General features: G+C 66.2%; 91 protein-coding genes (2 of these 91 cut by a window edge). 44 read left to right on the forward strand and 47 right to left on the reverse strand.

Annotated elements, in window-relative coordinates; genetic code table 11:
• Positions 1-447, reverse strand: partial view of an aldehyde dehydrogenase gene (locus QQ25_RS02115; protein ID WP_039376902.1) — the 5' portion only. Its footprint begins 1,029 nt before the window's first position; the window shows 447 of its 1,476 coding nt (coding positions 1-447); it begins with the start codon at positions 445-447; its stop codon lies beyond the left edge, outside the window.
• Positions 448-502: 55 nt separating this feature from the next.
• Positions 503-1,306 carry a class I SAM-dependent methyltransferase gene (locus tag QQ25_RS02120; protein WP_039376904.1) on the reverse strand — a complete coding sequence of 268 codons (804 nt, stop codon included), beginning with the start codon at positions 1,304-1,306 and terminating at the stop codon, positions 503-505.
• A 33-nt stretch (positions 1,307-1,339) separates the two neighbouring features.
• Between QQ25_RS02120 and QQ25_RS02125 the strand changes: the two genes are divergently transcribed.
• The gene (locus QQ25_RS02125; protein ID WP_039312842.1) at positions 1,340-2,509 is read left to right on the forward strand and encodes a glycosyltransferase family 4 protein; all 1,170 of its coding nucleotides are present in this window, start codon (positions 1,340-1,342) and stop codon (positions 2,507-2,509) included.
• A 21-nt stretch (positions 2,510-2,530) separates the two neighbouring features.
• Here the strand turns inward: QQ25_RS02125 and QQ25_RS02130 are convergent, their stop codons facing one another.
• Positions 2,531-4,213 carry an MmpA family trehalose lipid delivery protein gene (locus QQ25_RS02130; RefSeq protein WP_276014181.1) on the reverse strand — a complete coding sequence of 561 codons (1,683 nt, stop codon included), beginning with the start codon at positions 4,211-4,213 and terminating at the stop codon, positions 2,531-2,533.
• Positions 4,210-5,406 (reverse strand): cell envelope lipid trafficking protein PgfA, encoded by a 1,197-nt coding sequence (locus QQ25_RS02135; protein ID WP_039312845.1) that lies wholly within the window; start codon positions 5,404-5,406, stop codon positions 4,210-4,212. The genes QQ25_RS02130 and QQ25_RS02135 overlap by 4 nt, the downstream gene beginning before the upstream one ends.
• 250 nt (positions 5,407-5,656) lie before the next feature.
• Between QQ25_RS02135 and QQ25_RS02140 the strand changes: the two genes are divergently transcribed.
• Entirely contained in the window at positions 5,657-6,775 is a 1,119-nt protein-coding gene (locus QQ25_RS02140; RefSeq protein ID WP_234711850.1) for an acyltransferase family protein, read from the forward strand.
• Positions 6,776-6,805: 30 nt separating this feature from the next.
• On the opposite strand, the gene QQ25_RS02145 is transcribed toward QQ25_RS02140, so the two are convergent.
• From QQ25_RS02145 to QQ25_RS02155, 3 genes are read right to left on the reverse strand one after another with little or no spacing between them, the layout of a single operon-like run.
• Positions 6,806-7,777 (reverse strand): phosphotriesterase family protein, encoded by a 972-nt coding sequence (locus QQ25_RS02145; protein WP_039376906.1) that lies wholly within the window; start codon positions 7,775-7,777, stop codon positions 6,806-6,808.
• A 19-nt stretch (positions 7,778-7,796) separates the two neighbouring features.
• On the reverse strand, positions 7,797-8,213 hold the full coding sequence (locus tag QQ25_RS02150) for a PPOX class F420-dependent oxidoreductase (RefSeq protein ID WP_039312851.1): 417 nt from the start codon (positions 8,211-8,213) through the stop codon (positions 7,797-7,799).
• Positions 8,210-8,680 carry a MarR family winged helix-turn-helix transcriptional regulator gene (locus QQ25_RS02155; RefSeq protein ID WP_039377703.1) on the reverse strand — a complete coding sequence of 157 codons (471 nt, stop codon included), beginning with the start codon at positions 8,678-8,680 and terminating at the stop codon, positions 8,210-8,212. Before QQ25_RS02155 ends, QQ25_RS02150 begins: the two co-directional genes overlap by 4 nt.
• 124 nt (positions 8,681-8,804) lie before the next feature.
• Here QQ25_RS02155 and QQ25_RS02160 point away from each other — a divergent pair, with 124 nt between their 5' ends.
• Genes QQ25_RS02160 through QQ25_RS02170 form a run of 3 tightly spaced genes read left to right on the forward strand, consistent with a single transcriptional unit; the run spans position 8,805 to position 10,779 of the window.
• Positions 8,805-9,482, forward strand: coding sequence for an isochorismatase family protein (locus QQ25_RS02160; protein WP_039376907.1), 678 nt, complete (start codon positions 8,805-8,807; stop codon positions 9,480-9,482).
• Positions 9,483-9,521: 39 nt separating this feature from the next.
• Entirely contained in the window at positions 9,522-10,160 is a 639-nt protein-coding gene (locus QQ25_RS02165; RefSeq protein WP_039312858.1) for a hydrolase, read from the forward strand.
• A 4-nt stretch (positions 10,161-10,164) separates the two neighbouring features.
• Positions 10,165-10,779 carry a class I SAM-dependent methyltransferase gene (locus QQ25_RS02170; protein ID WP_039376908.1) on the forward strand — a complete coding sequence of 205 codons (615 nt, stop codon included), beginning with the start codon at positions 10,165-10,167 and terminating at the stop codon, positions 10,777-10,779.
• On the opposite strand, the gene QQ25_RS02175 is transcribed toward QQ25_RS02170, so the two are convergent.
• Positions 10,776-11,093, reverse strand: a complete 318-nt coding sequence (locus QQ25_RS02175) for a GNAT family N-acetyltransferase (protein ID WP_039376910.1) — start codon at positions 11,091-11,093, stop codon at positions 10,776-10,778. The genes QQ25_RS02170 and QQ25_RS02175 overlap by 4 nt on opposite strands.
• Positions 11,094-11,133: 40 nt before the next feature.
• Between QQ25_RS02175 and QQ25_RS02180 the strand changes: the two genes are divergently transcribed.
• Genes QQ25_RS02180 through QQ25_RS02190 form a run of 3 tightly spaced genes read left to right on the forward strand, consistent with a single transcriptional unit; the run spans position 11,134 to position 14,396 of the window.
• A complete protein-coding gene (locus QQ25_RS02180; RefSeq protein WP_039312870.1) occupies positions 11,134-12,720 on the forward strand; it encodes an MFS transporter in 1,587 nt (528 codons plus the stop codon).
• A 54-nt stretch (positions 12,721-12,774) separates the two neighbouring features.
• On the forward strand, positions 12,775-13,440 hold the full coding sequence (locus QQ25_RS02185; RefSeq protein ID WP_039376911.1) for a TetR/AcrR family transcriptional regulator: 666 nt from the start codon (positions 12,775-12,777) through the stop codon (positions 13,438-13,440).
• Positions 13,441-13,454: 14 nt separating this feature from the next.
• On the forward strand, positions 13,455-14,396 hold the full coding sequence (locus QQ25_RS02190) for a R2-like ligand-binding oxidase (RefSeq protein ID WP_039376914.1): 942 nt from the start codon (positions 13,455-13,457) through the stop codon (positions 14,394-14,396).
• Positions 14,397-14,789: 393 nt separating this feature from the next.
• Here the strand turns inward: QQ25_RS02190 and QQ25_RS02195 are convergent, their stop codons facing one another.
• Both QQ25_RS02195 and QQ25_RS29985 read right to left on the reverse strand, forming a co-directional pair.
• Positions 14,790-19,070, reverse strand: a complete 4,281-nt coding sequence (locus QQ25_RS02195; protein ID WP_201774201.1) for an alpha-(1->3)-arabinofuranosyltransferase — start codon at positions 19,068-19,070, stop codon at positions 14,790-14,792.
• A gap of 40 nt (positions 19,071-19,110) precedes the next feature.
• A complete protein-coding gene (locus QQ25_RS29985) occupies positions 19,111-19,284 on the reverse strand; it encodes a DUF2613 domain-containing protein (protein ID WP_003891682.1) in 174 nt (57 codons plus the stop codon).
• Positions 19,285-19,387: 103 nt separating this feature from the next.
• Here QQ25_RS29985 and QQ25_RS02200 point away from each other — a divergent pair, with 103 nt between their 5' ends.
• On the forward strand, positions 19,388-20,527 hold the full coding sequence (locus QQ25_RS02200) for a glycoside hydrolase family 3 N-terminal domain-containing protein (protein ID WP_039312879.1): 1,140 nt from the start codon (positions 19,388-19,390) through the stop codon (positions 20,525-20,527).
• Positions 20,528-20,530: 3 nt separating this feature from the next.
• Here the strand turns inward: QQ25_RS02200 and QQ25_RS02205 are convergent, their stop codons facing one another.
• Positions 20,531-21,727 (reverse strand): amidohydrolase family protein, encoded by a 1,197-nt coding sequence (locus QQ25_RS02205; protein WP_039376916.1) that lies wholly within the window; start codon positions 21,725-21,727, stop codon positions 20,531-20,533.
• A 158-nt stretch (positions 21,728-21,885) separates the two neighbouring features.
• Between QQ25_RS02205 and QQ25_RS02210 the strand changes: the two genes are divergently transcribed.
• Genes QQ25_RS02210 through QQ25_RS02225 form a run of 4 tightly spaced genes read left to right on the forward strand, consistent with a single transcriptional unit; the run spans position 21,886 to position 25,242 of the window.
• Complete coding sequence (locus tag QQ25_RS02210; RefSeq protein ID WP_029106377.1) at positions 21,886-22,509, forward strand: TetR/AcrR family transcriptional regulator; 624 nt, start codon at positions 21,886-21,888, stop codon at positions 22,507-22,509.
• Between the two features lie 54 nt (positions 22,510-22,563).
• Positions 22,564-22,872: a type VII secretion target gene (locus QQ25_RS02215; RefSeq protein WP_039376918.1), complete on the forward strand. Its 309-nt coding sequence runs from the start codon at positions 22,564-22,566 to the stop codon at positions 22,870-22,872.
• A 1-nt stretch (position 22,873) separates the two neighbouring features.
• Positions 22,874-24,736 (forward strand): alpha/beta hydrolase, encoded by a 1,863-nt coding sequence (locus tag QQ25_RS02220; protein WP_039376920.1) that lies wholly within the window; start codon positions 22,874-22,876, stop codon positions 24,734-24,736.
• A 20-nt stretch (positions 24,737-24,756) separates the two neighbouring features.
• Complete coding sequence (locus QQ25_RS02225) at positions 24,757-25,242, forward strand: hypothetical protein (RefSeq protein ID WP_101906373.1); 486 nt, start codon at positions 24,757-24,759, stop codon at positions 25,240-25,242.
• A 23-nt stretch (positions 25,243-25,265) separates the two neighbouring features.
• Here the strand turns inward: QQ25_RS02225 and QQ25_RS02230 are convergent, their stop codons facing one another.
• Entirely contained in the window at positions 25,266-26,354 is a 1,089-nt protein-coding gene (locus QQ25_RS02230) for a methyltransferase (RefSeq protein WP_039377706.1), read from the reverse strand.
• 143 nt (positions 26,355-26,497) lie between these two features.
• Here QQ25_RS02230 and QQ25_RS02235 point away from each other — a divergent pair, with 143 nt between their 5' ends.
• Genes QQ25_RS02235 through QQ25_RS02245 form a run of 3 tightly spaced genes read left to right on the forward strand, consistent with a single transcriptional unit; the run spans position 26,498 to position 32,134 of the window.
• The gene (locus QQ25_RS02235) at positions 26,498-28,012 is read left to right on the forward strand and encodes a DUF3375 domain-containing protein (RefSeq protein WP_082017380.1); all 1,515 of its coding nucleotides are present in this window, start codon (positions 26,498-26,500) and stop codon (positions 28,010-28,012) included.
• The gene (locus QQ25_RS02240; RefSeq protein WP_052235564.1) at positions 28,009-28,779 is read left to right on the forward strand and encodes a DUF4194 domain-containing protein; all 771 of its coding nucleotides are present in this window, start codon (positions 28,009-28,011) and stop codon (positions 28,777-28,779) included. The genes QQ25_RS02235 and QQ25_RS02240 overlap by 4 nt, the downstream gene beginning before the upstream one ends.
• Entirely contained in the window at positions 28,772-32,134 is a 3,363-nt protein-coding gene (locus QQ25_RS02245) for an ATP-binding protein (protein ID WP_039376924.1), read from the forward strand. The genes QQ25_RS02240 and QQ25_RS02245 overlap by 8 nt, the downstream gene beginning before the upstream one ends.
• Positions 32,135-32,203: 69 nt before the next feature.
• Here the strand turns inward: QQ25_RS02245 and QQ25_RS02250 are convergent, their stop codons facing one another.
• Complete coding sequence (locus tag QQ25_RS02250) at positions 32,204-33,022, reverse strand: MaoC/PaaZ C-terminal domain-containing protein (protein ID WP_052235637.1); 819 nt, start codon at positions 33,020-33,022, stop codon at positions 32,204-32,206.
• An 11-nt stretch (positions 33,023-33,033) separates the two neighbouring features.
• Positions 33,034-34,386 (reverse strand): 3-oxoacyl-ACP reductase, encoded by a 1,353-nt coding sequence (locus tag QQ25_RS02255; protein WP_039376929.1) that lies wholly within the window; start codon positions 34,384-34,386, stop codon positions 33,034-33,036.
• A 109-nt stretch (positions 34,387-34,495) separates the two neighbouring features.
• On the opposite strand from QQ25_RS02255, the gene QQ25_RS02260 reads away from it, so the two are divergent.
• The 4 genes from QQ25_RS02260 to QQ25_RS02275 all read left to right on the forward strand — a co-directional run bounded on the left by QQ25_RS02260 (position 34,496) and on the right by QQ25_RS02275 (position 39,085).
• Entirely contained in the window at positions 34,496-35,794 is a 1,299-nt protein-coding gene (locus tag QQ25_RS02260; protein ID WP_039376930.1) for an acetyl-CoA C-acetyltransferase, read from the forward strand.
• 370 nt (positions 35,795-36,164) lie between these two features.
• Positions 36,165-37,076, forward strand: a complete 912-nt coding sequence (locus QQ25_RS02265; RefSeq protein WP_039312907.1) for a TIGR03564 family F420-dependent LLM class oxidoreductase — start codon at positions 36,165-36,167, stop codon at positions 37,074-37,076.
• A gap of 72 nt (positions 37,077-37,148) precedes the next feature.
• Positions 37,149-38,441: a sensor histidine kinase gene (locus QQ25_RS02270; RefSeq protein WP_234711851.1), complete on the forward strand. Its 1,293-nt coding sequence runs from the start codon at positions 37,149-37,151 to the stop codon at positions 38,439-38,441.
• Entirely contained in the window at positions 38,438-39,085 is a 648-nt protein-coding gene (locus tag QQ25_RS02275) for a response regulator transcription factor (protein ID WP_039376934.1), read from the forward strand. The genes QQ25_RS02270 and QQ25_RS02275 overlap by 4 nt, the downstream gene beginning before the upstream one ends.
• A 90-nt stretch (positions 39,086-39,175) precedes the next feature.
• On the opposite strand, the gene QQ25_RS02280 is transcribed toward QQ25_RS02275, so the two are convergent.
• Positions 39,176-42,076, reverse strand: coding sequence for an MMPL/RND family transporter (locus tag QQ25_RS02280; protein ID WP_039376936.1), 2,901 nt, complete (start codon positions 42,074-42,076; stop codon positions 39,176-39,178).
• Positions 42,073-42,519, reverse strand: coding sequence for an MmpS family transport accessory protein (locus tag QQ25_RS02285; protein WP_039312920.1), 447 nt, complete (start codon positions 42,517-42,519; stop codon positions 42,073-42,075). The genes QQ25_RS02280 and QQ25_RS02285 overlap by 4 nt, the downstream gene beginning before the upstream one ends.
• A 150-nt stretch (positions 42,520-42,669) precedes the next feature.
• Between QQ25_RS02285 and QQ25_RS02290 the strand changes: the two genes are divergently transcribed.
• Positions 42,670-43,272, forward strand: a complete 603-nt coding sequence (locus tag QQ25_RS02290) for a TetR/AcrR family transcriptional regulator (protein ID WP_039312923.1) — start codon at positions 42,670-42,672, stop codon at positions 43,270-43,272.
• Between the two features lie 6 nt (positions 43,273-43,278).
• Here QQ25_RS02290 and QQ25_RS02295 read toward each other — a convergent pair whose 3' ends face one another.
• Positions 43,279-43,572, reverse strand: a complete 294-nt coding sequence (locus QQ25_RS02295) for a DUF3618 domain-containing protein (RefSeq protein ID WP_039376938.1) — start codon at positions 43,570-43,572, stop codon at positions 43,279-43,281.
• On the reverse strand, positions 43,559-43,969 hold the full coding sequence (locus tag QQ25_RS02300) for a phage holin family protein (RefSeq protein ID WP_039313786.1): 411 nt from the start codon (positions 43,967-43,969) through the stop codon (positions 43,559-43,561). Before QQ25_RS02300 ends, QQ25_RS02295 begins: the two co-directional genes overlap by 14 nt.
• 170 nt (positions 43,970-44,139) lie before the next feature.
• On the opposite strand from QQ25_RS02300, the gene QQ25_RS02305 reads away from it, so the two are divergent.
• Positions 44,140-44,412: a DUF4235 domain-containing protein gene (locus QQ25_RS02305; RefSeq protein WP_234706002.1), complete on the forward strand. Its 273-nt coding sequence runs from the start codon at positions 44,140-44,142 to the stop codon at positions 44,410-44,412.
• 44 nt (positions 44,413-44,456) lie between these two features.
• Here the strand turns inward: QQ25_RS02305 and QQ25_RS02310 are convergent, their stop codons facing one another.
• Positions 44,457-45,089 carry a DUF1361 domain-containing protein gene (locus QQ25_RS02310; protein WP_039312929.1) on the reverse strand — a complete coding sequence of 211 codons (633 nt, stop codon included), beginning with the start codon at positions 45,087-45,089 and terminating at the stop codon, positions 44,457-44,459.
• Positions 45,090-45,249: 160 nt separating this feature from the next.
• Between QQ25_RS02310 and QQ25_RS02315 the strand changes: the two genes are divergently transcribed.
• Positions 45,250-47,199: a peptidoglycan-binding protein gene (locus QQ25_RS02315; RefSeq protein ID WP_201774193.1), complete on the forward strand. Its 1,950-nt coding sequence runs from the start codon at positions 45,250-45,252 to the stop codon at positions 47,197-47,199.
• Positions 47,200-47,281: 82 nt separating this feature from the next.
• Here QQ25_RS02315 and QQ25_RS02320 read toward each other — a convergent pair whose 3' ends face one another.
• Positions 47,282-49,117, reverse strand: a complete 1,836-nt coding sequence (locus QQ25_RS02320; protein WP_039376940.1) for an acyl-CoA dehydrogenase — start codon at positions 49,115-49,117, stop codon at positions 47,282-47,284.
• 236 nt (positions 49,118-49,353) lie between these two features.
• Between QQ25_RS02320 and QQ25_RS02325 the strand changes: the two genes are divergently transcribed.
• Complete coding sequence (locus QQ25_RS02325) at positions 49,354-50,433, forward strand: NAD(P)H-dependent amine dehydrogenase family protein (protein ID WP_039312932.1); 1,080 nt, start codon at positions 49,354-49,356, stop codon at positions 50,431-50,433.
• 86 nt (positions 50,434-50,519) lie between these two features.
• Here QQ25_RS02325 and QQ25_RS02330 read toward each other — a convergent pair whose 3' ends face one another.
• Complete coding sequence (locus tag QQ25_RS02330) at positions 50,520-61,691, reverse strand: type I polyketide synthase (protein ID WP_052235566.1); 11,172 nt, start codon at positions 61,689-61,691, stop codon at positions 50,520-50,522.
• 229 nt (positions 61,692-61,920) lie between these two features.
• Here QQ25_RS02330 and QQ25_RS02335 point away from each other — a divergent pair, with 229 nt between their 5' ends.
• The 5 genes from QQ25_RS02335 (at position 61,921) to QQ25_RS02355 (ending at position 70,323) form a co-directional block, all read left to right on the forward strand.
• On the forward strand, positions 61,921-63,342 hold the full coding sequence (locus tag QQ25_RS02335; RefSeq protein WP_039376941.1) for a condensation domain-containing protein: 1,422 nt from the start codon (positions 61,921-61,923) through the stop codon (positions 63,340-63,342).
• Positions 63,343-63,392: 50 nt separating this feature from the next.
• A complete protein-coding gene (locus QQ25_RS02340; RefSeq protein ID WP_039312938.1) occupies positions 63,393-66,371 on the forward strand; it encodes an MMPL/RND family transporter in 2,979 nt (992 codons plus the stop codon).
• A gap of 92 nt (positions 66,372-66,463) precedes the next feature.
• Positions 66,464-67,597 (forward strand): acyltransferase PE, encoded by a 1,134-nt coding sequence (pe, locus tag QQ25_RS02345; RefSeq protein ID WP_039312941.1) that lies wholly within the window; start codon positions 66,464-66,466, stop codon positions 67,595-67,597.
• Between the two features lie 48 nt (positions 67,598-67,645).
• The gene (locus tag QQ25_RS02350) at positions 67,646-69,397 is read left to right on the forward strand and encodes an AMP-binding protein (RefSeq protein ID WP_082017381.1); all 1,752 of its coding nucleotides are present in this window, start codon (positions 67,646-67,648) and stop codon (positions 69,395-69,397) included.
• 41 nt (positions 69,398-69,438) lie between these two features.
• Entirely contained in the window at positions 69,439-70,323 is an 885-nt protein-coding gene (locus QQ25_RS02355) for a P1 family peptidase (protein WP_039376944.1), read from the forward strand.
• Positions 70,324-70,361: 38 nt separating this feature from the next.
• Here the strand turns inward: QQ25_RS02355 and QQ25_RS02360 are convergent, their stop codons facing one another.
• Positions 70,362-71,024, reverse strand: coding sequence for a GAP family protein (locus tag QQ25_RS02360; protein WP_039377711.1), 663 nt, complete (start codon positions 71,022-71,024; stop codon positions 70,362-70,364).
• Positions 71,025-71,107: 83 nt separating this feature from the next.
• Here QQ25_RS02360 and QQ25_RS02365 point away from each other — a divergent pair, with 83 nt between their 5' ends.
• Together QQ25_RS02365 and QQ25_RS02370 are read left to right on the forward strand one after the other, a co-directional pair.
• Positions 71,108-72,094, forward strand: a complete 987-nt coding sequence (locus tag QQ25_RS02365; RefSeq protein ID WP_039377712.1) for an isopenicillin N synthase family dioxygenase — start codon at positions 71,108-71,110, stop codon at positions 72,092-72,094.
• A gap of 28 nt (positions 72,095-72,122) precedes the next feature.
• A complete protein-coding gene (locus tag QQ25_RS02370; protein ID WP_039312946.1) occupies positions 72,123-72,608 on the forward strand; it encodes a flavin reductase family protein in 486 nt (161 codons plus the stop codon).
• Positions 72,609-72,641: 33 nt separating this feature from the next.
• Here QQ25_RS02370 and QQ25_RS30465 read toward each other — a convergent pair whose 3' ends face one another.
• From QQ25_RS30465 to QQ25_RS02390, 5 genes are all read right to left on the reverse strand, one after another.
• Entirely contained in the window at positions 72,642-72,803 is a 162-nt protein-coding gene (locus tag QQ25_RS30465; protein WP_101906371.1) for a hypothetical protein, read from the reverse strand.
• 111 nt (positions 72,804-72,914) lie between these two features.
• Positions 72,915-73,664, reverse strand: a complete 750-nt coding sequence (locus QQ25_RS02375; protein WP_039312949.1) for a succinate dehydrogenase/fumarate reductase iron-sulfur subunit — start codon at positions 73,662-73,664, stop codon at positions 72,915-72,917.
• A gap of 1 nt (position 73,665) precedes the next feature.
• Positions 73,666-75,573, reverse strand: a complete 1,908-nt coding sequence (locus tag QQ25_RS02380; protein WP_039313805.1) for a fumarate reductase/succinate dehydrogenase flavoprotein subunit — start codon at positions 75,571-75,573, stop codon at positions 73,666-73,668.
• A 61-nt stretch (positions 75,574-75,634) separates the two neighbouring features.
• On the reverse strand, positions 75,635-76,456 hold the full coding sequence (locus tag QQ25_RS02385; RefSeq protein ID WP_039312952.1) for a succinate dehydrogenase subunit SdhC: 822 nt from the start codon (positions 76,454-76,456) through the stop codon (positions 75,635-75,637).
• Positions 76,457-76,507: 51 nt separating this feature from the next.
• Complete coding sequence (locus QQ25_RS02390) at positions 76,508-76,804, reverse strand: Rv0250c family protein (protein WP_029106321.1); 297 nt, start codon at positions 76,802-76,804, stop codon at positions 76,508-76,510.
• A 198-nt stretch (positions 76,805-77,002) separates the two neighbouring features.
• Between QQ25_RS02390 and QQ25_RS02395 the strand changes: the two genes are divergently transcribed.
• Complete coding sequence (locus tag QQ25_RS02395) at positions 77,003-77,761, forward strand: isocitrate lyase/PEP mutase family protein (protein WP_039376945.1); 759 nt, start codon at positions 77,003-77,005, stop codon at positions 77,759-77,761.
• Positions 77,762-77,907: 146 nt separating this feature from the next.
• Positions 77,908-78,372 (forward strand): hypothetical protein, encoded by a 465-nt coding sequence (locus QQ25_RS02400; protein ID WP_234711828.1) that lies wholly within the window; start codon positions 77,908-77,910, stop codon positions 78,370-78,372.
• A gap of 56 nt (positions 78,373-78,428) precedes the next feature.
• Here QQ25_RS02400 and QQ25_RS02405 read toward each other — a convergent pair whose 3' ends face one another.
• Entirely contained in the window at positions 78,429-79,337 is a 909-nt protein-coding gene (locus QQ25_RS02405; protein WP_039376947.1) for a DMT family transporter, read from the reverse strand.
• Between QQ25_RS02405 and QQ25_RS02410 the strand changes: the two genes are divergently transcribed.
• From QQ25_RS02410 to nirD, 3 genes are all read left to right on the forward strand, one after another.
• Positions 79,336-80,748: an aminotransferase-like domain-containing protein gene (locus QQ25_RS02410; protein WP_052235567.1), complete on the forward strand. Its 1,413-nt coding sequence runs from the start codon at positions 79,336-79,338 to the stop codon at positions 80,746-80,748. The genes QQ25_RS02405 and QQ25_RS02410 overlap by 2 nt on opposite strands.
• A gap of 115 nt (positions 80,749-80,863) precedes the next feature.
• Positions 80,864-83,425 carry a nitrite reductase large subunit NirB gene (gene nirB / locus QQ25_RS02415; RefSeq protein WP_039312963.1) on the forward strand — a complete coding sequence of 854 codons (2,562 nt, stop codon included), beginning with the start codon at positions 80,864-80,866 and terminating at the stop codon, positions 83,423-83,425.
• On the forward strand, positions 83,422-83,793 hold the full coding sequence (nirD, locus tag QQ25_RS02420) for a nitrite reductase small subunit NirD (protein ID WP_039312965.1): 372 nt from the start codon (positions 83,422-83,424) through the stop codon (positions 83,791-83,793). Before nirB ends, nirD begins: the two co-directional genes overlap by 4 nt.
• Here nirD and QQ25_RS02425 read toward each other — a convergent pair.
• The 10 genes from QQ25_RS02425 to QQ25_RS02470 form a co-directional block, all read right to left on the reverse strand.
• Positions 83,778-84,029, reverse strand: a complete 252-nt coding sequence (locus QQ25_RS02425) for a transcriptional repressor (protein WP_039312968.1) — start codon at positions 84,027-84,029, stop codon at positions 83,778-83,780. The genes nirD and QQ25_RS02425 overlap by 16 nt on opposite strands.
• A gap of 672 nt (positions 84,030-84,701) precedes the next feature.
• Positions 84,702-85,397, reverse strand: coding sequence for a sirohydrochlorin chelatase (locus QQ25_RS02430; RefSeq protein WP_039312971.1), 696 nt, complete (start codon positions 85,395-85,397; stop codon positions 84,702-84,704).
• Positions 85,394-86,545, reverse strand: coding sequence for a uroporphyrinogen-III synthase (locus QQ25_RS02435; protein ID WP_039312974.1), 1,152 nt, complete (start codon positions 86,543-86,545; stop codon positions 85,394-85,396). Before QQ25_RS02435 ends, QQ25_RS02430 begins: the two co-directional genes overlap by 4 nt.
• 34 nt (positions 86,546-86,579) lie before the next feature.
• Positions 86,580-87,995, reverse strand: a complete 1,416-nt coding sequence (locus tag QQ25_RS02440) for a nitrate/nitrite transporter (protein ID WP_039312977.1) — start codon at positions 87,993-87,995, stop codon at positions 86,580-86,582.
• 110 nt (positions 87,996-88,105) lie between these two features.
• On the reverse strand, positions 88,106-88,696 hold the full coding sequence (gene aac(2')-Ib, locus QQ25_RS02445; RefSeq protein WP_082017421.1) for an aminoglycoside N-acetyltransferase AAC(2')-Ib: 591 nt from the start codon (positions 88,694-88,696) through the stop codon (positions 88,106-88,108).
• A 49-nt stretch (positions 88,697-88,745) separates the two neighbouring features.
• On the reverse strand, positions 88,746-89,678 hold the full coding sequence (locus QQ25_RS02450) for a 5-oxoprolinase/urea amidolyase family protein (protein ID WP_234706004.1): 933 nt from the start codon (positions 89,676-89,678) through the stop codon (positions 88,746-88,748).
• A gap of 17 nt (positions 89,679-89,695) precedes the next feature.
• On the reverse strand, positions 89,696-90,367 hold the full coding sequence (locus tag QQ25_RS02455) for a 5-oxoprolinase subunit B family protein (protein WP_039312978.1): 672 nt from the start codon (positions 90,365-90,367) through the stop codon (positions 89,696-89,698).
• A gap of 74 nt (positions 90,368-90,441) precedes the next feature.
• Positions 90,442-91,143 carry a queuosine precursor transporter gene (locus QQ25_RS02460; protein ID WP_039376950.1) on the reverse strand — a complete coding sequence of 234 codons (702 nt, stop codon included), beginning with the start codon at positions 91,141-91,143 and terminating at the stop codon, positions 90,442-90,444.
• Positions 91,144-91,155: 12 nt separating this feature from the next.
• Entirely contained in the window at positions 91,156-92,106 is a 951-nt protein-coding gene (locus QQ25_RS02465; protein ID WP_039376951.1) for an ABC transporter substrate-binding protein, read from the reverse strand.
• Positions 92,107-92,126: 20 nt separating this feature from the next.
• Complete coding sequence (locus QQ25_RS02470; protein WP_039376952.1) at positions 92,127-93,260, reverse strand: YeiH family protein; 1,134 nt, start codon at positions 93,258-93,260, stop codon at positions 92,127-92,129.
• A 257-nt stretch (positions 93,261-93,517) separates the two neighbouring features.
• Here QQ25_RS02470 and QQ25_RS02475 point away from each other — a divergent pair, with 257 nt between their 5' ends.
• Together QQ25_RS02475 and QQ25_RS02480 are read left to right on the forward strand one after the other, a co-directional pair.
• Entirely contained in the window at positions 93,518-93,811 is a 294-nt protein-coding gene (locus QQ25_RS02475; RefSeq protein WP_052235570.1) for a hypothetical protein, read from the forward strand.
• Between the two features lie 38 nt (positions 93,812-93,849).
• Entirely contained in the window at positions 93,850-94,167 is a 318-nt protein-coding gene (locus tag QQ25_RS02480; protein WP_029106304.1) for a heme-binding protein, read from the forward strand.
• A 21-nt stretch (positions 94,168-94,188) separates the two neighbouring features.
• Here the strand turns inward: QQ25_RS02480 and QQ25_RS02485 are convergent, their stop codons facing one another.
• Positions 94,189-94,791, reverse strand: a complete 603-nt coding sequence (locus QQ25_RS02485; RefSeq protein WP_039312992.1) for a TetR/AcrR family transcriptional regulator — start codon at positions 94,789-94,791, stop codon at positions 94,189-94,191.
• 190 nt (positions 94,792-94,981) lie between these two features.
• Between QQ25_RS02485 and QQ25_RS02490 the strand changes: the two genes are divergently transcribed.
• Together QQ25_RS02490 and QQ25_RS02495 are read left to right on the forward strand one after the other, a co-directional pair.
• Entirely contained in the window at positions 94,982-96,610 is a 1,629-nt protein-coding gene (locus QQ25_RS02490) for an amidohydrolase (RefSeq protein WP_039376954.1), read from the forward strand.
• An 11-nt stretch (positions 96,611-96,621) separates the two neighbouring features.
• A complete protein-coding gene (locus tag QQ25_RS02495) occupies positions 96,622-97,965 on the forward strand; it encodes an APC family permease (protein WP_082017382.1) in 1,344 nt (447 codons plus the stop codon).
• An 81-nt stretch (positions 97,966-98,046) separates the two neighbouring features.
• Here QQ25_RS02495 and QQ25_RS02500 read toward each other — a convergent pair whose 3' ends face one another.
• Positions 98,047-98,466, reverse strand: coding sequence for an organic hydroperoxide resistance protein (locus QQ25_RS02500; protein WP_039313000.1), 420 nt, complete (start codon positions 98,464-98,466; stop codon positions 98,047-98,049).
• A 111-nt stretch (positions 98,467-98,577) separates the two neighbouring features.
• Between QQ25_RS02500 and QQ25_RS02505 the strand changes: the two genes are divergently transcribed.
• A complete protein-coding gene (locus QQ25_RS02505; protein WP_039313002.1) occupies positions 98,578-99,036 on the forward strand; it encodes a MarR family winged helix-turn-helix transcriptional regulator in 459 nt (152 codons plus the stop codon).
• Here the strand turns inward: QQ25_RS02505 and QQ25_RS02510 are convergent.
• The 3 genes from QQ25_RS02510 to QQ25_RS02520 all read right to left on the reverse strand — a co-directional run bounded on the left by QQ25_RS02510 (position 99,000) and on the right by QQ25_RS02520 (position 104,295).
• Complete coding sequence (locus QQ25_RS02510) at positions 99,000-101,027, reverse strand: universal stress protein (protein ID WP_082017383.1); 2,028 nt, start codon at positions 101,025-101,027, stop codon at positions 99,000-99,002. The two genes, QQ25_RS02505 and QQ25_RS02510, sit on opposite strands and share 37 nt — an antisense overlap.
• A 323-nt stretch (positions 101,028-101,350) precedes the next feature.
• Complete coding sequence (locus QQ25_RS02515) at positions 101,351-102,376, reverse strand: alcohol dehydrogenase catalytic domain-containing protein (RefSeq protein WP_039376958.1); 1,026 nt, start codon at positions 102,374-102,376, stop codon at positions 101,351-101,353.
• 2 nt (positions 102,377-102,378) lie between these two features.
• On the reverse strand, positions 102,379-104,295 hold the full coding sequence (locus QQ25_RS02520; RefSeq protein ID WP_039376960.1) for a flavin-containing monooxygenase: 1,917 nt from the start codon (positions 104,293-104,295) through the stop codon (positions 102,379-102,381).
• A 401-nt stretch (positions 104,296-104,696) separates the two neighbouring features.
• Here QQ25_RS02520 and QQ25_RS02525 point away from each other — a divergent pair, with 401 nt between their 5' ends.
• A complete protein-coding gene (locus QQ25_RS02525; protein WP_039376961.1) occupies positions 104,697-106,646 on the forward strand; it encodes an AAA family ATPase in 1,950 nt (649 codons plus the stop codon).
• The gene (locus QQ25_RS02530) at positions 106,643-108,400 is read left to right on the forward strand and encodes an ATP-dependent helicase (RefSeq protein WP_082017384.1); all 1,758 of its coding nucleotides are present in this window, start codon (positions 106,643-106,645) and stop codon (positions 108,398-108,400) included. The genes QQ25_RS02525 and QQ25_RS02530 overlap by 4 nt, the downstream gene beginning before the upstream one ends.
• A gap of 327 nt (positions 108,401-108,727) precedes the next feature.
• Here QQ25_RS02530 and QQ25_RS30905 read toward each other — a convergent pair whose 3' ends face one another.
• The 4 genes from QQ25_RS30905 to QQ25_RS02550 all read right to left on the reverse strand — a co-directional run bounded on the left by QQ25_RS30905 (position 108,728) and on the right by QQ25_RS02550 (position 114,359).
• Positions 108,728-109,111, reverse strand: a complete 384-nt coding sequence (locus QQ25_RS30905; protein ID WP_157847789.1) for a GNAT family N-acetyltransferase — start codon at positions 109,109-109,111, stop codon at positions 108,728-108,730.
• Positions 109,112-109,985: 874 nt separating this feature from the next.
• Positions 109,986-110,534, reverse strand: coding sequence for a hypothetical protein (locus QQ25_RS02540; protein WP_039376969.1), 549 nt, complete (start codon positions 110,532-110,534; stop codon positions 109,986-109,988).
• Between the two features lie 12 nt (positions 110,535-110,546).
• Positions 110,547-113,414 carry a cellulase family glycosylhydrolase gene (locus QQ25_RS31495; RefSeq protein ID WP_082017385.1) on the reverse strand — a complete coding sequence of 956 codons (2,868 nt, stop codon included), beginning with the start codon at positions 113,412-113,414 and terminating at the stop codon, positions 110,547-110,549.
• Between the two features lie 66 nt (positions 113,415-113,480).
• Positions 113,481-114,359 (reverse strand): crotonase/enoyl-CoA hydratase family protein, encoded by an 879-nt coding sequence (locus QQ25_RS02550; protein WP_039313014.1) that lies wholly within the window; start codon positions 114,357-114,359, stop codon positions 113,481-113,483.
• Between the two features lie 126 nt (positions 114,360-114,485).
• Between QQ25_RS02550 and QQ25_RS02555 the strand changes: the two genes are divergently transcribed.
• Positions 114,486-115,343, forward strand: partial view of an amidase gene (locus QQ25_RS02555; protein WP_039313017.1) — the 5' portion only. 612 nt of this gene lie beyond the right edge of the window; only the first 858 of its 1,470 coding nucleotides appear in the window; the start codon lies at positions 114,486-114,488; the stop codon falls past the right edge of the window.

Here is a 115,343-nt window from a genome sequence, read left to right on the forward strand (position 1 = left end):
CTCTTTGATGACCAGGGTCTGGCCGTAGATGCCGTCGCGGATGTCTTTCCAGTCGTACTTGTCGGCCGCGCCGGCGTAGTACTGCAGGCTCGATACCCCCGCGCCGAACTGCATCATGTCGACGATGGTCGGCGGCTGGCCGGTCTCCAGCTTCAGCAGGTGCTTGAACTCCTCGGCCCGCTCGTTGATGAGCTCCACGGCCTTGGCCAGCACGGCCTGGCGCTCCTCGGGCGACATCTGGGGCCAGGGGCCCTCGTCGAACGCCTTGCGGGCAGCGGCGCACGCGGCGTTGACATCGGCTTCGGCGGCCAGTGGCACCTGACCGACCTTTTCTCCGGTGGCAGGCGAGAAGACTTCGATGACCTCGGTGGTCGACGGTTCAACCCAGTGGCCGCCGATGAACAGCTTGTCGAACTCGGTGCGCGTGGCGGTGGAACTCTGTGTCATGAGCGTCACACTACCCAGATTTCGGCCAAACGAGAACCTGTTCCAGTTGGTCGGTTCACCGAGGCTGCAGAACCAGCACCAGATTGCTCACCAAGAACTCCCGCAACCCCGGCACCGACGTCATCCACCACGCCCATCGTGGGTGGTAGCGGGGAAATGCGGCGACCAGTGATCCGGTGGCGTGGGCCCATTGCAGGCCGTCGGCCGCCGACACCGCGAACAACGACGAGCCGTAGTCGTTCTTGGGTCGGTGACCGTGTCTGCGGGTGTAGCGCTCGGCGGCCCGGGCTCCGCCCAGATAGTGCGTCAACCCCATCTCGTGGCCGCCGAACGGGCCGAGCCACACCGTGTAGGACAACACCGCCAGCCCGCCGGGTTTGGTCACCCGCAGCATCTCGTTGCCCAGCCGCCACGGGTGCGGCACGTGCTCGGCGACGTTCGAGGACAGGCAGACGTCGACACTGTCGTCGGCGAACGGCAGGGCCATCCCGGAGGCCCGGACAAAGGTGCCTGACGCGGCATGTGCGGCCGGGCTCGGGCCGGATGTGGCCGCTCTCGCGGCTCCGGCATGCGCCTCGCGGGGGTCGGGTTCCACCCCGATGTAGTGCATGCCGGCCTGTTCGAACGCCGACGCGAAGTAGCCGGGCCCACCGCCGACGTCGAGGACTGTGCGGCCGGACGGGGATTCGCCGGTGGCCGCCGTCCACAGGTCGGTGGTCAAGGCGACGGTGTCGGTGGCCAGTGCCTCGTAAAACCGGGCCGGTTCGCTCTGCTCGAACCGGAATTGCGCCAGCAGACGCACCGATCGGCTCAGGGTTGCCCGGCGGGCGAAGCGCGCCGAGATGTTGCTGGGCTGCACCTGACCAACCTACTGACCGGTACCCTCAACACGATGTCTGCCCGTCCTGATCCACGCCTGCGGAGCGTCCTGCTCTTGTGCTGGCGCGATACCGGGCATCCCCAGGGCGGTGGCAGCGAGGCCTATCTGCAGCGGATCGGTGCCTGCCTGGCCGACGACGGTGTCAACGTCACGTTGCGCACCGCGCGCTACCCCGGAGCGGCTCGCCGCGAGGTGGTCGACGGTGTGCAGATCAACCGGGCGGGCGGCCCCTACAGCGTCTACATCTGGGCCGGGCTGGCCATGGTCGCCGCCCGCGTCGGCCTCGGGCCGTTGCGAGGGGTCCGCCCCGACGTGGTGGTCGACACCCAGAACGGGCTGCCGTTTCTGGCGCGGCTGGCGTTCGGCCGCCGGGTCGCGGTGCTGGTGCACCACTGCCACCGCGAACTGTGGCCGGTGGCCGGCCCGATGAAGGGCCGCATCGGCTGGTTCGTCGAGTCCAAGCTCTCCCCGCGGCTGCACCGTCGCAACCAGTACGTCACCGTGTCACTGCCCTCGGCCCGTGACCTCAATGAGCTCGGCGTGGATTCCGGCCGGATCGCGGTGGTGCGCAACGGGCTCGACGAGGCTCCCGGCCGCACACTGGAGCTGCCCCGGTCGACCAGCCCGCGGCTCGTTGTGCTGTCACGGCTCGTGCCGCACAAGCAGATCGAGGACGCGCTCGAGGCGGTCGCGGCACTGCGCGACGAGGTGCCGGGACTGCACCTGGACATCCTCGGCGGTGGATGGTGGCAGCAGCGGCTGGTCGAATACGCCAGATTGCTGGGCATCACGGACTCCGTGACATTCCACGGTCACGTCGATGAAGAGACCAAACACCGTGTGCTGCAGCAGAGTTGGGTGCACGTGCTGCCGTCGCGCAAGGAAGGTTGGGGGCTTGCCGTCACCGAGGCAGCCCAACACGGGGTGCCCACCATCGGCTATCGCGCGTCCGGTGGGCTGACCGATTCGATCGTCGACGGGGTCACCGGGCTGCTGGTCGAGGATCGCGACGCTCTGGTCGCCGGCATCCGTCAGCTTTTGAGTGACCCGGTCATGCGCGTGCAGCTGGGCAGCAAGGCGCAGACCCGGAGTGAGGAATTCTCCTGGAGGCTCAGCGCGGACGCGATGCGCGCCGTGCTGGGATGCGTGCACGAGGGCCAGTACGTCAGCGGGCTGGTGTAGTCCGCTGCCGACGCGCCGCCGCTAAGTGAGTCGGCCTGATCGTCCTGGTACGCGCCAGGAGCTGACGGCCATCCCGACCGCCCCGCCGACGAGGGCGAGCAGCCATACCAGGTGTGCGGCGATCAACAGGCTTCGGTGAGGCGAGGCCGCTCGATCACCGCCTAGCCGGTACACGGCGATATCGCCATCCCGATAGGCCACCGGCAGATCGAGTTTCGCCGGCGCACCGTTGGTTTCGACTACCAACCAGCCGACACCGGCGTCGGCCACCGCCTGCCGGTCTGCGCCTGAGCGCAGCAGGTCCTGCACCGCGCGGGCCCGCGTTCCCTCTCCGGGGACCACCTGGCCACCGATCAGCAGATCACCGGTCGTCAGCACCTCGGCGCGCAGCCAGCGGGGCAGCGGGTCGAGCACGGGAGCACTTCCAGCCCAATAGAATTGACGCATACTGTCCGGTGGCAACGCCACCACCGGCCGAGGGTCGGCGTTGATCTGCTCCGCCGCGGCGGCCCAGCCCGGCGGGTACTGAACCGCGCGCATCTGGTTGCCCACACCCCAGGCCAAGTCGGGTAACACCGCGATCAGCGCCGCGCAACCCACCGCGGCCGAAGCGGCCACGGGCACCCGCGCCCGGCGCAATGTGACCGGCGCGGCGGCAGCGGCCAGCACGTAGCCGGGCATGGCCAGGGCCACCCATTTCTGGCCGTCACGCAACACACCGAGCCCGGGCACCGCCCGGATCGTCGCGTCGACGAACTCCAGTCCGGGACCGGTGGCCATCGCAGCGGGGATCAGTACCGCGGCGCCGGCCAGGATCAGCAGCGGTACCGCGCAGCGGTTGCGGATCACGACGGGCACCCCGAGGGCGACGATGGCGAGCAGCGCCACAGTGGCCACCACCGCGAAAAGCGTTGCGCGCGAGTCGGGTACGGCGCCGCCGTTCCAGATGCCGCCGAGGCCGGCCAGGCTCCCCACGGTGGCCAGGCCGGGCTCGGCCCTGGCCGCGAAAGCGTGAACCCCGGCCGCCGACTCCGGGGATGACACTGTTCCGCCGACAGCCGCGGCCACCAGCCACGGCGTCGCGGCAAGCACTGCGGCGCCCAACGCGAGCGCGGCGACCCGCAGGCGTTCCCAGCCGGGCCCGGGCGCCGCGACGCACACGAGGGCAACCGTCGCGGCCAGCATCAGACCCGTCGGCGTCAACCCGGCCAGCGCGATCCAGAACAGCAATCCCCAGGCCACGGCAGAACGTGGCTCGGTGCGCAGCCGAAACGCGCACACCGCCACCCAGGGCAGGCAGCCGTATCCGACGAGCAGGCTCCAGTGCCCCTGCAGCAACCGCTCGGCCACATACGGATTCCAGACGGCCAGCGTCGCCGCGATGAACTGGCCCGGCAAACCCGATCCCAGGACGGTCGAGGCCAGTCGAGCGGCGCCCCAACCGGCCAGCCACAGACCGGCCACCAGCAAGACCTTGACCACCACCCCGCCGTCGAGCACGGCGGAGGTGATCGCGACGAAGAAGTCCTGGGGCAGCGCCCGTGGAGCGGCCTCGCCGAGCCCCAGCGCGGTATCGGTCAGATACGACTGCGGCGTGGAAACCGCGTCGCGTAAAAGCAGATAACCGGGCGCCAGAAGCGGCCCGGTTATCAGCAGAGACAATGCCAGCGCGTAGGCCGGCAGCACAGCAGAGCGCAAGCTCAGAGCGGCCGGTCCGGTGGTAGGTCGGACGGTCGTTGAGCCGGTAGTTTCTCGGTCTTGGCCTCGGCTCCCGGGACCTGGAAGCCCTGGGTGTCGAAGAAGCCGTGATCGGCGGTGTCGAGCCCGGGATCGATCAGCGTGGACTCGGCGCGCACCGCGAACGAACCCACGACGGCGCCGCCGACCAGGGCCAGCAGGCCGAGCGCGGCGAACGTGATCGGCAGGACACGGGTCCACAGCGACACCCGGTCGCGCTCGTCCTGAGCGGATGCGACCTGGGATTCGACGGTCTCGTCGTTGTAGGTGACCTTGTAGTCGACGTAGGTCACCTCTGGCTTGAGGGCGTCACGTGCGTAGTACTGGTAGCCGTGGTCCTGCGCCTTGACGATGGTGCCCGAAACCGGATCGACCCAGAAGGTGCGCTGCGCGGCGTAGAAGCGGTCCATCGTGATCCGCTCGTCGGGTTCGCCGGGCACACCCCACATCTCGGGGCTGGCGGTGACCGAACTGTCGGCGTCGTCTTCGTAGAGCGATGAGTACTTCACCGGCTCGGCCAGCTTGCCGTCGGAGTCGTAGCCCACGTTCTGGATGAACCGGTAGGTGGTCAACCCGTTGACGTCTTCTTCACCGTCGTAGTTCGCGTCGAACGGCTTCTGCGCGATCGGGTCGAAAACCGGGTAGGTCTTCTTCTCGGTGTCGAACGGGAACCGGTAGGTCAGGCCCTCGTGCGGCAGCGCGACGTTGGTCGGAGGCTTCTCCTCCTCGATGGCCCGCGGCTTCTGCAATGCCCCGCCGGGGTTGTTGTCGCTGGACACGGCCAGCGCGGTGCTGCGGTTCATGGTGACGGTGTCCACCAGCGCCAGCAGCAGGCCGGAGTCCTTCTGCCGATCGGTGCGCCGCAAGGTGCTGCCCACCTGCAGGGTCACCACCTCGGCGTTCGACGGAGACTCCACGCTGACCTGTTGCTGCAGTGCCACCGGCACATTGCGGTCGACGGAGAATTTCGGGGCCACCAGCGATTCAGGATCGAAAGCGGTCGCGGTCCCATCGCTGACGAGGCTCGCATCCAAGTTGAGCGGGATCTTGGCGATCTTGCCCTTGGTGTAGGTGGTCAGCAACAGTGCGGCAATCAGCAGGGCTGCACCCAGCCCCATCAGTCCGCATGCCGCGATACGCAGCGCCACTGCGCGGTTCAAACCGGGCCTCCTTCAGTGTGGGCCAACTCGTCGTGAGGCAAACCCGTTCGACCCTAACAGCACTATTTAAGGCCATCACTTACTCCGGTGACATCCCGGAGGTGCGTTGACCCGCAGTTTGGCGGGGTTGCCACGGCGCGGCACACTGGTCGCCGTGGCGACCGGAGTATCGGACCCGGAAACCGGTCAGGATTCCGGGTCGGATTCGGGGGTCGGCGGAACCCGTAGCTTCCTGCCGGCCGTCGAAGGCATGCGCGCGTGCGCGGCCATGGGTGTGGTGCTCACCCACGTCGCCTTCCAGACCGGACACACCACCGGGGTGAGCGGCCGGTTCTTCGGCCGATTCGACCTCGCGGTCGCGGTGTTCTTCGCGCTCTCGGGTTTCCTGCTGTGGCGCGGTCATGCCGCGGCCGCCCGCGGTCTGCGGCCGCGTCCGCGCAGCGGTCATTACCTGCGCTCCCGCATCGTGCGCATCATGCCGGGCTATGTGGTGGCCGTGGTGGTGATCATCCTGTTGCTTCCGGAGGCCAAGGCCGATCTGACGGTGTGGCTGGCGAACCTGACCCTGACCCAGATCTATGTGCCGCTGACGCTGACCGCGGGGCTGACCCAGATGTGGAGTCTGTCGGTCGAAGTCAGTTTCTATCTGGCGCTGCCGGTGCTGGCGCTGTTGGCGCGGCGGCTGCCGGTGCGGGCCCGCATCGGCGTGATCATTGCCCTGGCGGCGCTGAGCCTGTTGTGGGTGCGCATCCCGTTCTCCGGCACCACCGGGCTCAACCCGTGGAACTGGCCGCCGGCGTTCTTCTCCTGGTTCGCGGCGGGCATGGTGCTCGCTGAACTCACGGTGAGCCCATTCGGCTGGGTGCACCGGCTGGCCCGGCGCCGGGTGCTGATGGGCGTCATCGCCGCGGTGGCGTTCGGGATCGCCGCGTCGCCGCTGGCCGGCCTGGAAGGGCTGCGCCCGGGCTCGGTCGGCCAGGTGACGCTGAAAACGGCGATGGGCGCGATCGTCGCCGGCGCGCTGCTGGCTCCGCTGGTGCTCGACCGGCCGGACACCCGGCACCGGATTCTGGGCAACCGGGTGATGGTCACGCTGGGCCGCTGGTCCTACGGGCTGTTCGTCTGGCACCTCGCGGCGTTGGCCATGGTCTTCCCGATGATCGGCGAGTTCCTGTTCAACGGCCAGATGCTGGTGGTGTTGGTGCTGACCATGGTGTTCGGCTTCGCGCTGGCCGCCGTGAGTTACGCGTTGGTGGAATCACCGTGCCGGGAGGCGTTGCGGCGCTGGGAATACCGGAACGAGAGGCCGGTGCCGCCGTTGGACAGTTCGATCACCGACCAGCCCGAGCCCGCCCCGGTCGCGCGATGACCTCGCCGCGCACGGCGGGCGTGGGTCATCTCAGTACCCGCCCTTGCGGTCGAAGATCCGGCGCGGGTTGTCGACGAGCATCGTGGTGATCTGTTCCTCGGTGACCCCGCGCTCACGCAGCGCGGGCAGGACGTCGTCGTGGATGTGCAGGTAATGACTGTTGGGCAACGCTGTCGCGGTCATCTCATCGGGCAGCGCGTCGAAATAGCACCAAGTGTCGTGGGAGAGCACCATCTTCGCGGCGTGGCCGCGCTCGCACATGGTCGCGACGGTTGCCACCCGCTCCTCGAACGGTAGGTAGACGTCGACGCCGAAGCGGTCCATGCCGATGTAGGAACCGTTGGCGATCAACTCTTCGAGATAACCGATGTCGGTGGTGTCGCCCGAGTGCCCGATCACCACCCGGGAAAGGTCGACACCCTCGGCGGCGAAGATGTGCTGCTGCTCCAGACCGCGCCGGGTGCCCGCGTGGGTATGGGTGGTGATCGGTGCGCCGGTCTGTCGGTGGGCCTGGGCGACGGCCCGTAGAACGCGCTCGACGCCGGGGGTGACACCCGGCTCGTCAGTGGCGCACTTGAGGATCGCCGCCTTGATCCCGGTGTCTGCGATGCCATGTTCGATGTCGCGGACGAACATCTCGGTCATCGGGTCGGTCTGGCCCGCCGCGGGCGCGTTGAAGTGCAAGGCCAGCGGCAGGTCGTTGTAGGTGTAGAAGCCCGTGGCGACGACGATGTTCAGGTCGGTGGCCTCGGCGATCCGGGCGATGCGCGGAATGTAGCGGCCGAGTCCGATCACCGTGAGGTCGACGATGGTGTCGACGCCGCGGGATTTGAGTTCGGTGAGCCGCGCGATCGCATCGGCTTCCCGGCTGGCGTCGTCGCCCCACGACTCCGGGTAGTTCTGGACCAGCTCGGTCGTCATGATGAAGACGTGCTCGTGCATGAGGGTGACGCCGAGGTCGGAGGTGTCGATGGTTCCGTGGGCGGTGTTGACTGTCGGCACCAGCCCGATGCTAGGTGGATCAGTCCGCCGTGTGCGGGGATTCAGGCCAGTCCCTGGTAACGGTGCCCGCGCCGTCGAGTCCCCAGCTGATGATCCGGCGGGGCGCGATCCGGATGATGTCGCCGCTCAGCCCGCCGTCGGTGGTGCCCGCTCCCGGCAATACCGTTGCCGTACCGCGGATTTCGATTCCGCGAGCTTCGGGTGGATGTACTGAGAGCACCGTGTCGACGATGAACGCCACCTGCGGATTGCGAAGCGCGTTGCGCCACTTCTGCGTCGACGCCAGGGCGTGGCCGACGATGTCGATGCCGGCCTCGTCGGGACTCAGGTGGACACCGACCGGTCGGATCTGTGGGTCGCCGTTGCGGCCGACCGTGGCGAGCCGCCCGATCGGTTGGTCGCGCAGATAGGCGAGTTCGGCAGCGGTGAATGTCATGATGTCTGCTTCCTGTCGTGGTCTTCCAGGTATTGGTGCAGCCGGTTGAATACCTTTTCGACGCAGTCGAGTTCGCCGGGGCGAATGTGGTCGAAGAAGAGCTCGTGTACCGATTGGGTGTGCAACGGCACCGCTTGGCGCAGTGTGTCCATGCCGCTGGCGGTGAGCACGGCTCGGTGCCCCCGGTGATCCTCGGGAACCGGTTCGCGCAGAACCAGCCCCCGCTTGGTCATCGAGGTGATCTGGTAGGTGATCCGGCTGCGGGAGAACACCATCTTGTCGGCGAGTTCGCTCATCCGCAGCCGGTGCTGCGGAGCTTCCGACAGCAGCATCAGCACGTGGTAGTCCATCAGCGTCAGGCCGGTCGTCTCGCGTAGCCGTTCATCGAGTTTGGTCTCCAGCCGCAGGCTGGCCTCGATGTAGGGCCGCCAGGCCCGCTCCTGCGCGGTGGACAGGTGCTGTGCCATCGCCGTCACCTCCTCGATTCAGTGATTCTAATTTTAACCTCTTTTCGGCCGTTCCTTGAAATAAACCGGACTCAAGCCTAGTTTCAGATAGTACAAATCTTAACTACTTTGACGGGAGCTCGCCATGACCACCAATTTCGGCCTGATCGACCCAGATGACGCCGTCGTCCTGCTGATCGATCACCAGTCCGGGTTGTTCCAGGTCGTCAACGACCAGGCGCATGACCAGGTCCGCCAACATGCTGTGGCGCTGGCCAAACTCGCGAAGCTGGCCGGCCTACCGGTCATCACGACAGCGTCGGTCCCCCAAGGTCCCAATGGCCCGCTGATCCCGGAGATCCACCAGATCGTTCCCGAAGCCGTCTACGTGCCGCGCAATGGCGAGATCAACGCGTGGGACACCCCGGCCTTCCGCGAAGCCGTCGCCGCCACCGGACGCAAGACCCTCGTCATCGCTGCCGTGATCACCTCGGTCTGCCTGGTCGAGCCGGCGCTGAGCGCGCTCGCCGACGGGTATCAGGTGTATGCGGTGATCGACGCCTCCGGCACCTATTCGCAGGTGTCGCAGCAGACCGCGATGGCGCGACTCGTGCAGGCCGGCGCCGTGCCGATCGACACCGCGGCCGTCGCCAGCGAGGTGCAGCGGACCTGGAACCGTCCCGAGGCCGCCGAATTCGCGGAGCTGTACTCCGGGGTCATGACGAACTACCGGTTGCTCATCGAGTCCTACGACCGCGCGCAGGCCGAGGCCACCGGCAGTGCCGGTGCCGACGCTGAACGAAAACTGGCTGCCGCGGTCTGACGGCGGATCCACCACACAACAATCCGAAAGGGCAGTGCCATGACCAGCGAACCTATTCGCGACCCCGTCACGGACCAATTGCTGACGCCGCAGAACGCGGCGTTCGTCATCATCGATTATCAACCGGTACAAGTGAACTCGATCGCGTCGATGGACCGGCAACTGCTGGTCGACAACATCGTCGGCGCGGCCAAGGCGGCGGTGGCCTACGGTCTTCCGATCGTCCACTCGACCGTCAATGTCAAGACCGGCCTCAACAAGCCGCCGATTCCACAGCTGCGCGCCGTGCTCGGCGACCATCCCACTTACGACCGCACCACGATCAACTCTTGGGAGGACACCGAGTTCCGCGAGGCTGTCGAAGCGACCGGTCGCAAGAAGCTCATCATGACCGCCCTGTGGACCGAAGCGTGTCTGACCTTCCCGGCGCTCGACGCCCTCAAGGACGGCTACGAGGTATACGTGGTGGTGGATGCCGTCGGAGGCACGTCGGTCGCCGCGCACGAGGCCGCCCTGCGTCGAATCGAACAGGCCGGTGCAACGTTGATCAGCGTTCCCCAGCTGTTCTGTGAGCTGCAACGAGATTGGGCACGTGGCCAGACGGTTCCAGCGTTCATCAACCTGTTCATCGAGACCGGCGGCACCGCCGGCATCCAGTTCGCCTACGACAAGGAGTGACGACATGACCCATCGCATTGACTGGGACCAGGCATATCAGGCTGACGAGGCGCCCGCCTGGAGTATCGGTGCGCCGCAGCCGGAGTACGCCGCGATCATCGATGCCGACGGCGCGGTACGCGGTGAAGTGCTCGATGCCGGCTGCGGGCATGCCGAGCTGGCACTGGCCGTGGCGGTGCGTGGCCACACCGTCGTCGGTATCGACCTGAGCCCGACAGCCGTGGCGGCCGCAGCCGCGGCCGCCGAGGAACGGGGCCTGCCAAACGCGACGTTCGCCGCCGCCGACATCTCGTCGCTCACCGGGTATGACGGGCGGTTCGGCACGATCTTCGACAGCGGGTTGCTGCACGCGCTACCGAATGAGCTACGCGACGGCTATCTGCACTCGATGCACCGCGCGGCCGCGCCCGGTGCGCGGTTCTACGTTCTGGCCTTCGGCACGGGCGCATTCGCAGAGCACGATGGTCCGGGCCCGACTCAGTTCACCGAAGATCAGTTGCGCGAAGAGGTTTCGAAGCACTGGCGGGTCGACGACATCCGTCCGGCCCAGTTGCACGCGGCCTTACCCGAAGGCCGCACGCAGATGCCCGGGTTCCTGGTGACCGCGACGAAGGCCTAGTTGGCGGCTTCGACCACGGCCAGCACCTCAGGGGTGGCCGGGTCGAGGATGTCGTCGAAGTCGTGGTGCTTCTGCACGTACTTGGCGACATACGGGCAGACGGCGACTATGCGCTTGCCTGCTTCGCGGGCATCGGTCAGGGCGGCGGACACCAGTTCGCCCGCCAGGCCGCGGCCGCCGAACTTGTCGTCGATCTCGGTGTGGTAGAAGATGCGCTGATCGCCGGAGTCGACATAGGCCGCGAGGCCGGCATGTTCACTGTCGACAGTGATCTCGTAGTGGCGTGCTTCGGGAATGTTGCGGACTTCAGCCATGTCCTCACTATGCCGCAGTGGCACTGGCACGATCAGTGGGATGGCGGACCGAGCAACGTCGACGTGGGCGCCGTTGGCGTCGCCGATCTACCGGGCGCTGTGGATCGCACAGTTCGTCTCCAATCTGGGGACGTGGATGCAGACGGTGGGCGCCCAGTGGATGTTGGTCGGGGATCCGCGGGCCCCGGTGCTGGTGCCGTTGGTGCAGACCGCCACCACGCTGCCGGTGATGCTGCTGGCCCTGCCGTCGGGCGTGCTCGCGGATCTGGTCGACCGGCGCCGGTTGCTGCTGGCCACCCAGGGCGCCATGGCCGCCGGGGTGGCGGCGCTCGCGACGCTGACCGGTGCCGGGCTGGCCACCCCGACTGTGCTGCTCACCCTGCTGTTCCTGATCGGCTGTGGGCAGGCGCTGACGGCGCCGGCCTGGCAGGCGATCCAGCCGGATCTGGTTCCCCGCGAACAGATCCCAGCTGCCGCCGCGTTGGGCAGCATGAGTATGAACGGTGCTCGAGCCATCGGTCCGGCGATCGCCGGAGCATTGGTGTCACTGTCGGGTCCGACGCTGGTGTTCGCGCTCAACGCGGTGTCGTTCGCCGGGATCGTCGTGGTGCTGCTGCTCTGGCGTCGCCCCGCCGCTGAACAGTTGTTGCCCGCCGAGCGGCCGCTGGCCGCGCTCGGCGCCGGCGGCCGATTCATTCGCAGGTCGCCGATCATCAGGCGGATTCTGCTGCGGGCGGTGCTGTTCATCGCGCCGGGCAGCGCGCTGTGGGGCCTGCTCGCGGTGGTTGCGGACAGGCAGCTGGGGTTGTCCTCGTCCGGCTACGGGCTGCTGTTGGGTGCGCTGGGGGTGGGGGCCGTGCTCGGCGCCCTCGTCCTGGGCCGATTGCAGTCCGTCGTCGGACTGAACACGTTGTTGATCGTCGCGGCGCTCGGATTTTCCGGTGCCACAGCGGTTTTGGCACTCGTCCACAACTTCGGAGTCGTTCTGGTGGCCCTCGTCCTCGGCGGCGCATCCTGGTTGTTGGCGCTGTCCACTCTCAACGCGTCCATGCAGTTGAGTCTGCCCGCGTGGGTCCGGGCCCGTGGGCTGTCGGTGTACCAGTTGACCTTCATGGGCGGGCAGGCCATCGGGTCCCTGGTGTGGGGTCTGGTCGCCGGTGCCGCCGGCACCGTCACCGCACTGCTGATCAGCGCGGCCCTGCTGGTGTTCTGCGCTGTGTCGGACTGGTGGTGGCCGTTGCACGCTCGCACCGGCGATCTGGATCTGACCCCGTCGGCGCACTGGCCCGAACCCGCCCTGGTGTTCGAGCCCGAGCCACCAGACGGCCCGGTCCTGGTGTTGACCTCTTACCGGGTGGAGCCCGAACACGAGAGCGAGTTCTTCGCTGCCATGGGGGTGTTGGGCCGGTCGCGGCAGCGCACCGGGGCCACCCAATGGCGGTTGTTCCGCGCTGTGGAGCGCGAACGCGTGTTCGTCGAGGCGTTCGTGGTGCGGTCCTGGGATGAGCATGTCCGACAGCACCGCACCCGGCTGACGGGCAACGACCTGGCCATCGAGCAGGCGGTCGAGCGGTGGGTCGAGGGCGAGCCCGTCTCGCACCACCTGATCGCGGTGAAGACTCCTTGACTGTGAGGCCGATCACAGTAGTATGACCAGTGGTCATACAGGCTGGAGAGTCATATGCCGACAGTCACCTGGGCACGTTTGGATCCCGCTCGCAGAGCTGCGGTGGTGGATGCCGCCGAGGCGGAATTCGGGGCGCATGGGTACTCCCGCGGCAGCCTGAACGTCATCGCGCGTAAAGCCGGTGTCGCGAAAGGCAGCCTGTTCCAGTACTTCGCGGACAAGCGCGATCTGTACGCCTTCATCGCCGACATCGGCAGCCAGCGCGTGCGTGCGTACATGGAGGAACGCATCCGCGCCCTCGATTCGAGCCGCCCGTTCTTCGAGTTCCTCACCGACCTGCTCGACGATTGGGTGGCCTACTTCGCCGACCACCCGCAGGACCGCTCGCTGCACGCCGCGGCGAGCTTCGAGGTGGACACGGATGCCCGCGTCAGCGTGCGCACGGTGATCCACCGTCACTATCTCGAGGTGCTGCGCCCGCTGGTCCGGGACGCGCAGAACCGGGGTGACCTGCGGGCGGACGCCGATACGGACGCGTTGTTGTCGCTGCTGTTGATGATCATTCCGCACCTGGCGCTCGCGCCCTATGTGCGCGGCATGGATCCGGTTCTCGGCCTCGATGAGCCGACCCCGGAACAACCGGCACTGGCCGTACGCCGCCTCGTCGGGGTGTTGTCGGCCGCATTCTCAGCCTCTGATCAACCAGTCCGCCAGACCTGAGGAGGTCAATTCCCATGTCTCACACAAAGTTCGGTTCGCTGGCCAAAGGCGGTCTCAATTGGGACAGTGTGCCGTTGCGGTTGTTCGCGGGAGGGAACGCCAAGTTCTGGAACCCGGCCGATATCGACTTTTCGCGTGACCGGGCGGACTGGGAGGCGCTGACGGATCGGGAACGCGAGTACGCCACCCGGCTGTGCGCCGAGTTCATCGCGGGCGAGGAAGCCGTCACCAAGGACATCCAGCCGTTCATGACTGCGATGCGGGCGGAGGGCCGCCTGGGCGACGAGATGTACCTGACGCAGTTCGCCTTCGAGGAGGCCAAACACACGCAGGTGTTCCGGATGTGGCTCGACGCCGTCGGCGTCACAGATGATCTGCACAACTACTTCGACGAGTTGCCGGCGTACCGGCAGGTGTTCTACGAGGAGCTGCCTGCGTCGCTCGAAGCGTTGTACGCCGACCCGTCGCCGGCCGCCCAGGTGCGGGCATCGGTGACCTACAACCACATCGTCGAAGGAATGCTCGCGCTCACGGGATACTATGCGTGGCACAAGATTTGCGTCGACCGGGGGATCCTGCCCGGCATGCAGGAGCTGGTCCGGCGGATCGGGGATGACGAACGCCGCCACATGGCATGGGGCACCTTCACCTGCCGGCGTCACATCGCGGCCGACGACGCCAACTGGGCGGTTTTCGAGGAGCGGATGAACGAGCTCATCCCGCTGGCGCTGCGGCTCACCGAAGAGGGATTTGCCCTCTACGCACCGGACATCCCGTTCGGCTTGGTGCAGGAAGAGTTCATGCAGTATTCCGCGGACAAGGGCATGCGCCGGTTCGGCACCATCAGCAGCGCCAGAGGCCGGCCGCTCGAGGAGATCGATCTCGACTACTCGCCACTCACGCTGGAGGACACCTTCGCCGACGAGGACGCAAAGGCCCTGGCGGCCACGGCCTGATCCCGCCGAGGCCACGGATTCCGAGGGGTTCTGGCGGGTTTCCGGCGGGTTTCCGACGAGTTTGCCGCAAAAACCGCCACAACCCGCAGGGGCGACGTGGATGCGGGACGTCGGAACCACGGACAATGCGGTGTCGGCGAACCCCTCCGCCGCCGACACCGCACGCCGTACGCACCATTTAATGCGCAACCACGCGAACACAGCTAACTCCGAAGAGTCGGCCGTAAACTGACGTGCAGTTACTGCATCCAGTCGGGCGCCATCCTGGTCCGCTTCCTGTCATCCCCCACGCAGCAAAGCGAATTCCGGGACTGCGCCCCGCGTGCCGGTACCGTAAGTACCGCATACCCGTGTTGTCAACCGCTACACGGAAGGATTCGGCGCAGGCCCAGCTCAGCCGGGTTTCGATGTTGGCTCAGGAGTTTGCTGAGGCGTGATCGTCGATGCGGCGACGAACGTGACGGACAGGAGCGCGAGGAACTGCACCCACGGCGAGTGTCCGACATAGCCGTCCACCGACCGCCACGGGTATTGACTCAGCGTCGCCCCCGCGAGGATGAACCCGCCCGCCGCCACTGCCACGGTCAGCCGCTCGCGCCAGATGACGCGATCGCGCAACAGGTAGCGCAACCCGACCGCGGCGCCGGCGACCAGTAGTCCCGGCAGGCCGGAGATGGCCGTGCCGACGGCGAGCACCGCGGCACCGACGAGCATGGGGGCCGGCTGCCATGTCCGCACCGGTTCGAGATCCGGACCGCGCCGCCGGGCCGGCCACAGTGCCAGCAACGCCAGCACCGGCAGCAGCGCGAGCCCGCCGATCAACCCGATGCGGTAGGGCCGGTTCGACGGGAAGGAGAGTGTCACGGGACCGTCCGACCCGGCCGGGATAATCCAGCCCTGCTGCCATCCGTTGACCTTCACCGGGGTGAGCGCGATCCCGTCGGCGTTGCGGGCGACCCAGCCGGGATTCACGCTCTCGGGCACCACCAGCACCCGGGCATCGGACGACGGCGGCACCTGCACCTGGCGACGATCCGCCGACCACACCGGGGTGTCGACGGGAGTTGTTGTCGCCGTGCGCAGTTGGGTGGCGGCCGGGGTATTCAGCACCACACCGTCGACGACGAATGCCGAGCCCGGGCTGACCAGGAGCTCCTGCTGACCCGCGGGCAGGGAGATCGGGCCGGTCCGGCATGGGCGAGCCGCAATCGGAGCGCTGTCGAGCAGCGCGCCCACCGTGGTCTGCACCGAGGTCTGAACGAACTGCCCGGCGACGCCGATGATCGGACCCTGCCCGCACGGAAGTGACACCGTCCGTTTGCGATTGGCGGCGGAGTCGGCCGCGGCGATGGGCTTGCCGCGGACGTCCAGGGCGGTCAGTTCGGCCAAACCGGGTGGCTTGAGCTGGTCGAAGCCCAGAGAGGTGCGGTCGATGATGTCGTTCCAGCCCAACAACGACACGGTGATGGTGTCGGTCACCCGCGGTTTGAGCTTCGCGGTCTGTACATCACCGTTGCCGGTCAGCTTGTGTACCTGTGGACCGTCGCCGAGGTCGATCGACACCAGCGTCGGGTGCGCGGGCGGTTCGTTGGCACCGGGATCGATGCGCAGCGCGCCCACTTCGGTCGGCGCGGGCAATTTCAGGGTCAGCGTGGGCGGGGCCTTGAACTGAACAACGCGTTGCGGCGCGGTCCAGGACGTTCGCGGGTCACCGTCGGTGGCGGCGAATGACGAGCCGAGCACATCGATCGGGTCGGCGTCACCGGAAGCGCGCGTGGTCCCGGGTTGGGCGACCAGATCGGCCAGCTTGGGTCCCTGGCGCGACCGGATCCACACCGTCGGCTCGACCTCGGTGGGGGCGGGCACCGACAGCGTGCGGCTCAGGTTGACGGGCTCCTCGGAGGCCAGGGCCAACGCCGCGGCGCACCGCACCCCGACCGGACTGTCGGCGCAGCCAGACCGGCCCAGCAGCTCGGTGCCCAGATCCCATTGTGCGACAACGGAATCCGCAGGTGGTGAGGGCACCTCGACCGTATGCCGCAGATTGATGGGGTGCGCGAATCCCGACGCGTCGTACTTGGTGACGGACAGGTCGGTGATGCCGAACTGCACCCCGGCGGAACCGTCGTCGGTGGCGACCGCGGTCACCCGTACCCACGGCGTCTCGCCGACCGGCAGCGGCACGGTCAACTGCTGGCCTGCGGTGTCGAAACGCAGGCTGCTGGTGCCGGTGGCGGTGGCCACCTCGATGCGGCGCACCTGAGCACCGACCGCCGTCGCGCTGGGGGTGATGGTCAGCGTGGCGTTGGTGACCGGATGGTCGAAATCGACCTGCAGCCACTGGCCGACGGCGGCCTGCAGGGCGTTGGACACCCACGATGTCGAACCGTCGCTGTCGACGGCCGCCGCGGGCCCGGTGGCCGGCGCGACGTTGGGCAGGGCGGTGGAGTCCGCCGCGGAACTCGACACCGATATCCGTCCGCCGTTCCACTTGCCGTAGACCGGCGCGGCCCCGTCGGAGGGATAGTCCTGGACCCGATTGTGGGTGTGCCGCGCGTCCTCGGGCGCGCGGATCGCCGACGCGTGGTCGTCGACGCGGCCGTAGTCGATCTCTCGTGCCGTCGGGGTGTCGGTGACGATCAACCCGGCGGATCCGTCCGGTTGGACGGGCAGCCCGGCCCGCTGGGCGTCGGCGGTCAGCAGCATCGGCCCCAGCGGAGCCTTGCCGACCAGGCGTCGGCGTTCGTCCAGACGCAGCAGCGCCTCGGGAGCACCGGCCACCCGGGTCATCGCGTCGGCGTCGACGAGGTAGGGCGCGGCCGGGTTGGTTCCGCCGGTTTCGACGCGGTAGATCTCGACGGAGGGATATCGCGGACGCAGGCCGCTGTCGGCCACGAAGCCCTCCAACATCCCCGGTCCAACCGGGTCACCGAACTCGGCCACCTTGGTCAGTCCGGGGGACCCTTCGATCGATCGGTGCACCAAAACGGGGCGGGCCGACCGGGACACGTCGGGATCGAGGTCGTTGCGCACCACAACGTAAGAAATGCCTTGCCGCGCAAGGCTGTCGGCAAGTCCGGGGGAGGGCCGGCCTGCGGCGAACAACCGCTGCACCGAATCCAGGGCGCGAATCGTCTCCGGCGGTGTCAGCGGTATCGAATCCCGAACGCCCCACGGGCTGGATCCGAGTACCTGCAACGGTTCGTCGTGGCTGTTGCCCCAGGTCTGGGTGGCGAACGGGGCGCCGGGCGCGACCAGCACCCGGCCCCGCTCGGTGCCGATCCCCGGGTCGCTGCGCTCCTGCCCGCCGGTGCCGATCCCCGGGTCGCCGCGCTCCTGCCCGCCGGTGTTGTGCTCGTCAAGCCAGGCCGCGGTGTCGTGCCAGTACTGCGGAATCGCGGTGAACGTTCCGGCCGGGGCGATGCGGCCCGTCCAGGCGATCGAGGTTCCGGCTGCCATGGCTGCGAGCACCACGATGGCCACCGCGATCCGCTTGTCGCGCTCGGGCCGGGCGAACGCCCGCACCCATACCGGCAGAGGTGCGCTGCCCGGCAACGGAATCCGGCCGAGCAGATGGGCCACGCCCAGTGCCAGTGGCAGTCGCAATATCGGATCGAGCTTGGCCAGGTTGCGCAGCGGGGTGCCGGTTCCGTCCAGGAAGTCTTGAACGGCGGTCCCGATCGGGGAGCCCAGCCCGCCGGAGTAGCCCAGGCCCAGCAGCACCACACCGATCAACAGCATGGTGATCAACCGGCCCCGCGCGGGCATCGAGCGCAGTGCGAGCCCGGCCAACCCCGCGGCGGCCACCAGGGTGGTCGCCAGCACCGCCACCGTGCTCGTCACGAGCGAGGCCGCGGCAGTCGCGGTAGGTGCCACGAAGGGCGTCCAGGTGTGGGTGCCGCGCAGCATCTCGGTCAGCGACATCCACTGTGTGGTGACGCCGGAGGATTCGATGAAGTCCAGGAACGGTGGGCTGATCCGGCCCAGCAGCACCAGCGCCACCACCCACCATGTGACGGCCAGCGCGCCGCACAGTGCCCACCAGGCGGTGAATCGCCACCACAACCGGTTCGGCCGGTGGCAGGCCCACCAGATGATCGCGGCCAGGCAACCGGTCAGTGTGGCGACCGCGTTCACCGCACCCATCAGGGCTACCGCGCCCGCGGACCGGGCGGCCATGAGCCGCAGATTGTGCTGTCCACGCAGCGCAAGGATGACCGGCAGCAGCACCCACGGTGCCAGCATCATCGGCAACGTCTCCGACGAGATCGCGCCGAGGGTGGTCAGCACGCGCGGTGACAGCGTGAACGCCAGCGCACCGAGGATCCGGGAGGTGGTACTGCCGATGCCCAGGGCTTCGGCGACGCGCAGAAACCCCCAGAAGCCGACCGTCAACAGCAGTGCCCACCACAAGCGCTGGGTCACCCAGCCGGGAATTCCGAGCAGGTCACCGGCGAGGAAGAAGGTGCCGTGGGGGAAGAGGTAGCCGTAGGCCTGGTTCTGCGCCTGCCCGAACGGCAGATCGCTGTTCCAGAGATTGAACGCGCGCGCCAGGAACCTCAGCGGATTCGCGGTGAGGTCGAGCTTCGTATCGGGTGATATCTCTCCGGGCGACTGGGCGAAAGTCAGGAGCAGTGTCGCGGCGGCGACCACCCACAACCAGCGCCGCGACAGTGGCGAGTCAGATGCCCGCCGCGTCAGCGGCACATCCAAGCTAGGACCGGTCGCCGTACTCGACCCTGTTGAGCACCGATGACGCAGGGTCGCCCGCCTGCAGCGGAGGCTTCGTGTCCTGCTGCACCATCAACGTCACACCGAAGACGGCAGCCGCCCCCAACAGCAGGCCGACGACAATGCTGGCCGCGGAGGGAACGACAAACCGGTTCACCCGGCCAACCTAACATGGAGACCCCCGGAATCCGTGCGAGGCGGACATCGATCGACACGCGGAGAATCGATTACCGCGTGCTCAGCGGCTAAGGTCGGGGCCCATGGCCTCACCGCGCCTCGTCGCCACTTTCGCAGCGCTGTCCGGACTGTTGCTGGCCTGCTCCCCGAGCACCCCGGCACCCGAGTCTCAATCCTCGGACACCAAGCCGATGTCCACCCACGCGCCGATGCCGGCAGCTCCGGTCTGCGACCTTGCCAGTCTGTCGCCCCGCGACAAGCTGGCGCAGTTGCTGACAGTAGGCGTCAAAGATGGGGCCGACGCTCGTTCGGTGGTGTCCGAGCAGCATGTCGGCGGCATCATGATCGGCAGCTGGACCGACCTGTCGATGCTCACCGACGGATCCTTGCCCGATATCTCGGCCGCAGGCCCGCTGCCGCTCGCGGTCACCGTCGACGAGGAAGGCGGCCGGGTGTCCCGGTTGTCCTCGTTGATCGGCGAGCAGCCCTCGGCGCGGGTGCTGGCCCAGACCAAATCCGTCGACGAGGTGTACGGGATCGCTCGGGAGCGCGGACAGAAGATGCGCAACCTCGGGATCACCGTCGACTTCGCGCCCGTCGTCGACGTCACCTCGGACGCCGATGACACCGTCATCGGCGACCGGTCCTTCGGAGACGACCCGGCCAAGGTCACCGAGTACGCCGGCGCCTACGCCCGCGGGCTTCGGGACGCCGGGGTGCTCCCCGTGCTCAAGCACTTCCCGGGACACGGTCATGGGTCGGGTGACTCGCACACCGCCGGTGCCGTCACCACGCCGCCGCTGTCCGAACTGCAGACCAACGATCTCGTGCCGTACCACACGTTGACCACGCAGGCCCCGGTCGCGGTCATGGTCGGACACCTCGAGGTGCCGGGCCTGACCGGAGCGGATCCGGCGAGCCTGAGCCCCGCCGCCTATGACCTGTTGCGCTCGGGCAACTACGGCGGTCCCGGCTTCAACGGCGTCATCTACACCGACGACCTGTCCAGCATGGCGGCGATCAACCAGCGCTACGGCGTGGCCGCGGCGGTGCTCAAGGCATTGCAGGCCGGGGCCGACAACGCGCTGTGGATCACCACCGATGAGGTGCCCGCAGTGCTGGACGGCCTGGAGAAGGCACTGGCCGACGGCCAGCTGAACCAGGCCGCCGTCGACGCCGCGGTGCAGCGCAACGCCGACGCCAAGGGCGGGGTGCACTGCTGACGGTCACCGGCTGACCGGTAGCGCGTAGACGCGATCGGCGTTGTGGACGCCGATCATGTCGACGATGCGGATCGCATCGACCTCGCTGCAGTCCCCGGTGCGCACCCACTCGCCCAGCGTCAGACCCATCGCGCGGCGCCACAACACCGAACCGAGCAGGTGCAGTTCAGGTGGGCCGAACGCGTCCGATGAATAGAGCTGTTTGGCGAACGGCGCGGTCTCCAAGGCTTCGGCGATCACGGCGCCCGAACGTGCCCCCAGGTGATTGACGGCAAGGCCCACATCGAAGTTCACGTGGTCGAAGGCCTGGGCCAGATAACCGGCCTGACGGTGGTACGGGTAGCAGTGCAGCAGCATCACCGGGACTGGCGCCATGGTGCGCAGCAAGGGCAGCAACAACATCGGGTCCGTGCGGTGCAGGTCGAGATCGCGGTCGCCGAACCCGACGTGGACCTGGATGGGCAGGCCGTGATCGGCGGCCTCGTGTACCCCGAACGCGACCAGCACCGGACTGTCCACCCGTTGCGAGTCCCGCGCCGCCAGCTCCCGGGCGTGCTCGATCACCAGGTGATCGGCCGGCCTGGCCCAGTCGATGTCGAACGAGGTGCGGTAGGCCGCGATCGTCTTGGTGCCGACCGTTCCCGGCGCGTGCGCTGCCGTCGACAGCGCCGCCCGGAATGCGTCGGGGAATGCCTCAGGGCTGGTGCCGGACTCCAGCAGGTTCTGGGCCAGCTGCTCCAATCGCAGGATTTCTGAGGAGGGCCGGCCGCTGAGCTCGGAGAGCCGCTGCGGCGAGGTGATGAGGTCACCCTGGAACCCGGTGTCGACGATCCAGCGTTCGACGCCGGCGGGCGGCAACATGAGTGCGGCCAACTCGTCGGGCGTGAAGTCAGTGCGGCGCTTCCAGTACTCGTCGGCCCCGGCTTGGGCAGGCAGCCCGAGAATCGGTGCGCACCAACGCCGGATCGACAAACCGAGCGGTGAGTCGAACTGGGTCATGAAATCCGGGATCGGAGCTGTCGACCCCTCGTTGATGGCGGCCTCGAAACCGGCGCGGTCGACGGGCGTGTGGAATGTCCCGTGCACGTGATGATCGATGAGCCTGACGGTGCGCAGATGTGCGGCCAGCGTCTCGGGCACCGCATCGTGTACTCCGTCGAACACGTCGATGGTCGGGCCGGTGATGTCCGCATCCGGCATGACGGGCGACCTCCTTCGCATCGACCTCTCGTGCGGCGGTGTCGGCGATCGCCGAAACGCTGCCGTCGACGTAGTACACCACCGCGGCGAGTTCCAGGCCCGGTGCTCAGCTGTGCCGGAAAGAACCCGACCGTCAAACGGGCGCTTATCCTGTTCGGATGGCAGGTGGAACGAAGCGGCTGCCGAGGGCCGTGCGTGAACAGCAGATGCTCGACGCCGCGGTGCAGATTTTCTCGGTCAACGGATACCACGAGACCTCGATGGACGCGATCGCCGCGGAGGCCGAGATCTCGAAGCCGATGCTGTATCTCTATTACGGCTCCAAGGAGGAGTTGTTCGGCGCCTGCCTGGACCGCGAGCTCACCCGCTTCGTGGACGTCGTGCGCGGCGAGATCGACTTCACCCAGAGCCCCAAGGACCTGCTGCGCAGCGCCGTGCTGGCGTTCCTCACCTACATCGACGCCAATCGCGCTTCCTGGATGGTGCTCTATACCCAGGCCACCAGCTCGCAGGCCTTCGCGCACACCGTCCGTGAGGGCCGTGAGCGGATCATCGACCTGGTGGCCCGCCTGCTCAGCACCGGTACCCGTAATCCGCAGCCGGACAGTGACTTCGAGATGATGGCGGTGGCGCTGGTGGGTGCGGGCGAGGCGATCGCCAGCCGGGTCAGCACGGGCGACGCCGACGTCAACGAGGCCGCCGAGTTGATGATCAATCTGTTCTGGCGCGGCCTGAAGGGCACCCCGTCCGACGCGGGCACGCAGTCGGTTTCCACCGGCTAGGTCCGGCTGAAATTGCTGTCCTGAGCCCCCTGCCGGCGGCATTACGCTTCCAATATGGGTTCTGAGCTGAAGGTTGACCCGGCCGGGCTGCGGTCGGCTGCCGCAGCCGAGACCGCGGTGGGTGAGGCTGTCGCAGCACTCGGGCTCGGGCAACCGCTGAGCGCCGCGGCCGCCGCCATGCCCGGGCTGCGCAGTGGTGCCGCCTGTGGTCAGGTCTCTCCGGTCGTGGACGGCGCGGCCAACGCCCTCGGCAGCGATCTCGGTGCACATGCCAACAAACTGGGCCATGCGGCCAACGTGTTCGAGCAAGTCGATGACGCGTCCGCACGTCAGCTGATCGACTCAGCCCGCGCAATGGATTGACATGCCGGTTTCTATCTCTCAGGTGGAAGCCTCCAACCCTGAGGCGCTGGTGCACAGCGGCGCCGCCGTCGGCAGCCGGGCCGCCGAGCTGGCGGCACAGATGGATCAGCAGCGCGCCATCATCGACAAGCTGCGGGCCGGGTGGACAGGTAGCTCGGCAGATGCGGCCATCGCAAGTGCCACAGCGTCATTGGAACGGATGCAGCGGCTCCATGGTGCGCTCGGCACGCTGAGTTCCGCCTTGCAGGACGGCGGTGGCGAACTGGTGCAGCAACGCAGCCGCATCGTGAGTACCGTCGGCCGGCTTCAAGGGCAGGGGTGGCAGGTCGCCGACGATGGAACGGTGTCGGTCCGTCCCGGCAGCGCACTCGACATCTTCGCCAGGTTGAGTCCGGTGAACCGGATGCTGCTGCAAGCGCTGGCTGCGAACGCATCTCTGGATCTGCAGACCATGCTGGCGCAGTTCGAAAGCACCGACGACAAGGTCGGGCAACAGGTACGCGACGCCGCAGCGGCGCTCAGCGGGCCGGGAGCGACGGAGTCGCCCGCGCCGACCGGCCCGCAGTCACTGGTCGACCGGCTGGCAGGGATGACACCGGATGAGCGGGCCGCGTTCCTCGCCGGGCTGAGCCCGGAAACGTTGCACGAGATGGTGCTCGCCGATCCGCAGGCGATGGGCAACACCGATGGCGTGCCGTTCGACACCAGGATCGAAGCCAACAACATCAACATCCGCAACGCATTGGCCGAGGAGCTGAAGAAGCAGCCACCGGATGACGCCCGGGTCAAGCAACTGCAGGCCATGCTCACCCCGATCAAGGATCCCAACAACAGCGGACAGTTGGTACCACGCAAGTTCGTCGCGTTCTCCACCGAGGGCAACGGCCGGATGATCGAGATGATCGGCGACATCAAGCCCGGCATCAACGGCGTCGGCGTAGTGGTGCCCGGCACCAACACCAACCTGAACGGCAGCGGCTCGAATCACGCATCTGCGGTGGAACTGGCCGCGCAGAGCGGTTCGCCGGTTTTTCTGTACATGGGTGACGACTTTCCGCAGGGCCTGGACAAGGCGGCCGACCCGTCCTACGCCGCGTCGATGGCTCCCAAGCTGGTGTCGTTCGGCCACGAGATCGACCGGGCGGTGGGTGCGGGAGCGCCGGGTACACCCGTCACCTATATCGGCCATTCCTACGGCGGTGCCATCGTCGGGACCGCTGAGCAGATGGGGTTGCGCGCCGACCGAATCCTGCACGCGTCCTCGGCCGGCACGGGAATCCTCACCGGGGAATACACCAACCCGAACCCGAATGTGCAGCGTTACTCGATGACCGCGCCCGGAGACCCGATCTCGGTGGTGCAGTCGTTGCCGCGCGATGTCCCGATCCCCAGCGGGATACCCGGGATTCCGCAGACGGTCGACGGGCAGGTCGGCAATCCGCTGGGTGGTCTGCCGTCGGCGACCGATCCGGACCGGATTCCTGGCGTCACTCGTCTGGACACCGGGTATTACGGCCGGGAAGGTGAGCACGCCAACGAGGTGATCGTGGGTCAGGATGCACACGGAAAGTATTGGGACGATTATGAATCCGATGCGTTCCGGAACATGGTGGCGGTAATCCAGGGCGGTGAGGTCACCGGCTATGTGGAGCGCGGTATCGAGAGCAACTACGTCGATATCGACGTCGGCGATGACGGCAACTTCCGGGCAGAAGCCTCCGATCAGGGTCGGGCCCAAGCCGGTCCCAAGATCCCCGAACTTCCTTGGGACGATGACGGATCCTACGATCGACGGCAAAATCCGTGGGACAATCCGCGCGTGACCGACAATCCGGATCGCGGACCACGAATACCGGTCAAATGAGACTACTCACAGTACTTTTCATGGCGGTGATGGTGATGCTCACCAGTTCCTGCGGGCCTTCCCCCGAGGACCGGCCGCCCACCGAGGACGAGGCGACGATGCAACCCACTTCATTGACCGTCACCGAGGCCGCACGCACCGCGGCCGGTTATGTATCGACCATCCTCGACAAGCCGGTCGACCCCAACCCCGCCCTGGCGCGGAAGATCGGGTGCCGCACAGACGAGGCGTTGATGTCGGTCGGCCCGCCGTGGAAGGTGCAGGTCTACGAATGGATACGCGATCCGGCGCCCGAGCTCGTCGAGGCCGTCTTCAATCGTATCCACGCCCTGGTGGGTGAGGGCTTCGAACCTGTGCCCTGGACCCGGCCGGACCCAGAACCTCCCAACGACAAGACCTACCGTGATGCCCGCGGCTACGTCGTTTTCGCCAAGGCAGAAAACCGAGGCAGCGACGGGTATGTGCTGACAGTCCGGGCCACCTCGCCCTGCGCGAACGACGATTAGCCGACTGTGAAGGTCCGACCGGTCTAGACGGCCACACCCTCCACCACGCTGAACGGGGAGGCCGTCGCCACCACGCGGGTGAGCCGGAAACCGGCCTGCTGATACAGGTTTCGGTAATCGTCCTCGCTGCGTTCCCGGGCGGCGACACCCACCAGCATCTCCATGTCGGTCCACTTGCCGATGAACTCACGGTCGTGGTCGGGGATGACCGCCTCGATGAGCAGCAGAGTGGTGCCGGGTGTGGCGGCGGCACGCACATTGCGCAGGATCGCGATCGCCTCACCGTCCGGCCAGTCGTGAATGATGTTCTTCAGCACGTAGGCGTCGGCGCCGGCCGGAACGCGGTCGAAGAACGAACCGGGGACCACCTCGACGCGCTCGCCCACGCCGTATCTGCTCAGAAGTTCCGGAGCCCCGTCCACCACCGTCGGCAGGTCGTAGAGCACGCCGCGGGCCGCTGGGGCCGCGGCCAGCACGGCGGCCAGCAGCCGGCCGTGGCCACCGCCGACATCGGCGACGGTGCCGAACCGGGTGAAGTCATAGGCCGCCACCACAGGCGCGATCGCCAACTCGGAGATGTTGGTCATCGCGTCATTGAAGATCGCCGACAGTTCCGGATCGGAGGCGATGTAGTCGAAGGGCTGCTGACCGCGAAGCTTGGGGATGACGGCCTCACCACTTCGGACGGCGTCGGTGAGGTGGCTCCAATGCTCGCGGTGCTGCACCGAGCCCACGAACCGTGCCATCGCGCCCACGGACACCGGTGCATCCGTGCGCAGGGTGTCGGCCAGCGGGTTCAGTGCGTACCCGCCGTCGCGGGTGCGACGGAAGATGCCCTCGCTGACCAGGGCGCGCATCAGCCTGTCCACGGCGTCGGGATCAGCGTCGACCCGGCGGGCCAGCTCGTCGGGGCGCAGCGGGCCGTCGGCGAGCGCATCGGCGACCCCGAGCTGTGCGGCAGCCGCGATACCCTGGGCGACCCATGCGCCCAGGATCATCTCCAGCATTGCCGCGGGCGGCGGCGCCGTACGTTGATGCAGGCGGCGCAGATGGTGGCGAACGCGTTCGACCGCGCGGACCAGTCCAGCGGGCGGCACCTTGGCGGGAGTCACCGGATGACTGTAGGGCAGGTTGGTTGAGGTGTCGGTCACAATGGCCGTCGCGGTGGTGAACAGCAAACGGAACTGGCGTCGAAAGCGGTTGCGTCAGCCGCCTAAAGTGGTGCCGATGTCCACTGCGAAACGAACGGCCGGTCATGCCTGACGGCGGTGCCGGCGATCGGGCTAGAGACGGCGGTGCCGGCGATCGGACTCCTGCCGGGTCTCTGGACCAGCTGTACCAGCTCAACCGGGAGGTGGCCGATTCGCGCTCGGCGCGGTTGCTGGCGACGAACAACCTGGCCACCTACCTCACGCTGATGGAGCGTCACCTGGACCGCGGCGCCAAGCTCACCGAGATAGACCTGGTGGTCCGGCTGGAACGCGACCTGGCGGACCTGGGCTCCGAGACCGATCAGTCGGGCCTGTCGCTGATCAAGTACTGGGCCGGTCAGGGCTGGCTGCACCGGGTCACCGAACAGTCCGGCGACACCGAACGCAATGTCTGCCACCTCACGTACGAGGCGCGGGCCGTGCTGGATTTCGCGCGTCGCATGCGCCGCGAGGACACGCTCGCCACCGGCGGATCGATCACGGGGATCGCGGCCGGGCTGCGGCGCGTGGCCGGACAGGTCAGCAACGACCCGGACCGCATCCGCGCCGACATCGAAGCCGAGATCGCCAGGTTGCGTGACGAATTGGATGCGCTCGAGCAAGGGCAGCGGCCCGAGCCCGACCTGGTCGACATCGAAGACGAGGCCCGCGCCATCGCTCTGCAGATGGAGCAGATCATCTCCGACATCGGGCAGTACGGCAGCATGCTCAACCGCATCACCACCCGACTGCTGGATGCCTCGGCCGACACCGATCTCGGATACCGGGAACGTCAGCGCCAGCTGTTCGACGACTACGAGTCGCTGTTCGCCTCCCGCGAGAGCGCTTCCTACACGGCCTTCACCCGGATGATCCAGGATCCCGAGCAGCGGGCCGCGCTGGTGGCCGACATCGAAGAGGTGACCCGCGAGCTGCCGCACCTCGACCCGGGTCTGCGTGAGGTGATGACGGGGTTCTTCAGCCTGGTCTCGGCGCAGACGGCCGAGGTGGGCCGGACCCGGCAGCGCTGTGCCCGCCGGATCAAACGCTTCGTCGCCTCCGGCACGCTGGAGCACAGCCGCGGTGTCACCCGGCAGCTCAACGATGCGCTGGCCAGCGCGCATGAGCTGCTCAGTGTCTCGCTCGCCGACAGCCGCATCGGTATCGAGGTGCCGTTGGTTCGGACCGACTTCAATTCGATTGGCGCCGTTGCCTTCAAGATCCGCGATGCCATCCCACCGTCGCAGGCCGAGCCATCGGAGGGTGAGGTCAACCTGTCGGCGTTCTCGGCTCTGGCCTCCCAGGTGGATGCCGCCGAGCTGGCCGAGCTGGTAAACGACGCGATCGCGGCCGGGCCGCTGTCGCTGCCCGACGCGATCGGCATGCTGGATTCCGCCTATCTGGGGCATGTGATCGTGCTGTGGTCCTGGGCCCTCAAACAAGGCACCGAAGGCGGGGCCGACGCCGGTTCGTCGGCGCGGGTGCGCTTCCGGTCGCTGGAGGGCACCGACCGCGAAATCGAGATCCCCCGACTGGTTTTCACCGAACCGATCCCTACTGTCAGCGAGAGCCTGCTATGACCGATGTCCCGGACACCTCTCCCATCTCAGGTGCAGTGCAGGCCTCAGATGTGGCGATCGACTTCGATGCGCTGCCGAGCATCGACGCGGTCGAGCGGTCCACCGACCAGCGTCGTGCGCCGCGCTTCGACGGGGACGTCAGCGAGTTGCCCGACCGGGCCTGCTGGGCGCTGCAGCACCTGCTGTCGCGTCGCTACGTCAGCAAGGACAACCATTCCGAATTGTGGTCGTGGGTCACCCGATACCGCAGCGAGCTCACCGTGCGGCTGTCGGAACTCGATATGCGGCTGTGCATCTCGGATGATCACGACATCGCCTACGTCGAGCAGGCCGACTACGAGTCGCAGTGGCGCCGCCGGCTACTGCGCCGCGAGACCTTGAACACCTACGATTCGATCCTGGCCCTGCACCTGGCCAAGCTGATGCGGGCCGCCGCACGCGACGAGAATGTCCTGATCAGCCGCGACGAGATCCACGAGCTGTTCGCCGGGGTGAACAACGACACCGACCGCGACACAGCGTCCTTCGACAAGCGGATCGACAACGCGATCGAGCGGCTCACCGACATCGACATGCTCGCCCGCAATCGCGAGGACGAGGACAGCTTCACCATCAGCCCCGTGGTCAACGCGATCATGACGGCCTCGATGATCACCGAACTGCAGCAGCAGTTCGAGCAGCTCAAGCGGACCGCCAACGGCACCGGCAATGATGCCGACGAAACCGATGACGCACGACTTGACGACGAAGTGGACGCTCATGGCTGACCCGACCAACCAGTTCTCGTTGTCGCGCCTGCAGGTGATCAACTGGGGTGTGTTCGACGGGTATCACTCGATCCCGTTCAGCCGGCACGGCACGCTGATCACCGGATCCTCCGGCAGCGGCAAATCATCACTGCTAGATGCGATTTCGCTGGCCTTCCTACCGTCGCACCGCCGCAACTTCAACGCCTCCGGCGATACCACCGCCGCGGGATCGGGTACGGGCAAGCGCACCGTCGACAAGTACGTGCGCGGAGCCTGGGGCGAGCGGCGCGAGGGCACCAGTCGCCAGATCATGTATCTGCGCGGGACCGGTCCGGCCTGGTCGGCCGTCGCGGTCACCTACACGGACCGCACCGGGCGTTCGGTCACCGGTTTGGTGCTCAAATGGCTGGCCGCCGAGAAGACCTCGGATCCGGGCAGTCGTTACTACCTGATCGACGACGACCGCGACATCTTCGGCCCGTGCAACAGATGGGCCGCCAATGGCTATGACGCGGCGGTGTTCCGCGACGACGGCTGGACCGGCGGTCGCAGTGAGAGCCAGTACCTGGCCCAGCTGTACTCCAGCATCGGCATCCGGGCGTCGGAGGCCGCCCAGCAGCTGCTCGGTAAGGCCAAATCGCTGAAAAGCGTTGGTGGTCTTGAACAATTCGTCCGTGAATTCATGCTCGACGAGCCGGCCAGCCTCAGCGGCGTCGAAGAAGCGCTGGAGCAGATCAACCCGCTGGTCGAGGCCCGCGGCCTGCTCGATGTGGCCCGCCGCAAGCGCAACACGCTGGGCAACATTGCCGCGGTACAGGCGCGTTACGCCGACGAGGCGGCCAAGTTCGGGGTGATCGACACCATCGACAATGCCATGATCCGCGATTACGTCGACCATCTCCGGCTGGCGCAGGCCGGCCCGGAGATCGACAATCTCGACGACCAGATCACCCAGCTCGGCGCCCAGCGTGACGAGTTCGGTTCGCAGCAGCGTCAGCTCAAGAACGAGCACAACTCGCTCATGGCACAGATCAACACCGTCACAGTGGATCTCGTGCCGCTGCAGCAACGGCTGACGGAGGCCGAGCGGATCAGCGAAGAGGTATCGCGTCGGCGCACCACCTACGAGGACAAGGTCACCGTACTGGGCTTGACCCCGCCCGACAACGGCGAGGAATTCTGGTCGCTGCGTGAGACATTGATGGACGAGGCTGACCGGCTGCATCGCGAATTGTTCACCGGCAACCAGCCCTACGTCGAGGCGTCGGCGAAGGAGGTTCGGGCCCGCGAGGCGCGGGAGAGTGTGGAAGCCGAACTGGAGCGGGTGCAGCGGCTGGGCTCCCCACTGCCCAGGACCGAGTACGAGATGCGGGCACGCATCGCCCGGGCGCTCGACATCTCCGAGCGCGACCTGGTCTACGTGGCCGAGCTGATGGAGCTCAAGCCGGAGGAGTCGCGCTGGCGGCTGGCGGTCGAAAAGGTGTTGCGCGGGGCGGGATTACGCCTGCTGGTTCCTGATGCTCACATGGAACGCGCGCTGCGGTTCGTCAACGAGAACGACATGCGCGGCCGGATCCAGCTGCAGCATGTCCAGCACGGCACGCAACTGCGCACCCCGCCTGCGGGCACGCTGGCCACCAAACTCCAGCTCGCCGATCCGACGCACGACAGCGCTGTGGAGGCGCTCAACGTGATCGCCGCGGTCGGTGACTATGTCTGTGTCGACGGGCCGGAAGAGTTCACCGAGCAGTCCCGTGCGGTTACCGATCAGGGTCTGCGCAAGGACAGCGGCCGGCTCTCGATCAAGGACGACCGGTCCCGGCTACGACCTTCGGACTACATCTTCCTCGGTGGCACCGCGGCCAAAATCGAAGCGCTGCAGGATGATCTGGCCGCGGCCCAGGATGTGTACCAGGTGGCACGCACCGCCCGTGAGCGTCTTGACGAGCATCGCGGCCAGTTGCAATCCCGGGAACGGGCCTGTCGGGCCCTGTGTGACCAGTTCATGCAGTGGAGCGACATCGACACCGATTCGGTGGACGAGATGCTGGAGCGCCTGCAGGACGAACACGATCTGCTGGTGTCCGACAACCCCGACGCCGAACGGCTGCAACAGCGGGCCGACGAATGCTGGGAGCGGGTGGAGAAGGTCATCCAGCAGATCGGCTCGCTCAACGAACGTGAGACCACGCTGGACCGGAGGCGCACCGCACTCCTGGAGCTGAGCGAGCTCCTGACGGAGCGGCTCGGTTCCAGTGAGTTTCCGTCGCATGCCCGCGACACCATCGACGGCTACGCCGCCGACATCGCCTTGACCCTGGAGCTGCTCGACTCCGAGCCGTACCGGGCCGAACTGACGCGGGTCATCAGCCGCGAGCGAGATCGGTTGCGGGCGGACCGCAACCGCTCGCACGATGAGCTGGCCGGGATCATGGCCGCCTACGACAGCTCGTTCCCCGATGCGATTCCGAACGACAGCGACGTGTTCGACGAGCGGGTGCACGACTATGTGGCGCTGTGCCGCCGGATCGACGAGCGCGAGTTGCCCGACGCCTACGAGCGCATGCAGCGGCTGATCACCGAGCAGGCACCGGGGGCGATCCTCAACCTGCACATGATCGCCGACAACGAGGCGCGGCGGATCACCGAGCAGATCGCCCGCGTCAACACCGGCCTGGGGGCCGTGGAGTTCAACCGTGGCACGCGGTTGACGCTGCACGCCGGTACCCGGCATCTCGCGGCGGTGGACGAGCTCAACGAGAAGGCGCAGCGCATCTCGGCTCGGGTGTCATTGGTGAGCTTCGGCGACGAGACCGCGATGTTCGAGCAGTACACCGACATTCTCCAACTGCGAAAGTTGTTGGCCGGCAACACACCCGAGGACCGACAGTGGACGCGCGATGCGCTGGATGTGCGCAACCGCTTCGTGCTGTACTGCGAGGAGCGCGACGCCGAGACCGGCGAGGTGATCCGGACCTACAGCAACTCCGGTGACAACTCCGGCGGTGAGCAGGAGAAGCTGATGGCGTTCTGCCTGGCCGGGGCTCTGAGCTTCAACCTGGCCAGCCCGGACAGCAATGACACCAGGCCGTTGTTCGCCCAGCTGATGCTCGACGAGGCGTTCTCCAAGTCGGATCCGCAGTTCGCCCAGCAGGCACTCTCGGCGTTCCGCAAGTTCGGGTTCCAGTTGGTGATTGTGTCGACCGTGCAGAACAGCACCACGATTCAGCCCTATATCGACAACGTGGTGATGGTGTCCAAGTCTGACGCGTCGGCGCCCAATGCCCGGCCGGTCGCGTCGGTCACCTCGGCGTCGATCTCCGAATTCGCCGATCTGCGACGGACTTCGGGGGACGCGGTACCCAGCGTGTGAGTAGCGCCGAGTGTGCGTACAGATCGCGATCGAGCGTGAAAACGCGATCTGTATGCACACTCGATGGGCTTAGCGCAGCGGGCTGACCGTCGCAGACAGGTGCGGGTCGCCCTTCTTCAGGTTGCGCAGGGTCAGCTCCCAGCCGTCGGCATCGCGCTCCACGTAGAGCCCGGCCTTAGCCGGCAGCACCACGGGCTTGGCGAACCGCACCGAGTACTTGACGGCGCCGGGTATCTGCCCTTCGACGTTGGCCAGAACCGCTGCCGCACTGAACATTCCGTGCGCGATCACGGTGGGAAAGCCGAACAACTTGGCGGCCAGCCCATTGGTGTGGATGGGGTTGTGGTCCCCTCCGATCGACGCGTAGTTCCGGATCTGGCCCGGGGTGATGTTCAGAATCGCGTTGGGCGGCGGCAGCTTGGGCTGCTTCTGTGGCTCGGGTTTCGGCTCGCCGGACAGGCTGGTCTTCTGCTGATGCAGAAACGTCGCTACCTGGTGCCACGCCGGATCGTTGCCGACCTTCAGTTCGGTCACGATGTCCACCAGCAGGCCCTTGCGATGCTCACGCAGGTTCTCCGCATGCACAGCCGCGCTGACGGTGTCGGTCACCTTGATCGGCCGGTACTGCGTGATGTGGTTCTCGATGTGCACCGAACCCATTGCGGCGAAAGGAAAATCGAATCCGGTCAGCAGCGACATCACCGTCGGGAAGGTCAGGGCGAACGGATAGGTCAGCGGCAGGGTGTCGCCGAACCGCAGCCCCGTCACCTGCGCGTAGGCGGCGACGTTGGCCGGGTCGATGGATAACTCGTCCACCGTGATGGTGCGGTCCGGCAGGGTGTCGTCACGGGGGATGAACGGCAGGGCCCCGACGACGGCACGCAGCATGTTGTTCACGTCTAGGCTCCCAGCATGGCCTGGCCGCAGACCCGGATCGTGTTGCCGGTGACGGCATTGGACGCCGGGCTGGCGAAGTAGGCGATCAGTTCGGCCACGTCCACCGGTTGTCCGCCCTGGAACAACGAGTTCAGCCGGCGGCCGACCTCGCGGGTGGCCAGCGGGATGGCCTCGGTCATCTTGGTCTCGATGAAACCGGGGGCCACGGCATTGATGGTGATGTTCTTCGATGCCAGCTCCGGGGCCAATGCTTCGGTGAGTCCGATCATGCCGGCCTTGGTGGTGGCGTAGTTGGTCTGCCCGCGGTTACCGGCGATGCCGGCCATCGAGGACAGTCCGATCACCCGGCCGCCCTCGCCCAGCACCCCGGCCTCCACCAAACCCTCGGTGAGCCGTTGTGGGGCAAGGAGGTTCACCGCGATCACGGAGTCCCAGCGACTCTCGTCCATGTTGGCCAGCAGCTTGTCGCGGGTAATGCCTGCGTTGTTCACCAGCACATCGACCTTGCCGTCATGCTGCGCGGTGACATGCGCGATTATGGCGTCGACCGCATCTTCTGAGGTGACGTCGAGCGTCAGTGCGCTGCCACCCACCTTCTCGGCGACCTTGCCCAGATCCTCGGCGGCCTGGGGAACGTCGACGGCCACCACGGTCGCTCCGTCCCGTGCGAACACCTCCGCGATCGTCGCGCCGATGCCGCGGGCCGCACCGGTTACCACGGCCACCTTGCCGGCCAACGGCTTGTCCCAGTCAGCCGGCGGCGTCGAATCGGCTGCGCCGACCCGATAGACCTGCCCATCGACGTAGGCGGATTTGGCCGAGAGGATGAAGCGCAGGGTGGATTCCAGGCCGGTCGCGGCGGGCTTGGCGTCAGCGGCGAGGTAGACCAGTGAGGCGGTGGCGCCGCGGCGCAGCTCCTTGCCCAGCGAGCGGGTGAAGCCCTCGAGTGCGCGCTGCGCGATCTGGGCGTGGACGCTGCCGGCCTCTTCCGGTGTCGTGCCGATGACGACCACGCGCGCGCATGAGGCCAGGTTGCGCAGGACCGGGGTGAAGAACTGGTAGAGCTCCTTGAGCCCGGCTGCATCGTCGATGCCGGTGGCGTCGAGCACCACGCCGCCGAACGAATCGGCCCAGCGGCCGCCGATGTTGTTGGAGACCACGTCGTAGTCGTCGGCCAGGGCCACGCGCAGCGGCTCGGCGACGCGTCCCTCCCCGCCGATCAGCAGGGAACCGGCCAGCGCGGGCTGTCCGGGGCGGTAGCGGCGCAGGGTCTCGGGCTGCGGCACGCCCAGCTGTTTGGCCAGGAACGATCCCGGCCCGGAATTGACCACTTGGGAGAACAGGTCGGAAGCCACTTCAGCTGCCTTTCGCTTCGCAGTACTGCGTTGTCCATACCGAACTTACTCCAGAGTAAGAACAGTGGGTAATATAGCCCCGGACAACCCGACAGTGGAGGGCAAACAAATGGCCAACAACACGACCCGGCGACGCGTTGCCGTTTTGGGTGGCAACAGAATTCCGTTCGCACGGTCAGACGGCGCGTATGCCAACGCCTCCAACCAGGACATGTTCACCGCGGCCCTGGACGGGCTGATCGAGCGTTTCGATCTGGCCGGTGAACGCCTCGGCGCGGTGATCGGTGGGGCGGTGCTCAAGCACAGCCGCGACTTCAACCTCATGCGTGAATGTGTGCTGGGCAGCGCGTTGTCGCCCTACACGCCCGCTTACGACATCCAGCAGGCATGTGGCACCGGTCTGCAGGCCGCCACCGCGGCCGCCAATGCGATCGCGCTGGGACAGTACGACTCGGCCGCCGCGGGCGGCGTGGACACCGCCTCGGATGCACCCATCGCGTTCGGCAACGACCTGCGTCAGGTGCTGCTGGGCCTGCGCCGGGCGAAGTCCAACATCGACCGGCTCAAGCTGGTGGGCAAGCTGCCGGCCGCGCTGGGTGTGGAGATCCCGGTCAACAGTGAGCCCCGCACCGGCATGTCGATGGGTGAGCACGCCGCCGTCACCGCCAAGAAGATGGGCGTCAAGCGCGTCGACCAGGATGAACTGGCCGCCGCCAGCCACCGCAACATGGCTGCCGCCTACGACAGCGGCTTCTTCGACGACCTGGTCACCCCGTTCCTCGGGCTGTACCGCGACAACAATCTGCGCGCGGATTCGACGCCGGAGAAACTGGCCAAGCTGAAGCCGGTGTTCGGCGTCAAGGCCGGCGACGCCACGATGACGGCGGGGAACTCGACCCCGTTGACCGACGGTGCCTCGGTGGCGCTGCTGGCCAGCGAGGACTGGGCCGAGGCGCACGGTCACGAGCCGCTGGCCTACTTCGTCGACTCGGAGACCGCCGCAGTCGATTACGTCAACGGACCCGACGGTCTGCTGATGGCGCCGACGTATGCGGTGCCCCGGCTGCTCGCCCGCAACGGACTGACGTTGCAGGATTTCGATTTCTACGAGATCCACGAGGCGTTCGCCTCGGTGGTGCTGGCCACGCTGGCGGCCTGGGACTCCGACGAGTACTGCAAGGAGCGCCTGGGGCTGGACAAGGCGCTCGGCTCGATCGACCGCTCCAAGCTCAACGTCAACGGCTCCTCACTGGCAGCGGGCCATCCGTTCGCGGCCACCGGCGGCCGGATCGTCGCGCAGCTGGCCAAGCAGCTGGCGGAGAAGAAGCAGACGGGACAGCCGGTGCGTGGCCTGATCTCGATTTGTGCGGCGGGTGGTCAGGGCGTCACGGCCATCCTGGAGGCCTGACCGCCAGCCCGAAAACATCCGAAAAGTTTCTTTTCGGGATGTGTAACGGGCGGGGCATAAGGGTCGATACACGGGTAGCTCCGTGTTGCCGTCTGACCCCCCGACCCGACGGCAACACGGGGCGACCTAACTTCTGATTCGCGGCAAAAATTCGGCCGTATTTTCTCTGGTTTGAGGGGTACCCGAGGCGTACGATCGAGCCTACGACGGGTTCGGGAGTGACTGATCCAAAGAGTCGGTACAGGGGTGAAAGACCGGCTGCGTGAGACAAATTGGAACGCCCCCAAGTGTCCTCCCGAACCCGCCCTTATTCGTTGATTGGCCCCCCCTTCCGGTCCCATGTGGCCCGCCCTCCGCATAGCGTGTGGGCATGCAGATCAGCATCCTCGCCTCATTGAGTGAAACCGGCGGCCGGTCCCCGATCGACGCCACCGTAGAGAACCTCGCCCAGCTTCACGACGAGGGATTCCGGCGGGTCTGGATGACCCAGATGCCGTACGAGCCCGACCTGCTGACCGTGCTGGCCGTGGCGTTCCGTGAGGTCGACGGGATCGAGGTGGGCACCGGCGTCATCCCGATCCAGAACCAGCATCCGATGCTGCTGGCTCAGCGGGCGCTCACGCTCAGTTTGATCAGTGGCGGACGCTTCCTGCTCGGCCTCGGCATGACGCACGCGGCGGTCACCGAGGGTATGTGGGGCATCCCGTGGGACAAGCCGGTCCGCCGTCTGCGTGAATACCTCGACGGGCTGCAGCCCCTGCTGGCCGGCGAGGCCGCCGATGCGCCGGGGGAGACGGTCACCACGCGCGGGGCTCTGCAGATCCCGGGTGCGTCGGCACCCGACGTGTACATCGCCGCGCTCGGGCCGCAGCTGCTCAAACTCGCGGGCCGCCGGACCGCGGGCACTGTCACCTGGATGACGGGGCCGACCACGTTGGCCGAACATGTCGGCCCGACGCTGCGCGAGGCGGCGGGGGACCGTCCGGTTCGCGTTGTCGCAGCACTTCCGGTCAGCGTCACCGATGACGTCGACGGGGCCCGCGCGCAGGCCGCCAAGCAGTTCGCCATGTACGGACATCTGCCGTCCTATCGGGCGATGCTCGATCGGGAGGGCTATGCCGGCCCCGAGGACGCCGCCATCATCGGCGATGAAAGCACTGTGGCCGAACGTATTCGGTCCCTCCAGGGTGTCGGTGTCGACGAATATGTCGGAGTGGTGTTCGACGCCTCGCCGGACAACAGGGCTCGCACAAGGGCACTGCTGCGGTCGCTCGACAGCTGACGGTGTGGACAGCCACACCCCGTATTGGCTGGACAGCACCATCGCCCGGTGCCAACGTGTCGGGCAACGATGATGTCCGTGACCACCACTGCAATCACCCCAGCCTGCGCGCCCGAAGACCGGCGCCGGACACTGACGACCCCGTTCACCGCGGCAGCTTGTCGTGGCTATCTCTATTTCCTGCTGGTCAGCCTTCTTGCTCTGGTCGGCGTGGTCTACCTGTTCGTGACGGGCCTGACGTCGGGCTTGCTACTCATCACCTTGATCGGCATACCGCTGCTGGCGCTGGTGGTGCTGTCGGGGCGATGGTGGAACGCGCTGTACCGGTCGCTGGCCCGGCTGGTCGGCGTCACCATCGACCCGCCGGCACCGTTCGCCAAGCAGACGAGTTGGCCACACACGCTGGCCGCTGCGCTGACCGATGGCGTCGGCTGGCGCAGCCTCGGGTTCCTTCTGCTGCAGAGCGTCGTGATGACGCCGCTCGGTTACGGCGTCGTGATGGCTGTCGCGATATCGGCGATCCTCGTGGTCTCACCGGTGATCTGGCTGATCACGGGAGAATCGATCGTCAGCTTCGGCGAACCCGTGGACTCTCTCGGCGCTTACCTGGCGTTGGCCGTGGGCGGACTGGTCGGGCTGTATCTGCTGGCCTGGGTCATGCTCGGCATCGGGCGTGCCCACCTCTGGCTGGCCGGATCGCTGCTCGCGCCCACCGGTGGGGAACGCCGGGTCGGTGAGCTGGAGCGGGCCCGTGCCGACGTGGTCGACGATTCGGCCGCGACGCTCCGCCGCGTGGAGCGCGATCTGCACGACGGAACTCAGGCCCGGCTGATCGCCGTGGCCATGACGCTTGCGCGCGCCGAGGAACAATTGGCCGATCCCGACAAGGCTGAGCACGCCCGGCAGCTGATTTCCGACGCGTTGGCGAACACCAAGGACACGCTGACCGAGCTTCGTGACCTGGTGCGCGGAATCCGCCCTCCCGCATTGGATCTCGGTCTGGTTCCGGCCGTTCAGACATTGGTGGCACGCAACCCCGTTCCCGTAGAACTGGTCGATGACGTCACCGTGCGGCCCTCCCTGGGCGTGGAAACCCTGGCGTACTTCTGCGTGGCCGAGCTGCTGGCCAACGTGTCCCGGCATTCCGGCGCCACGCAGGCCACGGTGCGCCTGCACAGCGACATTGATGAGCTGCGGATCACCGTGGCAGACAATGGTTCCGGAGGGGTGCAGCCGGGCAACGGTTCCGGTCTCACCGGGCTGGCCGATCGGCTCCGGATGGTCGACGGTCGTCTCGACATCGACAGCCCGCCCGGCGGGCCCACCACCGTGACGGCGGTCGTTCCGTCGGGAGCGCAGCGGTGACCCGGTTGGCCATCGCCGAGGACAACGCGATCCTGCGTGACGGGTTGACTCAGCTGCTCCTCGAACGCGGACATGAGGTTGTGGCCAAGGTGGGCACCGCCGATCAGGTACGCGAGATCGCCGAGACGCTGCGCCCGGAGGTGTTCGTGATCGACATCCGGATGCCGCCGACGTTCACCGACGAGGGGTTGATCGCGGCGGTCTCATTGCGGCACGCGTGTCCAGACGTCGGTGTGCTCGTGTTCTCGCAGTGGGTCGAAACTCGCTATGCCGCTGAGTTGTTGGCAGGGAATCCCGAAGGTGTCGGCTACCTGCTCAAGGACCGGGTGGCCGATATCGGTGAGTTCGATGCCGCGGTGCGGCGCATTGCGGCCGGAGGTACCGCGCTCGATCCGGAGGTGGTGCGCCAGTTGATGGGGTCCCGCCGTAGTGGTGACGCGCTGGCCCGGCTGTCGCCTCGCGAACGCGAAGTGCTCGCGTTGATGGCCGAGGGGCATTCGAACAGTGCCCTGGCCGAACAGCTTTCTGTCTCCGAGCGTGCCGTGGAGAAACACATCGGCAGTATCTTCACCAAGCTCGACCTGCCGCCGTCGACCGCGCATCACCGCCGCGTGCTGGCGGTCGTCACCTACCTGAACTCCTGAGTGCGAGCAGTCCCCCGCAAGCGGGAGGTGCCCCCAGTGAAAACCCCCAAAATCCATTTATTTCAGGGTTTTTCACGTCTGCTCGCGAGGCTAGGGGGCGGCCGCTCCCGGCTCGGGTTCCGGTTCGAGCAGCTCGCGCACTGACGTGCGAGATCCATACGGGCGCAGCATGCGACTGGCCGGACGCGGCCGCACGATCTGCGGCCACCAGAACCACCGGCCGAGCAGCGCCGCGATGGACGGCGTCATGAACGACCGCACGATCAGGGTGTCGAAGAGCAGGCCGAGGCCGATGGTGGTGCCGATCTGGCCGAGGACGATGAGATCGCTGAAGATGAACGACGACATGGTGGCCGCGAACACCAGACCCGCCGCGGTCACCACCCGGCCGGTGCCGGCCATGGCGCGGATGACGCCGGTCTTGAGCCCTGCCCCGATCTCTTCCTGGAATCGGGATATCAGCAGCAGGTTGTAGTCCGCTCCGACCGCCAGCAGCAGGATGATGGCCAGTGCCAGCACGATCCAGTACAGCTGGATGCCGAAGATGTACTGCCACACCAGGACCGACAGACCGAACGACGCTCCCAGTGACAGCACGACTGTCCCGACGATGACCATTGCGGCAACCAGGCTGCGGGTGATGAACATCATGATGAGCAGGATCAGGCTGATCGCGGCCAATGCGGCGATGAGCAGGTCGTATTTGGCGCCATCCTGAATGTCCTTGTACGCGGAAGCGGTTCCCGCAACGTAGATCTTGGCGTCCGACAGGGGAGTGGCCTTGATCGCGTCGAATGCGGAGTCCTTGAGCGCGTCGATGTGTGAGATGCCCTCGGGTGTGGCTGGCGTGCCCTCATGCGTGATGATCATGCGGGCGGCCTTGCCGTCGGGCGAGAGGAACAGTTTCAGGCCGCGCTTGAAGTCGGGATTGTCGAAGGCTTCCGGAGGCAGATAGAACGAGTCGTCGTTCTTGGCTGAGTCGAAGGCCTGCCCCATGGCGGTCGCATTTTTCAGGGCCTCCTCGGACTGCGAATTGGTCCCGGCGGTGGTCGCGTAGTTCGACAGGGTCAGGTCGCGGTTGCGCTCCTGAATGGCGATCTGCGGCGGCAACAGCGCGACGAGTTGCGGCTGGAGCGCGTCGAGCTTGTCCAGGCTCGCCGTGATCTGCCCGAACTGGTCGCTGAGCTTGTCAATGCCGTCGAGCGCGTCGAACACCGACCGCAGCGCGGCGCACATGGGAATGTCGAAACAGTGTGGCTCCCAGTAGAAGTAGTTGCGCAGGGGCCGGAACTGATCATCGAAGTTGGCGATCTTGTCGCGAAGGTCGTTGACGATGGCAACGGTGTCGTGGAAGGCCTGGGTCTGCTCATGCGTGGCAGCGGCACTGGCCTGCTGCAGCGCGACTTGCTTTTTGAGGATATTGATCGTGTTGGACAGCTCGTTGGCCTGTTTGAGCAGATCGGCGGCCCGGTCCTGTTGATAGCCCAAATTCATGATCTGGCTGGCGCTTTGCGCGCTGATCTGAAAGGGGATGGAGCTGTGCTTGATCGGTGTGCCCAGGGGCCGGGTGATCGACTGGACCAGGGCGATGCCGCGGGTGTGCAGCACGGCCTTGGCGACGCGTTCGAGAACCAGCATGTCCGCGGGGTTGCGCATGTCGTGATCGGTTTCGATCATCAGGAGCTCGGGGTTCAGCCGCGCCTCCGAGAAGTGGCGGGTGGCGGCGGTATATCCGACGTTGGCCGGTGCCGATTCCGGGAGGTAGGGACGCCCGTCGTAGCTGGTCTTGTACCCCGGCAGGGCGAGCAGGCCGACGAGCGCGATCAGGCACGACACCACCAGGATGGGGCCGGGCCAGCGCACGATCGCGGTACCGATGCGGCGCCAACGTGGTGCCCGTGGGTTGCGTTTCGGCTCGAAGAGTCCGAACCGGCTGGCGATGGTCAGCACGGCGGGCCCCAGCGTCAGCGCGGCCGCCAGGGTCACGAGCACGCCGATCGCGGCGGGTACACCCAGGGTCTGGAAGTAGGGCAGCCGGGTGAAGTGCAGGCACGCCACGGCCCCGGCGATGGTCAGCCCGGAGCCGACGATGACGTGCACGGTGCCGCGAAACATGTCGTAATACGCGGCTTCTCGGTCCATGCCACGGCTACGTGCCTCGTGATAGCGGCCGACGATGAAGATGCCGTAGTCCGTGCCCGCGGCGATCGCCAGGAGTGTCAGCAGATTCGTCGAATATGTGGACAGGCCGATGACCCCGCTGTGCGCGAGTGCGGCGACGACACCCCGCGCGGCCGCCAGTTCGATGAGGACCGTGACGAGCATGAGGAGCATCGTGACGAAGGATCGGTAGACGACCAGCAGCATCACCGCGATGACCAAAAACGTGAGGAGCGTGACCTTTTCGGTGCCCTCGCTGCCGACCTCGAAGTTGTCGGTGATCAGCGGTGCGGCGCCGGTGACGTAGGCCTTGACCCCGGGCGGCGGTGGGGTGGTCGCCACGATTTCGCGGATGGCGTCGACGGACTGGTTGGACAACGCCTCGCCCTGGTTGCCTGCCAGGTACACCTGCACCAGAGCGGCTTTGCCGTCCTTGCTCTGAGAGCCTCCGGCGGTGAGCGGATCGCCCCAGAAATCCTGAATGTGCTCGACATGCGTGGTGTCCTCGGCCAGCCGTTTCACCAGGGTGTCGTAGAAGCGGTGGGCATCGTCGCCCAGCGGCTGGTCGCCTTCGAGCACGATCATGGCCGCACTGTCGGAGTCGAACTCGTCGAAGACCTGGCCGATGTGTCGCATCGCCATCGTCGACGGGGCGTCGGGCGCGTTCAGCCCCACCGAGCGCGCCGCGCCGACGACTTCCAGTTGTGGCACAAGGATGTTCGTCAGCGCTGCGACGGCGACCCACACCAGGACAATGGGTACGGCGAGCAGACGAATGGTCCGTGCTGTCCTGGAACGCTCGGTGGCCCCCTCGACGTGCTGGCCGCTCATGCCGATTTGTCCAAGCAGGCGATGTAACCGTTCACGTTGCTCGTGGACCTTTCGTCCTTGACCACCCCGTTGACGGTGATGCGGCACCCGATGGTCTCACCGTCCCCTTGCGCCCGGAGATCGGCGAACATCGTCGGGTCGTCCGTCACCAAGGTCTGCGACCACGGCAGGGTCACGTCCTCGGCCCGCTGGGGTTGTGCGTCGATGTCCAGGTAGTTGATGGTGGCAACCGAACCCGGTGATCCGAACACCTCGAAGAGAACCCGTTTGGGGTTGTATCCGGTGTTCTCGAGAGTGTCGGCGCTGGGGCGCGACACCTCGTTATCGGAACCGAATATGCCGTGCAGGCGACTGACGGTGAACGCGACGACTGCCACCACGAGCACGGCCACGATCACCGTCCAGCGGCGCCTGACCAGGCTCCCTACCGAGATCCCCGCCATCTCAGTGCCTTTCGACAACGGCCGCCCTGCGCACCGTGACGCGAGAGTCTGTGGCCGTCCAAGCTTCTGAACGGTACCGTACGGTACTATCCTGGATGGGGCAAGACTTACGGACAGGCTCGGCCCACCGCCACAGAAAGGTGCCCCCGCGTGGCTTCTGCTTCGACACATCACCTCCCACCGCCGGCCGCGGCGGTGCAGTGGACTGAGCGGGAGTCGGAGTTGTTGGCGGTGACCCTGCGGCTGTTACAGCAGCACGGATACGACCGGTTGACCGTGGAAGCCGTAGCGACCGAAGCGAAGTCCAGCAAGGCCACGATCTACCGCCGCTGGCCGTCGAAGACCGAACTCGTCCTGGCCGCCTTCATCGAGGGCACTCGCGTTCAGCTGGTCCCACCGCGCACCGGCTCGTTGCGCGCGGACCTCCTCAGCATCGGCGCCTCGGTGTGTACACAGGCACGCGAGCACGGCAGCACCATGAGCGCGATCATGAGCGAGGTCGCGCACAGCCCGGAGTTGAGTGCGGCCCTGCAGAACCAGTTCGTTCTCGCGCGCAAGAAGCTGATGTCCGAGGTCCTGGCCGAAGCGGTCGACCGGGGTGAGATCGACGCCGCGGCGATCCATGAAGAACTGTGGGACGTGATGCCGGGCTATCTCGTGTTCCGCTCGTTGATTCCCGGCCGTCCGCCCACCGAAGAGACGGTTCGCGCACTGGTGGACGACGTGTTGATGCCCAGCCTGACCCGGCTCTGAGCCCGGTCAGCGGCGGCGCCACCACACCAGCAGGCCCACCGCCGCGAGTACCGCGAGCACGGCGGCGGCAGGCACCGCAGGCTTGGACCGTGCCGCCTCGGTGGCGGCGTGTGCCCGATCCACGACGGCCTCCTTGGTTTCGGCTGCCTTGTCCTGAGCACGGCCTTTGACGTCGAGCTTGTCGGACAGTGCGGCCACCGTCTCACCCAGCTCGCCGCGCGTCTTGTCGATATCGGCCTGCAGTTCGTCGATGCCGGCGTCTGGCCCCGGTTCGGGGGGAAGGCGGTCAGCGGTTGCCATGTCGGGCCTCCTTGATCTCGTCGAGGTCGTGTTTGACGCTGCCGACTGATGCTGTTGCCGGCGGTGGAACCTGCCGGGCTTGGCTGCGGCTGATCAGAGCGGCCACCCCGGCGCCGAGGAACAACACAGCGGCCACGATGACCGCGGCGGCCCAGACCGGGAGGGCCAGGGAGATTGCGGCGACCGCGGCGGCGACGACGGTCATGAGGCCCAGCACCGCCAGCAGGCCGGCGACACTGATCAGCCCGGCGCCGATGCCGGCATGGCGCGCGGATTCCTGAAACTCGCGCTGCGCCAACCGCAACTCGTCGCGCACCAGTCGTGTCGTCTGCTCCTGCAGTTGTCCGAGAAGCTGAGCAGTGGACGCTTCATTGATGGATCTTGATTCGGTCGTCATCGGTGTGCCTTTCACCAGGCGTACTTCTTCTCTCACAGCAGTGCCCGACGCGCGGCCGGGCAAAACCTTGAGCCGGCAGCTGCGCCGTTAAAACTGTCCGGTTCGGGGTATCCGCACTGTCGAAACGAGCTCCGCTTCGTTCTGGAGCGGTGCCGACGTGAGGAGGATCCGTGAGCCGGCTGTCCAAGATGCTGTACATGCCGTTGTCGATGGCGACGAGTGTGGGTGGAGGTCTGCTCGCCGGCGCGCTGTTCACCCAGATCTGGAAACGCATCGACGAGCCGAATCTGGAACCGCCCGACCCCAAAGATCTCGAGCGGTCGGCCGCCAAGGCCCTGACGGCAGCGGCCATCCAGGGGTTGGTGTTCGGGTTGGTCCGCGCCGCCGTCGACCGGGCGGGGGCCAAGGGCTACCGGGCGCTCGCCCACGAATCGCCGGTGTGATTAGGACGAGTAAACGCTCGTGACAGTTCAGAACGCCATGTCTGTCAACGCAATCCGCGTATCGCCCAGATGGTCAGGTAGGCCAGGCCGAAGAATGCCGCAACCGCTATCGCCACGCCCGTCGACTGTACGTAGGACAGCGGTGATCGCACCCAGTCGAGGGTCGCCGCGACCACCGCATCCGGTCGGGTCACCAGGTCCCACGAGTTCCACCGCTGGAAACGGCCGATGACGACTCCGACCGCGCACAGGGCAACGGACAGCACGACGACCAACCAGCCCCAGAAGGCGCCGAACTCGTCGGTCAGGCGTTGATGCACGAGCAGCAACGACACCACGCCCAACAAGATCCCGGTCCACGCCGCGAACCCGTATTGCAGCACGTGACGCCACAGTTCGTAGCCCTCGCCGAGATGGACCAGGTCGGTCACCAGATAGGGCGCGTTCGGCAGGAAGGCCAACCAGCCCGCGCCCAGCGGCAGCAGCCAGAAGCGGCGCTCGACCAGATCGAAGGCCACGGCGAAGATCATCGGAATCCAGGCCAGCACGAGGTTCCAGATCAGGAACTTGGTGGGGTACGACATCGGTGCCGCCGGATCGGTGATGCCTAGAGCGAGGGTCAGCGCGGTCGTCGCCATCAGTGAGACGACCAGCAGGATGCCACGGGCTTCGGTCATGGGATCAGTTTGCCTGTTCGGCCAGGCCGCCGAGGACACGCATTACCGATGGAGCGTCGCCGAAGTCCCCGATACAGGTAGCGCGCTACTCACGACGCAGCACGGGACCCGGCGGTTGACTTCCCCTCACGCACAGCGGATATGCGAAGGGGAAATGACCATGCGACATGGAAGAGACGGCTTTTTCATCGTGGGAGAGGGCCTCCTGACGGCGGATCCGGCACCGCGTCTGTCGGACGCCGACGAACTGCGGCAGTTCCGCTTCTCCCGTATCGGGCCGGAGGGAACGAAGGCGACCACAGAGCTCGTCACGGCGATGGCCGAAGCCATCACCGCCACCGATCCCGGCGACGATGGTGGGATACCGGCCGGATACACCTATCTGGGTCAGTTCGTCGACCACGACCTGACGAGGGACAAGACCCAGGGCGCGCTCGGATCGGACGTGACCGTGGACGAGATGATCCAGGGCCGTTCGCCTGCGCTCGATCTCGATTCTCTCTACGACCGTGGTCCGGCCGAGGCTCCGCAGTTCTACACCGATGGAATGCACCTGAAAATGGGGCGCACCGCGGCGGGCTCCGGCCTGTCGGCATTCGACGGCCACGATCTGCCACGCGATCCACAGCAACCCAGCGCGCTGATTCCGGACCCACGCAACGACGAGAACCTGGTGGTGGCGCAGACCCACCTGGCGTTCATCAGATTCCACAACCGCGTGGTCGACACGATCTCCCCGGGGCCTGCTCCGGCGATGTTCGAGACGGCGCGGGAGCTCGTCGTCAAGCATTACCAGTGGATGCTGCGCCACGACTATCTCCCCAGGATCGTCGACCCGGGGATCGTCGAGGACGTATTCGCCAACGGTCGCACGCTCTTCGAGACCTCACCGGTCCCCGGTGACGCACCCACGATGCCGATCGAATTCTCGGTCGCGGCATTCCGGCTCGGGCACAGCATGGTCCGCAACACCTACAACTGGAATCGGATCTTCGACAACGGCGGTGGCACCTTGGAACTCCTGTTCGGATTCTCGGGAACCAGTGGTGGCCTCTCGGGCGACAATCCCTTGCCCTCCACCTGGATCGCCGACTTCCGCCGGTTGTACGACTTCGCCGAGGCCGGGCGAGCCGACCTCGTCGTGCCGGATACCAAGTTCAATCGCGCGCGGAAGATCGACACCCGACTCACCGATCCGCTGGCCACCCTGCCGCCGGGTTCGTTCGGATCCGGCAGCCCCGTACGCGCGCCGCAGGCCAATCTCGCATTCCGAAACCTGATCCGGGGCAACATGGTCAGGCTCGCCAGCGGACAGCAGATGGTGGAGCTGGCAGACGGTGTCACAGCGCTGTCCGAAGCCGAGATCCTCAAGGGCGCGGGCAATGGAGCGGGGGTCGACTTCACCGGGCTGGTTCCGGCGCTGCGCAGTGAACTGGCCGCCAACACCCCGCTGTGGCTGTACATCCTGCGGGAGGCCGAGCTCAACGGTGGGCGGCTCACCGGTGTCGGGGGCCGCATCGTGGCCGAGGTCTTCCACCGCGCCATGGAGGGCAGCACGTATTCGATTGTGCGAGAACCTCAGTGGCGCCCGACGCTGGGCCCGGACTCCTTCACGTTCCGGATGGTGGACCTGTTGCTGTTCGCCTTCGAGGGCCGGGCCGACCTACTCAATCCACTCGGGGACGAACCCTCGCCGCAGCTGGAGATCATCGCACTGCGGCGCGGCGACGACGGTCCATTCGTCGCGATCCTGCAGCACCTGTTGCGCGCGCGGGCGTTCGGACTGAAGGTCGACGGCATCTTCGGCGAGGTCACCGAACGGGCCGTGCGCCGGTTCCAGGGAAACCAGGGCATCGGCGTCGACGGCATCGTGGGGCCGGTCACCTGGAGCCGGCTGTTCATCACGGTCCGGCTCGGCAGCACCGGCGAGGCTGTCAAGGGGGTACAGGTGCGGATGAATCTGCGTCAGGCCGATCCGATCGACGTGGACGGCAGCTTCGGCCCGCGCACCAGGCAGGCGGTGCGCGAATTCCAAAGCAGTCAGAACATCGACGTCGACGGCGTTGCCGGCCCGATCACGTGGCGCAGGTGCGTGTCCGAACCGGCGTAGATCGCCCGTCGCCGGCCGTCCAACACATGAGGCCCCTGGGATGTACCCAGGGGCCTCATGTCGTGTTGATCGTCGAGTTGCTCTAGAACGCAGCCTCGTCGAGTTCCATCACCTCGTTGTCGATGGTCTCGATGACCTGACGGGTGCTGGTCAGCAGCGGCAGCATGTTCTTGGCGAAGAACGAGGCCGCGGCGATCTTGCCCTCGAGGTAGGTGCGCTCTTCACCGGTGGCGCCGGCGTCGAGCTTCTCGATGGCCACGCCGGCCTGGCGGGCCAGCAGCCAGCCGAGCAGCAGGTCGCCGACCGACAGCAGGAAGCGGACCGAGCCGAGGCCCACCTTGTAGATGCTGGCGGCATCTTCCTGCGCGGCCATCAGGTAGCCGGTCAGGGTGGCGGCCATGCCCTGGACGTCCTCCAGCGCGGTGGCCAGCAGGGCGCGCTCGGTCTTCAGCCGGCCGTTGCCCGTCTCGTTCTTGATGAACTGCTCGATCTCGCCGGCCACGAAAGCCAGCGCCTGTCCCTTGTCGCGGACGATCTTGCGGAAGAAGAAGTCCTGCGCCTGGATGGCGGTGGTGCCCTCGTACAGCGAGTCGATCTTGGCGTCGCGGATGTACTGCTCGATCGGGTAGTCCTGCAGGAAGCCGGAACCGCCCAGGGTCTGCAGGCTCTCGGTCAGCTTGGCGTAGGCCTGCTCCGAGCCGAAGCCCTTGACCACCGGCAGCAGCAGGTCGTTGACCTTGTGCGCGAGCTCGGGCTCGACACCGTGCAGCGCCTTGGCGACGTCCTTGTCCTGGAAGGTCGCGGTGTACAGGTACAGCGCGCGCATGCCCTCGGCGTAGGACTTCTGGGTCATGAGGCTGCGACGGACGTCAGGGTGATGGGTGATGGTGACGCGCGGGGCGGTCTTGTCCATCATCTGGGTCAGGTCGGCACCCTGCACGCGCTCCTTGGCGTACTCGAGAGCGTTCAGGTAACCGGTCGACAGGGTCGCGATGGCCTTGGTGCCCACCATCATTCGAGCCTGCTCGATGACGTCGAACATCTGCGCGATGCCGTTGTGCACCTCGCCGACCAGCCAGCCCACCGCAGGCTTGTCGTGCTGGCCGAAGGTCAGCTCACACGTGGCCGAGACCTTCAGGCCCATCTTGTGCTCGACGTTGGTGACGTACACGCCGTTGCGCTCGCCCAGCTCGCCGGTCTCGAAATCGAAGTGGAACTTCGGTACGAAGAACAGCGACAGACCCTTGGTGCCCGGGCCTGCGCCCTCGGGGCGGGCCAGCACCAGGTGGAAGATGTTCTCGAACAGGTCATCTGAATCGGCGGAGGTGATGAATCGCTTCACGCCGTCGATGTGCCAGGAGCCGTCGTCCTGCTTGACGGCCTTGGTGCGGCCGGCGCCGACGTCAGAGCCCGCGTCGGGCTCGGTGAGCACCATGGTGGCGCCCCAGCCGCGCTCGGAGGCCAGGACGGCCCACTTCTTCTGCTCTTCAGTGGCATTGTCGTAGAAGATCTGCGCGAAGGCGGCCCCACCGGCGTACATCCACACGGCGGGGTTGGCGCCGAGGATGTGCTCGTTGAGCGCCCACAGCAGCGCCTTGGGGGCAGGCACGCCACCAAGCTCTTCGTACAGGCCGACCTTGTCCCAGCCGCCGTCGATCGCCGCGCGCACCGACTTCTTGAAGGGCTCGGGCAGCGTGACGGTGTGGGTCTTGGGGTCGAACACCGGCGGGTTGCGGTCACCGTCGGCGAACGAATCGGCGATCGGGCCCTCTGCGAGGCGAGCCATTTCGCTGAGCATCTCGCGGGCCGTATCGGCGTCCAGGTCGGCGTAGTCGCCTGCGCCGAGGGCCTTGTCCAGACCGAAGACGTCGAACAGGTTGAAGACCTGGTCACGGACATTGCTCTTGTAGTGGCTCACTTTTCCTCCTTGTGAGAATGCCACCTGAGGTTGGGTACTTCGGATAAGTTACCCACCAGTAACTGCGGCCAACTATACCGTTCGGTAACTTCAACGCAAAGAAACTCTGAGCAATTTCTGGGAGCTAACCAACCCAGCGGTTGATCGACCTCTGTACCGCGTGGTCAAAATGAATCTGACCAGCTGTTTTGCCGCATTGTGACGATCCTCACGAATATGGCCATTAGAGTCAGCGGATGCTTCGAATCGCGGTGTGGGGTACAGGGAACATGGGCGCGACGGCGATCAGGTCGGCCACGGCATTCCCGGGCCTCGAACTGGCTGCAGTCATCACGTCGTCCGAGGAAAAAGCCGGTCGTGACGCCGCGACGTTCGCCAAGCTCGACGCTTCGACCGGCGTCACCGCCACGACCGACGTCGACGCGGCGCTCGCGCAGTGCGATGCCGTCGCGTACATGTCCTCCGGCGATATCCGGCCGGAGGAGGCCATCGCCGAGATCGAGCGGTGCCTACGCGCGGGCAAACAGGTGGTGACGCCGTCGCTGTACTCGCTCTATGACCCGGCCTCGGCACCGACCGAGTGGGTCGACCGGCTCACCGACGCCGCGGTGGCCGGCAACGCCGCACTTCTGGTCAGCGGCGTCGATCCGGGCTGGGGCAATGACGCACTCGCGGTGATCGCAGCGGGGCTGTGTACCCGGATCCGCACCATCCGGTGTCAGGAGATCTTCGACTACTCCACCTACAACCAGCCGCATTCGGTGCGGGTGCTCTGCGGATTCGGCGGGTCGATGGACGAGACGCCGATGATGTTGCTGCCGTCCATTCCGACCATGGTGTGGGGCGGCAATGTCCGTTTGATCGGTCGCGGGCTGGGCCTGGAGATCGACGACATCACCGAAACGGTCGAACGGCTGCCGCTCACCGAGACCGTCGACAACGTCATGGGCCGGTTCGAAGCGGGCACGCAGGGAGCGTTCCGCCTTCAGGTGATCGGATGGTCGAAGGGCGTCGAGCGGATCATCATCGAGCACATCACGCGCATCGACCCGTCATGCGCGCCGGAATGGCCACAACCCGATGAGGGCGTCGGCGACCATCGCGTGATCATCGACGGTGATCCGCAGCTGAGCATGGTGGTGCGTGCCGACGTGCCGGGCGGGACGCGTGCCGACGGCGGCAACACCACCGCGGCCAACCGCCTGCTGGGCGCGATCGACTGGCTGTCGACCCAGAAACCCGGCATCTACGACGGCCTCGACGTGCCGCTGCATCCGCCGCTGCCCGCCGAGGTCGAGGCGACCCGCTGGGTCTAGCTTCTCGCCCGCGAGCAGACGCAGAGTCGCACCAATCCGCGTGGAAAGGTGCGACTCTACGTCTGCTCGGCAATCGAGGGCGGCGGTTAGTCCGCTGCCGCCTCCGTGGCGGGTGGCTCCTCAGTCGGCGGTGATTCCGGATCGGCCGGTGCCGCTGCTGCGGACTCTCCCTCAGCGTCTTGCTGCGACGCCTCAGGCGATTCCGCCGGCGCCTGGGGGGATGCCGGCGATTCGGCGTCGGGCAGCTGACCCACCAGGTACTCGGCGAGGCCGCCGATGGTCGGGTAGTCGAACACCGCGGTCGCGTTCAGCGTGAACTTGCCGCCGAACTGACTGTGCAGCCGGTTGCGGAGCTCGATCGCCATCAGCGAGTCGGTACCGAGATCCAGGAAGCGGCTGGTCGCGGCAGGCGGAGAGGCCAGGCGCAGGAAGTTCTGCACCTCCTTCTGGAGGAACTCGGTCACGAACCCGGCGCGCTGCGGCACCGGAATCTCGAGCAGCTGCTTGAGCACCTCGCTGTCCCCGACGACCTCGCCCACGGCGTTCGGCAACACCAGATCGAGAATCGGCGGCCGCTGACTGCCCAGCACCTTCGCGGCCCGCTGCCAGTTCGCCTTGATGACGGTGGCCTGGCCGGTGCCGTTGGCGATCACCTCGGCAAGCGCGGAGAGCGCTGCCGAGGGATCCAGCGGAATCAAGCCCTGCGCACTGATATTCGCGGTCGCCGCCTCCGAGGACGCCATACCGCCCTGGCCCCACGGGCCGAAGTTGATGCCCGTGGCCGGCAGACCCTGTGCCCGCCGCTGCGCGATCAGACCGTCGAGCAACGCATTGGCCGTCGCGTAGTTGGCCTGACCGGGTGACCCGAACAGGCTCGACACCGACGAGGACACGATGAAGAAGTCCAGATCGTCGTCCTTCGTCAACCTGTCCAGGTAGTCGGCACCGAAGGCCTTGGGGGTCAACGTCGTCCGGAAGCGCTCCACGCTCTGCTGACCGAGCAGCGCATCATCGAGCACACCCGCGAGATGCGCGACACCGGCAAGCGGTGGCAGTTCTGCGCGGATGCGGTCGAGCAGCGCCGACACCCCGGATTCCTCACCGACATCGGCGCTGAATACGTGGACGCGGGTCTTGTAGCGCTCGGTGATCTCATCGATCAACCGTTGCGCTTCCGCGTCGGGCGTACGGCGGCTGGTCAAGACGATGTCCCCGGCACCCAGTTGCGCCAGATACGACGCCGTGTGCAGACCGATCGCACCGAGCCCACCGGTGATCAGGTAGCTCCGGTCGGACCTCGGCTGCAGCGGAGTCGGCATCTGGCACACGATCTTGCCGATATGCCGGGCCTGCTGCATGCGCCGGAACGCCGTCCTGGCTTCCGTCAGTGGGTAGATCTCGGCGGGAAGCGGCGTCCAGTCGCCGTTGGCCAACCCCTCCGACACCTCGGTCAGCAGGGTGCGAATGCGCTCGGGCTCCTGGAACATCACCGTGTCCAGCGCCACGATCTCGTACGCGATATCGGGTCGGGCCTCGGCCATCTGCTCCGCGGTCCAGATATCGCGCTTGGCGATCTCGGCGAAACGGCCGTTCTTGGCAGTGGCCCGCACGGTCGCCTCGACGAACCCTTCGCTGGTCAGCGAGTTGAGTACGACATCGACACCCGCGCCGCCGGTATCCGCGAGGATTTGGTCGGCGAAATCGGTTGTCCGCGAGTCGTACACATACTTGACGCCCAGCTTGCGCAGCGTCGCCCGCTTGAAGGTGCTCGCCGTCGCGTAAACCTCGGCGCCGCATTGCTGCGCCATCTGGATGGCGGCCAATCCGACACCACCGCTGGCGGCATGGATGAGCACCCGGTCACCCTGCTTGAGTTGCGCCCAGTCGAACGCGAGCCGGACCGTCAGCGCCGCAGCGGGGATCGTGGCCGCCTCGACCGCGCTGATCCCGTCGGGAATCGGCGCCAGGAACTGCTCCGGCACGTTGAACCGGCTACCGAAAGCCCCCTGCATGGAGCCGTAGACCCGCTGGCCCACCTTGACTCCGGTGACACCTTCACCCAATTGCGTGACCACACCGGCGAAGTCACCACCGATCGGTCCGGGATCACCCGGGTAGAGGCCCAGCACGTTGAGGACGTCCCGGAAGTTGAGGCCCGCGGCCTCGACTCGGACCTGTACGTAGCCCTCCTCGGGTGCCGGAACCTCCTTCTCGGTGATCCGCAGGTTGTCGATCGCGCCGCGTTCGGTCGGCGCCAGCACGTAATCGCTGCCGCGTGGCACCGTGAGATGCCCGCTCCGTGCCCACGGCAACAGCCGGGAGGCCAGTAGCTTGCCTTGCCGCACCGCGATTTCCGGTTCTTCGACCGGTGTGACCAACAGGTTCGCCAATGCCTGCACAGCCTCCGGCGACCCGTCGCAATCGACGAGTTTGGCGCGCAGCGCCGGTTCCTCGTTGATCGTGGTGCGTCCGAATCCCCACAGCGCCGCCTGTACCGGATCGACCGGCTCACCGGACTCGGTGGCGACGGCGCGCTCGGTGACGATCAACAGTCCGTTCGGAAGTTTCACGTCACCGCTCTGTACGGTGTGCACCGCGCTGAGCAGGTTGGCGATCTCGGCCTCGAGCCGTGCCTGACTGTCGGCGCTCGACTCCTGTGAGTCCGGCGCGGTAGCACGCCAGACGACACCGGAGAACGGAAGACCGCGTTCGAAGGCCTGCGCCAACACCTGTCCGAGGAGCTCCTGGTCGGTGTTGCGATCGAACGGGATGCAGCCCGGAATCTTGGCGGCCAGTTCATCGAAACCGGCGATCAGCCAAGTGCCGGTGGGATTTTCGGCTGCAGCTGCGTCGTCGGAGGACGGCACCGGAACCTCGTGCCAGCCGAGCGTGTACAGCAGCCGGGTGGCATCGCCACCGAGGCCACGGAGCAACGCCTCGCGAGGCGCGCGCTTGACCGTGAACTCTCGAACCCCGCCCAGATAACGGCCATCGCGATCGAGGTAGTCGAGATCGAAGACCTGGGTTTCGCTGTCCAGGGCACTCTGATGCCACCGCGCACGGCAGTAGAACCGCCGGGGCATCTTCTCCTTCAACGTCACCTGTCCGTACCGCAGCGGCAGGAACAGGTCGTTGACTCCCTGCTCGGCTGCGAGGAGGGCCGGGAACGCGGGGAAGGCGACGCCCGTGCACAGGTCCATCAGCACCGGGTGCATCGGCTCGGTTCCCAGTTGTTCGGCGAGTTCTTCGCCGACCAGGATGTCGCCGATCGCTTCACCTTCGCCGAGCCACAACGACTTCAGGGATCCCGACCATGTCGGGCCCCATGCCAGTTCCAGGTCGGCGAACGTCTCGAACAACTCCTGCGGACGCATGCGTTCCAGGCGCTCGATCGCCTCGTCGACAGGATCGGACTGCTCGGCGGCCTGCTCGCCATCGGCATCGGAGACTCCGGCCACCACTGTGCCTTCGGCATTCAGCGACCAGTCGGCTGTCCGGTCCCCGTAGGGGCGGCTGTGCACCTGGAACTTCCAGCCACTGCCCTCGTCGAGCGGATGCAAGGACAGTTGCACTTCGCGAGAACTCTTCTCGGGCAGGATGATCGGCTCGTAGAAGAAGACGTCCTTGGCATGGGCCGGAGTTCCGACGGCGGCCAGCGCCATCGCCGCATAGGTGGCGCCGGGGACCACCACGGTGCCGTAGATGACGTGGTCGGAAAGCCATGGCTGCGATTTGACCGACAACCGGCTGGTGTAGACCGAATCGCCTGAAGCGAGATCCTTCCCACTGCCCAGGATTCCCGAACCCACGGGCCCGTTGACCTCGGAGGTGATTCCGGACCCCTTGGGCCAGAAGCGACGTCGCTGGAACGGGTAGGTCGGCAGTTCGAGCCTGCGACGGGTCCCGCGATGCAGTGCGGTGAAATCGGGCCGGTGACCACCGACGTAGGCAGCGGCCAGTGCATCGGCGATCTGACGGCGATCACCGACGCCCTTGCGCAGCGAGACAATGGCTCGCGGCGCCGCCAAGTGCTCCGGCCAGACCTGGACCGCAGCCCCGGTCAGCACCGGTTGCGGGCCGATCTCCATCAGAATCGAGCAGCCCAGTGCGGCCACGGTGCGCACGCTCTCGGAGAACTGCACCGGCTGGCGGGAATGCTTGCGCCAGTACTGCGCGTCGAGCGGTGTCTGGGCGGTGAGCACAGCGCCGGTGCGGTTGCACACCAGCGGCAGCGTCGGCCGCGCGAACTTGAACTGCGCTGCGTAGGACTCGAATTCATCGAGCACCGGGTCCAGCAGTTCCGAGTGGAAGGCGTGGCTGGTCTCCAGCCAGGTGCAACGGATCGCCTCCTCGCCGAACTTGTCGACGATCTGTTCGAGATCCTCGCCCGGACCCGAGAGCACGGTGTTGGGCCCGTTGTAGGCGCCTACCGAGACCCGGGGGAATTCGCCGGCGATCTGCTCGACGTGCTTGGGATCGGCGAACACGGCCACCATCCGCCCGCCTTCGGGCAGGCTGCCGAACAGTCGGCCGCGCTCGGCCATCAGCCGCGCGCCGTCCTCGAGGCTGAAGACGCCGGCCACGCATGCCGCGGCGTACTGGCCGACGCTGTGCCCGAGCACCACATCGGGCTCGATGCCCCACGACTGCCACAGGCGAGCCAGGCCCATCTCCACGGCGAAGATCGCGGGCTGGGCGAACGACGTGTGCCGCAACGTTTCGCCGGCCTTGCCGCCCGTTTCGCGATTGTCGGCGAAGATCACGTCGAGGAGCGGTTGCGCCAGCATGTCCTTCACCGCATCCGCGCAACGGGTGACCGTCTCGGCGAAAACCGGCTCGGTGTCGAACAACTCACGCGCCATGCCGGCGTACTGGCTGCCCTGCCCGGTGAACAGCCATGCCGTCATCGGGTGGTGCGGACGCTCGCCCCGGGTGACACCGTGTCGCAGCCGGTTCTCGGCCAGCTCTGCCAGGCCGGCACGAGCATCGGCCACCGAGTCCACCACCAGGGCAGCGCGGTGCTCGAAGTGCGAACGGCCGGTGCCCGCGGTGAGGCACAGATCGGCGAGGTCCACGTCGGGGTGCGCACCCAGCCAGTCGTCGTAGCGCTGCGCCAATGCCACCAGTGCCTCCGGTGACCGCGCGGACATCGTCAACACCTCGACCTGTTCGACCTGAGATTCGGCGGCTGATTCCGTCAAGGCTTCGTCGGCGAGCGCTTCCTCGGCGGAGACGGGCTGTGACGGCGCTTCCTCGACCAGGACATGTGCGTTGGTGCCGGTGAATCCGAAGGAACTCACCCCGGCGCGCCGCGGCCTGCCGTTGGCGTGCCACGGGATCGCCTTGTCCACCACCCGCACAGGCAGCGAATCCCACGGGATGTGCGGTGACGGATTGTCGAAATGCAGGCTCTGGGGCAGGGTCTCGTGCTGCAGCGACAACACGACCTTGATCAGGCCGGCTGCACCCGATGCCGACTCGGTGTGGCCGATGTTGGTCTTCACAGAGCCCATCAGCAGCGGCCGGTCGGTGTCCCGTGACCCGCCGTAGGCCGCGGCGGCGGCCTGCACCTCGATCGGATCACCCAGCGGGGTACCGGTTCCGTGTGCCTCCAGGTAGTCCACGTCGCCGCCGTTGAGGCCGGCACGGCTCAACACCGTCCCGATGAGGCGTTGCTGCGCACCACCATTGGGCACGGTCAATCCGCTGGAAGCGCCGTCCTGGTTGACGGCGCTGGCCGGAATGACCGCGCAGATGTTGTCACCGTCGCGCTGCGCGTCGCTCAGCCGCTTGAGGACGAGAATCCCGCAGCCCTCACTGCGGACATAGCCGTCGGCGGATTCGTCGAAGGTCTTGCATCGTCCGACGGGGGACAACATCCTGGCGCGGGATGCGGCGACCACGGTCACCGGACTCAGCAGGACATTCACGCCGCCGGCCAACGCCATGTCGCAATCACCGGAATGCAGTGCCTGGCAGGCCTGATGGACAGCGACCAACGCCGAGCTGCATGCGGTGTCGATCGCCACCGCCGGCCCCTCGAATCCGAGGGCGAAGGCAACGCGACCGGAAATGGCGTTGAGCGCATTGCCGGTGATGAAGTGCGGTTCGATCTTCTCGATCGGTTCCGAGGAAAGCAGATGGGCATACTCGTTGGCCGCCACGCCGACGAACACACCGGTCCGGCTGCCGCGCAGTGCCTCGGGTGAATGACCGGCCCTTTCGAGGCCCTCCCATACTGTTTCGAGCATCAGGCGCTGTTGCGGCTCGATCCAGACCGCCTCGCGCGGGGAGATCCCGAAGAATTCGGGATCGAATCCGTCGATACCGTCGAGGAAACCGCCGAACCGCGTGTAGGTCTTGCCGGGAGCATCGGGATCCGCGTCGAAGAATTCGTCGATGTCGAATCGGTCCTCCGGGACTTCCCGGATGGCGTCGACGCCGCCGGACAGCAAGTCCCAGAATGCCTCCGGGTTCGGGGCGCCGGGGAACCGGCACGACACCGCGACGACGGCGATCGGCTCGTCGGTGCGTGTGGCCGCCACTGACGCCGGTGCGGCTTCGGACTTCTGCTCGCTGAGGCCGAGCACCTCGCCGAGCAGATAGTCGGCCGCGTCGGACAGTCGCGGATGGTCCATCACCAGGGTGACGGGGATTTCCTTGCCAACACCCTGTTCCATGCGGCGCCGCAGTTCCACGGCCATCAGCGAGTCCATGCCGAGGTCGAAGAACCCGGCATCCTCGCGGATCTCCGCGGCGTCCACCCGCGTCACCTCTGCGACGGCGTCGCGGAGGTAGTCGGTCAGGAGCTTCTTGCGTTGCTGCACAGGAGCATTCGTCAATCGGTCGACCAGATCGGTCTTCCCCGACCCTGTGGCGGACGGGGAGACGTCCGTCAGGTGCGCCGGCAACTCGCTCTCCAGCTCGGCCATGTATCCGCGCCGACCTGCCTGCTGATACAGCGGCAGGAAGCGGGACCAATCGATCCTGGCGACAACTCCCTGTGCCGGTCCCGCAGCCGCGGCCGACGCCACGGCGTCGGCCATACCCGCGAGCGCATCGGCCGGCGACAACGTCCGGACGCCGCGCTGTTCGAGCCGGGCCCGGGACTCGGCATCGGCCATGCCCGCCGACCAAGGACCGAAGTTGACGCTCGCACCGGCGACGCCCTGCTCGCGCAGGCGCCAGGCCATGCCGTCGAGGAACGCGTTCGCCGCACTGTAGGCGGTTTGACCGAAGCCGCCCCACACCGAGGCGATGGACGAGGTGCTGATGAAGAAGTCGAGCTTGAGATCGGCGGCCGCCTCACTCAAATGCCAAGCACCCCAGACCTTGCCGGCGAAAACACGGTCGATCTCGGCGTCGTCGAGGTTGCTCAGCGGAGTGGTGCCGATTTCGCCCGCGGCGTGGACGATGCCGGCGAGCGGCGGCCGCTCGGCCCGCACCGCCGCCAACAGCCGTGCGACGCCGTGCGCGTCGGCGACATCGGCCGTGACGGTCCTGATATCGCAGCCGTGTTGTGCGTTCAGCGCGTCGATGCGTTGTTGTGCCACATCGCTGGGCGCGCGACGGCTGGTCAGCACCAGATTCTTGGCGCCGTTGGCCGCCAGGTAACCGGCGATCTCCAGCCCGATGGAGCCGAGCCCGCCTGTCACGAGATATGTTGCGTCGCCGCGCAGTTGCAGCTGTGCGCCGCTCGGCCCGTCAGCCCGTCGAATGAGCCTCGGGACGTAGACGGACTGGTCGCGCAGGGCGATCTGGTCTTCGCGGCTCGCGGAGTCGGGCGCCGTCGAGATTCGGTCGATGAAACGGGACCATTCGTCGGCGGTTCCTTCGGCCAGATCTGCCAGTCCGCCCCAGACCTGTGGAACCTCGAGCGCGGCCGCGCGGCCGAAACCCCACAGAGCGCTCTGATCCGGTGCCACGCTGTCCGCGTCGGTGACTCGTTGCGCGCCGCGGGTCACCACCCAGATGGGCCTGCGCAATTCGGCGGCGGTCGCCGCACGGAAGAGCCGCCGTGTCCCGCCGAGGATCTGATGTTGCATCCGCAGCAGTGACCGCATCGAAGGAGCGGTCGGGGATTTCGGATCGGTTTCCAGCGCTGCGATATGCACGATCCGCAGTGACGGTTCGTCGGCGGCAGCAGCGCGCAAGGTGTCGGCGAGCTGTTCCTCGTCGGCATCGGAAGCCGGCAGCGCCACGAATCGATGCTGCTGCCCGCGGGCGGTGAGGGCCTCGACCAGCGGTTGGACCGCCGGGGAGTCCGCACCGATGAGAAGCCAGGTCGACGGCCCGCTGGCCTCCGCGCCGGAGAGGGGAGTCGGGGACTTCTGCCAGCGGATCTCATAGCGGTCGTCGGCGATGGAGTGGCTTGTGCGCTGTTGGTTGTGTTGCGCCGCAAGCTTGGTCAGCAGCTGCACGGTGTGCGGATCGTCGCCCGAGCCGCCGAGCAGGCCGGCCAGTTCGTCGATTCGGCCGTCTTCGAGGAGCCGGACAGTCTGGGTGCGTGCGGCAACGTGCTGTTGTTGGTTCGGCTCCGCCCGATTGTCCGAGTACCAGTACTGGCGGTGCTCGAACGGGTAGGTGGGCAGATCGAGCTTCTGCGCGTGTGCCTGCCGGAAGGCGCCGAACTCGGGCAGGTGGCCGAGGACGTACGCATCGGCGACGGCCTCGGTGATCTGTCGTTGGTCGGAGGTGTTCCGGCGCAGGGAGGTGATGACCCGCGGTGCGGTGGCCGGGTCGGGCCACGCGCTCAGGGCCGTGGCGGTGAGCACCGGTCGCGGGCCGATCTCCAGCAACAGCTTGCAGTTCAGATCGGCCAGGGTGCGCACGCTCTTGGCGAATTCCACCGGTTGCCGCGCGTGCCGGCGCCAGTACGCACCGTCGAGTTTCACGCTGCGGCCGAGAGCGGCGCCGGTGCGATTGTCGATGAGGATGCGTTGTGGCGGGTTGAAGGTGAACCGCTGCGCGTATGCCTCGAATTCGTCGAGGATCGGCTCAAGCAGCGCCGAGTGGAAGGCGTGACTGGTCTCCAGCCAGTCGCACCGGATGCTCTCGGCGGTCAGCCCGGCGATCGCCTTCTCCAGATCCTCTGCGGGCCCGGACAATACGGTGTTCGCGCCGTTGTAGGCGGCGACCGACAGGGTCGGGTACGCGTCGGTGAGGTTCTCGACGCGCTCGGCGGGGGCGAACACTGCGACCATGCGGCCGCCGGCAGGCAGGCTGCCGAAGAGGCGACCGCGTTCGGCCATCAGCTGCGCGCCGTCTTCGAGGCTGAGCACGCCTGCCACGCAGGCCGCCGAGTACTGGCCGACACTGTGGCCCAACACCACATCGGGCTCGAAGCCCCATGACTGCCAAAGGTGGGCCAGGCCCATCTCCACCGCGAACAGCGCAGGCTGCGCGTAGGAGGTCTGCCGCAGCGTCTCCTCCGCATCCGGACTGTCGAGGTCGAAAATCACGTCCAGCAGCGGCTTTTCGAGAACGTCGGCGACAGCGGCCGCGCAACGCCGCAGCGTGTCGGCGAAAACCGGCTCGGTGTCGAACAACTCGCGGGCCATGCCGGGGTACTGGCTGCCCTGACCGGTGAACAGCCACGCGGTCTTCGGGGTGTCGTGCGATTCGCCACGGACCAGGCCGGGGGCCGGACGGTCGTCGGCCAGCGCCCCGAGCAGCTCGACGGCCGCCTCGCGGGAGTTGACCACCAGCGCGGCGCGGTGCTCCAGGTGCGCGCGCCCGACTCCGGCCGTGAGACACACATCGGCCAAGGTGGCCTCAGGATGCGCGGTCAGCCAGTTGCGGTACTGGTCGGCGAGCTGCACCAGGGCGGTCGGGGTTCGTGCCGAGAGGGGAAGCACGCTGAATTTCGCCGGAGCCGCCCCGGCGGCGACATCAGGCGTGGGAGCCGCCCCGGCGGCGACATCAGGCTGGACCTGTGGCGCTGGCGCCTCTTCGAGGATGACGTGTGCGTTGGTCCCGGCGAACCCGAACGAGCTGACGCCTGCGATACGGGGCTGACCATTGCGTTCCCAGGGGGTCGACTCCTTGACGACCTCCACCGCCAGCCGGTCCCACGGAATATGGGGCGACGGGTTTTCGAAGTGCAGGTGCTTGGGCAGCGTCTCGTTTTCGAGCGAGAGGATGACCTTGATGACGCCCGCGATCCCCGCGGCGGCTTCCAGGTGTCCGATGTTGGTCTTGGCCGAGCCGATCAACAGCGGCCGGTCGGCTTCGCGTCCGGCGCCGAGCACTGCGCCCGCGGCCTGCGCCTCGATGGGGTCACCCAGCGAAGTTCCGGTGCCGTGCGCTTCGAGATAGTCGACCTCGCTGGGTTTGACGCCCGCGCGCTTGAGGGCGGCGCTGATAACCCTTTGCTGCGCCACACCATTCGGCACGGTCAAGCCACCGGACGCACCGTCTTGGTTGATTGCGCTGCCGCGGATCACGGCCCGAATTCGGTCACCGTCACGGACCGCGTCCTCGAGACGCTTGATGACGATGACGCCGCAGCCCTCTCCGCGTACGTAGCCGTCGGCGGCGGCGTCGAACGTCTTGCAGCGGCCGTCGGGAGCGAGCATGTGAGCGCTCGAGAAGGTGATCATCGTCGCCGGCGTGAGCAGGACATTCGCCCCTCCGGCCAGGGCGAGGTCGCACTCTCCGAGGGTGAGCGCCTGACACGCCTGATGGATCGCCACGAGCGACGAGCTGCACGCCGTGTCGACGGCGACCGAGGGCCCCTGCAAACCCAGCCGATAGCTGATCCGGCCGGCCGCCGCGGCGTTTGACGTCCCGATGGCCATGTAGGCCTCGATCTCGGGGTACGTCAGCTCGTCGGAGGCCATCCCCAGGTAGTCGTGGGTGGCCAGACCGACGAAGACACCGGTGTTGGTGTCGGCCAAAGCTGTTGGTGCAGTGCCTGAATGCTCGACGGCTCGCCACGCAGTCTCAAGCAGAAGTCGATGTTGAGGGTCCATCAACCGGACTTCGCGGGTCGACAGACCGAAGAACGGTGCGTCGAACCCGGTCACGTCGTCGACGAATCCCGCACGGCGGGTCACGACCTTGCCGGGCACACCAGGGTCGGGGTCGAAGAATTCGTCGACATCCCAGCGGTCTGCGGGTATCTCTGACACCGCGTCTCGGCCCTCGCGCAACACCTCCCAGAACCCGTCAGTGTCCTGGGCCCCGGGAAAACGCGCCGCATAGCCGATTATGGCAAAGCGAGGGGTCGATTCGATCGGATGTTCAGCGGTTCCCATGCCGTTGTCCTCCTTGCATCGGCGGTCACACGTTGACTACGCGGGACATTTGTCGCTCGCGAAAATTGTCCGCCCCCCGACGGCACTACGCACTATTACACGCGAACCTGTGACGCGTGAGGCGTAGGTCTCGCCGTCAGGTGGGGTGGACGGTTGCCAGCGGACCGAGGGTATGTTGGGCAACCACGGGTGATCACGGCCACAGCCGGCCGAACTGGGAGGGTGAGCTTTGCGCATCGGCAAGATAACTGTTGGGGCACTTGAGGAATGGGCGTTGAGTCCGGGCTCGGTAACTTCGTGGCACCCGACGGCCGCAGCTCAGGAAACGGCGAGCCGCGCGCCCGTCAGCTCAGTGCCAGTTAGCTACATGCAGAGCCAACACCTTAGAAATTATTGCGAGAGAAACTTGGCCGGACTGAACTTCTCACGGCAGATCATCGCCAGTTGTGAAGTGCCGGGGCAGTGTGATATCGCGGCCATGGATCACGCGGTCAATTCCTACCTGCGTCGGCACGACACATTCCGCAGTTGGTTCGAGCGGACCGAAGACGGCAAATTTGTTAGACATGCAATCGAAGATCCGGCGGATATCGAGTTCATGCCCGTCGACCAGGGGCAGATGACCGCCGACGAAATTCGCGCCCACGTCGTGGGTATACCGAATCCCTTGGAATGGGGCTGTTTCACTTTCGGCATCATTCAAAGCGAGAATCATTTCACCTTCTTCGCCGCCATGGATCACGTACACGGGGACGCGACGTTGATCGGTACGACGATGATGGAAGCCAATGGCATGTATTCGGCGATGAGCGGGAGTGGGCAAGCCCTTCAGCTTCCCGAAGCCGGCAGCTTCGACGATTTCTGTGTCCGCGAACGCGAGTACACCTCAGCGCTGACCCTGGATTCCCCTGGCGTGCGCGCGTGGATCGACTTCGCCGAGAACAACCGGGACGGCTTTCCGGAATTCCCACTGCCGCTTGGTAACCCGGACAAGTCTCTGAGCAGTGCGTGGAGCTCACAGGTTCTGATGGACAACGCACAGACGGACCGCTTCGATGCGGCCTGCGCCGCGGCCGGCGCCCGTTTCGTCGGCGGTTTGTTCGCCTGCCTGGGTCTGGTGGAGCATGAGTTCACGGGTGCGCTCACCTATTACGGACTCACCCCGCGGGATTCCCGCAAGGCCGGCGACAATTTCATGACGCAGGGTTGGTTCACCGGCCTGATCCCGATTGTCGTGCCGGTCGCGGCAACCTCTTTCAGTGACGCCGCCGGCGCCGCGCAGGCGTCATTCGATTCGGGCCTGGACATGGCGCGGGTGCCGTACTACCGCGTGCTGGAGTTGGCGCCGTGGTTGAACTGGCCGCAGCCGAACTTCCCCGTTTCGAATTTCCTGCACGGCGGCGCCGCTCCGCTCAACGCTATCCTCGCTGCAGGCGATCTGGGCCTCGCGAACAACATCGGGATGTATCCGGACAATCGGTTCTCCTACCAATTGACCATCTACATCTTCAGGTATGGCGAGGGCACGGTCATGGCGATCATGCATCCCGACAATGCCGTCGCCGAGAAATCGGTGACGCGCTACATGGATGCCATGAGGTCGGTGTCGTCTCGGGTTGCTGACAGCGGGCACTGGGGGCGCGTCGCATAGCGGCGGGCAAATGATGCGATGCGCAAATTCGGCGCGAGGGTGAGGGCGAGATGCGACGGCTGGCCGATTTCGTAGTCCGGTGGCCCTGGGCGGTGATCGGGATCTGGGCGGCCCTTCTGGTGGCCCTGCCACTGGCATGTCCGTCGCTGAGCGACATGGCCCAGAAGCACCCGCTCGCCATCCTGCCCGGCGACGCACCGTCGAGTGTCACCGCCGAGAAGATGACCGAGGCGTTCCACGAATCGGGCAACAACAACCTGCTGTTGGTGGCCCTGATCAACGAGAACGGGCTGGGCTCCTCCGACGAGGCGACCTACCGCAAGCTGGTGGATGCGCTGCGCGACGACGTCGCAGACGTCGAGAGCGTGCAGGATTTCATCGCCACGCCACAGCTGAAACAGTTCCTGACCAGCAAGGACAAGACCACCTGGGTGCTTCCGGTTGGCCTGGTCGGTGAGCTGGGCACACCGCGCGCGATGGACTCGTTCAACCGGGTTTCCGAGATCGTCAAACTCAACACCGCCGGCAGTCCGGCGGCAGTGCACCTGACAGGTCCCGCGGCCACCGCCGCCGACCTCACCGTCGCGGGGGAGAACGATCGGCTCCCGATCGAGATCGCCATCGCGGTCCTGGTCCTGCTGGTGTTGTTGGTGGTCTACCGAAGTCCGGTCACGATGCTGCTGCCGTTGGTGACGATCGGGTCGTCCCTGCTCATCGCCCAGGCGCTGGTAGCGGGATTCTCCGAGTTGACCGGTGCTGGGGTCTCGAACCAGTCCGTCGTATTCCTGAGCGCGATCATGGCCGGCGCGGGCACGGATTACGCGGTGTTCCTGATCAGTCGCTATCACGACTATCTGCGGTCGGGCAAAGACTTCGACCAGGCGGTACGGGCCGCGATGCTGTCGATCGGGAAAGTGATCACCGCGTCCGCGGCGACGGTCGGCCTCACCTTCCTGCTGCTGAGCTTCACCAAGATGGGAGTTTTCAAAACGGTCGGCGTGGCCGCGGCGATCGGCATCGCCGTCGCGTACCTGGCCGGACTGACCCTGCTGCCGGCCATTCTGGTGCTGGTCGGACCGCGCGGGTGGGTGAAACCGCGGCGCGAATTGACTGCCCGGTTCTGGCGGCGTTCGGGAATCCGCATCGTGCGTCGTCCGGTGCCGCACCTCGTGGCCAGTCTTCTCGTATTGGCCCTGCTGGCCGGCGCCGCGATCTTCGCGAGCTACAACTACGACGATCGCAAGGTCGTGGCGGGGTCGGCACCGAGTTCTGTCGGATACGCCGCGGTAGAACGTCATTTCCCGATCAGTCAGTCGATTCCCGAGTACATCCTCATCCAATCTCCGCATGACTTGCGCACGCCGAGGGGGATGGCGGATCTGGAGCAGATGGCTTCGCGCGTCGCCCAGCTGCCCGACGTCGGCCTGGTCAGCGGCATCTCTCGTCCCCTGGGTGAGGTGCCTCCGGAGTTCCGGGCCACGTTCCAGGCGGGCATCGTCGGTACGCGTCTGGCCGACGGTTCCACCCAGATCGATCAGCGCTCCGGCGACCTCAACCGGCTGGCGGCCGGGGCCAACACACTGGCAGGCAGCCTCGCCGATGTGCGCACTCAGATCAACCAGATCGCGCCCAGCCTGCAGAGCCTGGTCGACACGTTCTCGTCGGTGCGAACCGAGTACGGCGGCGACAAGCTGGTGAAGGACGTCGCCACCGCGGCCAAGCTCGTGCAGAGCATCAATGCGCTCTCCAATGCCATGGGGTACAACCTCTCGGCCGTCAAGAACATCTTCGGCTGGATCGATCCGGTCCTGGCGGCGCTGCAGAACAACGCGGTCTGCGATTCCAACCCGTCCTGCGCTGAAACCCGCATCCAGTTCCAGCGGCTCGTCGACGCGAACAAGGACGGCAGCCTCGACCAGATCAACGACCTCGCTCATCAGCTGAACGGCGCGGGGGACGACAAGCAATCGCTCAACTCGACGGTCACCAAGCTGAACGCCGCGCTGGCCAGCGTCAACAAGGCGGTCAAGGCCATGGGGCTGAACAAGCCGGGCGGTCCGCAGTCGGGCTTGAAGGATCTGCAGCACGGTGCCAACCAGTTGGCCGGCGGAAGCCGGGAAGTGGCGGGCGGTGTGGACGAACTCGTCAAGCAGATCAAGGTGATCTCTGCCGGGCTGGACCAGGCCTCGTCGTTCCTGTTGACGATGCGCAACGACGCCGCGGATCCGGCACAGGCGGGGTTCAACATTCCGCCCGAGGTGCTGAACATGCCGGAGTTCAAGAAGGCTTCGGCGGCATACGTCTCGCCGGACGGCCGGTCGGTGCGGTATCTGGTTCAGACGAAGCTGAACCCGTTCAGCCCCGAGGCGATGGATCAGGTGAATCAGATCCAGGACGTCGCCCGGGGCGCCCAGCCGAACACCACGCTGGCCGACGCCTCGATATCGATGGGCGGATTCCCGGCCGCACTACGGGATACGCGTGACTACTACCAGCAGGACATCCGCTTCATCATGACCGCGACCCTCATCGTGGTGCTGCTGATCCTGATGTTGCTGCTGCGTTCGATCGTCGCACCGCTGTACCTCGTCGGGTCGGTGGTGATCTCGTACTTCGCGGCACTCGGTATCAGCGTGCTGGTATTCCAAACCCTCCTCGGTCAGCAATTGCATTGGAGCGTGCCGCCGTTGGCGTTCGTGGTGCTGATCGCCGTGGGGGCCGACTACAACATGCTGCTGATATCGCGAATGCGCGACGAGTCCCAGCACAGCACGCGGTACAGCATCATCCGCACGCTGAATTCGACCGGAGGCGTGATCACCGCGGCCGGCTTGATCTTCGCCGCGTCCGTGGCCGGTCTGATGTTCTCGTCCATCGGCATAGTGGTGCAGGGCGGCTTCATGATCGGTGTGGGCATCCTGCTGGACACCTTCGTGGTGCGCACCATCACGGTGCCGGCCATCGCTGCGCTGGTCGGTAAGGCGAACTGGTGGCCGTCGAAAGCCGCCGGGGGGAGGCTGCGCACGTGAGCAGTCAGGAAGTTGCGCGCGTAAGTACGGGTGAGCGCTCACGCATGATGTGTGTGAGACTACGAAACGAAGCGGGGCGATCGGGAGTGGGGATGAAGAAACTCCTTGCAGGACTTGCAGTGTTGGTGACCACCAGCGTCACAGGATCCTTCGGCGTCCTCGGGAGTGCATGGGCTGATGACACGCCGGCCCCTACGCCGCCGCCTGGCGGGCCCGCCGCCGGAACGCCGTCAAACCCCGGAACGGCGTACGCATTGGGTGGCGCGCACGTTCTCGGCATTCCCTATGACGAGTACATCCGCATGACCGGCGAGCACTGGTTCCCCGGTATGAAGCGGACAAAGGTCGACTACCCGGCGGGGCAGGTTCAGGGTCACACCCTGGAACGTTTCTTCCCCGGTATCGGTGCTCTCGGAGAACAGATGTATCCCGGCATCGGTCTCGACGGGCCCAGCATCGGTGAGTCTGTCGACGAGGGAGAAGGAAACCTCGAAGCCGCGATCCGTAACGGCGGCAAGGGAACAGCGATGGGGCTGTCCGAGGGAGCGCTCGTGCTCAACGCGGTAAAGGCGCGACTGGCCAATGACCCGACTGCTCCGCCGCCGGACCAGCTGAGCTTCGCGACGTTCGGCGACCCGATTGCCAAGCACGCCTTCGGTGAGAGCTTCCTGACCCAGAACTTCCCCGTCGGCAGTGTCGTGCCGTTCATGGACTACCGCATACCGGCTCCCGTGGAGAGCCAGTACCACACCGACCAGTTCGTCTCCGCTTACGACAGCATCGCCGACTGGCCGGACCGGCCCGACAACTGGATGAGCGTGATGAACGCGATTGCGGGCCTGGCCACCGGCCACACCGCGATAGCCTTCACCAATCCGAGCAACGTGCCGCCGCAGAACATCAGAACGACGGTCAATTCCAAGGGTGGGACGACGACGACCTACCTGGTTCCCGAAGAGCACCTGCCCTTGGTGTTGCCCTTCAAGTACCTCGGATATGACCAGAACACACTCAATCAGCTCGACGGGATCCTGCTCCCCATGGTCGATGCCGGTTATTCGCGGAACGACGATCCCGCGACGGCGCCGATCACGGTGGATCCGGTGCACGGTTTCGACCCGGCGGAAGTCACCGCACCTGCCAACGAGGCGACCTTCGGCGGCGGCACCGATCCGATGTCGGAGCTGGCCAACGCTGCGTTGTCTGTGCTGAACCCGCACGGCTGACGCAGTCGCCGAACCGATTGATTCGACGAGTTACGGACGGATGTTTTGATGCCTAGCCCCCAGTCGTCAATTCTGTCGATGTTGCACGGACGTGCCAGTCTGCGCCCCGACGATCTTGCGTTCACCTTCACCGATTACACGGCTGACCCGGCGGGTGTGGTCGAGTCTCTGACGTGGTCGCAGCTGTCGCGCCGGACGATGAATGTGGCGCGCGAGATCAGCCTGCACGGGTCGGTCGGTGACCGGGCGGTGATTCTCGCCCCGCAGGGCCTCGAGTACATCCTGGCGTTCCTGGGTTCCATGCAAGCCGGGTTCGTGGCGGTTCCGCTCCCGATGCCTCACCGCGGTTCGAGTCATGATCGCGTGAGTGCGGTCTTCATCGATACGAAGCCTTCGGTGGTTTTGACGACGTCCGCGGCCGCCGAGGATGTCGGTGATTACGTGGATCAGTCGCGCATGAACACCGCGCCGAAGATCGTGGTGATCGACTCGCTGAATCTGGACGCCGAAGAACACAGCGGTTCCGACGGCGGCACCGTCGAGTTCCCCAGCACGGCGTATCTGCAGTACAGCTCGGGTTCGACCCGGCTGCCCACCGGGGTGATGATCTCGCACCGCAACCTGCAGGCGAATTTCGAGCAGTTGATGCGTGGCTTGTTCGCCGAGGCCAACGTCAAGTCGCCGGGCAATATGACGATCGTTTCGTGGCTGCCCTTCTACCACGACATGGGTTTGGTCCTGGGTGTCTGCGCACCCATCCTGGGCGGCTACTCCGCGGCCCTGACGAGCCCGGTGGCGTTCTTGGAGAAGCCGTCCAGGTGGGTCCGGGCGCTCGCCGAGAACCCGGGTGCCTTTTCCGCCGCGCCCAACTTCGCCTTCGACCTGGCCGCCCGCAAGACCAAGGATGCCGACCTCGCCGGTCTGGACCTCGGCGGCGTGGCGGGCATCATCAACGGCGCCGAGCGCGTCGAGCCGGCCACCTTGGAGCGATTCGCAGACAGGTTCGCCCACTTCAACTTTCGCGAGGACATGCTGCGTCCGTCGTACGGACTCGCCGAGGCGACGGTATTCGTGGCGACCGGAACCTGGAGCGACTCGTCGGAGGTCGGTCACTTCGATGTCGATGAACTGGCGGCTGGCCGGGTTCGGCGGTGTGCGGCCGGAACTGGTTCTGCGCTGGTCAAATACAGGCCGCCGCAGTCACCGGTGGTGCGCATCGTGGATGTCGAGACGAACACGGAATGCGCGCCGGACGTGGTCGGCGAGATCTGGGTGCACGGCGACAACGTCGCGACCGGTTATTGGAGCAGGTCACCGGAGGAGCAGCAGTGCTTCGGTGCCACCCTCGCCGAACCGACACCCGGCACGCCTGCGGGTCCGTGGTTGAAGACCGGTGATCTGGGCTTCGTCTCCGAGGGTGATCTGTTCGTCGTCGGGCGCATCAAGGATCTGCTGATCATCCGCGGGCGCAATCACTATCCCGAGGACATCGAGGCAACGGTGCAACAGATCACCGGTGGTCGGGTCGCGGCGATCTCGGTTCCGGTGAACAGCACCGAGAAGCTGGTGACCGTCATCGAGGTCAAGAAGCGGGGCGAGTCTCCGGTCGAGGCGGTGCACTGGCTCAAGGAGATCAAGAGCGACGTCACCTCCGCGATATCCAATGCGCACGGGTTGAACGTCGGGGATCTCGTGCTGGTACCTCCGGGGTCGATTCCCACCACCACGAGCGGCAAGGTCAGGCGCGCCGCCTGCGTCGAGCAGTACCGACAGGATGAGTTCACCCGGTTGGACGCCTGAGCGTCACGGGTTGGTCCTTCATCGTCAGTACCGTTGGGACGATGTCGGTAGTCAACTCGCAAATCACGCAGTTAGGTGGGGTGTCCGTTGGTCATTGGACCGATGAGTCGTCTCTGACCGGGTGTACGGCTGTTCTGCTTCCTCCCGGCGCCGTGGCGTCGCGGGAGGTCCGTGGTGGTGCACCGGCGACGCGGGATTTGGACGCATTGGCTCCGGACAAGGCGGTTACATCTATCGATGCCGTTCTTCTCACCGGAGGCTCGGCTTTTGGTTTGGCTTCTGCCGACGGGGTGATGAGGTTCCTCGAGGAACAACGACGCGGCGTACCCACTCCCGGTGGGCTCGTTCCCATCGTTCCGACGATGGCTCTATTTGACCTGGCAGTCGGCAACTCATCGGTCCGTCCGACGGCTGAGAACGGATACCAGGCCGCCTCGTCGGCGACCGGTCCCAGCTTCGCGGTGGGGCGGATCGGAGCGGGAGTCGGTGCCTTCACATCGCACTGGCGCGGCGAAGGAGACCGCAAGCCCGGCGGGATCCAGTACGCGGAAACCGTTTTGGGAGATCTGGTGGTCGGTGCGCTGTGCGCGGTGAACGCATATGGCGACGTCGACCGCGGGAACACCGCCGTGAGTCTGGACAGCGTCGCGGATCTGAAGCCACCGTTCACTTACTCGTCGGACCGTGTCCATACGACGATCGGTGTCGTGATATCCAATGCGCGACTGGATAAGACGGCATGCTTCGTGGTTGCTCAGGGTGCGCACGACGGACTTTCGCGTGCTCTCACGCCGCCCCACACCAGATATGACGGCGATGGGTTCGTGGCCGTGGCAACAGGTGAAGTCGAGGCCGATGTCGACACCGTCCGCCTCATGGCGCTGGACGCTGTTTGTCGTGCGATACGTTCAGCTCCGGAGCGGTGATCAGACTACGAACGACCGGGCGGCATCGCCGATCACACTCACAGGCCGACGAGCCCCACGACGACCAGCACCGCGCCGACAGTGGCCACCACGGCCGCTACCTTGCGGTGGCGTTGCGTCTGCAGCCAGGTGTGCAGCGCCGACAGGGCAGCGCGGGTGCGCTCGGGGGCCAGCAGGTAGGAGATCAGCGGAATCTCCACGAGTCCGAACGCCACCACGTTGAACAGCAGCAGGGCGCCCACTTGGGTGGCTGCCGCGGCGCCGGAGGCCACGATGAGCGCGAGTGCGGCGAGATAGTCGACCGACGGCAGTGCGATGCCCAGGCCCGCGGCGCTGGCCGTCCACAGTGAGTGACCACCCAGCAGTTGCCGGACGCGTGTCATGAGCGGACCGGGTTCCCGCTCACGTCTGGGACCCAGGATGCGCGTCGGTCTGCCGATGGCCAGGACAGCCGCGGCCAGCAGCGCTGCCGCCCCCACCGCCAATTGCACTCTGGGAAGGGTGAAATGGGCCGATCCGAGGGCCGGCCGCAAGATGAACAGCACGACGATGCCCACCGTGGTTCCCATCGCGAAACCACCGATGAGGAACGCCAGCAGTTGCAGCAGCGGCCGCGGCCGGTTCAGCATCACGACGGTCATGCCGATGCGGAAGGGCTCCAGGCTGACGGCGGCGGCCATCACCAGAAGCGGAATCCACATGATGGGCGCCAACTTACCGGCCCGCCCCCGGGTTGTGTTCACCGCGATCGCGACTCTGGCCCGCGCCGCCGGTCACGACGATGATGGAGCACGTGACGTCTGTGCACACGGCCCTGCCGGTGGTCGACCTGAACGACGCACCCGAGCGGCTGCGCCAGGTCGCGCACGACGTGGGTTTCTTCTACCTGACCGGCCACGGGGTTTCGAACGAACTGTCAGACCGCCTGCTGGCCTCCGCGCGGCGCCTGTTCGCCTTGCCGCAAGCGGTCAAGGACGCGGTGGCGATGACCAACAGCCCGCACTTCCGCGGCTACACGCGGTTGGGTGGTGAGCTGACCGGTGGGCGGGTCGATTGGCGCGAACAGATCGACATCGGTCCCGAGCGTGCACCGCTGGCCGATCCCGACGAGGACTATCTGCGGCTGCAGGGCCCCAACCAGTGGCCCGCGGGTCTGCCGGAACTACCCGAGGTCATCGCGCAGTGGGACGCTGAACTGGCCCGGGTGGGGCGAACGCTGCTGCGGGCTTGGGCGTCGGGCCTCGGCGCGGATCCCGAGGTGTTCGACGCCGCGTTCGCCGATACCCCGGCCACGCTCATCAAGATCGTGCGGTACCCGGCCCAGGCCGAGAGCGACCAGGGTGTCGGTGCGCACCGCGACGCCGGCGTGCTGACGCTGCTGCTGGCCGAGCCCGGAACTCGTGGTCTACAGGTCCGTGGCAGTGACGGCGCGTTCATCGACGTCGATCCGCTGCCCGGAGCGTTCATCGTCAACATCGGCGAGATGCTGGAGATCGCCAGCGGCGGCTATCTGCGGGCCACCGAGCATCGGGTCCGGGTCAGCGCCACCGAACGCATCTCGGTGCCGTACTTCTTCAATCCGCGGCTCGATGCCGGCCTGCCGGTGCTGACGCTGCCCGACGAGCTCGCGGCCGGAGCGCGGGGCGTGAGCACCGACCCGTCCGATGACCCGATCTATGCGGTGTATGGGCGCAATGCGTGGAAGAGCAGGGTGCGCGCGCACCCCGACGTGGCGGCCGCCCACGGGTACGGACGGGCGGATCCGGTGTGACCGGGCGCTGTGTGAAGATGGAGATGTTATGAGTGCAACAGAACTGAGCCCGACATCGCTGCGTGAGGCGTTCGGCCACTTTCCGTCCGGTGTCATCGCGATTGCTGCCGAGGTAGAGGGCACCCTGGTCGGCTTGGCCGCCAGCACGTTCGTGCCGGTGTCGCTCGATCCGCCGTTGGTGTCGTTCTGCGTGCAGAACTCCTCGACCACCTGGCCCAAGCTCAAGGATCTGCCGTCGCTGGGCATCAGCGTGCTCGGCGAATCCCATGATGAGGCGGCCCGCACCTTGGCGGCCAAGACCGGTGACCGGTTCGCCGGCCTGAAGACCGAGTCACGCGAATCCGGCGCGGTGTTCATCCACGGAACCAGCGTGTGGCTGGAGAGCACCATCGAGCAACTGGTGGAGGCCGGCGATCACACCATCGTGGTGTTGCGCGTCAGCGATATCACCGTCAATGCCGACGTGGCGCCAATAGTGTTCCACCGCAGCACGTTCCGTAAGCTGGGCGCCTGACTTCCTCGGCGCCGCGGTAACGGATCGGCCGACTCAGGGGCGAGCGGCGAGTTCGTCGCGATATTTGGCGATGCGCGCTTCGATCTCGCCCGCATCGCCCGGGCGGCCCTCTTTACGGGCCAGCTCGGCCCGGACCGATAGTTCCCGGATCGCGGTCCGGATCTCGTTGACGCTGTGAGTCTGTCCCATGCTCATGAAGCTGCCTTTCGACGCTGATTGGCTGCTCCTCGAGCCTACGCCGAGCGTGCACTCAGATCGCATCCTGAAGTGAAATCGCGATCTGAACGCACAGTCGACGCAAGATAGCTACCGCCTAAAGAGCTTGTTGCCCAACCACACAATCGGGTCGTACTTGCGGTCGGCCACCCGTTCCTTCATCGGGATCAGCGCGTTGTCGGTGATCTTGATGTTTTCCGGGCACACCTCGGTGCAGCATTTGGTGATGTTGCAGTAGCCCAGGCCGAACTCGTCCTGAGCCATGTCCTTGCGGTCCACGACGTCGAGCGGGTGCATGTCCAACTCGGCGATCCGCATGTGGAACCGGGGGCCGGCGAAGGCTTCTTTGTTCTCCTCGTGATCGCGCACCACGTGGCAGACGTTCTGGCACAGGAAGCACTCGATGCACTTGCGGAATTCCTGGCTGCGCTCGACGTCCTGCTGCTGCATGCGGTACTCGCCGGGCTGTAGATCCTTCGGCGGCGTGAATGACGGGATCTGGCGAGCCTTTTCGTAGTTGAACGAAACGTCGGTCACGAGGTCGCGCATCACCGGGAACGTCCGCAGCGGCGTCACCGTCACGGTCTCGGACGGGTCGAACGTCGACATCCGGGTCATGCACATCAGCCGTGGGCGGCCGTTGATCTCCGCCGAGCAGGACCCGCACTTGCCGGCCTTGCAGTTCCACCGCACCGCCAGATCGCCGGCCTGGGTCGCCTGCAGGCGGTGGATGATGTCGAGCACCACCTCGCCGTCGTTGACCTCGACGGTGTAGTCCTGCAATTCGCCGCCGGTCTCGTCGCCCCGCCAGACTCGCAGGTTCGCGTCATACGCCGCCATGTCAGCCCTTCCGATCGGGGTGTTCGGCCAGTTCTTGTTCGGTGTAGTACTTTTCGAGTTCGGACAGCTCGAACGTGGCGAGCAGGTCCTCCCTCATGGGCAGTTGGGATTCCGGCGTCACCGTCACGTCCGGGACCACCTGATCCTCACCCGTCGTCCGGCACACCAGCAGGGTGTTGCGCCAGTTCGCGTCCATGTCCGGATAGTCGTCGCGGGTGTGCCCGCCCCGGCTTTCGGTGCGTGCCAGGGCGGCCTTGGCGACGCACTCGCTGACCAGCAGCATGTTGCGCATGTCGATGGCCAGGTGCCAGCCGGGGTTGAAGACGCGACCGCCCTCGACGCTGACGTTGTGGATGCGGGTGCGGAGCTCGGCCAGCTTGGCCAGTGCTTCCTCGATCTCGTCGGCCTTGCGGATGATGCCGACCAGGTCGTTCATGCACTGCTGCAGCTCGGCGTGCAGGGTGTACGGGTTCTCCGGGTTGGGGTGCGAGTCGAACGGCGACAACGCCAGTTCCGTGGCCTCGACGATCGCGGCCTCCGAGACCGCGGGCCGCTCCGGCAGTGCCTGCACGTAGTCGGCTGCGCCCAGACCGGCGCGGCGACCGAACACCAACAGGTCTGAAAGGGAGTTACCACCAAGGCGGTTCGAGCCGTGCATGCCGCCTGAACACTCGCCCGCGGCGAACAGTCCCGGGGTGGCCGCCCCGCCGGTGTCGGGATCGACCTCGATGCCGCCCATCACGTAGTGGCACGTGGGGCCGACTTCCATTTCGTCCTTGGTGATGTCGACCTCGGCCAGCTCCTTGAACTGGTGGTACATCGACGGCAGCCGGCGCTTGATCTCCTCGGTGGGCATCCGGGAGGCGATGTCGAGGTACACCCCGCCGTGCGGCGAGCCGCGGCCCGCCTTCACCTCTGAGTTGATGGCGCGGGCCACCTCGTCGCGGGGCAGCAGGTCAGGCGTGCGCCGCGCCGAATCGTTGTCCTTGAGCCACTGGTCGGCTTCTTCTTCGGTCTCGGCGTACTGGCCCTTGAACACCGCCGGGATGTAGTCGAACATGAACCGCTTGCCCTCGGAGTTCTTGAGCACTCCGCCGTCACCGCGGACGCCCTCGGTGACCAGGATGCCCTTCACCGACAAGGGCCAGACCATGCCGGTGGGGTGGAACTGGATGAACTCCATGTTGATCAGCCCGGAGCCGGCGCGCAGCGCCAGGGCGTGGCCGTCGCCGGTGTACTCCCACGAGTTCGACGAGACCTTGAACGACTTGCCGATACCGCCGGTGGCCAGCACGATCGCGGGGGCCTCGAACAGCACGAACTTGCCGGTCTCACGGTAGTAGCCGAACGCGCCGGCGATCCGTTCACCGTCTTTGATCAACTCGGTGATCGAGCACTCGTGGAAGACCCTGATCCGGGCTTCGTAATCGCCGAGCTCGGCCTTGTCCTCCTGCTGCAGCGAGACGATCTTCTGCTGCAGGGTCCGGATGATCTCCAGGCCGGTGCGGTCGCCGACGTGGGCCAGCCGCGGATAGGTGTGCCCGCCGAAGTTGCGCTGGCTGATCCGGCCGTCTTTGGTCCGGTCGAACAGGGCACCGTAGGTCTCCAGCTCCCACACGCGGTCGGGGGCCTCCTGCGCGTGCAGTTCGGCCATCCGCCAGTTGTTGAGGAACTTGCCGCCGCGCATGGTGTCACCGAAGTGCACCTGCCACGAGTCCTTGGTGTTGACGTTGCGCATGGCGGCCGCGCAGCCGCCCTCGGCCATCACGGTGTGGGCCTTGCCGAACAACGACTTGGTCACCACCGCCACCCGCAGACCGCGTTCACGCGCCTCGATCACCGCGCGTAGACCCGCTCCACCGGCACCGATCACGACTACGTCGTAGGAGTGCCGCTCTAGCTCACCCATGAAAATCCCCACTCGCCTCTCGCGTGTATGTACTTGTCGGCCAATAAATCAGCTGGCCGACTCAGCCGATGAACCTGAGATCGGAGATGGTGCCGCTGGCCACCAACATGATGTAGAAGTCGGTCAGGACCAGGGTGCCCAGCGTGATCCAGGCGAAGAGCATGTGGCGGGTGTTGAGCTTGCTCACCTGTGTCCAGATCCAATACCGGACAGGGTGTTTCGAGAAGTGCTTGAGCCGGCCGCCGGTGACGTGCCGACACGAGTGGCACGACACCGTGTAGACCCACAGCAGAATCACGTTGACCGTCAAGACGATGTTGCCCAGGCCGAACCCGAACCCGGACGGCGAATGGAACGCGGTGATCGCGTCGTATGTGTTGACCAGGGATATGAGCACCGCGGCGTAGAAGAAGTACCGGTGCACGTTCTGCATGATCAGCGGAAGCCGGGTTTCCCCAGTGTATTTCGCGTGGGGCTCGGCCACCGCGCAGGCGGTCGGTGACTGCCACACCGATCGGTAGTACGCCTTGCGGTAGTAGTAACAGGTCAGCCGGAAGGCCAACAGGAACGGCAGTGAGATGAACGCCATGGGGATGAACCAGGGCAGGTCGCCCACCCATTGACCGAAGTGGCTCGATCCGGGCGCACACGCCGTGCTGACGCATGGCGAGTAGAACGGCGTCAGGTAGTGGTAGTCCTCCACCCAGTACGCGCTGCCCCAGAACGCCCGGACCGTCGCATAGATGACGAACGCCGCGAGCCCCAGATTGGTCAATAGTGGTGCCTGCCACCACCGGTCGGTCCGTAGGGTGCGTTGGGGGATCTGTGCTCGTGTGGACGAGAAGACCCCGGTCGCGCGACGGTCAGCGGTGGGTGCGCTCACTGTTCCCTTTCTGCGGTTCAGTTGTTCATCGGGCGCCAAACGCCCACGGGCTCAGCGGTATCCGCCGAGGCCCTCGTCGGCGACGTCCTGCCAGAACTCGCCTCCGTATTGGGTGTCCGGGATCCCGATTTTCTCGCGGGCCGGTTGTTGGCGTGTCACGCCGTGACGCATCTCCAACTCTTCGGCGTCAATGTCCAACCGCTCGATGTCGTTGAGGATCCGCTCGGCGTCGTTCGCCACGCGGCGCATGGCGGGGGAATCCCCGTACTTCGACGCCAACGTGGTGACACAGCGACGCATGTCGCCGATCAGGTTGTGGAGTTCGGAGAACTCGGTGGTGGTGGACAAGTGACCTCCTCGGGCTGAAGGTGTCAGGGCTCACAGTACGACAACCAATGCTAGCCACATCACGATCCCGACGTGATGCGCATCACGTCCCCGGGGCAATTCTCGGGCGCTCGTGATGGGGCGTCCGAACCTGGGCCGTAGGGTTGGTTTCGCCGGCTTCGTGGCCGGTCAGAAGACATTTGAGCACCTGGAGGAGTTATGGCCGAGACGAATTTGCAGGACCGGGCCGCGGCGCTGCTCGCGCTGCACCAGCCCGGTAACCCGGTTGTGCTGCCGACGGTCTGGGATGCCTGGTCGGCCCGCCTGGCCGTCGGCGAGGGCTTCTCCGCACTCACCGTGGGTAGTCATCCGCTGGCCGATTCCATCGGTAAGGCCGACGGCGAGGTGATGTCGTTCGACGATCTGCTGACCCGGGTGCGGCAAATCACCGACGCGGTCGAGGTGCCGGTCTCGGTCGACATCGAGTCCGGCTACGGCGAGCGGCCCGAGCGGTTGATCGAGGGTCTGCTCGACGTCGGCGCGGTCGGACTGAACATCGAGGACACCGTGCACAAGGAGGGCAAGCGGCTGCGCAGCTCTACCGAGCACGCCGAGCTGGTGGGTCAGCTGCGCGCGGCCGCGGACGCCGCGGGTGTGCACGTGGTGATCAACGCGCGCACCGACCTGTTCCTGCGCAAGGACGGAGATGACGCGGATCGCGTGGACCGCGCGATCGCCCGGCTGTCCGAGGCGGCTGCCGCCGGGGCCGATTCGCTGTTCCCTCCCGGCCTGGCTGATCCGGAAGACCTGGCGCGCTTGGTCTCTGCGGTGCCGCTGCCGGTCAGCGTGACGGTTCCGGCCGATACCGCCGATCTGGCCGCGCTCACCGCCGCCGGCGTCGGGCGCATCACGTTCGGGCCGTTCCTGCAGGGCGCACTGAGCGCGCGGGCCAAGGAGATCCTGGGCCGTTGGCGGTAACCGACCCCGGGTGAGGCGCCCACCATCCGCGCCGATCAGAGATTTTGGCAAACTTCCGCTTCCCGCCGGGCGATCTGTGCCAATAATTGCCCACTGATACCTCGAGCGGGCGGGATGCAGCGATGGGTTGGCGCATACGAAGTGTGATGACACTGGCGGCGGTCGGTGGGGTGGTGCTCGGTGGGATCGGCGCGGCACCGGCTGGGGCCTCGTCGTTCTCGCCGTTCTCGAATCAGATCCGGAACTGCGATCACGTCGCGGCACTGTTCCTCGACGGAATGGGGTCCGGTTCCGGCTCGGGATGGGCCGATGTCAGCGCCGACGGCTCGAATCTCCGTGCCCAGGTCCACCTACAGTCGGCCCGGCCCGATTCCGGCTACCACGTCCGGCTCATCCAGCTGCCCCGATCGAGCGCCGCCCCGTGCAATGTGGGCGATCCGGGGGTGTCGGGCGGCGTGCTGCACACCGACGTCAGCGGCACCGGAACCATCACGGTCTCCGGACCGACCATGGAGAACGCGAACGCGGCCTGGGTGGTGGTCGAGGGTCCCCCACCGCCGGGCCGCATCCGCGGTGACGTCTATACCTCGGACTTCCTGGCGAAGTTCTGAACTATCCGAAAACCGGTGGCCTCCAATGGGTTCCACCGGTTTTCGGCGTCGGCGGCTCAGCGTAGGCGGATCCGGACGGCCAGGGCGGCGCATCCGATGACCACGGCGCCGCCGAGCACTGTCGACCAGGCCAGGCGCTCGTGCAGGAGCAGTGCCGCCCAGCCGATGGTGAGCACAGGCTGGACCAACTGGACCTGGCTCACCTGCGTCATCGGACCGATGGCCAGGCCGCGGTACCAGGCGAAGAAGCCCAGATACATGCTGACCGCGGCCAGGTAGCCGAAGGCGGCCCACTGCACCGGCGTCGCATGCGGCGGTTGTTGCACGACCGTCATCGCCGTCAGTGCCAGCATCACCGGCGCGGCGACCACAAGGGCCCAGGACACCGTCTGCCAGGCGCCCAGTTCCCGGGCCAGCAACCCGCCCTCGGCGTAGCCGACCGCGGCCGCGAGCACCGCGCCGAACAGCAGCAGGTCCGGCCAGCTCAGATGGCCGAATCCGGCGCCGTGCACCATGGCGAACACCACCGCGGCCACCGCTCCGGCGGCTGCCATCGCCCAGAACGTGGCCGGCGGGCGCTCGTGCCCGCGTAACACCGCGCACACCGCGGTGGCGGCGGGCAAAAGTGCGACCACGATGGCGCCGTGGCTGGCGGGAACGACCGTGAGCGCGTAGGAGGTCAGTAGCGGAAATCCCGCGACGACACCTGCTGCGACGACGGCGAGCCGGGCCCACTGCCGGCCGGTGGGCAGAGTCTGCCGGGTCAGTGCCAGTGCGAGGACCGCGATGGCGGCGGCGACGACGGCGCGTCCGGCGCCGATGAACAGCGGTGACAGTCCACCGGTGGCCACCTTGGTGAACACGATGGTGAACGAGAACGCCGTGACACCCAGCAGCCCCCACCACAGTCCCGGGTGGGATAGCGCTGACGAGCTTCCGCGGGTAGCGCTACTCTGTATCAACATGGATAACGATAGCACTGAGCTCATCGTGTCCGGCCTGCGCACGTGGATCGCCACCGCGCCCCCGGGTGCGCAGCTGCCGTCCAACCGGGCGCTGGTGGCTCGATACGCGGCCAGCCCGGTGACGGTCGCCAAGGCCATGCGCACGCTGCGCAGTCTCGGGTTGGTGGAGAGCCGGCCGGGCGTCGGGACGTTCGTGCGCGCGGTCCGCAGCGCGCGCCTGCCGGACTATGGCTGGCAGACCGCCGCGCTACGGTCCCCACAGGCGCGCATCCCCGCCTTGTCGACGCCGCTGCGCAGCGTCGCTCCCGACGTGATCGCCTTGCACTCCGGCTATCCCGTCCGCGAACTCCTGCCCCAGCGGCTGGTCCGCAGCGCATTCACCCGGGCAGCCCGCGGGGACGCCGCGCTGAATCCCGCACCCGTAGCGGGACAACCCGAGTTGCAGGGCTGGTTCGCCCAGGAACTGGCCGAGGCGTTCGGTGCCGGCGTGACGGCGCCGAGCGCGCGGGAGGTGATCGTGCTGCCGGGCAGTCAGAGCGGCCTGAGCTCGATCTTCCGCGCATTGGTCGGCTTCGGACAGCCGATGTTGATCGAGTCGCCCAGCTACTGGGGAGCCATCCTGGCGGCGGCGCAGTGCGGTGTGCGGCTGGTACCGGTGCCCAGCGGGCCACGGGGCCCTGAGCCCGAGGAGCTTGCGCGCGCCTTCGCAGAGTCCGGTGCCCGGGTGTTCTACGCCCAGCCCAACTACGCCAATCCGACTGGTGCCCAATGGGATCCAGAACTGGGAAGCCAAATTCTGGATGTGGTGCGCAACCACGGCGCCTATCTGATCGAGGACGACTGGGCACATGATTTCGGTATCGACAGCACCTCGATACCGCTGGCGGCGTCTGACGACGCCGGCCACGTCATCTATCTGAGGTCCTTGACCAAGAGTGTGTCGCCGTCGGTCCGGGTGGCCGCGATGGTGGCCCGAGGTCCTGCCCGCGACCGGATCCTTGCCGACCGTGGAGCGGAGTCCATGTACGTCAGTGGTCTGTTGCAGGCCGCGGCGCTCGATGTGGTCACTCAGCCGGCCTGGCGAACCCACCTGCGTGATCTGCGGCAACAGTTGCGGGTCCGCCGCGACCTGTTGATCGCTGCCCTGGCCGAGCATGCACCCGGCGCACAGTTGGCGCACGTGCCCCGGGGCGGGCTGCATCTGTGGCTGCGGCTTCCCGATGCGACGAATCTGCAGCGGCTGGTTCGCGAGTGCGAGGCCGACTCGGTGCTGGTGGCCGCGGGCAACGAGTGGTTTCCCGCCGAGCCGTCGGGGCCGTACCTGCGGCTCAATTACTGCGGGCCGGATCCGCAGCGATTCGCCGAGGCCGCCCGCGTCATCGGCCAGGCGCTGGACCGTCAGCCGGGATAGCGGGACCTCACGATCGGGCAATCTCACATGTGCGACGCGCAGACCGTGAGCACACCGTGACGGGCGCTTCACACAGCGCGACATTTCGGCAACTTCAGGTTTCTAACCTCGCCCTATGTCCTCAACACAGAACGTCGTGGTCGTCGGACACGGCATGGTGGGCCACCGCTTCGTCGAAGCGTTGCGGTCGCGTGACGCCGCGGGCGCGTGGCGCGTCACCGTCCTGTCGGAGGAAGCTGATGCTGCCTATGACCGGGTCGGCCTGACCGGCTACACCGAGCACTGGGACCGCGCTCAGCTGGCCCTGCCGGGCAATGACTATGCCGGCGATGACCTGGTCGACCTGCGCCTGGGCTGCGCGGTCGCCGAGATCGACCGGGAGGCCCGCACGGTGCGCACCGGCACCGGCGAGACCTTCGACTACGACGCGTTGGTGCTGGCCACCGGGTCGTACGCCTTCGTGCCGCCGGTGCCGGGGCGCGACCTGCCGGGCGTACACGTCTACCGCACGCTGGACGACCTCGACGCGATCCGTGCCAGCGCCGAGACCGCGCTGGCCTCGAAGTCGCCCGTCGGCGTGGTGATCGGCGGTGGCCTGCTCGGCCTGGAAGCCGCCAACGCACTGCGGCAGTTCGGGCTGAAGACCCATGTCCTGGAGATGTCGCCGCACCTGATGTCGGCCCAGCTCGACGAGGCCGGCGGCACCCTGCTGAACCGGATGATGCGCGGCCTCGGGATCGAAGTGCACACCGCGGTCGGGACCGACAGCATCCAGCCGGTGCAGCGGCACAAGCCGCTGCGGAAGTCCGAAGTCGACGACTCGATGCGGATATCGCTGAACGACGGCACCACGATCGACGCCGGCCTGGTCGTCTTCGCCGCCGGTGTGCGTCCGCGCGACGAGCTGGCCCGTACCGCCGGACTGGACATGGCGCAGCGGGGCGGGGTCCTCACCGACCTGTCATGCGCCACAAGCGATCCCAGCATCTTCGCGATCGGCGAGGTGGCCGCCATCGAGGGGCGCTGCTACGGCCTGGTGGCGCCGGGCTACACCACCGCCGAGGTGGTGGCCGACCGCCTGCTCGGCGGCGAGGCCGAGTTCCCCGGCGCCGACATGTCGACCAAGCTCAAGCTGCTCGGCGTCGACGTCGCGAGTTTCGGTGATGCCAAAGGAGTTACGCCGAACTGCCTGGAGGTCGTGGTCAACGACCCGGTCAAGCAGACCTACGCCAAGCTGGTGCTCTCCGACGACGCCAAGACGCTGCTCGGCGGCATCCTGGTCGGCGACGCGTCGGCCTACGGGGTGCTGCGGCCGATGGTCGCCAGCGAACTGCCCGGGGACCCGCTGGCCTTGATCGCGCCGGTCAGCGATGGCGACGCGCCCGCGCTCGGGGTCAGCGCGCTGCCCGACATCGCGCAGATCTGCTCGTGCAACAACGTCACCAAAGGTGATCTCAAGGAAGCGATCTGCGGCGGCTGCACCGATGTGCCGGAGCTGAAGAAGTGCACGCTGGCCGGCACCTCGTGCGGGTCCTGCGTGCCGCTGCTCAAGCAGCTGCTCGAGGCCGAGGGCGTCGAGCAGTCCAAGGCGTTGTGCGAGCACTTCAGCCAGTCGCGCGCCGAGATGTTCGAGATCATCAGCGCCACCGAGATCCGCACGTTCTCCGGCCTGATCGAGAAGTTCGGCACCGGAAAGGGTTGCGATATCTGCAAACCCACGGTTGCCTCGATACTGGCGTCCACCAGCTCGGATCACATCCTGGAAGGTGAGCAGGCCTCACTGCAGGATTCCAACGACCACTTCCTGGCCAACATCCAGAAGAACGGCAGCTACTCGGTGGTGCCCAGGGTTCCGGGTGGTGACATCACACCCGAGCAGCTGATCCTGATCGGCGAGATCGCCAGGGATTTCGATCTTTACACCAAGATCACCGGGGGCCAGCGCATCGACATGTTCGGTGCGCGGGTGGAACAGCTACCCGAGATCTGGCGCCGGCTGGTCGAGGGCGGCATGGAATCCGGTCAGGCATACGGGAAGTCGCTGCGGACCGTCAAGAGCTGCGTCGGAAGTGACTGGTGCCGTTACGGGCAACAGGATTCGGTGCAGATGGCCATCAACCTCGAGCTGCGCTACCGCGGGCTGCGTTCCCCGCACAAGCTCAAGATGGGCGTCTCGGGCTGTGCGCGCGAATGTGCCGAGGCCCGTGGCAAGGACGTCGGCGTCATCGCCACCGAGACCGGCTGGAACCTCTACGTGTGTGGCAACGGCGGCATGACACCCAAGCACGCCCAATTGCTGGCCGGTGATCTCGATGACGAGACGCTGATCCGCTACATCGACCGCTTCCTGATGTTCTACATCCGAACCGCCGATCGCCTGCAGCGCACTGCTCCGTGGCTTGAAGCTCTTGATGGCGGTATGGAACACCTGCGCGAGGTGGTGTGCAACGACTCGCTCGGCCTGGCCGAGGAGTTCGAGGCGGCGGTCGCCCGGCACGTCGACGGCTACGCCTGCGAATGGAAGGGGGTGCTGGACGATCCGGAGAAGTTGTCGCGATTCGTCTCGTTCGTCAATGCACCCGACGTCGACGACCCCACCATCGCGTTCACCGAACGTTCGGGCCGGAAGGTGCCGACGAGCTTGGGTATGCCCTCGATCATCCAGGAGGCGAAATGACAGTGCTCGACGATCGCAAAGACGTTTGTGCTCCGACTCTTTCAGAGTGGACAACGGCCTGCCGATACGACTTCCTGATGCCCTGCCGTGGCGTCGCGGTGCTACTGCCCGACGGTTCGCAGGCGGCGCTGTTCCGCCTCGATGACGGCTCGTTGCACGCGGTCGGCAACATCGACCCGTTCTCCGGCGCCGCGGTGCTCTCCCGCGGAATCGTGGGAGACCGTGGTGGGCGGGCGACCGTGCAGTCACCGATCAAGAAGCAGGCATTCGCACTCGACGACGGCAGTTGCCTCGACGAGCCCGCGGTGTCGATACCGGTCTACCGCACCCGCGTCACACCGGGCGGGTTCGTTCAGCTCGCAGCCTGATCGGCGGCCCGGCTCCAGCGGGCGTCGCGCCCCTGCAGCGTGCGGCGCTCGACGTGGCCGCGCCGTTCCAGCACCGTCAGGTTGCGGTACACGGACTCGATCACGACCGGTGAACGGAAGTGCTCGTGCAGGTCGTCACGTAGCTGGGCAGTGGTCATCGGCCGTGACGTGCGTTCCAGAGCGTTGAGCAGGTGCTGACGCAGACGTTCGGCCGAGACCCGGTCACCGGGTCGCACTGCCGTGCGCGTCGTTTCGTCGGGCTGCGCCCGCCGCTGTTGTCACCTGCACCTTTGTCCTCTGCTCCTGCCACATCGCCTGTCGATCGCGATAACGATAGCTGAGTTCCCGGCCCGAATCTGACACCGCGATCCGTCGGCAAACAGCTGGCGGCTGGTTACCCAGGCAACTACCTGCACAGAGGCGGTTTCGGTTCGGAATTTGCCAGAATCGCACGGCCGCGAGATGTTCCAAAGCTGTGGTACACATCGCTCTGGCTAACTAGAATAGTTCGCTGGGTGTGTTTAAACTCCCTCTCAAGGAAGCGTCGTCAGAGGGGCTGACAAGGGATGTTTGGGCGTTCGGTGTTGAATTTGGTGGGGGCGGCAGCGGTGCTGGGCGCACTCGGGGCAACGCTTGTGCCCCTGGCCTTGACTGCCGTGGATCGCACCGGCCAGCCCATCCCGTGCGGTAACGGAGCGCGTCCGGATTACTCGGTGGCCGCCCAACAGGACCGGCTCAACCTGGATCAGCACACGCTCGCCGGACCGGGATTCATGGCCAGCGATTACGTCGAGCAATGTTCGGCGATAGTCGCCACGCGACGCGCGGCGGTCTTCTCGGTGGCGGGCGCCGGCGGCGTACTCGTCCTCGCCGGATGCGCCGGGCCGGTCATCGTCCGGTCGATCCAGCTACGCCGCGGCAGGCAGACTCAGTACGCCGGCGCGCCGGAACCGGTTCGCAATCAGCCGAACCATGCCGGCGTGGGTGCCGAGTGGTTCGCTCACGAGGTCGGCACCGGATTCACGCAACCGGTCCTGGAAAAGCCCGTCGGCCAGCAGATAGGACGCCACAGCTATGCGGCGATGGCTGCGGCCGCGCTGCGCGGCGACGGCTTCGGCAACACTCGGCGCTCCGGTGGCGGCGAAGGCCAGTTCTACGCGGTCGCCGGTCACCGCTGACAGCAGTGCGGCCGTGCGCCGGAGATCTGATTGCGCGCTTCTGTCGGAAGTGCCGGCCGCCGCGAGAATCACTGAATCGCCTGGCCGCCAACCCGATTCCACGAGTCGGTCGGCGAGAACCCGGACCGTGCCCGGGCAGGGGCCGAGCGGCTGGGTGACGGAGACGGCCGGGTGCTCACTGGCCGCCACGTGGGCGGGCACATCGACCCGGACGTGGTAGCCGGCGGCCAGGAACGCGGGTACGACCACCGCAGGGCAGTCGGTCGGTAGCGATGCGAGAACCTCGCTCGGGGTCGGGCCAACCACGTCCACAAAGGAGACGTGCACGGGCCGGCCCAGCATGTCGGACACCCGTGCGGCGAGATCGCCGATCATCGCGACACCGCCGGGTTTGCGGGTTCCATGAGCGACCAGGACCAGGCTCATCGCACTCGGGCCATTTCGGCTTCGTCGACGGCCAGCCGGTACCCGCGCTTGACGACCGTTGACACGATGTTCTTGTCTCCCAGTGCAGTACGAAGCCTCAGGACCGCGGTCTCCACGGCGTGGGTGTCGGTACCGGAGCCCGGCAATGCGCTGAGCAGGTCGAACCGGGACACCACGGCACCCGGCCGGTGGGCCAGTGCGCGGATGGTCGCCATGCCGGCCGGGGACAGCGACTTGACCGTGCCGTCGACCAGGACGCAGGTGCCCCGGATCTCGAGCGTGTGCCCGGCGACCCGGACGGTCCGCGCCTGCAGTAGTGGCAGCTCGTCGGTGATGTGACGGGCCAAGGCGCCCAGGCGCATCCGTTCCGGCGCGGAGGTGGGCACCCCGAGCCGCACCAGGGGCCGTGCGGTGACGGGGCCGACGCACATGGCGTGGACATCGGTGCGCAGCGCGTCCAGCACCCGATCGGCGATGTTCATCTCGGTGGCCCGCATCAGGACCGAGGCGACCGCCATGGCTGACGTGAAACTGACTGCGTCGAAACGTCGTTCGGCGATTCCGGTGACCATCTGATCGAACTCGCCGTCCCGTGGTGCCGGATGCCAGCGGTAGACCCGGATCGGCACCACCTCGGCGCCGGCGGCCCGCAGTTCATCGAGAAACTCCGGGAAGGGGTCCCAGTCGTCGGTGGCTCCGTGCAGCTGCACTGCGATGCGTTGCCCCGCGATGTCCTTCTCGACGAGGTAGCGGAGCACCTCCCGGGAGGATTCGGATTCCGGCGACCACTCCTCGGGCAGGCCCGCGGCTCGCAACGCTCCCGTGGCTTTCGGGCCACGGGAGACGATGCGGGCCTTGCTCAGGGCGTCGCCCAGCTCGGAGGCCAGGCCCCAACCGTCTGCTGCGGCGAACCAGCCGCGGAAACCGATCCCCGTGGTCGCCACCACGATGTCCGGTGGCACGTCGATCAGCGACGCGGTGTGCCCGCGCAGCTCCTCGTCGTCGGGCAGCGGAACCATCGTGATGGCGGCCGCACTGGTCACCGTCGCGCCACGCCTGGTCAGCAGCGCGCTCAATTCGTCGGCACGTCGTGCGGAGGTCACCGCCACACGAAATCCGGTGAGCGGTGCCCAGTCGGGCTCGTTCATGGTTCCAGTGAAGGGATCGTGTGTTTCCAAGTGATTACCCGGCCATTGCCGAGGCGTGTCGGTCTGCCTGGGTCGGTGTGGCGCCCGTCGCAGCCGGCCGTCGGACGTAGCAGATCCAGGTGCATACCGAGGCCACGACATAGAAGGCCAGGAAGATCCAGAACGCCGCGGTGGCCGATCCGCTGGACAGGTAGGACTGGCGGAGCGCCAGGTTGATGCCCACCCCGCCCAGGGCGCCGATGGCGCCGGCGAATCCGATCAGCGAGCCCGACATCGACAGTGACCAACGCTGCCGCTCCTCCTCGCTGACCTGCAGGGAGTGGCTGCGGGCCTCGAAGATCGACGGGATCATCTTGTACACCGAGCCGTTGCCCAGGCCGCTGAGCAGGAACAGGGCGACGAATCCGATGACGTAGCCGATCATCATCAGGCCGTTGGCCGCGCCGGTGGTGTGGTCGTCGAACATGCTGATTCCGACCAGCAGGCCGGCCGCCAGGATCATGCCGCCGAAGACCGCCAGGGTCACCCGGCCGCCGCCGATCCGGTCGGCCAGCTTGCCGCCGTACACCCGCGACAGCGAGCCGAGCAGCGGCCCGATGAAAGCGATCTGCGCGGCGTGCAGCGAGGCTTGCGCAGCGGTCTGGCCGCCGGCGGCGAAGTTGATCTGCAGCACCTGGCCGAACGCGAACGCGAATCCGATGAACGATCCGAAGGTGCCGATGTAGAGCAGCGAGATCACCCAGGTATCACGTTCTGCCAGAATGGCTTTCATGGCGCCGAGGTCGATCTTGTGTTGCTCGAGGTTGTCCATGTTGAACGCGGCGCCGATTCCGGCCACCGCCAGCGCCACCAGGTAGACGGCGCACACCCAGTACGGGGCGCGGTTGCCCGCGGTCGCGATCACCAGCAGGCCGACCAACTGGATCATCGGCACACCGATGTTGCCGCCGCCCGCATTGAGCCCGAGGGCCCAGCCCTTGAGCCGTTGTGGGTAGAAGGCGTTGATGTTGGTCATCGATGAGGCGAAGTTGCCGCCGCCGAAACCGGCCAGCGCCGCGCACAGCAGGTAGGGCCACAGTGGCAGGCCGGGGTTGGCCAGCAGCACCATCGTCCCGACCGTGGGAATCAGTAGGACGAAGGCCGAGAACACCGTCCAGTTGCGGCCGCCGAATGTGGCGGTGGCCAGCGTGTAGGGGATCCGCAGGCATCCACCCACGAGGGTGGCGGTGGCACCGAGCAGGAACTTGTCCCCGGCCGAGAAGCCGTAGACGGCCTCGGGCATGAACAGCACCATGACCGACCAGATGGACCAGATGGAAAAGCCGACGTGTTCGGCGAACACCGACCAGATCAGGTTGCGCCGCGCGATGTACTTGTTTCCGGCTTCCCAGGCCAACGTGTCCTCGGGATCCCAGTTGGTGATGCGATTCGACTTCAGCAATGTGGGCATGGCGCAAAAGTAGGAAGCGTTTATTGCGGAGGTGCTCCCCGCCGTGACCCGGCCGTGAAATTCCGCTCACCAGCTCACATACACCGGTGTGAGCAGGTGATTTCTGGTGGCTACCAGACGTCCCCGTCACGCCAATCGCAGGTGATCTCCGCCGAGGTGTCGAAGTCGATGCCGGCGGGCAGGTCGACCGGCAGCACGAACACCGACCCGTCATCGTCGGGGGTTCGGGTCACGCCGGTTGGCTGCAACACCGATGTCGGGCCCTGCCAGGGCAGCCAGCCGCGGGAGAGATACATGTCGGTCGCCGTGTCGGCCGAGCTGAGCGCGCCGAGTTGGTAGGCGCCGCGCAACACCTGCTCGATGGCGTCCATGACGGCGGTGGCGAGCCCCTGACCGCGCCAATCCTCGCGCACCGCCACGGCTTCCACATATCCGCAGCGCAGCGCGGTGTCGCGGTAGATCAGGCGCCGCTGGACTACGGCGGCATGCGCGATCAGGGCACCATGATGGCAGATCAGCGCGTGCATGCCACCGAGTGAGTGCTCCCAGTCGGCGTCACTGAAGTCGCCCTCGAACGCCTCGATGACCATGCGCCGGGCACCTTCGCGGGTCTCGTGATCGAGATCGGAGGTGTGCACCAGACGCGCGGTGTGCAGGATTCCGCCTCGAACGGACGGCGCGCTGACATCCTGGTAGGGCACACCCATGTTCTACCAGCGCCGCGCGCCGGTGTCTTTACCTTTCTCGCGGCTAGCCCTCGAACGGGCGGCGGGGGTGCGCCCAGTGCAGGCGCACGGTCTGCCCGGGCCGCGCCTGGCCGAGCTTGTCGATGTCCTCGTCGGTCACGACGCCGATCACCGGGTAGCCCCCGGTGACAGGGTGGTCGGGGCCGAGGATCACTGGAAAACCGTTGGGCGGTATCTGAATTGCCCCTCGAGTCGCACCTTCGCTGGGCAGTTGCCGGTCCGGCCGGCGGTATTCCAGGGGCATGCCGACCAGGCGCATCCCGACCCGATCGCTGTGGGTGGTCACCAGCCAGTTGGTGCGGATCAGCACGTCGGGGTCGACGAACCAATCGTCGCGCGGGCCGGGAACGACGTTGAGTTCCAGCACGTCGTCGCTGATCGAGGCGACCGGGGCCTGGTCCGTTTCGGGCAGGTCGGCGGTGTGTTCACCGACCGGCAGGATGTCGCCGGGGCGCAGCGGCGCCGGGCCGATCGCCGACATCACGTCGTAGCTCCGCGAGCCCAGTACCGGCTCGACGGCGATGCCGCCGCGCACCGCCAGATAGCTGCGCAGTCCCGAGTGCGGCGCACCCAGTGAGATCACTTCGCCGTCGTGCACGTGGTGGATGCTGTTGGTGCCGAACGGGATTCCATTGACTGCCGGGTCGGTGTCGGCGCCGGTGACCGCGATGGAGACGTCACCGCCGACCACCCGGGCCGAGAATCCGCCGAACATCACCTCGATGGTGGCGTGCTCACCGGGGTTGGCCACCAGCCGGTTGGCCAGCGTGTGCGCCCGACGGTCGGCGGCGCCCGAGCGGGTGACACCCAGATGGGCCATGCCCGGGCGGCCGAGGTCCTCGACAAGGGCCAGCGGTCCGGTGCGCAGAACCTCCAATTTCGGCAGGCGTGAGCGCAGTGACCCGGGGTTCGATGTCGTTGTCATGGTTGTTGTCATGATGTTCTCCTCGCCGGCTAGTCGATGGACCGGAACTGCACCCATGTGCCCGGGGTGAGCAGCGCGGGCTGATCGCGATGTACGTCGAAAAGCACCGCGTCGGTGCGCCCGATCAGCTGCCAGCCGCCGGGTGACTGCCGCGGGTAGATGCCGCTGAATTCCCCGGCCAGCGCCACCGCTCCGGGCGGGACACTGGTGCGGGGCTCGGCACGGCGCGGCACCTGCAAGCGCTCGTCGCCGCCGATGAGGTAGGCGAACCCGGGCGCGAAACCCATGAAGCCGACCTGCCACGGGGTGCCGGTATGCGCCGCGACCACCTGCTCCGGGGTCAGCCCGGTCAGGGTCGCGACCTCGTTCAGGTCGGCACCGTCGTAGACCACGTCGATGGTCACGTCGGCCTGGCCGACGGGGCGGACCGGCGCCGATCCGGGTTGCAACCGCAACCTGCCCAGACGTTGCCGGGTGGGTGCCTGATAGCGGGGGTCGGCAAGCTTGATCAAGATCGTGCGTGACGCAGGCACGATGTCGACCACACCGAGTAGTTGGGCCGCCGTGAGGGTGGCGGTCCACGCCAAAACATCGGCAGTGCTGTCGAACTCGAGCAGCAGAGCCTGATCGCCGTAGTCGCGGGCGGTGCCTGGGTTCAAGCTGGGCCCCGCCGCGTCCATCACCTCTGATGTCACACTCATGACCTGAAGCTACCCGTCGGTAGCTAAGAATGCTGCAGCTCTATGAACCTTGCCAGAGGTGCCTTACCGAAGCCTCAAACGGCGAGCTGATATGTGGGCTCACGGCGCTTGATCGTGCCGATCACGCGGTAGGTGATCGGCAGCATGATCACCTCCACAGCGGTCTTGTACACCCAGCCGAGCGCCGTATAGGTGACGAAGTCGCCGACCGTACTGATGCCGATGGCGCTCGCCGCGATGGCGCAGAAGACCAGGGTGTCACCGAGCTGGCCGGCGAACGTCGATCCGACCAGCCGGGCCCACAGGTGCTTCTCCTTGGTCCGCTCCTTGATGGCCACCACAACCCAGGCATTGATGGTCTGCCCGACGATGAACCCGGCCAGGCCTGCCACGATCAGCTGCGTATAGGCGTGGACGACGTTCTCGAAGTGTTCCTGATTGGTGTAGAAGTCAGCCGCCGGAAGGTAGATCGTGATCCAGAATGCCAGTGCGGCAAGCGCATTCATCGAGAATCCGAGGAGGATGGCGCGCCGCGCGGCCTTGAAGCCGTACACCTCGGACAACACGTCGCCGATCACATAGGTGAGCGGGAAGACGATGAACCCGCCGTCGGTGATGATCGACCAGTGGCCGATGATCGGTCCGAATGCGACGCCCTTGGTGGCGGTGACGTTGGAGATGATCACCAGAGCCGTGAAGACCGCGACGAGCACCGGATAGTAGGCCGAGCCGACGGCGGCGGTGCCGCGGTGCTGATGATCCTGGGTGCTTGTCACCCGGTTATCTTGTCAGGCCAGCGCGCGATCGAGCAGCGGCGGCAGCTGGTCGGCCACCACCGGGTAGGACAGCGGCGAGGCGAATGCGATGGCCCCGGTCAGGTCCTTTGGGGTGAAAACGTGCCGCTCGCGGGCGGTCGCCTTGAGTCCGGCGATCACCGGATCCGCGAGCAGGGCATCACGCTCTTGGTCGCTCTCGGTGGTCCAGATCAGCACGTCGGCGCCGTCGAGCACCGAGGGGATGTCGTCGCGGGGTATCAGTGCCGGTGTCGGCGGCACGACGAATCCCATCTGGGTGAGAAATTCGGTGCGCCATCCGGTCTGGGTCTGCACGCTGTCACGGAACAAGGTGCCGCTCAGCAGCATGACCTTCTTTCCGGCGAATCGCGGATTGTTGGTGGCGACCGCCTTGAACTTTTCGTCCACCCCGGCGATCAGGCCGGACATGGCGTCATTCTGGAACAGTGCCTGGCCGATGAGGGTGGCCTGGTCGCGCCAGGGCTCGAAGAACGCGTCGGCTCCGGACTGGGCGATTGTGGGGGCGATCTCGGACAGCTTGGCGTAGGTGTCGGCGTCGAGTCCGGCATTGGTGGCCACGATCAGGTCGGGTTTGAGCGCTTCGATCTCATCGACCTGGATGCCGTCGGTCAGCCCGAGCACGGTGGGCTGGGCGCCCCCGAGCTTCGGTCGCGCCCAGGGCCACACCGCATACGGCTCGCCACCGAACCATTCCGTCGTGGCGACCGGGACGACGCCGAGGGCGAGCAGGTCGTCCTGTTCGGTGAATCCTGCGCTGACCACTCGTTGCGGTGGTCCCGGGATGTTGGTGTCTCCGAAGAGGTGGCGGACGGTCACCGAACCGTCCTTGGCAACTTCGCCGGGCTTTTGCGTGCTACATGCGGCGACCAGGGCCATCGCAGCGGTGACCGTGAAAAACCCTCGTCGCGACCAGGTTGTCGGCACTTAGCCAGGGTAACGGCTACCTAGCCACTGGTGAAGGTGCCGAACAATCCGCCGAAAAGGAGGGGGGCCAATCCGAGCGCCACCACGATGTTGACCACGGTGGCCGCGGCGAACAGCACGATCGGCCGCCATCCGGCTTCTCTGAGACCGCGTAGTGAGAACTCCAGTCCGATCGCCACGAAGGCGAAGATCAGGAACCAGGTCCGAAGGTCGTTCACGGTGGCGATCGTCGCCTTGCCGTCGTCCGCGAACTGCAGATACAGCGTGCCGATGACCGAAGCGGCGAGGAAACCGAGGACGAATTTGGGGAACCGGTCCCAGAATTCGCGCAGCGACGGGCGTGCCACCGCCGCGTCGGGCGTATCGGACTGACGCTCGACTTTGAGCGCGAAGTACGCGGTGACGGCGATGGCGACGATGCCGATCAGCGCGTTCTGGGTGGTCTTGACGATCGTGGCGATCTGCAGCGCCTGTTCGCCGGCGATCGTGCCCGCGGCGGCCACTGCCGCAGTGGTGTCGATGTTGCCGCCGATCCAGGCTCCGGCGACCGCGTCGGAGAGTCCGAAGACGTCGGCAAGCCAGGGCAGCAGGAAGATCGAGGGCAGGGCGAACACGATGACGAGCGACGCGGCGTAGGCGAGCTGCTCTTTACGGGCCTGCACCGCACCGGCGGCCGCGATGGCCGCGCTCACCCCGCAGATCGAGACCGCGGAGGCGAGCAACGCCCGCAGTTTGTCGTCGAGGCCCAGCCGTCCGCCCAGCCACCAGGTGAACCCGAAAACGATCGAAATCAGAAGCAGGGCTTGGATGATCGCCGGGCCTGCCGCGGTGGCGAGCACTTTGAGGTTGATCGACGCACCCAGTAGGACCAGCCCGGTCTTGATGAAGAACTCGGTGCGGAAGCCTTGGGACAGGACATCCCGCACCGCGAACTTGGCCAGGACCGCGTTGCCGATCAACCCGAGAGCGATTGCGTAGACCGGGAATTCGACCGATTTCGCGATTCCGGCGAACGGTGTTCCGGCGGCCCACTGGGGAACCTGGGTCTCCAGGAATCGGGTCGCCGCGCCCAGCGCGACGACCACCAGCACACCGGCGACGATGTAGCCGAGCTTCGATGAGCGCTGTTCGGCGCGTTCCTCGGTGCGGGTCACGGGATCACGCTGCCGGGGATGGCGCCGACGAGCACGAGAGCCAGTAGGGTGAGGCCGACGATCACGGCCAGCCAGTCTTCGTTCACGCGCGTGAGGCTAGGTGGGATCGAATCCGGTGGCGAGGCTTGCAATCTGTGCGAACGCAACCGGTTACGCACGAGGTGCGCGCTGGCATGCGGCCGGTTATTGTCGATTCTGCATATTCGGACATCCTCGGGATTTATTCTCGGCCCAAGGGGATCTACTGAGGAGTGGCCATGCGGAGCTTGTGGGGTCCGGTGCTACTCGGCCTGGCCGGATTGACCGTACCGATCGCCATCGCCGTTGCACCGCCTGCCGCGGCTGACTGTGTCGACGCCGGCGGTTCGACGGTCTGCGCGCAGGGAAACGTCCGGGGTGGGGGACCGACGCCGCCGAAGGCCGGCCCCTACTACCCGTATTACTGCGCCAACGACTGGTACTGCGCCGGCGGAGGCTTAGAAATCAACATCGACCCCCGCCCGCCCGACAACGGTGGTGGTGGTGGCGGCTGGCGGCCGGGGCGTCCGTGAGCCTCAGCCCAGTTATCCGAGTCGATTTAGGAGCCACGATGTTCACCCGTGTCATTGCCACCGGCGCAATCAGCCTGTCGCTCTTGGCCGTTGGGGCGCCCGTCGCTGCCGCGGACGAGCCGAACTGCACGGCTGCGGACCTGGCCGGTGTGATGGCCGGAGTCCGCGCGGCCACCTCGGCCTACTTGTTCACCCATCCCGACGTCAATGACTTCTTCACCAGCCTCAAGGGGCAGTCGAACGACCAGATGGCCGATTCGGTGCAGGTATACCTCGAGGACAAGCCGCAGATCCGGGCCGAACTGCAGGGCCTCCGGCAACCGGCGACTGATTTCCGTAACCGCTGCGGCGGGTAGCGCGCTCCGCAAGGTGGGTGTTCAGGTCCGGACCAGCCCGCGCAGCAGCACCGCCAATCCGTACTCGAACGCATCGTCGGCGCGCGCCGGCTTGGGCGCGCCGGTGGCCAGCGCGGCGGTCAGCTCCGGGCCGACTTGGTCGCCGGATTCCCACGGTTTGTCGGGGGCGGTGAGGTCGAGGGCCGAGCCCAGCACGTAGTTGTCGACCAGCGTGATGATCCGCAGCGTGTCGGTCGGGTTGTAGCCGGCCCGGGTCAGGGTGACGGCCAGTGCGTTGTACATCGTGAGAGCCTGGCTGCTGCTGACGGCATGGGCGGTGAGCAGGGGAATCAGTCGCGGGTAGCGGGCGAAGCTGCTGCGGTAGGAGCGCATGATGTCGGCCAGGATCTCCGCCCACGGCCGGTCGGCGTCGACGTCGGGTAACTGGACCTCCGACATCGCCCGTTCGCGGAGCAGTTCGACGATCTGCTCGCGCCCGGCTACGTGGTTGTACAGCGATGACGGGCTGACCTTGAGCCTGCGGGCCAGTTCGGGGATGGTGAATCCGCCCGTTGTGTTGACGAGATCCATTGCCGCACTGGTGATCCTGTCCAGTGACAGGATCGGTTTCGAGGGTCGCCCCATGTCCCTGTTCCCCCTGATTTCATCGCACGGCTTTACAACCGGTGGTCTGGGTCACACAATAAACGAATTCCATTCGCTTTAGGAGTCAGATGACCACGCTCAGTGCGACCACCCGCGCACCTGTGGCGTGTGGTGCTGCGACCGCGGTGCATCTGCCCGAAAAATAGGACCCGAGAAACAGGACCAGTTTGTGACTTCATTCTCCGTGCCCGGCAAGACCGCCACGCTCTTTCACGGCGGTGTGATCTGGACGCCCACGACGACCACCGATGCGCTGCTCGTCGCCGATGGGGTGGTGCGTGCAGTGGGTGACGACGCGCTGGCGTCGGCAGTCGATCGGAAGATCGACCTGGAGGGCGGCTTCCTGATGCCGTCGTTCGGTGACGGCCATGCCCATCCGCTGTTCGGTGGTCTGGAATCAGCGGGTCCAGCGGTGCGGCGTTGCCGGTCGGTCGACGAAATCGTCGCGGCGGTCAAGGAATTCGCCGACGCGCACCCGGATGAGGACTGGATCGTCGGGGCGTCCTATGACGGCAGCCTGGCTCCCGACGGGTTGTTCGACGCGCGATGGCTGGACGCCGCGGTCCCCGACCGGCCGGTCGTGTTGCGCGCCTGGGACTACCACACCCTGTGGGTGAACTCGGAGGCGTTGCGACGCGCCGGTATCACTGCCGAGACAGCCGAGCCGGTGCTCGGTGAGATTCCGCGCCGCGAGGACGGCTCGCCGCTGGGCACGCTGCGAGAATGGGGCGCCACTGACCTGGTCACCGCCGTCATGCCGGCCCGTGACGAGGCGGTGCGCATCGCCGCGTTGGGCACGGCCGCCGACTACTACCTGGCGCGCGGTGTGACGTGGGTTCAGGACGCGTGGGTCGAGCCCGCTGAACTCGACACCTATCTGGCGGCGGCCCGGGCCGGAGCCCTGCGGATGCGGTTCAATCTGGCGTTCTATGCCGATCCGCGCCACTTCGACTCGCAGGTGACGCAATACGCGGCCGACCGGGACCGGGTCCGCGCGGCGGGTTCGCCGCTGCTGACCGCGAACACGGTGAAGTTCTTCGCCGACGGGGTGGTGGAGAACGAGACCGGTGCGCTGCTGGAGCCGTACTGCTCGGGTCTGCATTCGCACGGCATGCAGCTGTGGGAGGGCGACGCGCTCGCCGAGGCGGCCAGAAAAGTCGATGACCTGGGGATGCAGATCCACATCCACGCCATCGGTGACGCCGCCGTCCGCCAAGCGCTGGATGCCATCGAATACGTTGCGCGCCAAAACGGTCCGCGCGACCGGCGGCCGGTGATCGCGCACGCCCAGTTGGTGGACGACGCGGATCTGGGGCGGTTCGCCGAGCTCGGGGTGATCCCCAACATGCAACCGTTGTGGGCACAGATGGACGCGTTGATGACGGTGCTCACGATTCCCCGGCTGGGTGCGCAACGTGCAGATCGGCAGTATCGGATGCGGACCCTGGAGAACTCGGGCGCGGCGCTGGCGTTCGGCTCGGATTGGCCGGTGTCTTCGGGTGCGCCACTGGACGGGATCGCCGTCGCAGTCTCGCGGCGTACGTCCGAGGGTGAGCCCGCCGGTGGCTGGACTCCCGAAGAAGTCCTGCCGATCGAGCCCGCACTGGCCTCCTACACCGGCGCCGTGGCGTATCAGGCGTTCGCAGAGCGGGAGTGGGGTCAGATCGCTCCTGGCGCGAGTGCTGATCTGGTGTGGTTGGACCGCGACCCTCGGTACGTCGACTCTTCGGAGCTTCCCAAGGTGCAAGTGCGCGCCACCTATCTACAAGGCACACAGGTCTATTCGGCCGCGGAATGAGAGGAACTGTCATGGCCGATGTGGCTGAGGTTACCGAGGGCAGGCTACGGCGCGCTCTCGGGCTGCCGTCGTTGGTGCTGTTCGGTCTGGTGTACATGGTGCCCCTCACGGTGTTCACCACCTACGGCATCGTCACCCAGACCACTGGCGGCCGGCTGTCGGTGGCCTATTTGGTGACGTTGGCCGCGATGGTGTTCACCGCGCGTTCCTACGCCCGAATGGCGGTCGCCTACCCCGTCGCCGGGTCGGCATACACGTACACGCAGAAGTCGTTCGGTGCCCCGGCCGGATTTCTCGCCGGCTGGTCGCTCCTGCTGGACTACCTGTTCCTGCCGATGATCAACTATCTGGTGGTCGGCATCTACCTGCATGCCGCGTTGCCGGCGATTCCGGCGTGGGTGTTCGTCGTGCTGTCCATCGCCGGGGTGACGCTGCTCAACATCGTCGGCATCGTGTCGGTGGCCAGGGCGAATGTCGTCATCATCGCCGTGCAGGCGATCTTCATCGTGGTGTTCCTGATATTGGCCAGTTCCAAGGTGTTCAGCCTGGGCACGGTTGACGTGATGGCGCCGATCTACGGCGATGGCAGCACGACCGGATTCAGCCCGGTCTTGGCCGGCGCGGCGATCTTGTGCCTGTCGTTCCTGGGGTTCGACGCGGTGTCCACACTGTCCGAGGAGGCCAAGGACCCCAAACGGTCAGTGCCGCAGGCGATCATGATCGCGACGGTGGTCGCCGGGTTGATCTTCGTGGTGCTGTCCTACCTTGGGCAGCTGGTGTTCCCGTCCAACCAGTTCGGCGACGTCGAGTCCGGGTCGCTGGACCTTATGATGAGCGCGGGCGGGCAGTTCCTGCAGAGTTTCTTCACCGCGGCCTATGTGGCCGGCGCGCTCGGGTCCGCCATCGCATCGCAGGCCTCGGTCGCCCGCATCCTCTACGCGATGGGCCGCGACGGCATTCTGCCGCGCGCGATCTTCGGGTATGTCTCACCGCGGTTCGCCACGCCCGTGTACGCCATTCTGGCGGTGTCGGCGGTGTCGCTACTGGCCATCGTCATCAGCCTGACCACCCTTGCCTCGGTGATCAGTTTCGGTGCGCTGGTGGCGTTCTCAGTGGTCAACTTGTCGGTCATCAAGCACTATTTCGTGGACCGACAGGAGCGTGACGGGGCCCGGGTGGTCACCAACCTCGTTCTGCCGTTGATCGGTTTCCTGCTCACCGTGTGGCTGTGGACCAGTTTGTCCGGCCTCACGTTGATCATCGGGTTATGTTGGCTGGCAGTGGGATTCGTGTGGCTGGCCGGGGTCACCCGCGGTTTCCGGCGACCGACGCCGGTGCTGGACCTCAAGGAGTAGCCATGTCCGCCGAGTGGCCACTTGTGACACGCGATCACGCGGAAGGCGTGCAACAAGTGGCCATTCGATCCGTTCCTCGGGTCAGGCCACGCTGATGGTGACGTCGATGTTGCCGCGGGTCGCCTTGGAGTAGGGGCAGACCTGGTGCGCGTCGTCGGCGATCGCCTGGGCGGTCTGCCGATCGACCCCCGGGATGGTGACGTTGAGCCGGGCCCGGAGCGAGAACGCCCCGTCGGTGTTGAGCAGGTCTACTTCGGCGTCGACGGCGGTATCGGCGGGCAGCTTCACATTGTGCTTGCCCGCGGTCAGGCCCATCGCACTCAGGAAGCAGGCTGACCAGCCGGCCGCGAACAGCTGCTCGGGGTTGGTGCCGGTGCCATTGCCGCCCGGCGGGGTGAGCTGGATGTCAAGGTTGCCGTCGGAGCTGTAGGACTCGCCCTGACGTCCGCCGGTGGTGTGGGTCTGGGCGGTGTAGAGCACGTTGCCGGTCTCGGTGGTCACTGGGTTCTCCTCGGTAGGGATCGTTCGGTGCAATTGGATGCGTTAGAGATGAACGCAGGATGTTCGAGATTCCATCCCATCCGATTAAATCGGATGCGATACAATTTGGGTATGGCACCTAAGTCTGCGCAGCTCTCCGACTTCCTGTGCTTTGCCGTCTACTCGGCCAACCTCGCGTACGGCAAGGCCTACAAGCCGATCCTGGACAGCAAGGGCATCACATACACGCAGTACATCGCGATCGTCGCGCTCTCGGAGCAGGACCACCAGACGGTCGGCAGCCTGGGGGAGAAGCTGTTCCTGGAGTCCAACACGTTGACGCCGATCCTCAAGAAGCTCGAGGCACTCGGCTATGTGACACGTCGGCGCGATCCCGGTGACGAGCGTCAGGTGATCGTCAGCCTCACCGATGCCGGCCGTGAACTGCGCGAGCAGGCCTTCGAGATGGACCTCGTCGCGGCGACCGGTCTGTCATTGGACGAGCTCAAGATCATGCAGCGCGGTGTTTCCACGCTGCGGGACAACCTGCGCGCCTATCTGGAGGCCGCCGACTCTGCGCCCACGGCGTGAAAGTTCGACGAATCCCCGCCCTCAGCGCAGGATGAACGCGCGCCCTCGGGGATGACCAGGACCGGCGTGGTGGAATGTGCCACGACGGCGCCGGCCACGCTGCCCTCGAAGTGGCCCAGCAATCCGCTGCGCTGGTGCGGGCCGACCACGATGAGGCTGGCATTCTGCCGGCGAGCGGTCTCGACGATGCCCTTCCAGATGGGTGCTGCTTCGACCGCGAGGCTGCGGGCGTCGAAACCGGCCCGCGTGGCCAGCGAGGCGCCGTGGGCCGCCGTCCGCTCGGCGGCCCGACGCACCTCGGTCGCCTGATCGGCGTCGAAGTGCGTTGTCTCCACCGGGGTGAATCCCACGTCGACTGGTTGCCAGACACAAACCACCAGGGCGTCGCGGGGCGTGGGCAGCTCGGCGGCGGCCCGCTCGATGGCGGATGCGGCACGTTGTGACCCGTCGTAGGCGAACAGGACCGGTCCGGTGGATAGGGCAGTGGCATCGGCCGCCTCGACCGGCCGGGCCGGCGCGACCGGGGGCAGCGGCGCAGGCAGGCCCGGCCGCAGCCGCGCCAGCAGTGGGGGCGAGTACCAGGCCGGGGATTCGCCATCGAGGAACTGATCCAGGTCGGGCCGCTGGGGCCGCGCGCCGCTGAGTGCGTAGACGGCCACTCCGAAGACGGCGCCGCCGACCGACAGCCCGACACCGATCCACAGTGCATCACCGGCACCCGCCACCAGCCCGCCCGCGGCGGTGGCCGCGAAATGGGCGAAGATCGGCGCGACCATGAAAGCCGCCACGGCCCGCAGCAATTCGATGATCGCGAAGACCCGCTGAAGGCTGTTGGACTGCAACGAGAAACCCGCGACGAACAACGCGGGCGCCACGGTGGCGCCCAACGCCAGACCGGTGAGGGCGGACGCGAGCAGGGCCAGCGGCTGGTTGGCCGGGATGGCGAACCGGAACACCACGATTCCGGCCGCCAGTAGGGCCATGCCGACCAAGGGCAGATAGTGCATGGCACGTCGGGAGATGACGAACCCGAACACGAACGCCATCACGATGGCACCGCCGAGTTCGGGCAGGTACAACAGGCCGACCTGCACGGGGCTGTACGTCTGCATGAAGACCTGGGCCGTCAGTGCGGTCGCCGCCACCGAGGCGGCCGCCGCGAACAGGGCGAGGCCCACTCCGGCGACCGGGATTGAGCTGGTGAGCATCGTGCGGACGGTGAGCAGCGGGCGACGGGACCTGAACTGGTAGACGATGAGCACAACGATCAGCGCTAGGCCGCCCAGCATCGGCACGATCGCGACCGGATCGGTGAATGCGTGAGTGGTCAGTTGTGCGGCGCCGATGAAGGCGGCGGCGCAACCGACCGACGCCAGTCCGATGGCCCGGAGGTCACGCGGCGCGTCCAGATCGGCGGGCGGCGCGTCCTCGAACGTCAGGGCCGCCATGATCAGGGCTGCCACAGCGACCATGGCGACGATCCAGAACAGCGGGCGCCACGCCTGCGCCTCGGCCTGCGCTCCGCCGACGAACGGGCCGAGGGCGACGGCACCGAACACGCACATATTCATGATCACTGCGGTGTGCCGCAGTTTGTCCCTGGGAAAACCGATGGTCAGGGGCGGTGCGGCCGCGATCAGCAGCATGCTGGTGGCCAGCCCTTGCAGGATGTGGCCGGCAATGAACATCGCCCCGTTGAGCGCTGATGCCGCGAGCACCGAGCCCGCCACGAGCACCACCGCGTAACCGAGCAGCATCCTGCGCTGCGGCAAATGCTGGGCGAACTGGACTGCCAGGACCGTGCCGACGGCATAGGCCGCGTTACCCAAACCGAAACCCAGGCTCATCGTCTGAGCCGATATGTGCAGTTCTCGGGAGATGATCGGCACCAGCGGGTCGACCGCCGCCGATAACGCCAGGTAGGGGATCAGCGCCAGGGTGACCATGGTGGCCACCGCGGGATACCGGCCGGCGAGTGGACCTTGACGCATCAGCGCCGCCCGACGAGGTCTGTTGGTGGGGCCTGGTGCGGACGCACCTCGATCGGTCGGTCAGCTATCGGATTCGGTTGGCGCACGTGTCCGTGGAACCGTGCTTACCGCGGCCTTTATTCCCTTGCCGGCGAGGAAAATTCCGGAGTGTGAAGGGACTCACGCCGATTTGCATGACGTGACGATGTGTTGTAAGGATGCCGATTGTGCTGCGGGCCAAATGCTTTCAGTGAGTTCACAGTGAATTGACAGCGAACTCAGGGGAAGCCTTCCCGCAGATTCATGAAAAGCGTTGACAGTCAGCGCCACTCGCCTGTGCAGAGCTATGGCTTGAGCTGCACCTTGAGATGCTCACCCGAGCGGGAGAACGCCGCGGCATAGCCCTCGGCGGCGTCGTCCAGCGACAGTGTGGTGGTGAAGATCCCGTCGACGTCGAGGCGGCCGGCCTGCAGCAGCGGGATGAGCTCCGGCCAGGTCTGCTGCACCGGCGCGGTGGTCAGCCGGATGGTCAGGCTGCGCAGGAGGCACGCGAGTGCGGGCATCGGGTAGGGCTGCAGATCGTGCACGCCGACGATGGACACCGTGCCGCCGGCGCGGACCGCGTCGATGGCGTCGTTGATCGAGGCGTCCATGCCCACTGCGTCGATGACGGAGTCCACACCGAGGCCACCGGTGGCCTCCCGGATCGCCTGCGCCGAAGGCGGGGCGAAGGTCGTCGCGCCCGAGGCCGCCGCGCGCTCGCGTCTGGCCTCCACCGGGTCGACGGCGAAAACCTTTGCCGCACCGAGGGTGAGGGCACTGCGTAGCGCGCACATGCCGACCGCGCCCAGGCCGATCACCGCGACCGAACCTCCGATCGGGATGTCGGCGCGTTTGGCCGCTGCCCAGCCGGTGGCCAGGTTGTCGGTGAGCAGCAGAGCCTGTTCGGTGGTGATGCCCTCCGGCATCTTCAGCAGCTGGAAGTTCGCAGCCGGCACCGCGAGGAGTTCGGCCTGGGCGCCACCGAGGAATCCGGTGCCGAAGATCTGCGGTCCCTGCACGCAGCGGATCGGATCGTGGGTGGCGCAGCCGGCGCAGTGTCCGCACCCGGCGACCGAGGACACCAGCACCCGGTCGCCGACGGCGAATCCCGTGACATCAGGCCCGATTTCGACGACCGTGCCGACCGCTTCATGCCCGACGGACACGGGTTCGGTGATCGGGTAGTGGCCCTCGAGGAAGTGCAGGTCCGATCCGCAGATCGAGGCGGCCTCGACCTTGACGATGGCGCCGTCGGGCCCGGGCAGGGCCGGGTCTGGGCGCGATTCGACGCTGACCTGACCGGAGGGTTCCACGACAACTGCGCGCATGCTCACGCCTCCTGCACTGTGAAGTCTGACCAGATGGGTTCGTTGATCGCGGAACGGTATTCGCTCAACCGCCACGGGCTGACGGTGTGGATCTCACCGTCGGCGTTCTTGAAGTACGAGTGTTTGATCGACGGCTGCGCCCACACGGTTTGGCGGATCGCCTCCTGTGAGCGCCGGTGCCATTCCTTCGTCGGTTCGGGCAGCGGTTCCATCGCCCGCAGACCTTCGGTGATCAGATGCTCCAGGCACTTGTTGATGTAGCGCATCTGCAGTTCGGAGTTGAGGATGAGGCTGCCGCCGTGCGCCAGATGGGTACCCGGGCCGTAGGTCATGAAGAAGTTGGGGAAACCGGGCACCGTGATGCCGCGGTAGGCGTACGGGCGCTGCCCCCAGACGTCGCGAAGGTCGATGCCGTCCCGGCCGGTGATGGTCATCGGGAACAGCACGTCGGTGGCGCGAAAACCGGTGGCGTACACGATGATATCGGCTTCGAAGGTCTGACCGTCGGTCGTGACGACCCCGCTCGGGGTGATGCGTTCGATCGGGGTGCGGATCAGGTCCACGTTGTCGCGTTTGAGCGCGCCCAGCCAACTGCCGTTGTCCTGCAGCGTGCGCTTGCCGGTGGCCGGATAGTCGGGCAGGACCTTGGCGAGGAGTTCGGGGTCGTCGCCTACCTGGGTGGTGATCCAGTCGGTGAACATGATCCGGGCGATGGCGTTGATCTCGCTGACCGCGTTGCCTTGATCGTCATACTCCGGGTCCACCCGTGCGGCGTCCAGGCCCTTGTCGGCTCCGGGCCACAACAGCAGGAAGCGGTACCAGCGCCCGTAATACGGCAGGTGTTCCATCGCCCAGCGCACCCCGTCGGCGACCCGCTCGTGGTACATCGGGTTGGGGAACATCCACTGTGCGGTGCGTTGGAAGACCGTGAGGTGCTCGACCTTGTCGGCGATGGCCGGGGCGATCTGGAAGCCGCTGGCGCCGGCCCCGATCAGGGCGACCCGCTTGCCGGTGACGTCGACGTCGTGATCCCACGCCGCCGAGTGAAAGGCCGGTCCCGCAAAGGTTTCCGCGCCGGGGAAGTCGGGGATCTGCGGCCGGTTGAGCTGGCCGACGGCGGTGATGACGGCGTTGGCTTTGAGGATCTCCGTCCCGGCCGCCGAGCGCACGGTGACGTTCCACATTTGGCCGTCCCATGCGGCGGAGACCACCTCGGTGTTCCACCGGATGTGGGGCTCCAGGTGGTGGCGGTCCACCACATCGCGGAAGTATTGACGCAGCTCGGGCTGCTCGGCGAAGAAGTGGTCCCAGTGATTGCTGGGTTCGAAACTGTAACAGTAGAAGTGATTGGCCACGTCGACGCGGGCGCCGGGATAGCTGTTCTCCCACCAGGTTCCGCCCGGTCCGGCGTTCTTCTCGACGATCGTGAAGTCGATATCGGCCTGCTTGAGGCGCACCCCGGCCAGTACGCCCGACTCGCCGCAGCCGATCACGACGACGCGGAAACCGTCGGTGTCCTCCAACGTGGTGGGCCGGCGCGGGTCGACACCCTCGAGATCGAGCTCCTCGAGCATCAGCGGCACATTGTCGTCGTCGACCGGCTCGCAGGCCGCCCAGTCCAGCATCTCCCGGACCAACTCGGCGGGCAGTGGGGCGGGTGCCGGGCAGCCGCGGTCGCGGTAGTCGGCGATCACCGGCAGCGCGACCTCACGGACCCGCGCCTTGTCCTCCTCGCTCATGAAGCCCTGGACCTCGTTGAGGAACAGGCCGGCCTGTTTGAACTCGCGGATGAACCGCGGGTCGCCGGTGATGTGCACGAGGGAGAGCAGCAGCGTCGGGATGCTGACCTGCTCCAATGCCGCCGCGATGTCGGCATCGGACGTGGTGAACGGCTGGCCGACGTGGAAACTCCGGGTCACGCGGCGTTACGCTACTGCTAGTAGCGTTATGTGACAAGGGGTGTTGGGACCTGTTGTCGGTTGCAATTCTCCGTGGCATTTTGCGTTTCGGAACGGCAGACGACGGCGAATTCGCCATCTCGGACTGCAAAACCTGACTTTTGAGGTTCACGCCCGCACGGTTGCCAGTGTGCAGCCCAGCCGTAGCGCGGGCCGATGATTCTGGCCGGCGACCGTGGCAAGTCTGCGCTTCGCAATTTGGTCGCCTACCGGAGGTGGTTCCTTCTGGTGGTCGTGTGGCCGAACGGCAGCAATTGCCGCTACATAGCCAAATCCTCGATCGAGGAACTTCAGCGAGTCTCCACCGCCGAAGCGGCACCAATTTCTATTGTCGAACCTCCACACTCTTGATCGGACAGTAGATGTTTCTATCGCAGTTGCTACTGCAACGCTTTCGCTCTTGCCGCGACACGGTGGTGAAGTTCGCCCCGGACCTCACCGTGGTCGTGGGTGAGAACGCGGCCGGAAAGTCGGCCATCGTCGATGCTCTCAGACTGGTGACGTTTCCCGCCTCGGGACGGCAATCTGCCTGGTTCAGTGGCGAGCGCGATCTCTCGTATGGAAGTCCTGTAGGCGCCCCCGTTGACCTTTCGGCTCGCTATTCGGATCTAAGTGACACCGAGAAGTCGATCTACCTGGCGCAACTCATAGATCCTCATGAGGACCTCATCTACACCGCGACCTTCGCGACTCGGCCCGACGTTCCGAAACGGAGCGTTCTTACTTGGGGCGTGGGTGACGCACGCGCTGAAGATCCCGAACCTGCATTGCGGCGCCGGATCTCCTACGTGTACATGCCCCCGCTTCGAGATGCGGTGAGGGACCTTGACGGCGGTGATCAATCCTTGCTCTTTGACGTGCTTCGAATCGTTCTCGGTGGCGATTCCACCGCGGAGGAGGGTTTCGTCGACGTAGCAAACGCCGCCCTCAAAAAGGTTGCGGACCACGAACTTTCCTTGGCAACCAGGGATGCAATCCAAAGCTTCTTTGTCCAGACGACGCCTCCGAACCGAGCACACGTCATAGAACTCAATCAACGAAAGCTTGAATTGCGTCGCATCGCGCGCCTCCTACGTATCCAACTAGCGGAGCGTGACATACCCATTGGCGACATCGCATCGACCGGCCTCGGCTACGCGAACTTGCTCTTCATTGCCGTGGTTGTGCTGCAGCTTGTCAAGGCTAAAGACAGCGATCTGACTTTGCTTCTCGTTGAGGAGCCTGAAGCGCATCTGCATCCCCAATTGCAACTTGTTCTGCTCGACTTCCTCCATGGCCAAGCTAAGTCGAGCGGCCAGCATCACGATGTCGCGCTACCGAGCGGCAAGGTTCAAGTGATTGTCACGACGCATTCACCCGTGCTAGCTAGCACAGTGTCGATTGCGAATGTTGCCGTGGTAGCGCGTGACAGCGACGGTGCGGACTGGTGCACCAAGGTCACCTCGCTGCGCGACCTAGATCTGAAGCCCGCAGATCGCCGTAAGGTTGACCGCTACTTGAACTCGACTCGTGCTGCGCTCTTGTTCGCTCGTGATGTTGTTCTCGTCGAAGGTATCGCCGAAATGTTGATACTGCCGGCGTTGGCGAAGCGTCACCTCAGACAAGCTGCTGAGAAGCTCAGCGCTATCCCAACCCGATCGGCCGGTCAGAGCTCAAATCCGCAAGGTACTGCGGATGAGTTGGCCCCTGATAAGGCGCCGGATGGTGAGGCAGTGGAAAAACCTGTGGCATCCACGATTGCCGACGTGGCGACGCGGCTGCACCGTCAATTCCGCAGTGCCACAATGATAAACATCGAGGGTGTCGACTTCGAGCCCTACTTGCGGGTCCTCTTGGACGGTGAGCACCCGCGCATTGACCGAGTTGTTGTTGTCACCGATCGTGACCACACAGGGGCCGGAGACGAAAGGCGCAGTCGGTATGAACAACTCTTCGCAGACCACGTGAAAGCCGGACGCCTAACCGTCGTAGTCGGTGGAACAACTCTGGAAGCCGAGATGTTTCGGATGGCAGAGAACGAGGAGACTCTGCATAAGGCCTTCCTCGACCTTCGCCCAGGCTCAGACAAACACTGGAAGAACGTGGTTGCCAAAGTCGACGGCACAAGTCAAGACGAGCGTGCCGAGACTTTCGCGGCAGCCATCCGCGCTAAATCTCCGGAAGCCGAGGTGTACTTAGACATTGCGAAAGGTGACTTCGCCCATCTCGTCGCCGAGGCGCTGGAGTCGGAGGACTTGTCCTCACCTGGAGTGCCGCAGTATCTGATGGACGCCATTGATGCTGTCGCTCACCTGGACGCGGAAGTCAGATGACAGCCGCAAATCCGCTCGGGCTCAGTGCCGAACAACTCGCAGCACTTGAACCAGGTATTCGGCTGGTGGAAGCAGGGCCAGGATCGGGTAAGACTCGCACAGTTGTAGGTCGTCTGCGCCGACACTTCGAAACTGGTCGCCGCGTAGCGATGTTGTCTTTCACAAATGCTGCGGTTGACGTTGCACGATTGAGGTGTCGAGATGTTCCGCTACTGCTCGAACCTCCGAACTTCGTAGGGACTTTTGACTCGTTCTTTCGCCGGTATGTGGTGACGCCAGCGATCATGCGGGATACAGGGAAGCGACCGAGCTACCTGACATCATGGGACGACCTACGGGCAGCAATGGCTGTCGTTCGACCTCAATCTGGTGCTGCGATACGGCTCACGCGGTTCGTTCAGCGAGACGGAGTATGGGTCGTAGATGAGGCGAAGCTCAGTAGAACCGAACGGAGTACATGGGACAAGCTGACGCCTTGGTCGCGAAACAACTTGAACCAGATCGGCCATGCGCGCATCTCCTCCCTGCACCGCGCCCACATTCTTGACACAAACGCTGCCCGCCAACGTGCTTTGGAGATCTTGGACTCACCGCAATCGCCGCTTCCAGAGCTCGCAAGGCGGTTCAGCGAGATCATCATCGATGAGTTTCAAGATTGCGACGAACTCGAGCATAGAATCGTCGCACGCCTCAAGGAGGCTGGCATCCATGTCGTCGCCGTTGCGGACCCGGATCAGGCAATATATGAGTTCCGCCAGGCTAATTCAGCTCTGTATGAGCGGTACCGTGCCAGCATCGCCCCGGATCAGCGGGCGGCTCTAACCACCTGTTACAGATCCACTCCCGTGATCTGTTCTCTGGTTAATGACCTGCGCATCGTAGGAACCGGTGAAATAACACCGGACCCCGAGCACTTCGGCGGCCCGGACGCCGTCCACGTCGTAGTCGGATCGGGCATCCGCGCTGGAGCGGCGGGGTTCAAGATCCTCCGCCAAACAGGCGTATCGCTATCGAAGACGCGTGTCATCGCCCACCGTAGATCCGACGCACGCGCATTGTTGCGTGCCGGCAAGGAGCCGCCGCATGGCACTTCCCAGATCGAGCCTCTCCTAGTTGCCCTAGCTGATCTGCGGTCCAGATTGGATCCGAGAGGACGATTGCGAGCCATCCGGAATGTTGAGGCATACCTACTCAATCAGTTCGACTGGCCAGACGAACCACGTTCGGAGGGCAGGGCGGAGCAACTAGACCTTCTTGGCATTACGCCGGAACAGCTTCGTGTACTGGCGAGTCAACTGCTGAAATCTTCGCAAGACTGGGGCGACATTGCATCGTGCAAGACCTCCATCCGTACGATTGTCGAAGGTATGGCACGAGACTCACCGATCGGACTCATCCCGCGTCTCGGTAGTCGGTTGACGGTACCGAATAAGGTTTGGCAGTTCTGGGTGAGCAGGACTGAAGGGGCGTTCGCAGAAGCGCCGGCCGACTCGCTTCGTTGGGGGCATGTACACGGAGTCAAGGGCGATGAATTTGAGGGGGTGATCTTTGCGCTCCCGTCGACGATGGCTGGATCTACCCATGTTCTCGACGACTGGAGAAATGGTGCGAACACGGAGCAACGGAGGGTTCTTTACGTCGGAGTTAGCCGAGCGATGAGAGTGCTCGTAATGGTTGTCCCGCCCGCACGACGAAGCGACCTGGAATACGTCCTCACAACAGGCGGGATCCGCTACACGGTGACTGTCGCATAAGCGGGTGACCGCGCTTTTTGTGCACAGTCCGCACCGGTAGGGTGCTCGCCCACGAGCGGGTTCGCGGGCGATGGAGTGGCAGCTAATGCGGAGTCAGCGACATCGGCGGTGACAGTGGTGTGGATCAGGCAAGCGTGATACGAATCCCTGTGTGCCGAAGGAGCTTGGCGTGGTCTGCAGAACGCTAGGAAAGCACCCCGTTCGCGCGACGGTCTCCGTGGGTGCATAGCGTTATCCGTAGTCTGAAAGAACCTGCGGGCACGGTGTTCCTGGGTAGACGACCAGGTCGAGAGATTCAACTGCGCTTGTGTGATCCCGCGGAGGCTGTCATTGCCGCGGCCGGGTATAGAAGTAGGTCTCCGTGGGCTGCGGCACCATGACGTCTTCGGCTTTGCCAGTGGCCGGGTATAAGGAAAGGGGCGCGCCTGCCTCTAGAACTTCGAATCCGCCGCCCATGTAGAACTGACGTAGATGGTGTCGATGTGAATCGAACTGTCCGTACAGCATGGTCACGCCGTCTACACCCCCGATCCGGACCGCTTCACGCAATAGCCGCCGCCCATGGCCGCGGTTTTGCTGATCAGGGTGCACTGCGATGACATGGATTTTTGCCATAGACAGTGCTGTCGCCGTGAGGTTCACGAAAGCGGGAGAGGAGAGCAGGCTGTCAGGATCCGGCAGGTCTTCTAGTGTGATCCGTTCGTTTAGCATGCTCCACAATCGTCCGTGTGGACCCATCACCAGGATGCCGATCGGTTCCTCCGAGAGTCGGAGTACTCGTACGCTCATTCGTGCGAGGTACCACTGGCTGCCCGGTAAATCCATTAGCGTCCGTAGATTCTTCCGACGTGATTTTGCAGTAGCTATCCCTAGAAGACCGTCAGTCAGCCCGCGGGTAAGCAGGCCGGTCTCATCCGCGGGATCGGAGCTATGCACACCTGCCAATTGGTACCAATACGGAAGCATCCGTAGATCCGATTCTCTCGGCGCGTCCATCTTCAAGCGTTGCCCCACCGCGCTTCCCCTTTCTTGACCCAAGCCTGATCATCGCAAGTGGCTCCGACAAAACGTGCTGGCTGATGAACACCTGCGTTGTTTTCTTCAGCCTCTGCAAAGCATCGCGTTGTCAAGTGTGTTGACTGCGCCAAGCCCTACGCCGCCGCCAAGCCTGCTTTCTCGATCGGAGCTCGGCTAGAAACCTCTGCTGCGATGAGTGGCCTCGATGTATTCCTGCGCAGCAAGGGCTGATGTGCCACCCGTACTTGGGTGTGCGGCCTCGTTTGGCGAATCGCGCATCAGAACTCCGCGACATCCATGCAGTGAAGTCGCCACCTGCGAGAATGGAGATGCGGCATGCGCGCGGCCCGGAATTGGCGTCCAGGCCTAACAGGAAACGACACGGTTACGGAATTCACCGTCATGTCTCGGCATCTCCCCCAGACGAGAAGGGACGGACCGCGTACATTCCCACTACGGACCGAACCTCTGCCGGGTGAGTCGCTGTACTCCTGGTTACAGGCCAATTAGTCCGGCAAGACCGTCGAGGCGGCACCCTCGCAGCCGAATGAACCGACTGTCCAGGCGGTTAGTCAGTTTCGCGCAGTGTGCCGCGAAAGATGCGTTCTGGCCGTCCCGCCTGCTGCCATTTGTCGTAGGCCCGTTCCATGTGGCCGTACACGCGTGTGATCTCGATGCCGCTGCGTCGGGTGAGTGCGAAGTGGACGAGCTGGGTCGGCTGGATAAAACCCTCGCGGAATGGGACATCAATGCCCGGCAACGGGGCGGTTCGTTCAGAAGTGTCTTCTTGAGGGGGGATTGCGACCCAGGTGCCTTCGAAGGCGCGGCGAAAGGTTTCACCGATGTAATAGACGAAACGCATGGTGCGGTGGACGTTCTCGTCACCGGTGTAGGCGGCGCGGTTGCTGTCGTACAGGTCAGTCAGCTTGGCTTCGGCCACAGCGAGGCTGTCCTTGGTGAACATGCTGTCGCGCACCTCTGGCAGGTCATCGATGGGGAATTCGGTACCCATCGCGGCGTCCTGCAGCTTGAGCCAGCCTTGGAACTTGTCATCATCCTGGGCGTCGCGAAACGCTTTGGTCAGCTGGATCGGTGCGTAGTCGAATGTGCTGCCCATGTGGTTTGACCCTCACATCGAGATCAGGGCCCCGGCCCCGGTCGCCTTCCCGGTGACGGTCACGGTGATGACGGTTGCGCCCGGATCCGATGCGATGACGAGTTTGGGGTCGTTCGGGGCGGAGACGACGTGTCCACCGGTGACGACGACCTCATAGCCGTCCGGATATTGGACGGCGGGTGTCGAGATGGTGGTCTGCGAGCCCGCGGCGAAGGTGCCCGATCCGTCGACTCTCTCGGTGGAGTAGGTGAAACTGAATTTCCCGTCGTCGCTGACCGTCCAACCCTGCGGGGTCCCCGAGACCACCTGCGGGTACGGCTTGGAGAGCACCTGGAGGTTGCTCGTGTTGACGTTGTCGCCGGTCGGTGGCAATGACGGGTCGTAGACCAAGGATTGGTCACTCGGGCTGGCACTGCTGGTGATCTCGCCGATACCCGAGTATGCCCAGTCCGCCCAACCGATCTGCTTCGCGTTGGCGGCTTGGGTTTCGGCAGCGAGCGCGGCCGGGTCGCTGGTGGCCCCGAATTCGCCCATGAAGGCGGGCATTTCGTTGGCGGCGGCGTAGATGGCGGCGCGCCGCGCGAGGATCGGTCCGACGATGGCACTCATATTGATGCCGGCCACGTTGCCGTATCCGTGGTACTCCAAGACTGTGTTCGGATCCGAGATCGTGCCAAGTAGCACGGGCTGGCCGAAGAGGATGGCACTGATCTCGTCGACCGCCGGGCTCGCCGGTGAGATGAACACCGGAGTGTTCGGGTCGACCGACCGGATGGCGGCAATGGTCTGGTTGTACATCGGCGTGAGCTGCTGCTTGCCGAAGAAAGAGCCGTTGAGAAGCGTTGCCAGCCAACCGGACCCGACCCATGGCTCGTTGATGATGTTGTAGCCGATGACGTCGGGATTGTCGCCGAAGTAGCTGGCAACGGCCTGCCAGCTCTGTGCGTAGTGGTTCTGCAGTCCAACCCCATCGGGTGCGTCGGAGTTGGCCCAGAACGCATCCCAGGCGTGGTTCTGGGCGGGGCTCAGGTAGTAGTTGACGACGAATTGGCCCAGAAGTGCGCCCAAGTCGGGGTTGGGCAGCCCGCCGGTCTGGGTTGCCCAATCCGGGGCGCCTTCGCCGTGGAGCTCGGTGCTGTAGAGATCCTGGTGCATATCGATGAAGGTGTAGATGCCGTGGTCACTCAGGGTCTGCACGGTCTGGTCGATTCCGGCCAGGTACTCCGTGTCGATCACACCGGGCTCGGGTTCGACTGCCGCCCAATTGATTCCCAGCCGCACCACGTTGAACCCGTTGTCCGCCAGGAATTGTGCGTCGTCGTCACTGAAACCCATTGCCGAAGGGTCATACGGCGCAACCTTGTAGACCACGTTGACCCCGTGCATCATCACGACTTGACCGTCACTGTTGGTGAACCAGGTGCCAGTGGTGGACAGCTTGTCGGTGACGCCTGTGCTTGGCGGCGCTCCGGCGATGGTGCCGAACTTTCCGACGTCGCCGTGGGTGCCGAAGATTCCCGCGATGCCGCCCGCGCCACCGAGGGCGACCAGGCCGGTCGCCGCGCCTCCGACGCCGCTGTCGCCGGCATCGCCGCCGGCGCCGCCGATGCCGAAGAACTTCGAGCCGTTGCCTCCGTCACCGCCGATACCGCCGACCGCACCGTCGCCCCCATCACCACCGTCGCCGCCGAGACCGAAGAACAGCCCCCGTCCGTCACCGCCGAAACCTCCCGCGCCTCCGCGCGCGCCAGAGGTGCCCGAGCTGCCGTTCCCGCCGAGGCCACCGATGCCCATCAGTAGTCCACCCGCGCCTCCCGCGCCACCGGCAGCGCCGGCGCCTCCCATGCCGCCGGTTCCGCCGTTGCCGAGCAGTCCGGCAGCACCTCCGGCTCCGCCGGTCTGACCTGCCTCGGTGCTGTGCCAGCCCGCGCCGCCGTCGCCCAACAACCAACCGCCGGCGCCGCCGTCCGGGTTTTCGGCGGTGCCCGCCGCGCCATTGCCGATCACGTAGGACCCGGCCGCGGTGTTGACGAAACCATCGACCACCTGACCGATCGGGCTGACGATCCACGCTTGGGCCGCGTCATGGATGGGGTCGTACAAGGAGGCCCCGACCACGGCTGCTGGCGATGAAGCCTGCTGCCCGACGATCTTCGGCTCCGCCGCGACGGTCCTGCGGGTGGCCACACCGAGCGCTGCCCAGGTCAATGGATTCGAATCCTGCGGTGTGGTGGGGTGTTTGACCGGCGCCACCTCACCGAGGCCCAACAACACGCTGGTGGTGGCGATCGCATTCACGACCGGGTTGGCCGGTGCCGGTGCCGGTGCCTGACGTGTCGTCGCGGGCAGGCGTGTTGGTTCGGTGACGCGCGGTGTCACGGCCAGTGTTCTTGTCGGCCGAGGGGTTGGGCTCGCCGGATCGGTCTTCTGAGGCGCTGCCCAGGAACTCTGTGACAGCGTGGGTGTGGCCCGCTCAACCGATGGGGGCGACGAGACGTCGTCGGCGGTCGTGGTCACAGCGCGCTTGGTGGTGGACTTCTTGACCGGGGTTGTGTGACCCGGACCGTCACCGTGCCTTCGGTTGCGTTGGCGGGCAGATGAGCCGGCGCTCGTCGTCGTCGCCGCGGCGCCTTCCACGGTTGCGGTGTCCGAGCGCGCGGTGGATGTGGGTGCTCTCGGCGACCTCACCTTGCGGTTCGGGCCGAAGTCCTTGGACCCCGCCCGGGCACTCGACTCACTTTTGGCGGGCCCACTGGTGGGGCTGCCGGGGGAGTCGCCAGTGTCTGCGGACGCCACCCAACTGCCAGAAGCCAGCACGGCGCCGATCCCCAGCGCGACCGCCAGCCCCCCGACACGACCCACATACGCCGATGCGTTCATGGGCTCATCCCTACACGACGCGCGCTGCTCGCACGGCCGAATTACGGGGAACCGGTGTGGACTTCGCTACCCGCCGTCGACCCACTGCTCATAGAACGGCGGCATCTCGGAAGCCCGCCCGGTGAACTCCGGGGTGCGTTTGTCGAGGAAGGCGCGCACGCCGTCGTGACCGTCGCCGATGCTGGTGTAGAACATCGCCAACGAGTCCACCCGGTGTGCGTCGACCGGGTGCGGTTCGGCCGAATTCCGGTACAGCATCTGCCGCATCAGGGCGACCGAGACCGGTGAGCGGTGCCGGGTCCACGCGTCGGCAAGCGCCCGCGCCTCGGCGATCAGGGCGTCCGGCTCGTGGACGGCCTGCGTAAGCCCGATCTCGCGGGCGGCGTCCGCGGTGAGGATGTCGGAGCGGTACACCAGGTCCAAAGCCGCTGGCATGCCCACGATTCTGGGCAGGAACCAGGTGGAGCACGCTTCCGGGGTGATGCCGAGCTTTCCGAACACCAGCCCGAAGCGGGCCTTCGTGGACATCAGCCGGGCGTCCATGGCCAGCGTCATCGTCGCGCCGATCCCCACCGCGGCCCCGTTGATGGCGGCGATGACGGGCTTGCGGCACGCGTAGATGGCCAGGGTCACCCGGCCACCGGTGTCCCGTACCCGCCGCAGCTCGGGATCGTCGAGGTCGGCCATGTCGGCCAGGCTCGGCGACTTCGACTCGTCGAGGCCGAACACGTTGCCTTCGCTCGACAGGTCCATGCCGGCGCAGAACGCCCGGCCCTCGCCGGTCACGATGACGGCGCGTACCGCGTCGTCGTCGTTGACCGCGACGAAGGTCTGCTCCAACTCCTCGGCCATCTCGACGGTGAAGGCGTTGAGGTTGTCCGGGCGATCGAGGACGACGGTGAGGATCCCGTCGTCGAGCTCATGCCGGATCGTCGTGAAGTCCACGGATGCTCCTCCTCGGGTCGGTTGGTACTCAGCTTGCCCAAGTCGGATTGCTCGGCGGCAACGGCCCCCGCGTTGCTCACCGGTGGTACACCACCGCGCAAGGTCTACGGGGTCTACCTTTTTGGAATGGACTTCGACGACTATCGTGCGCACGACGCCACCTCCTTGGCGAAACTGATTGCTGACAAGCAGGTTTCGGCGGCTGAGCTCCTCACCGCGGCCCGGGAGCGAGCAGCGGTGGTGAACCCGAAGATCAACGCCATCGTGCGCGACGTCCCGGCGTCGCCGTCGGACGACCTGACCGGCCCGTTCGCCGGGGTCCCGTTCCTGATCAAGGACCTCGCTCAGGACTACGCGGGTTTGCCCACCTCGGCCGGGTCCCGTGCACAGATGTCGCTGATCGCCCCCGAGCACGCCACGGTCGTACAGCGCTGGATCGACGCGGGCCTGGTCATCTTCGGGAAAACCAACACCCCTGAGTTCGGTGCGAAGGGCATCACCGAGCCGGACGCGTGGGGGCCGGCCCGCAACCCCTGGGATCTGGGGCGGTCGCCGGGTGGCAGTTCGGGCGGATCGGCGGCGGCCGTCGCCGCGGGCATCGTGCCTTGCGCCGGCGCCAATGACGGCGGCGGATCGATTCGCATTCCCGCGGCGAGCTGTGGGCTTGTCGGGCTCAAACCGGGCCGAGGGCTGACGCCGTCGGGTCCGGCGACCGGGGAATCCATGCACGGCGCGGCCGTCCAAGGCGTCGTCTCCCGGACCGTGCGGGACACCGCGGCGATGCTCGATGTCCTCAGCGGCGGCGAACCCTGGGGGCCGTACCTGCCGGCTGTGCCCGCCGAGTCGTTCGCGTCGTGTGTGGGGGCGGAACCCGGAAAACTGCGGATCGGGTTGCGGGTGCCGACGGCGATCAACCCGGCACCACACCGCGAGGCGTTCGCAGCCGTCGAGGCAACGGCTGCCGTGCTGACCGAACTCGGCCAC

It is taken from the genome of Mycolicibacterium setense (genome assembly GCF_000805385.1).
GTDB lineage: Bacteria > Actinomycetota > Actinomycetes > Mycobacteriales > Mycobacteriaceae > Mycobacterium > Mycobacterium setense.

Excerpts from the sequence above, each read along its gene's own strand:
- QQ25_RS02125 (WP_039312842.1), top strand. The coding sequence starts at position 1,340 with ATGTCTGCCCGTCCTGATCCACGCCTGCGGAGCGTCCTGCTCTTGTGC.
- QQ25_RS02140 (WP_234711850.1), top strand. The coding sequence starts at position 5,657 with ATGCGCGCGTGCGCGGCCATGGGTGTGGTGCTCACCCACGTCGCCTTC.
- QQ25_RS02150 (WP_039312851.1), bottom strand. The coding sequence starts at position 8,213 with ATGACATTCACCGCTGCCGAACTCGCCTATCTGCGCGACCAACCGATC.
- QQ25_RS02155 (WP_039377703.1), bottom strand. The coding sequence starts at position 8,680 with ATGGCACAGCACCTGTCCACCGCGCAGGAGCGGGCCTGGCGGCCCTAC.
- QQ25_RS02160 (WP_039376907.1), top strand. The coding sequence starts at position 8,805 with ATGACCACCAATTTCGGCCTGATCGACCCAGATGACGCCGTCGTCCTG.
- QQ25_RS02165 (WP_039312858.1), top strand. The coding sequence starts at position 9,522 with ATGACCAGCGAACCTATTCGCGACCCCGTCACGGACCAATTGCTGACG.
- QQ25_RS02170 (WP_039376908.1), top strand. The coding sequence starts at position 10,165 with ATGACCCATCGCATTGACTGGGACCAGGCATATCAGGCTGACGAGGCG.
- QQ25_RS02175 (WP_039376910.1), bottom strand. The coding sequence starts at position 11,093 with ATGGCTGAAGTCCGCAACATTCCCGAAGCACGCCACTACGAGATCACT.
- QQ25_RS02180 (WP_039312870.1), top strand. The coding sequence starts at position 11,134 with ATGGCGGACCGAGCAACGTCGACGTGGGCGCCGTTGGCGTCGCCGATC.
- QQ25_RS02185 (WP_039376911.1), top strand. The coding sequence starts at position 12,775 with ATGCCGACAGTCACCTGGGCACGTTTGGATCCCGCTCGCAGAGCTGCG.
- QQ25_RS02190 (WP_039376914.1), top strand. The coding sequence starts at position 13,455 with ATGTCTCACACAAAGTTCGGTTCGCTGGCCAAAGGCGGTCTCAATTGG.
- QQ25_RS02200 (WP_039312879.1), top strand. The coding sequence starts at position 19,388 with ATGGCCTCACCGCGCCTCGTCGCCACTTTCGCAGCGCTGTCCGGACTG.
- QQ25_RS02205 (WP_039376916.1), bottom strand. The coding sequence starts at position 21,727 with ATGCCGGATGCGGACATCACCGGCCCGACCATCGACGTGTTCGACGGA.
- QQ25_RS02210 (WP_029106377.1), top strand. The coding sequence starts at position 21,886 with ATGGCAGGTGGAACGAAGCGGCTGCCGAGGGCCGTGCGTGAACAGCAG.
- QQ25_RS02215 (WP_039376918.1), top strand. The coding sequence starts at position 22,564 with ATGGGTTCTGAGCTGAAGGTTGACCCGGCCGGGCTGCGGTCGGCTGCC.
- QQ25_RS02220 (WP_039376920.1), top strand. The coding sequence starts at position 22,874 with ATGCCGGTTTCTATCTCTCAGGTGGAAGCCTCCAACCCTGAGGCGCTG.
- QQ25_RS02225 (WP_101906373.1), top strand. The coding sequence starts at position 24,757 with ATGGCGGTGATGGTGATGCTCACCAGTTCCTGCGGGCCTTCCCCCGAG.
- QQ25_RS02235 (WP_082017380.1), top strand. The coding sequence starts at position 26,498 with ATGCCTGACGGCGGTGCCGGCGATCGGGCTAGAGACGGCGGTGCCGGC.
- QQ25_RS02240 (WP_052235564.1), top strand. The coding sequence starts at position 28,009 with ATGACCGATGTCCCGGACACCTCTCCCATCTCAGGTGCAGTGCAGGCC.
- QQ25_RS02245 (WP_039376924.1), top strand. The coding sequence starts at position 28,772 with ATGGCTGACCCGACCAACCAGTTCTCGTTGTCGCGCCTGCAGGTGATC.
- QQ25_RS02250 (WP_052235637.1), bottom strand. The coding sequence starts at position 33,022 with ATGCTGCGTGCCGTCGTCGGGGCCCTGCCGTTCATCCCCCGTGACGAC.
- QQ25_RS02260 (WP_039376930.1), top strand. The coding sequence starts at position 34,496 with ATGGCCAACAACACGACCCGGCGACGCGTTGCCGTTTTGGGTGGCAAC.
- QQ25_RS02265 (WP_039312907.1), top strand. The coding sequence starts at position 36,165 with ATGCAGATCAGCATCCTCGCCTCATTGAGTGAAACCGGCGGCCGGTCC.
- QQ25_RS02270 (WP_234711851.1), top strand. The coding sequence starts at position 37,149 with ATGTCCGTGACCACCACTGCAATCACCCCAGCCTGCGCGCCCGAAGAC.
- QQ25_RS02280 (WP_039376936.1), bottom strand. The coding sequence starts at position 42,076 with ATGAGCGGCCAGCACGTCGAGGGGGCCACCGAGCGTTCCAGGACAGCA.
- QQ25_RS02285 (WP_039312920.1), bottom strand. The coding sequence starts at position 42,519 with ATGGCGGGGATCTCGGTAGGGAGCCTGGTCAGGCGCCGCTGGACGGTG.
- QQ25_RS02295 (WP_039376938.1), bottom strand. The coding sequence starts at position 43,572 with ATGGCAACCGCTGACCGCCTTCCCCCCGAACCGGGGCCAGACGCCGGC.
- QQ25_RS02300 (WP_039313786.1), bottom strand. The coding sequence starts at position 43,969 with ATGACGACCGAATCAAGATCCATCAATGAAGCGTCCACTGCTCAGCTT.
- QQ25_RS02310 (WP_039312929.1), bottom strand. The coding sequence starts at position 45,089 with ATGACCGAAGCCCGTGGCATCCTGCTGGTCGTCTCACTGATGGCGACG.
- QQ25_RS02315 (WP_201774193.1), top strand. The coding sequence starts at position 45,250 with ATGCGACATGGAAGAGACGGCTTTTTCATCGTGGGAGAGGGCCTCCTG.
- QQ25_RS02325 (WP_039312932.1), top strand. The coding sequence starts at position 49,354 with ATGCTTCGAATCGCGGTGTGGGGTACAGGGAACATGGGCGCGACGGCG.
- QQ25_RS02330 (WP_052235566.1), bottom strand. The coding sequence starts at position 61,691 with ATGGGAACCGCTGAACATCCGATCGAATCGACCCCTCGCTTTGCCATA.
- QQ25_RS02340 (WP_039312938.1), top strand. The coding sequence starts at position 63,393 with ATGCGACGGCTGGCCGATTTCGTAGTCCGGTGGCCCTGGGCGGTGATC.
- pe (WP_039312941.1), top strand. The coding sequence starts at position 66,464 with ATGAAGAAACTCCTTGCAGGACTTGCAGTGTTGGTGACCACCAGCGTC.
- QQ25_RS02350 (WP_082017381.1), top strand. The coding sequence starts at position 67,646 with ATGCCTAGCCCCCAGTCGTCAATTCTGTCGATGTTGCACGGACGTGCC.
- QQ25_RS02355 (WP_039376944.1), top strand. The coding sequence starts at position 69,439 with ATGTCGGTAGTCAACTCGCAAATCACGCAGTTAGGTGGGGTGTCCGTT.
- QQ25_RS02360 (WP_039377711.1), bottom strand. The coding sequence starts at position 71,024 with ATGTGGATTCCGCTTCTGGTGATGGCCGCCGCCGTCAGCCTGGAGCCC.
- QQ25_RS02365 (WP_039377712.1), top strand. The coding sequence starts at position 71,108 with ATGGAGCACGTGACGTCTGTGCACACGGCCCTGCCGGTGGTCGACCTG.
- QQ25_RS02370 (WP_039312946.1), top strand. The coding sequence starts at position 72,123 with ATGAGTGCAACAGAACTGAGCCCGACATCGCTGCGTGAGGCGTTCGGC.
- QQ25_RS30465 (WP_101906371.1), bottom strand. The coding sequence starts at position 72,803 with ATGAGCATGGGACAGACTCACAGCGTCAACGAGATCCGGACCGCGATC.
- QQ25_RS02375 (WP_039312949.1), bottom strand. The coding sequence starts at position 73,664 with ATGGCGGCGTATGACGCGAACCTGCGAGTCTGGCGGGGCGACGAGACC.
- QQ25_RS02380 (WP_039313805.1), bottom strand. The coding sequence starts at position 75,573 with ATGGGTGAGCTAGAGCGGCACTCCTACGACGTAGTCGTGATCGGTGCC.
- QQ25_RS02395 (WP_039376945.1), top strand. The coding sequence starts at position 77,003 with ATGGCCGAGACGAATTTGCAGGACCGGGCCGCGGCGCTGCTCGCGCTG.
- QQ25_RS02400 (WP_234711828.1), top strand. The coding sequence starts at position 77,908 with ATGACACTGGCGGCGGTCGGTGGGGTGGTGCTCGGTGGGATCGGCGCG.
- QQ25_RS02410 (WP_052235567.1), top strand. The coding sequence starts at position 79,336 with ATGGATAACGATAGCACTGAGCTCATCGTGTCCGGCCTGCGCACGTGG.
- QQ25_RS02405 (WP_039376947.1), bottom strand. The coding sequence starts at position 79,337 with ATGTTGATACAGAGTAGCGCTACCCGCGGAAGCTCGTCAGCGCTATCC.
- nirB (WP_039312963.1), top strand. The coding sequence starts at position 80,864 with ATGTCCTCAACACAGAACGTCGTGGTCGTCGGACACGGCATGGTGGGC.
- nirD (WP_039312965.1), top strand. The coding sequence starts at position 83,422 with ATGACAGTGCTCGACGATCGCAAAGACGTTTGTGCTCCGACTCTTTCA.
- QQ25_RS02430 (WP_039312971.1), bottom strand. The coding sequence starts at position 85,397 with ATGAGCCTGGTCCTGGTCGCTCATGGAACCCGCAAACCCGGCGGTGTC.
- QQ25_RS02435 (WP_039312974.1), bottom strand. The coding sequence starts at position 86,545 with ATGAACGAGCCCGACTGGGCACCGCTCACCGGATTTCGTGTGGCGGTG.
- QQ25_RS02440 (WP_039312977.1), bottom strand. The coding sequence starts at position 87,995 with ATGCCCACATTGCTGAAGTCGAATCGCATCACCAACTGGGATCCCGAG.
- QQ25_RS02450 (WP_234706004.1), bottom strand. The coding sequence starts at position 89,678 with ATGACAACAACCATGACAACGACATCGAACCCCGGGTCACTGCGCTCA.
- QQ25_RS02455 (WP_039312978.1), bottom strand. The coding sequence starts at position 90,367 with ATGAGTGTGACATCAGAGGTGATGGACGCGGCGGGGCCCAGCTTGAAC.
- QQ25_RS02475 (WP_052235570.1), top strand. The coding sequence starts at position 93,518 with ATGCGGAGCTTGTGGGGTCCGGTGCTACTCGGCCTGGCCGGATTGACC.
- QQ25_RS02480 (WP_029106304.1), top strand. The coding sequence starts at position 93,850 with ATGTTCACCCGTGTCATTGCCACCGGCGCAATCAGCCTGTCGCTCTTG.
- QQ25_RS02485 (WP_039312992.1), bottom strand. The coding sequence starts at position 94,791 with ATGGGGCGACCCTCGAAACCGATCCTGTCACTGGACAGGATCACCAGT.
- QQ25_RS02495 (WP_082017382.1), top strand. The coding sequence starts at position 96,622 with ATGGCCGATGTGGCTGAGGTTACCGAGGGCAGGCTACGGCGCGCTCTC.
- QQ25_RS02505 (WP_039313002.1), top strand. The coding sequence starts at position 98,578 with ATGGCACCTAAGTCTGCGCAGCTCTCCGACTTCCTGTGCTTTGCCGTC.
- QQ25_RS02510 (WP_082017383.1), bottom strand. The coding sequence starts at position 101,027 with ATGCGTCAAGGTCCACTCGCCGGCCGGTATCCCGCGGTGGCCACCATG.
- QQ25_RS02515 (WP_039376958.1), bottom strand. The coding sequence starts at position 102,376 with ATGCGCGCAGTTGTCGTGGAACCCTCCGGTCAGGTCAGCGTCGAATCG.
- QQ25_RS02525 (WP_039376961.1), top strand. The coding sequence starts at position 104,697 with ATGTTTCTATCGCAGTTGCTACTGCAACGCTTTCGCTCTTGCCGCGAC.
- QQ25_RS02530 (WP_082017384.1), top strand. The coding sequence starts at position 106,643 with ATGACAGCCGCAAATCCGCTCGGGCTCAGTGCCGAACAACTCGCAGCA.
- QQ25_RS30905 (WP_157847789.1), bottom strand. The coding sequence starts at position 109,111 with ATGCTAAACGAACGGATCACACTAGAAGACCTGCCGGATCCTGACAGC.
- QQ25_RS02540 (WP_039376969.1), bottom strand. The coding sequence starts at position 110,534 with ATGGGCAGCACATTCGACTACGCACCGATCCAGCTGACCAAAGCGTTT.
- QQ25_RS31495 (WP_082017385.1), bottom strand. The coding sequence starts at position 113,414 with ATGAACGCATCGGCGTATGTGGGTCGTGTCGGGGGGCTGGCGGTCGCG.